Annotated in this window: 106 protein-coding genes, 1 pseudogene and 1 riboswitch (1 of these 108 only partly in view); of the genes and pseudogenes, 52 read left to right on the top strand and 55 right to left on the bottom strand. The window is 69.1% G+C overall.

Features of this window, described 5'->3' with window-relative positions:
• Positions 1-196, bottom strand: the 5' portion of a protein-coding gene (locus F8566_RS42180) for a hypothetical protein (protein ID WP_151568683.1). 140 nt of this gene lie to the left of the window's left edge; the window shows 196 of its 336 coding nt (coding positions 1-196); its start codon is at positions 194-196; its stop codon lies off the left edge, out of view.
• On the opposite strand from F8566_RS42180, the gene F8566_RS42175 reads away from it, so the two are divergent.
• The 3 genes from F8566_RS42175 to F8566_RS42165 all read left to right on the top strand — a co-directional run bounded on the left by F8566_RS42175 (position 172) and on the right by F8566_RS42165 (position 1,924).
• Positions 172-1,344, top strand: coding sequence for a helix-turn-helix domain-containing protein (locus F8566_RS42175; protein ID WP_151568680.1), 1,173 nt, complete (start codon positions 172-174; stop codon positions 1,342-1,344). The genes F8566_RS42180 and F8566_RS42175 overlap by 25 nt on opposite strands.
• Complete coding sequence (locus tag F8566_RS42170; RefSeq protein ID WP_151568678.1) at positions 1,341-1,547, top strand: DUF397 domain-containing protein; 207 nt, start codon at positions 1,341-1,343, stop codon at positions 1,545-1,547. Before F8566_RS42175 ends, F8566_RS42170 begins: the two co-directional genes overlap by 4 nt.
• 101 nt (positions 1,548-1,648) lie before the next feature.
• Positions 1,649-1,924 (top strand): hypothetical protein, encoded by a 276-nt coding sequence (locus tag F8566_RS42165; RefSeq protein WP_225994016.1) that lies wholly within the window; start codon positions 1,649-1,651, stop codon positions 1,922-1,924.
• Between the two features lie 7 nt (positions 1,925-1,931).
• On the opposite strand, the gene F8566_RS42160 is transcribed toward F8566_RS42165, so the two are convergent.
• Both F8566_RS42160 and F8566_RS50495 read right to left on the bottom strand, forming a co-directional pair.
• Positions 1,932-2,396, bottom strand: a complete 465-nt coding sequence (locus tag F8566_RS42160; RefSeq protein WP_225994029.1) for a transposase — start codon at positions 2,394-2,396, stop codon at positions 1,932-1,934.
• 139 nt (positions 2,397-2,535) lie between these two features.
• Positions 2,536-2,673: a hypothetical protein gene (locus F8566_RS50495; RefSeq protein ID WP_192810138.1), complete on the bottom strand. Its 138-nt coding sequence runs from the start codon at positions 2,671-2,673 to the stop codon at positions 2,536-2,538.
• A gap of 177 nt (positions 2,674-2,850) precedes the next feature.
• Between F8566_RS50495 and F8566_RS50490 the strand changes: the two genes are divergently transcribed.
• Complete coding sequence (locus F8566_RS50490) at positions 2,851-3,000, top strand: hypothetical protein (protein WP_192810137.1); 150 nt, start codon at positions 2,851-2,853, stop codon at positions 2,998-3,000.
• A 1,020-nt stretch (positions 3,001-4,020) separates the two neighbouring features.
• Here the strand turns inward: F8566_RS50490 and F8566_RS42155 are convergent.
• Positions 4,021-5,292, bottom strand: a complete 1,272-nt coding sequence (locus tag F8566_RS42155; RefSeq protein ID WP_151568674.1) for an HNH endonuclease signature motif containing protein — start codon at positions 5,290-5,292, stop codon at positions 4,021-4,023.
• A 784-nt stretch (positions 5,293-6,076) separates the two neighbouring features.
• Here F8566_RS42155 and F8566_RS42150 point away from each other — a divergent pair.
• Positions 6,077-7,319 (top strand): annotated as a pseudogene (locus tag F8566_RS42150) (IS256 family transposase).
• Between the two features lie 1,163 nt (positions 7,320-8,482).
• Here F8566_RS42150 and F8566_RS42145 read toward each other — a convergent pair.
• The 7 genes from F8566_RS42145 to fdxA form a co-directional block, all read right to left on the bottom strand.
• A complete protein-coding gene (locus F8566_RS42145) occupies positions 8,483-10,054 on the bottom strand; it encodes a polyamine aminopropyltransferase (RefSeq protein ID WP_404800397.1) in 1,572 nt (523 codons plus the stop codon).
• Between the two features lie 58 nt (positions 10,055-10,112).
• The gene (locus F8566_RS42140) at positions 10,113-10,538 is read right to left on the bottom strand and encodes a DUF350 domain-containing protein (protein ID WP_151568671.1); all 426 of its coding nucleotides are present in this window, start codon (positions 10,536-10,538) and stop codon (positions 10,113-10,115) included.
• Positions 10,539-10,548: 10 nt separating this feature from the next.
• Positions 10,549-11,178: a DUF4247 domain-containing protein gene (locus F8566_RS42135; protein WP_192810136.1), complete on the bottom strand. Its 630-nt coding sequence runs from the start codon at positions 11,176-11,178 to the stop codon at positions 10,549-10,551.
• Positions 11,175-11,666, bottom strand: a complete 492-nt coding sequence (locus F8566_RS42130; RefSeq protein ID WP_151568669.1) for a DUF2617 family protein — start codon at positions 11,664-11,666, stop codon at positions 11,175-11,177. The genes F8566_RS42135 and F8566_RS42130 overlap by 4 nt, the downstream gene beginning before the upstream one ends.
• 4 nt (positions 11,667-11,670) lie before the next feature.
• A complete protein-coding gene (locus F8566_RS42125) occupies positions 11,671-12,288 on the bottom strand; it encodes a DUF4178 domain-containing protein (RefSeq protein WP_151568668.1) in 618 nt (205 codons plus the stop codon).
• Positions 12,289-12,728: 440 nt separating this feature from the next.
• Positions 12,729-13,814, bottom strand: a complete 1,086-nt coding sequence (dapC, locus tag F8566_RS42120; RefSeq protein WP_151568667.1) for a succinyldiaminopimelate transaminase — start codon at positions 13,812-13,814, stop codon at positions 12,729-12,731.
• Between the two features lie 201 nt (positions 13,815-14,015).
• Entirely contained in the window at positions 14,016-14,342 is a 327-nt protein-coding gene (gene fdxA / locus F8566_RS42115) for a ferredoxin (protein WP_131759039.1), read from the bottom strand.
• Positions 14,343-14,455: 113 nt separating this feature from the next.
• Here fdxA and F8566_RS42110 point away from each other — a divergent pair, with 113 nt between their 5' ends.
• Complete coding sequence (locus F8566_RS42110) at positions 14,456-14,713, top strand: putative acetyltransferase (RefSeq protein WP_151568666.1); 258 nt, start codon at positions 14,456-14,458, stop codon at positions 14,711-14,713.
• 23 nt (positions 14,714-14,736) lie between these two features.
• Here the strand turns inward: F8566_RS42110 and F8566_RS42105 are convergent, their stop codons facing one another.
• From F8566_RS42105 to F8566_RS42085, 4 genes are all read right to left on the bottom strand, one after another.
• A complete protein-coding gene (locus F8566_RS42105) occupies positions 14,737-15,285 on the bottom strand; it encodes a hypothetical protein (protein ID WP_151568664.1) in 549 nt (182 codons plus the stop codon).
• A gap of 732 nt (positions 15,286-16,017) precedes the next feature.
• Complete coding sequence (locus F8566_RS42095; RefSeq protein WP_225994015.1) at positions 16,018-16,965, bottom strand: polysaccharide deacetylase family protein; 948 nt, start codon at positions 16,963-16,965, stop codon at positions 16,018-16,020.
• A gap of 453 nt (positions 16,966-17,418) precedes the next feature.
• On the bottom strand, positions 17,419-18,291 hold the full coding sequence (locus F8566_RS42090; protein WP_151568662.1) for a crotonase/enoyl-CoA hydratase family protein: 873 nt from the start codon (positions 18,289-18,291) through the stop codon (positions 17,419-17,421).
• 64 nt (positions 18,292-18,355) lie between these two features.
• A complete protein-coding gene (locus F8566_RS42085; RefSeq protein ID WP_151568660.1) occupies positions 18,356-18,700 on the bottom strand; it encodes a hypothetical protein in 345 nt (114 codons plus the stop codon).
• A gap of 130 nt (positions 18,701-18,830) precedes the next feature.
• Between F8566_RS42085 and F8566_RS42080 the strand changes: the two genes are divergently transcribed.
• The 5 genes from F8566_RS42080 (at position 18,831) to F8566_RS42060 (ending at position 23,146) form a co-directional block, all read left to right on the top strand.
• A complete protein-coding gene (locus F8566_RS42080; RefSeq protein ID WP_192810135.1) occupies positions 18,831-19,613 on the top strand; it encodes a class I SAM-dependent methyltransferase in 783 nt (260 codons plus the stop codon).
• A complete protein-coding gene (locus F8566_RS42075) occupies positions 19,610-20,227 on the top strand; it encodes a hypothetical protein (RefSeq protein ID WP_151568658.1) in 618 nt (205 codons plus the stop codon). Before F8566_RS42080 ends, F8566_RS42075 begins: the two co-directional genes overlap by 4 nt.
• Positions 20,228-20,365: 138 nt before the next feature.
• Positions 20,366-20,881 carry a hypothetical protein gene (locus tag F8566_RS42070; RefSeq protein ID WP_151568656.1) on the top strand — a complete coding sequence of 172 codons (516 nt, stop codon included), beginning with the start codon at positions 20,366-20,368 and terminating at the stop codon, positions 20,879-20,881.
• A gap of 518 nt (positions 20,882-21,399) precedes the next feature.
• Positions 21,400-21,894 carry a hypothetical protein gene (locus tag F8566_RS42065; protein WP_151568654.1) on the top strand — a complete coding sequence of 165 codons (495 nt, stop codon included), beginning with the start codon at positions 21,400-21,402 and terminating at the stop codon, positions 21,892-21,894.
• Between the two features lie 169 nt (positions 21,895-22,063).
• Positions 22,064-23,146 carry a trypsin-like serine peptidase gene (locus tag F8566_RS42060; RefSeq protein ID WP_151568652.1) on the top strand — a complete coding sequence of 361 codons (1,083 nt, stop codon included), beginning with the start codon at positions 22,064-22,066 and terminating at the stop codon, positions 23,144-23,146.
• 325 nt (positions 23,147-23,471) lie between these two features.
• Here the strand turns inward: F8566_RS42060 and F8566_RS42055 are convergent, their stop codons facing one another.
• Complete coding sequence (locus tag F8566_RS42055; RefSeq protein WP_151568650.1) at positions 23,472-23,756, bottom strand: hypothetical protein; 285 nt, start codon at positions 23,754-23,756, stop codon at positions 23,472-23,474.
• Between the two features lie 289 nt (positions 23,757-24,045).
• Here F8566_RS42055 and F8566_RS42050 point away from each other — a divergent pair, with 289 nt between their 5' ends.
• Positions 24,046-25,536, top strand: a complete 1,491-nt coding sequence (locus F8566_RS42050; RefSeq protein WP_192810134.1) for an alpha/beta hydrolase — start codon at positions 24,046-24,048, stop codon at positions 25,534-25,536.
• Positions 25,537-25,589: 53 nt separating this feature from the next.
• Here F8566_RS42050 and F8566_RS42045 read toward each other — a convergent pair whose 3' ends face one another.
• Positions 25,590-26,354: an SDR family NAD(P)-dependent oxidoreductase gene (locus tag F8566_RS42045; RefSeq protein WP_151568646.1), complete on the bottom strand. Its 765-nt coding sequence runs from the start codon at positions 26,352-26,354 to the stop codon at positions 25,590-25,592.
• A 54-nt stretch (positions 26,355-26,408) separates the two neighbouring features.
• Here F8566_RS42045 and F8566_RS42040 point away from each other — a divergent pair, with 54 nt between their 5' ends.
• The gene (locus F8566_RS42040; protein WP_225994014.1) at positions 26,409-26,762 is read left to right on the top strand and encodes an ArsR/SmtB family transcription factor; all 354 of its coding nucleotides are present in this window, start codon (positions 26,409-26,411) and stop codon (positions 26,760-26,762) included.
• Positions 26,763-26,821: 59 nt separating this feature from the next.
• On the opposite strand, the gene F8566_RS42035 is transcribed toward F8566_RS42040, so the two are convergent.
• Complete coding sequence (locus tag F8566_RS42035; RefSeq protein ID WP_151568642.1) at positions 26,822-29,515, bottom strand: TNT domain-containing protein; 2,694 nt, start codon at positions 29,513-29,515, stop codon at positions 26,822-26,824.
• A gap of 302 nt (positions 29,516-29,817) precedes the next feature.
• Here F8566_RS42035 and F8566_RS42030 point away from each other — a divergent pair, with 302 nt between their 5' ends.
• The 3 genes from F8566_RS42030 (at position 29,818) to F8566_RS42020 (ending at position 32,201) form a co-directional block, all read left to right on the top strand.
• Complete coding sequence (locus F8566_RS42030; RefSeq protein WP_151568640.1) at positions 29,818-30,375, top strand: hypothetical protein; 558 nt, start codon at positions 29,818-29,820, stop codon at positions 30,373-30,375.
• Positions 30,376-30,479: 104 nt separating this feature from the next.
• Positions 30,480-31,664 carry an alpha/beta hydrolase family protein gene (locus tag F8566_RS42025; protein ID WP_151568638.1) on the top strand — a complete coding sequence of 395 codons (1,185 nt, stop codon included), beginning with the start codon at positions 30,480-30,482 and terminating at the stop codon, positions 31,662-31,664.
• Positions 31,665-32,201: a GNAT family N-acetyltransferase gene (locus F8566_RS42020; protein ID WP_151568636.1), complete on the top strand. Its 537-nt coding sequence runs from the start codon at positions 31,665-31,667 to the stop codon at positions 32,199-32,201.
• A 41-nt stretch (positions 32,202-32,242) separates the two neighbouring features.
• Here the strand turns inward: F8566_RS42020 and F8566_RS42015 are convergent, their stop codons facing one another.
• From F8566_RS42015 to F8566_RS41990, 6 genes are all read right to left on the bottom strand, one after another.
• Positions 32,243-33,124, bottom strand: a complete 882-nt coding sequence (locus F8566_RS42015; protein ID WP_225994013.1) for an LLM class flavin-dependent oxidoreductase — start codon at positions 33,122-33,124, stop codon at positions 32,243-32,245.
• Positions 33,121-34,080 (bottom strand): zinc-binding dehydrogenase, encoded by a 960-nt coding sequence (locus tag F8566_RS42010; protein WP_151568633.1) that lies wholly within the window; start codon positions 34,078-34,080, stop codon positions 33,121-33,123. The genes F8566_RS42015 and F8566_RS42010 overlap by 4 nt, the downstream gene beginning before the upstream one ends.
• A gap of 81 nt (positions 34,081-34,161) precedes the next feature.
• A complete protein-coding gene (locus F8566_RS42005; RefSeq protein ID WP_151568631.1) occupies positions 34,162-34,608 on the bottom strand; it encodes a cupin domain-containing protein in 447 nt (148 codons plus the stop codon).
• Between the two features lie 65 nt (positions 34,609-34,673).
• Positions 34,674-35,453 carry an ABC transporter permease gene (locus F8566_RS42000; protein WP_151568629.1) on the bottom strand — a complete coding sequence of 260 codons (780 nt, stop codon included), beginning with the start codon at positions 35,451-35,453 and terminating at the stop codon, positions 34,674-34,676.
• Positions 35,450-36,520 (bottom strand): ATP-binding cassette domain-containing protein, encoded by a 1,071-nt coding sequence (locus F8566_RS41995; RefSeq protein WP_225994012.1) that lies wholly within the window; start codon positions 36,518-36,520, stop codon positions 35,450-35,452. Before F8566_RS41995 ends, F8566_RS42000 begins: the two co-directional genes overlap by 4 nt.
• Positions 36,521-36,576: 56 nt before the next feature.
• Complete coding sequence (locus tag F8566_RS41990) at positions 36,577-37,368, bottom strand: class I SAM-dependent methyltransferase (RefSeq protein WP_192810133.1); 792 nt, start codon at positions 37,366-37,368, stop codon at positions 36,577-36,579.
• Between the two features lie 179 nt (positions 37,369-37,547).
• Between F8566_RS41990 and F8566_RS41985 the strand changes: the two genes are divergently transcribed.
• The 3 genes from F8566_RS41985 (at position 37,548) to F8566_RS41975 (ending at position 40,450) form a co-directional block, all read left to right on the top strand.
• On the top strand, positions 37,548-39,170 hold the full coding sequence (locus F8566_RS41985) for an ABC-F family ATP-binding cassette domain-containing protein (protein ID WP_151568625.1): 1,623 nt from the start codon (positions 37,548-37,550) through the stop codon (positions 39,168-39,170).
• Between the two features lie 198 nt (positions 39,171-39,368).
• On the top strand, positions 39,369-39,695 hold the full coding sequence (locus F8566_RS41980; RefSeq protein ID WP_151568623.1) for a hypothetical protein: 327 nt from the start codon (positions 39,369-39,371) through the stop codon (positions 39,693-39,695).
• A gap of 128 nt (positions 39,696-39,823) precedes the next feature.
• Positions 39,824-40,450: a LysE/ArgO family amino acid transporter gene (locus F8566_RS41975; RefSeq protein ID WP_151568621.1), complete on the top strand. Its 627-nt coding sequence runs from the start codon at positions 39,824-39,826 to the stop codon at positions 40,448-40,450.
• Here F8566_RS41975 and F8566_RS41970 read toward each other — a convergent pair.
• Positions 40,439-40,840 carry an SgcJ/EcaC family oxidoreductase gene (locus F8566_RS41970; RefSeq protein ID WP_151568619.1) on the bottom strand — a complete coding sequence of 134 codons (402 nt, stop codon included), beginning with the start codon at positions 40,838-40,840 and terminating at the stop codon, positions 40,439-40,441. The two genes, F8566_RS41975 and F8566_RS41970, sit on opposite strands and share 12 nt — an antisense overlap.
• A 179-nt stretch (positions 40,841-41,019) precedes the next feature.
• Here F8566_RS41970 and F8566_RS41965 point away from each other — a divergent pair, with 179 nt between their 5' ends.
• The 5 genes from F8566_RS41965 (at position 41,020) to F8566_RS41940 (ending at position 45,666) form a co-directional block, all read left to right on the top strand.
• Positions 41,020-41,616 carry a hypothetical protein gene (locus F8566_RS41965; RefSeq protein ID WP_151568617.1) on the top strand — a complete coding sequence of 199 codons (597 nt, stop codon included), beginning with the start codon at positions 41,020-41,022 and terminating at the stop codon, positions 41,614-41,616.
• Positions 41,617-42,003: 387 nt separating this feature from the next.
• Positions 42,004-42,405, top strand: a complete 402-nt coding sequence (locus F8566_RS41955; protein WP_151568613.1) for a hypothetical protein — start codon at positions 42,004-42,006, stop codon at positions 42,403-42,405.
• A gap of 212 nt (positions 42,406-42,617) precedes the next feature.
• Positions 42,618-43,154, top strand: a complete 537-nt coding sequence (locus F8566_RS41950; protein ID WP_151568611.1) for a hypothetical protein — start codon at positions 42,618-42,620, stop codon at positions 43,152-43,154.
• An 11-nt stretch (positions 43,155-43,165) separates the two neighbouring features.
• Positions 43,166-44,935: a serine/threonine-protein kinase gene (locus tag F8566_RS41945; RefSeq protein ID WP_151568609.1), complete on the top strand. Its 1,770-nt coding sequence runs from the start codon at positions 43,166-43,168 to the stop codon at positions 44,933-44,935.
• Between the two features lie 104 nt (positions 44,936-45,039).
• A complete protein-coding gene (locus tag F8566_RS41940; RefSeq protein ID WP_151568607.1) occupies positions 45,040-45,666 on the top strand; it encodes an NAD(P)-dependent oxidoreductase in 627 nt (208 codons plus the stop codon).
• Here F8566_RS41940 and F8566_RS41935 read toward each other — a convergent pair.
• The gene (locus F8566_RS41935; protein ID WP_225994011.1) at positions 45,663-46,943 is read right to left on the bottom strand and encodes a sensor histidine kinase; all 1,281 of its coding nucleotides are present in this window, start codon (positions 46,941-46,943) and stop codon (positions 45,663-45,665) included. The two genes, F8566_RS41940 and F8566_RS41935, sit on opposite strands and share 4 nt — an antisense overlap.
• An 80-nt stretch (positions 46,944-47,023) precedes the next feature.
• Between F8566_RS41935 and F8566_RS41930 the strand changes: the two genes are divergently transcribed.
• On the top strand, positions 47,024-47,452 hold the full coding sequence (locus tag F8566_RS41930; protein ID WP_151568605.1) for a hypothetical protein: 429 nt from the start codon (positions 47,024-47,026) through the stop codon (positions 47,450-47,452).
• A 16-nt stretch (positions 47,453-47,468) separates the two neighbouring features.
• On the opposite strand, the gene F8566_RS41925 is transcribed toward F8566_RS41930, so the two are convergent.
• The 4 genes from F8566_RS41925 to F8566_RS41915 all read right to left on the bottom strand — a co-directional run bounded on the left by F8566_RS41925 (position 47,469) and on the right by F8566_RS41915 (position 49,276).
• The gene (locus tag F8566_RS41925; RefSeq protein WP_151568603.1) at positions 47,469-48,059 is read right to left on the bottom strand and encodes a DUF4190 domain-containing protein; all 591 of its coding nucleotides are present in this window, start codon (positions 48,057-48,059) and stop codon (positions 47,469-47,471) included.
• Between the two features lie 145 nt (positions 48,060-48,204).
• The gene (locus F8566_RS52485; RefSeq protein ID WP_264159532.1) at positions 48,205-48,333 is read right to left on the bottom strand and encodes a hypothetical protein; all 129 of its coding nucleotides are present in this window, start codon (positions 48,331-48,333) and stop codon (positions 48,205-48,207) included.
• A 51-nt stretch (positions 48,334-48,384) separates the two neighbouring features.
• Positions 48,385-48,642 (bottom strand): hypothetical protein, encoded by a 258-nt coding sequence (locus F8566_RS41920; protein WP_151568601.1) that lies wholly within the window; start codon positions 48,640-48,642, stop codon positions 48,385-48,387.
• 292 nt (positions 48,643-48,934) lie between these two features.
• Entirely contained in the window at positions 48,935-49,276 is a 342-nt protein-coding gene (locus F8566_RS41915; RefSeq protein WP_151568599.1) for an MmcQ/YjbR family DNA-binding protein, read from the bottom strand.
• 97 nt (positions 49,277-49,373) lie between these two features.
• Here F8566_RS41915 and F8566_RS41910 point away from each other — a divergent pair, with 97 nt between their 5' ends.
• The 6 genes from F8566_RS41910 (at position 49,374) to F8566_RS41885 (ending at position 58,199) form a co-directional block, all read left to right on the top strand.
• Positions 49,374-49,727: a CU044_2847 family protein gene (locus F8566_RS41910; RefSeq protein WP_151568597.1), complete on the top strand. Its 354-nt coding sequence runs from the start codon at positions 49,374-49,376 to the stop codon at positions 49,725-49,727.
• Positions 49,728-49,734: 7 nt separating this feature from the next.
• On the top strand, positions 49,735-51,441 hold the full coding sequence (locus F8566_RS41905) for a VMAP-C domain-containing protein (RefSeq protein WP_151568595.1): 1,707 nt from the start codon (positions 49,735-49,737) through the stop codon (positions 51,439-51,441).
• Between the two features lies 1 nt (position 51,442).
• Positions 51,443-52,432: an AAA family ATPase gene (locus F8566_RS41900; protein ID WP_151568593.1), complete on the top strand. Its 990-nt coding sequence runs from the start codon at positions 51,443-51,445 to the stop codon at positions 52,430-52,432.
• Positions 52,422-56,171 carry an SAV_2336 N-terminal domain-related protein gene (locus F8566_RS41895; protein WP_151568591.1) on the top strand — a complete coding sequence of 1,250 codons (3,750 nt, stop codon included), beginning with the start codon at positions 52,422-52,424 and terminating at the stop codon, positions 56,169-56,171. The genes F8566_RS41900 and F8566_RS41895 overlap by 11 nt, the downstream gene beginning before the upstream one ends.
• 187 nt (positions 56,172-56,358) lie before the next feature.
• Positions 56,359-56,931, top strand: coding sequence for a TetR/AcrR family transcriptional regulator (locus F8566_RS41890; RefSeq protein WP_151568589.1), 573 nt, complete (start codon positions 56,359-56,361; stop codon positions 56,929-56,931).
• 77 nt (positions 56,932-57,008) lie between these two features.
• On the top strand, positions 57,009-58,199 hold the full coding sequence (locus F8566_RS41885; protein ID WP_151568587.1) for a Cmx/CmrA family chloramphenicol efflux MFS transporter: 1,191 nt from the start codon (positions 57,009-57,011) through the stop codon (positions 58,197-58,199).
• Between the two features lie 52 nt (positions 58,200-58,251).
• Here F8566_RS41885 and F8566_RS41880 read toward each other — a convergent pair whose 3' ends face one another.
• The gene (locus F8566_RS41880) at positions 58,252-59,583 is read right to left on the bottom strand and encodes a hypothetical protein (protein WP_151568585.1); all 1,332 of its coding nucleotides are present in this window, start codon (positions 59,581-59,583) and stop codon (positions 58,252-58,254) included.
• A 260-nt stretch (positions 59,584-59,843) separates the two neighbouring features.
• Positions 59,844-61,928 (bottom strand): M6 family metalloprotease domain-containing protein, encoded by a 2,085-nt coding sequence (locus tag F8566_RS41875; RefSeq protein WP_151568583.1) that lies wholly within the window; start codon positions 61,926-61,928, stop codon positions 59,844-59,846.
• Between the two features lie 164 nt (positions 61,929-62,092).
• Here F8566_RS41875 and F8566_RS41870 point away from each other — a divergent pair, with 164 nt between their 5' ends.
• Positions 62,093-62,494 carry a hypothetical protein gene (locus tag F8566_RS41870; RefSeq protein ID WP_151568581.1) on the top strand — a complete coding sequence of 134 codons (402 nt, stop codon included), beginning with the start codon at positions 62,093-62,095 and terminating at the stop codon, positions 62,492-62,494.
• 32 nt (positions 62,495-62,526) lie between these two features.
• On the opposite strand, the gene rraA is transcribed toward F8566_RS41870, so the two are convergent.
• Positions 62,527-63,006, bottom strand: coding sequence for a ribonuclease E activity regulator RraA (gene rraA / locus F8566_RS41865; RefSeq protein ID WP_151568579.1), 480 nt, complete (start codon positions 63,004-63,006; stop codon positions 62,527-62,529).
• Positions 63,007-63,122: 116 nt separating this feature from the next.
• On the opposite strand from rraA, the gene F8566_RS41860 reads away from it, so the two are divergent.
• A complete protein-coding gene (locus tag F8566_RS41860) occupies positions 63,123-64,367 on the top strand; it encodes a serine/threonine-protein kinase (RefSeq protein ID WP_151568577.1) in 1,245 nt (414 codons plus the stop codon).
• 76 nt (positions 64,368-64,443) lie between these two features.
• On the opposite strand, the gene F8566_RS41855 is transcribed toward F8566_RS41860, so the two are convergent.
• Positions 64,444-64,899, bottom strand: coding sequence for an Lrp/AsnC family transcriptional regulator (locus F8566_RS41855; RefSeq protein ID WP_151568575.1), 456 nt, complete (start codon positions 64,897-64,899; stop codon positions 64,444-64,446).
• Between the two features lie 210 nt (positions 64,900-65,109).
• Between F8566_RS41855 and rocD the strand changes: the two genes are divergently transcribed.
• The 3 genes from rocD (at position 65,110) to F8566_RS41840 (ending at position 68,692) form a co-directional block, all read left to right on the top strand.
• Positions 65,110-66,276 (top strand): ornithine--oxo-acid transaminase, encoded by a 1,167-nt coding sequence (gene rocD / locus F8566_RS41850; RefSeq protein ID WP_192810145.1) that lies wholly within the window; start codon positions 65,110-65,112, stop codon positions 66,274-66,276.
• Positions 66,277-66,440: 164 nt separating this feature from the next.
• On the top strand, positions 66,441-67,079 hold the full coding sequence (locus tag F8566_RS41845; protein WP_151568571.1) for a PadR family transcriptional regulator: 639 nt from the start codon (positions 66,441-66,443) through the stop codon (positions 67,077-67,079).
• Entirely contained in the window at positions 67,076-68,692 is a 1,617-nt protein-coding gene (locus tag F8566_RS41840) for an MFS transporter (protein WP_151568569.1), read from the top strand. Before F8566_RS41845 ends, F8566_RS41840 begins: the two co-directional genes overlap by 4 nt.
• Here the strand turns inward: F8566_RS41840 and F8566_RS41835 are convergent.
• From F8566_RS41835 to F8566_RS41815, 5 genes are all read right to left on the bottom strand, one after another.
• Positions 68,662-69,162 carry a flavin reductase family protein gene (locus F8566_RS41835; RefSeq protein ID WP_225994010.1) on the bottom strand — a complete coding sequence of 167 codons (501 nt, stop codon included), beginning with the start codon at positions 69,160-69,162 and terminating at the stop codon, positions 68,662-68,664. The two genes, F8566_RS41840 and F8566_RS41835, sit on opposite strands and share 31 nt — an antisense overlap.
• A gap of 14 nt (positions 69,163-69,176) precedes the next feature.
• Positions 69,177-69,764 carry a DUF6113 family protein gene (locus F8566_RS41830; protein WP_151568565.1) on the bottom strand — a complete coding sequence of 196 codons (588 nt, stop codon included), beginning with the start codon at positions 69,762-69,764 and terminating at the stop codon, positions 69,177-69,179.
• Between the two features lie 30 nt (positions 69,765-69,794).
• Positions 69,795-70,745 (bottom strand): N-acetyl-1-D-myo-inositol-2-amino-2-deoxy-alpha-D-glucopyranoside deacetylase, encoded by a 951-nt coding sequence (mshB, locus tag F8566_RS41825; RefSeq protein ID WP_151568563.1) that lies wholly within the window; start codon positions 70,743-70,745, stop codon positions 69,795-69,797.
• Between the two features lie 45 nt (positions 70,746-70,790).
• On the bottom strand, positions 70,791-72,248 hold the full coding sequence (locus F8566_RS41820) for a serine/threonine-protein kinase (RefSeq protein ID WP_151568561.1): 1,458 nt from the start codon (positions 72,246-72,248) through the stop codon (positions 70,791-70,793).
• Between the two features lie 123 nt (positions 72,249-72,371).
• Positions 72,372-73,511, bottom strand: a complete 1,140-nt coding sequence (locus F8566_RS41815; protein WP_151568559.1) for a hypothetical protein — start codon at positions 73,509-73,511, stop codon at positions 72,372-72,374.
• Between the two features lie 179 nt (positions 73,512-73,690).
• On the opposite strand from F8566_RS41815, the gene F8566_RS41810 reads away from it, so the two are divergent.
• The 5 genes from F8566_RS41810 to F8566_RS41790 all read left to right on the top strand — a co-directional run bounded on the left by F8566_RS41810 (position 73,691) and on the right by F8566_RS41790 (position 81,041).
• On the top strand, positions 73,691-75,769 hold the full coding sequence (locus tag F8566_RS41810) for a S9 family peptidase (RefSeq protein ID WP_151568557.1): 2,079 nt from the start codon (positions 73,691-73,693) through the stop codon (positions 75,767-75,769).
• Positions 75,770-76,075: 306 nt separating this feature from the next.
• A complete protein-coding gene (locus F8566_RS41805) occupies positions 76,076-77,287 on the top strand; it encodes a PP2C family protein-serine/threonine phosphatase (protein ID WP_151568555.1) in 1,212 nt (403 codons plus the stop codon).
• Between the two features lie 368 nt (positions 77,288-77,655).
• Positions 77,656-78,345, top strand: coding sequence for a succinate dehydrogenase cytochrome b subunit (locus F8566_RS41800; protein WP_151568553.1), 690 nt, complete (start codon positions 77,656-77,658; stop codon positions 78,343-78,345).
• A gap of 2 nt (positions 78,346-78,347) precedes the next feature.
• On the top strand, positions 78,348-80,288 hold the full coding sequence (locus F8566_RS41795; RefSeq protein ID WP_151568551.1) for a fumarate reductase/succinate dehydrogenase flavoprotein subunit: 1,941 nt from the start codon (positions 78,348-78,350) through the stop codon (positions 80,286-80,288).
• Positions 80,289-81,041: a succinate dehydrogenase/fumarate reductase iron-sulfur subunit gene (locus F8566_RS41790; RefSeq protein ID WP_151568549.1), complete on the top strand. Its 753-nt coding sequence runs from the start codon at positions 80,289-80,291 to the stop codon at positions 81,039-81,041.
• Positions 81,042-81,141: 100 nt separating this feature from the next.
• Here the strand turns inward: F8566_RS41790 and F8566_RS41785 are convergent, their stop codons facing one another.
• The 4 genes from F8566_RS41785 to F8566_RS41770 all read right to left on the bottom strand — a co-directional run bounded on the left by F8566_RS41785 (position 81,142) and on the right by F8566_RS41770 (position 85,584).
• Complete coding sequence (locus tag F8566_RS41785; protein WP_151568547.1) at positions 81,142-82,407, bottom strand: M14 family zinc carboxypeptidase; 1,266 nt, start codon at positions 82,405-82,407, stop codon at positions 81,142-81,144.
• A gap of 151 nt (positions 82,408-82,558) precedes the next feature.
• On the bottom strand, positions 82,559-83,545 hold the full coding sequence (locus F8566_RS41780; protein WP_151568545.1) for a LysR family transcriptional regulator: 987 nt from the start codon (positions 83,543-83,545) through the stop codon (positions 82,559-82,561).
• A 68-nt stretch (positions 83,546-83,613) separates the two neighbouring features.
• Positions 83,614-84,288, bottom strand: a complete 675-nt coding sequence (locus tag F8566_RS41775; protein ID WP_151568543.1) for a Crp/Fnr family transcriptional regulator — start codon at positions 84,286-84,288, stop codon at positions 83,614-83,616.
• A 237-nt stretch (positions 84,289-84,525) separates the two neighbouring features.
• Entirely contained in the window at positions 84,526-85,584 is a 1,059-nt protein-coding gene (locus tag F8566_RS41770; protein WP_151568541.1) for a YncE family protein, read from the bottom strand.
• A 476-nt stretch (positions 85,585-86,060) separates the two neighbouring features.
• Between F8566_RS41770 and F8566_RS41765 the strand changes: the two genes are divergently transcribed.
• From F8566_RS41765 to F8566_RS41755, 3 genes are read left to right on the top strand one after another with little or no spacing between them, the layout of a single operon-like run.
• On the top strand, positions 86,061-92,534 hold the full coding sequence (locus F8566_RS41765) for a golvesin C-terminal-like domain-containing protein (protein WP_192810132.1): 6,474 nt from the start codon (positions 86,061-86,063) through the stop codon (positions 92,532-92,534).
• Positions 92,535-92,542: 8 nt separating this feature from the next.
• Complete coding sequence (locus F8566_RS41760) at positions 92,543-93,004, top strand: hypothetical protein (protein WP_151568537.1); 462 nt, start codon at positions 92,543-92,545, stop codon at positions 93,002-93,004.
• A gap of 15 nt (positions 93,005-93,019) precedes the next feature.
• Complete coding sequence (locus tag F8566_RS41755; protein ID WP_151568535.1) at positions 93,020-93,439, top strand: DUF4259 domain-containing protein; 420 nt, start codon at positions 93,020-93,022, stop codon at positions 93,437-93,439.
• A gap of 98 nt (positions 93,440-93,537) precedes the next feature.
• On the opposite strand, the gene F8566_RS41750 is transcribed toward F8566_RS41755, so the two are convergent.
• From F8566_RS41750 to F8566_RS41735, 4 genes are all read right to left on the bottom strand, one after another.
• Positions 93,538-94,308, bottom strand: a complete 771-nt coding sequence (locus F8566_RS41750) for a succinate dehydrogenase/fumarate reductase iron-sulfur subunit (protein WP_151568533.1) — start codon at positions 94,306-94,308, stop codon at positions 93,538-93,540.
• Positions 94,305-96,284, bottom strand: coding sequence for a fumarate reductase/succinate dehydrogenase flavoprotein subunit (locus F8566_RS41745; RefSeq protein WP_151568531.1), 1,980 nt, complete (start codon positions 96,282-96,284; stop codon positions 94,305-94,307). The genes F8566_RS41750 and F8566_RS41745 overlap by 4 nt, the downstream gene beginning before the upstream one ends.
• A gap of 12 nt (positions 96,285-96,296) precedes the next feature.
• Entirely contained in the window at positions 96,297-97,127 is an 831-nt protein-coding gene (locus tag F8566_RS41740) for a hypothetical protein (protein ID WP_151568529.1), read from the bottom strand.
• Positions 97,128-97,564: 437 nt separating this feature from the next.
• A complete protein-coding gene (locus tag F8566_RS41735) occupies positions 97,565-98,143 on the bottom strand; it encodes a helix-turn-helix domain-containing protein (protein WP_151568527.1) in 579 nt (192 codons plus the stop codon).
• Positions 98,144-98,275: 132 nt separating this feature from the next.
• Here F8566_RS41735 and F8566_RS50485 point away from each other — a divergent pair, with 132 nt between their 5' ends.
• From F8566_RS50485 to F8566_RS41725, 3 genes are read left to right on the top strand one after another with little or no spacing between them, the layout of a single operon-like run.
• Positions 98,276-98,800 carry a hypothetical protein gene (locus F8566_RS50485; protein WP_192810131.1) on the top strand — a complete coding sequence of 175 codons (525 nt, stop codon included), beginning with the start codon at positions 98,276-98,278 and terminating at the stop codon, positions 98,798-98,800.
• Complete coding sequence (locus F8566_RS50480) at positions 98,797-99,378, top strand: OmpA family protein (protein ID WP_192810130.1); 582 nt, start codon at positions 98,797-98,799, stop codon at positions 99,376-99,378. The genes F8566_RS50485 and F8566_RS50480 overlap by 4 nt, the downstream gene beginning before the upstream one ends.
• Before the next feature lie 19 nt (positions 99,379-99,397).
• The gene (locus tag F8566_RS41725) at positions 99,398-100,417 is read left to right on the top strand and encodes an OmpA family protein (RefSeq protein WP_151568523.1); all 1,020 of its coding nucleotides are present in this window, start codon (positions 99,398-99,400) and stop codon (positions 100,415-100,417) included.
• 173 nt (positions 100,418-100,590) lie between these two features.
• On the opposite strand, the gene F8566_RS41720 is transcribed toward F8566_RS41725, so the two are convergent.
• The gene (locus F8566_RS41720) at positions 100,591-101,439 is read right to left on the bottom strand and encodes a serine/threonine-protein kinase (RefSeq protein WP_192810129.1); all 849 of its coding nucleotides are present in this window, start codon (positions 101,437-101,439) and stop codon (positions 100,591-100,593) included.
• Between the two features lie 230 nt (positions 101,440-101,669).
• On the opposite strand from F8566_RS41720, the gene F8566_RS41715 reads away from it, so the two are divergent.
• Positions 101,670-103,127, top strand: coding sequence for an LCP family protein (locus F8566_RS41715; protein WP_151568519.1), 1,458 nt, complete (start codon positions 101,670-101,672; stop codon positions 103,125-103,127).
• Positions 103,128-103,177: 50 nt separating this feature from the next.
• On the opposite strand, the gene F8566_RS41710 is transcribed toward F8566_RS41715, so the two are convergent.
• The 3 genes from F8566_RS41710 to F8566_RS41700 all read right to left on the bottom strand — a co-directional run bounded on the left by F8566_RS41710 (position 103,178) and on the right by F8566_RS41700 (position 105,162).
• The gene (locus F8566_RS41710; RefSeq protein WP_151568517.1) at positions 103,178-103,981 is read right to left on the bottom strand and encodes a hypothetical protein; all 804 of its coding nucleotides are present in this window, start codon (positions 103,979-103,981) and stop codon (positions 103,178-103,180) included.
• A 107-nt stretch (positions 103,982-104,088) separates the two neighbouring features.
• Positions 104,089-104,538 (bottom strand): ribonuclease domain-containing protein, encoded by a 450-nt coding sequence (locus tag F8566_RS41705; RefSeq protein ID WP_225994009.1) that lies wholly within the window; start codon positions 104,536-104,538, stop codon positions 104,089-104,091.
• Between the two features lie 105 nt (positions 104,539-104,643).
• Entirely contained in the window at positions 104,644-105,162 is a 519-nt protein-coding gene (locus tag F8566_RS41700) for a MarR family winged helix-turn-helix transcriptional regulator (protein WP_225994008.1), read from the bottom strand.
• Positions 105,163-105,224: 62 nt separating this feature from the next.
• On the opposite strand from F8566_RS41700, the gene F8566_RS41695 reads away from it, so the two are divergent.
• From F8566_RS41695 to F8566_RS41685, 3 genes are all read left to right on the top strand, one after another.
• Positions 105,225-106,499 carry an amidohydrolase family protein gene (locus F8566_RS41695; RefSeq protein WP_151568515.1) on the top strand — a complete coding sequence of 425 codons (1,275 nt, stop codon included), beginning with the start codon at positions 105,225-105,227 and terminating at the stop codon, positions 106,497-106,499.
• A gap of 41 nt (positions 106,500-106,540) precedes the next feature.
• Entirely contained in the window at positions 106,541-107,299 is a 759-nt protein-coding gene (locus F8566_RS41690; protein ID WP_225994007.1) for a Mut7-C ubiquitin/RNAse domain-containing protein, read from the top strand.
• Between the two features lie 70 nt (positions 107,300-107,369).
• Positions 107,370-107,756 carry a (deoxy)nucleoside triphosphate pyrophosphohydrolase gene (locus F8566_RS41685; protein WP_151568513.1) on the top strand — a complete coding sequence of 129 codons (387 nt, stop codon included), beginning with the start codon at positions 107,370-107,372 and terminating at the stop codon, positions 107,754-107,756.
• Between the two features lie 172 nt (positions 107,757-107,928).
• On the opposite strand, the gene F8566_RS41680 is transcribed toward F8566_RS41685, so the two are convergent.
• Positions 107,929-108,954 (bottom strand): C40 family peptidase, encoded by a 1,026-nt coding sequence (locus F8566_RS41680; protein WP_225994006.1) that lies wholly within the window; start codon positions 108,952-108,954, stop codon positions 107,929-107,931.
• Positions 108,955-108,961: 7 nt separating this feature from the next.
• Positions 108,962-109,102, bottom strand: a riboswitch (cyclic di-AMP (ydaO/yuaA leader).
• A 358-nt stretch (positions 109,103-109,460) separates the two neighbouring features.
• Here F8566_RS41680 and typA point away from each other — a divergent pair.
• A complete protein-coding gene (typA, locus tag F8566_RS41675; protein ID WP_151568511.1) occupies positions 109,461-111,314 on the top strand; it encodes a translational GTPase TypA in 1,854 nt (617 codons plus the stop codon).
• Between the two features lie 198 nt (positions 111,315-111,512).
• Here the strand turns inward: typA and F8566_RS41670 are convergent, their stop codons facing one another.
• The 3 genes from F8566_RS41670 to F8566_RS41660 all read right to left on the bottom strand — a co-directional run.
• The gene (locus tag F8566_RS41670) at positions 111,513-112,238 is read right to left on the bottom strand and encodes a hypothetical protein (RefSeq protein ID WP_151568509.1); all 726 of its coding nucleotides are present in this window, start codon (positions 112,236-112,238) and stop codon (positions 111,513-111,515) included.
• 346 nt (positions 112,239-112,584) lie between these two features.
• Positions 112,585-113,685 carry an FHA domain-containing protein gene (locus F8566_RS52480; protein ID WP_151568507.1) on the bottom strand — a complete coding sequence of 367 codons (1,101 nt, stop codon included), beginning with the start codon at positions 113,683-113,685 and terminating at the stop codon, positions 112,585-112,587.
• A 128-nt stretch (positions 113,686-113,813) separates the two neighbouring features.
• A partial coding sequence (locus F8566_RS41660; protein WP_225994005.1) for a 4Fe-4S single cluster domain-containing protein occupies positions 113,814-114,663 on the bottom strand: 850 nt, incomplete at its 5' end.

The following is a 114,663-nucleotide window of genomic DNA, read 5'->3' as shown; positions in this document are numbered from 1 at the left end:
TCGCCGGCACCCGCGCGGCGTACACCCGGAGCATCGGCGGATACTCGCCATAGCGCGGTTCCGCCGTCCAGCCACGCCGCCCCAGCTCAGCGGCGAGCCGGTCAAGGTGCTGCCGCGAAGTCGGTGCCCCCCGGGGAACGGGCCGCGCCGGCTCCTTCCCCGCGTCCGGTGATGAACGCGGCCGATCCACGTTCATCGGGCTCCTTCGAGAGCGGCACGCAGTTCGGCAGGACTGTCGGCATCGTGCGCGTCCACCTCATGGAGACGGCCGTCCGGAAGCGGCCCGCGCACAGCCCACCACCGGCCCCGATCGCTGAGGATGAATCGCCACCCCGGGAAGTCGGCGCGGAGCCCAGCCAGCGCGTGAACGTCAGAACTGGCACGTGTGTCCATCGGAAACCTCACGTCCGGTCGATCCGCCGAGTAACACGACCAGACTGTCCCCGGAGGGTTACCCTCTGCTATCAAGCGCTCTCAAGGAGATCTCAAGGGCCCCGCCCCCCGGAGGCTGCCATGTCACGACAAGGACGCGAGCTCGATCCCGACTCGCTCGCCGGCTTCTTCGGCGCCGAACTCCGCGCACGCCGCGAAGGAGCAGGCCTCTCCATGGCCCAGCTCGCCAAGAATCTCGGCTACACACCGCAGTGGATCGGCGCCGTCGAACTTTCTGACGAAGCACCGTCCGAAGACTTCGCCCGCGACGTCGACACCTACTTCCAGACCGGCCTCTTCCACCGTCTCTGGCGTGCCAACAAGCGCGCGATCAGAAACCTCGTTCTGCCGCTGGGCTTCCCGCGTTACCTGGCGCTGGAGGCCAAGGCCACCCTCATCCGCTCGTTCGAGACCCAGGTTCTTCCCGGGCTGCTCCAGATCGAGCCATACGCACGAGCCGTCCTGCGTGCAGGCCGACCCCGCAGCTCAGAGGAAGAGATCGACGAACTCCTCGCGGCCCGTTTGGAACGCCAAGCGCTCCTGACCAGCGCCTCCCCGCCCAACTGCCTGTTCGTCGTGGACGAGGCAGCGATCCGGCGCCCGTACGGCGAAACCGCTGTCCTCCAAGCCCAACTCGATCACCTTCACAAGGTGACTGCGCTCCCCAATGTCCAGTTCCAGGTGTTGCCCTTCAGCGCGGGCCCGCACGCCGCACTCGACGGCGCATTCCAGATCCTGAGTTTTGAGGACGCACCAGACGCGGTTTACGTCGATGGGCCGAGCAACGGGTGGTTCATCGAGAAGCCAGACATGGTCAACAGCTCGGTCTGGTCGTACGATCTCATGCGAACCAAGGCGGCATCCCCTGAGGAGTCCCTCCTGATAGTCGCTTCGGCATGGGGAGAGAAATGACCGACCGATCAACCGTCGTATGGCGCAAGAGCAGCTACAGCGGCGGCTCTGGCGGCGCCTGCGTCGAAGTCGCTGCCCTCGGCATCTCCGGCATCGCCGTCCGCGACTCCAAGAACCCTGGCGGCCCCTCCCTCACGTTCGACGCCGCCGGCTGGCGCGCGTTTACTCGCCGCATCAAGGCCTCCGAGCACGACCCGGCCTGATCTCCCGACGGGGCCACCCGCGCTAGTGCCGTGGCAGCGAACGTTTGCCCGGTTCGGGGGTCGCGTCGTCCGCGTAGCATCACGTGGTGATCAATATGTGGGTGAGCCGGGAGTTGACCGGTGAGGTCGTGGCGAGGGCGGGGTGCGGGCTGCCGTGGGAAATCACCCTCGGCGGCCTGGACCGAGCAGCGTTCCCCTTGCTCGGCGCGCTCGATCCGTATGGTGATACGGTCTTCAATCACCGGCAGATCCCGGCGCTGCTTGGGGAGCTGGATCGGCTCCCCGCCGAGCGCGGCGGTGCGTGGGTCGTTGAAGTCCGGGCTTTGTGCGAAGTGGCCCGCAGGACGCACCACTATCTGCTGTTCATCGGTGACTGATCCCGCGTCAGGCCACGTTGGCGCGGGCAACGACTTGGCGTCGCCGGGCGTTGTCTGCGTGGCGGTTCCGCCAGATGATGTAGCGGATCATGCTGGCCTGTTCCTTGTGGCTGCGGTGGTCGGTGCCGTCCAGGGCGACGTAGCGCAACGCGGTGAACTGGGCTTCGATGCGGTTGAGCCATGAGAAGTTCGTCGGGGTGTAGGCGATCTCGACGTTGTTCGTCTCGGCCCGGCCCGCCACCCGGCGGCACCGTCTGGTGGTCAGGTGTGGTGAGCAGTTGTCGCACACGATCGCGATGCGCACCTCGGCGGGGTAGAGGGTGCGCAGGTAGCGGCAGAACTGAAGGAACCGGGTGCGCTTCTTGCGGGGCTTGACGTGCCCGAACAGCCGGTCGCGGGTCAGGTGGTAGGCGGCGAACAGGCGCCGGACGCCGTCGTTGCGGTTGTAGGCGGAGCGGGCGCGGTTCCCGATCGGGGTCGCTGTCCTTGCCGCCGACCGCGGCCCAGTGCCGGCCGGGGTGCGGCATCAGGCTCAGCGGCCCGAACTCGTCCAGGCAGATCACGACGATCGGCTCGCCGGGCTCGGATATCACCTCGCCGTCGGCGATCGCCTACAGATGCTCGACGCGGGCCTTCTTCACCGCGTACTCGGGGTCTTTGGAGGTCTTCCAGGTCTTCATGCGTTGAAAGGAGACGCCCTCGTCACGCAGCAGGACCCGAAGGCCCTCGTGGGAGATGTCGTCGACCACCCCCTCGGCGACCAGGAAGTCCGCCAGCTTGGACAGGCTCCAGGTGGCGAACGGCAGGCCGTGCTCGACCGGCTTGGACTTCGCGATCTCGCGGCGTTCGGGCAGGTTGAACGTGCGCGGACGGCCACCGGCGCACTTCGGGTACAGCGAGTCGAACCCGTCGGCTTTGAAGTGTGGATGACGTCCCGCACCCGGACCTCGCTGGTGAGCGTCACCTCGGCGATCTTCGCGACCGGCATCTTCTGCGCCGACCGCAGCACCATCTGCGCCCGCCGCCAGATCACCACCGAGCCAGTGCCCCGCCGCACCATCCGCAGCAGACGATGACCCTCGTCACCGTCGATCTCCCCAACCTGGACCCGCTCCGCCATCTGCCAAATCTGATACACCAGCCCCGCCAGCGTCCCTCACCACACCGACAGGGCAAACGTTCGCAGCTACGGCACTAGATGTACCGGGCGGCCACGCAGGTCCGGCACGAGCGGCAAGTCGCCACGAGCGCGGGTCATCAGCTGTGGTTTCGGGGACCACCGCGTTCCGTACACAGACGGGGCCGGTGGCGCCAGGGCAGACCCGGACCGTCACCTACATGGAGGCAGCCAAGGGCAAGGTCTGCCGCTTCGTGACCGCGCTGGGCGGACCGGGCAAACCTGAGTGCATAGCAGCGCGCCGATCTGACGCCCGCCGGGTGCTTGCCGGGACAACCGCGCAGCCGCAGGCGAACGTGGGGAAGCCTGGCGCCGTCCAGGAGGGTCATGGCGTCAGCAGGCGCCCGCTCACGCCACCGCCGCCCACATCGCCACTGTGGCCGCCACGTTCACCCCGATCGTGCCGCGCCGCGCGTGCGAAATCCGCGCGCTGCGCACGGGATATCGGCTGCTGCGTCCTGACGAGATTCATTTCGGTGAAGGTCGAGGTCGGCGGGCTCGGCATCGGTCGCCCCTGGTGCGCGGCCGGTCGCCCGTCTACGGCCGGTCGCCCGTCTGCGGCTGGCATCGAGGTTGGGGCTCGAACTCGTCGGCGAGGTGAGTGGGAGGAAGGCAGCGCGCATACCTGACGGCTCGCGGGGGCCGGTGGAAGATTTTGCCGCGCTGCGTCCGGGGTATCCGCCGGTGCCCGTCATGGCAGTGCCGGTGCGGTGGCGGCCACGCGATGACGTGGTCAGTCACCCTTGCAGCGCTCGCGGCTTGGCGATGGGGCATGTAAGCGGCGATTGGCAGCTTGTATGGGCTTGCTCTTTGGCGGCTCGCGCCTGTGAGAAGGCCGAGGGCGGCTGCGTGAGTATGGGCGTGCCTGTAGGCCCGGTGCGGTGGTGCGCCGGGCTGCAGGCTGGGGTGTGGATGGTGGTCAGGCCGCCAAGTGGTCGTCGTGCCAGGGATTGGCGGCGGGATCGGGTGACCGTCCAAGTCTGCCGCGTCTGGATCTGGCGATCCCCTCAGGTGGCAGCGCCCGATATCGGTAGAGGCCGTCGGTCTTCGTAATCTGCATCTGGTCGGGGTGGGTGTGTTTCCACCGGTTGTGCCAGCCGCAGCACAAGGCCAGCTTGTCGATGTCGGTGGGACTGTTGCCCAGCGCCCACCCATCGACATGGTCGACCTCGCACAACAACCCCGGCACCTCACAGCCCTGCACCGCGCACGACTCATACATCGTCTCCAGCACCCGGCGTTGACCATGGCTGGCGATGCGGACCGCGTGGCCCAGATAGAGCGGCTCGTGGTCGGGGCCCAGGATCAGCGGTGAGACCCCGGCGGTCAGCGCCAGGCGCCGCACCTGCGCGGCCGGGATCGGCGTGCCATCACGCAGCCACCCCGGCTGGTCGTCCCCGGTCAGGGTGTCCAGGCGGGCGATGACGGTGATGCGGGTGTTGCGGTGCCCGCCCGACAGCACGGTGGTCAGGGCGGCGGCGGTGCGTTCGGCCAGATCGCGGCGGTCGTCGCTGCCGGCGGGCTTGGCCAACGGCGCCAGGGTGCCATCCAGGAGGGCGGTGTCTTCGGGATTGAGCCAGCCCTTGACATAGCAGCCACCATCCAACGACCGGCTCACCGCCAGCCACGACCGCTCATACCCACGCCGCACATCCTCCGGCGGCCCATCGTCACCGTTCCGTTCGGTCACCAGGTCATGAATCTTGTTACCGAGCCGCGCGACCTTCCCCGCCGACAACCCCTCGTTAGCAGCCTTCAGCAGGATGTCTTCGGCGGTGGCACAGTCGGCATCGCCCAGACGGTGGACGGCGTCGGCGATGGTCGCGGCATACCCATACGGCAGCGCACCGGTGGCCATCTGCTGGCTGACCCGCTCCAGCCGCGGGAGTTGCCGGGCCAGGGTGATGCGTTCCTTGGCACGGCCTTCACGCATGCCCATCCGGCACCGCAACCACGCCTGAGTGGAGGCGAAACCCCAGTGCTTCATCTCCCCGGTCCGGTCCACCACCGCAATCAACCCCGCCAATACGCACTCGGTCTGATCGATGGCGGTGGCCAATTCCTCGGCCAACTCCATGCACGCCGCCCCTGATTCGGGGGCGGGTCGTTGGACAAGTTGGGCAGCGATCGCGGCCGCCGCTTCCACCAATTGCGCGGTGGAAGCGGACGAAAGATCCACAATCGAATCCATACTGTTATTGTATCGCTACGTTCGGTGATTCAGCAAGGCATTGAGATGTATCGGCGACCATATCCGGCCACAAGATTTACCGGTGCCGGTTTGGGCGGTTTTGCGCGAATGCCTTTGTTGCTCGACCACGCGGACGAGCCGACATGCTTTTCCAGAATCAGCGCGTGTGATGGCCGTCATTGATGGTGGCCGAGCCAGTTGCCATCCAACGGTTGTCGCGTGATTGAGGGCGGGTGAGTCGGAGTTTAAGTCGGCTGATCTAGGTGGGTGGTTGAGCGGTGCCGAATTGACCCTTTTACGTGTCCGTGCGGCGCACTGTGTGTTGCTGTCACGTTGGTTGCGGCTGCGGATGTCCAGCCAGGGTGCGAAGGGTGAGGGTGGGCGGCTGCCTGGGATGCGCGAAATCCCGCGCTCCGCGCGGCTTAAGGCTCGAACATCAGCACCAAGAGACCTGCGCGTCCGAACGCGCCACGCCCCCGCCTCCTTTCTTGTCGCTGCCGCTTTTGGATCGTGAGCCCCATCCCGCCCGGCGGCCGGACCAGCTGCCGGGCCAACGGGTGACCGCTGCCGCCCACCGCAGAGCGACACTGCGGTAATCCACAGGTGCCCAGAGCCTCAGGCAACAACAGAACCCAAGGACAACCACAACACACACCAACACCCGCGGTTGCGTCCATCGGGGTGGTGTACGAGTTAGCGCAGGTCGGTGGCGTGGCGTCGTGAAATGAGACGGCCATCGCGTGATCCTTCGAATCGACGAAGATCAGAAGGAGAAGAGAACGCGATGGCCGTGGACAACAGTATGGACCCTGCGGGCTGGTTGGCCGAGCAGATCGGGGCGTGTGAGCCGGATCTGTTGCGGTCGATGGTCAAGACGATGGCAGAAGCTTTGATGTCGGCCGAGGCCGACGCGGTGTGCGGCGCCGGTTATGGCGAGCGCTCGGTTGAGCGGGTCAACCGGCGTAGTGGATATCGGGAGCGGGACTGGGATACCCGCGCTGGAACCATCGAGCTGGCCATCCCGAAGCTGCGCAGCGGGTCGTACTTCCCCGACTGGCTGCTGGAACGCAGGCGGCGGGCCGAGCAGGCGCTGGTGTCGGTGGTGGCCACCAGCTATCTACTGGGCGTGAGCACGCGGCGGGTGGACAAGCTGGTCGAGCAGCTGGGCATCAAGGGCATCTCCAAGAGCCAGGTGTCGCAGATGAGCAAGGTCCTGGACGCGCAGGTGGCGGCGTTCGGCAACCGGGCGCTGGACGCCGGGCCGTATGCGTTTGTGTGGGTGGACGCGCTCACCCAGAAGGTGCGTGAGGGCGGCCGGATCGTCAACGTGCACGTGCTGGTCGCCACCGGCGTCAACGCCGACGGGCACCGCGAGATCCTCGGGGTCGAGGTCACCTCGGCCGAGGACGGCGCCGGCTGGCTGGCGTTCCTGCGCGGCCTGGTCGCCCGCGGCCTGTCGGGCGTCCAGCTGGTCATCTCCGATGCGCACCGTGGGCTGGTGGAGGCGATCGGCTCGACGCTGCCGGGCGCGGCGTGGCAGCGCTGCCGCACCCACTACCCTGCGCAACCTGCTGACCAAGGTGCCCAAGTCCGCGCAGCCATGGGTGGCCACGCTGGTCCGCACGATCTTCGACCAGCCCGCCGACCAGGAAGTACACGCCCAGCACGCCCGCGTGGTGGCCACATTGGAAGCCAAACATCCCGACGCCGCCGTCCACCTGGACGAGGCCAAGGCCGACCTGCCGGCCTTCACCACCTTCCCGCGCGAACTGTGGCGCCAGATCTGGTCCAACAATCCCCAGGAACGGCTGAACAAAGAGATCCGGCGCCGCACCGACGTGGTCGGCATCTTCCCCAACCGCACCGCCATCATCCGCCTGATCGGCGCCGTCCTGATGGAACAAACCGACGAATGGACCAAAGCCCGCCGCTACATGGGCCTGGACTTCCTGGCCAAAGCCCGCCTGAGAATCATCCCAGGCGACACACCAGACCCCACGATCGACCAACAAGAACTCACCGCTTAACCTGCAGAAACAGATCACGCGAAGGCCGATCTTCTACACCACTCCGCTGGACGTGACCGGACCCGCTGGAGCCCGCGCCCCGTGCGGCCTAAAGCTCGAACACTAGCCACCAGCAAACCCGCACGTCGAACGCGCCGAACCCCCCACTTCCCTTTCTTGTCGCTGCCGCTTTTAGACCGTGAGCCCCATCCCGCCCGGATGCCGGACCGGCTGCCGTGCCAAGGGGGTGACCGCTGCCGCCCACCGCGAAGCGGCACAGCAACAACCCACAGATACACAAAGCCGCAGGCAACAGAACCCAGACCCGCTTCACCTCCCGCGCTCCGCGCGGCTTAAGGCTCGAACATCAGCACCAGCAGACCTGCGCATCCGAACGTGTCGCGCCCCCGCCTCCCTTCTTGTCGCTGCCGCTTTTAGGCCCCCAGCCCAACCACTCGACTGCCGGACGGAATGCTCAGCCAAAGGGGAGACCGCTGCCGGCATCCGCGAAGCGGCAAAGCGGTAACCCAGCAGATGCACAAACCCGCAGGTGGACAAGAACCAAAGCCCAGCAACATCTTTCTTCGCCGCCAAGGGCTGAGGCGAAAACGCGCCAATCCTCAGCCGGGTTACCGCGCCAGGCGGGGCGACCGTGGCAGCCAACGCTCACCCAAACCTCGAAACGGCGTCGCTTCCGGCAACACCTTTCCGGGTAGACAAGGCGTGCTTGATGCCGGGCTGCTCGATGGCCGGGCGTGCTCGATGGGGCAGGCAGGCTCTGGGGCTGTTGGCCAGCGGACCCGATGGCGCAGGCGAGTCCGATGAGCAGGCGCCCTTGATCCTGATGGAACTGGGCGCGCTAAATGGACAAGAGTGCCTGTATGGGACTGACGTACATGATGTGCCAGGTGGACGCGAAAGTCAGGCCAGGCCAAAAGACCAGGCAAGACTGATGGGGCCAGGCTGGTCGAATGATCGGTCGGGGCCGATGCACTGGGCGGGCCTAGTTTCGGCGGACTTGATGGGGCCCTCGGGCTTGATGGATCTGGCGGGCTTGATGGGTCAGGCGGCCAGGTTGCAGCCAGCAGCCGCGAGGTTGCGGGCGGGCGGCGTTGGCTCGCGAGGTGGTCGAGGTTGCGTGGCTACTGCGTGCCTGGGCGGAGGCCGTGGTTTAGGGCGGGGCGTCAGGTGTTGTGCCATTCGCCGCCTTCGTACTGGACGAGGCGGGGGTGGACGAGGGTGTTGACGTCCACGTCGCGGTGGCGGAGGTCTTTGCCGAAGACGGTGGCGGCGCGGAGTACGTCGGAGTCGAGGAAGCGCAGGTCGGGGGTTTCGGGCGCCAGCTTGAGCTCGGGGCGGGTCGTTCCGGGCACGGCCAGGACGTAGCCCCAGTCGCCGAAGCTCGGCACGTCCACGTGGTACGGGCTCGTGGCGAAGCCGGCCTCGCGGATGGTCTTCTCGATGCACCAGAACGACTTGGGCGCGAAGTACGGGGAGCCGGACTGGACGACCATGCGACCACCCGGCGCGAGGGCGCGCTTGACCAGGCCGTAGAACTCGACCGAGTAGAGCTTCGCGGTGGCGACGTCGTCGGGGTCGGGCATGTCGACGATGATCGAGTCGAAGCTCCCGGTCTGGCCGCGGAGCCAGGAGAACGCGTCGGTGGTGATCGTGCGGACGCGGGGGTCGTCGAAGGCCCGCTGGTTGAGGGCGGCGATCTCCTTGTAGGTGCGGGCCAGGCGGATCATCTCGGGATCCAGCTCGACCAGGGTCGCGCTGCGGACGTCCTTGTAGCGCAGCACCTCGCGCAGGGCCAGGCCGTCGCCGCCGCCCAGGATCAGGACCTTGCCGCGGGCACCTGACAGGGCCGGGTGGACGAGGGTCTCGTGGTAGCGATACTCGTCCACCGAGGAGAACTGCAGGTCGCCGTTCAGGAAGAGCCGGAGGTCGGGCTGGCCCGAGAGCGCCACCCGGCGGGTGATGATGATCTCTTGGTACGGCGTTCTCTTGGAGAGCGCGATCGGATCTCGGTAGAGCGCCTGGCGGGCGGAGACCTCGAAGCCGTCGGCCAGCAGGTACGTGCCGCTGAGAACGAGCAGGACGGCGCCCATGCCCGTCCACAGGGCGATGCGGGCCGCGCGGCCGATCTGGCGGCGGAAGAGCCACAGAACGACGGCGATGCCCGCGACCGCGTTCACCACACCGACCAGGAGCGCACCCTTGATGTGCCCGAAGACCGGCAGGAGGAAGAACGGGAAGGCCAGGCCGCCGATCAGCGCGCCCACATAGTCGGCGGCGAACAGGTCGGCGACCGCGCTGCCTGCGTCCTGCCGCCGGATGCGCTGGAGCAACGTCATCAGGAGGGGGATCTCCGCGCCGATCAGGGCCCCGACCAGGAACGCCACCACGATCAGCGCGGGCACGTAGAGGTTGAGCCAGGCGAACGCGGCGTACAGCGCGAGAACCGAGAGGCCGCCCAGCAGCGCCAGGGCGGCCTCCACGATCGCGAACGCGGCGATGGGCCGGCCCTGCAGCGGCTTGGCGGCCAGCGAGCCGACGCCCATCGCGAAGACCATGACCGACAACACGATCGACGCCTGCGTGACGGAGTTGCCGACGAGGTAGCTGCCCAGCGCCACCAGCGCCAGCTCGTACACCAGACCGCAGGCGGCGCACGTGAAGACGGCCGCCAGGACAAGGGCCCTGGCGGCCCTGGCGGGCAGCCGCAACGACGGCGGGCCGGTCGTGGCCTCCATCGGCGGGTCGGTCGTGCTCTCCATCAAGGACCTCCCCCGGTGCGGTCCCTCGACGAACTCAGGAAACGGCGCCCGCGACGATCGCGGCCACCGCGAGGTCTGCTGCGGCGACGACCCATCCGGCCGGGTGGATCGCCGTGCCCTCGACGAGGGTCGCGCCCAGTTTGCCCGGCGTGCTCGCATCGAGCAGGTAGAACGCGGCGACCATCAGCACGATGCCCAGCAGGCCGAAGACCGTCGTGTCGATGAGCCCCTGCCCAAGGTCGTTGTCGCTGGTCACGATCGCGGTGGTGACGATCGCGCCGACGCCGAGCAGCTTGGCCGACAGCAGCAGGGCCGCGCCGCGGTTGCCCTCGCTCCAGATCTGGTGGCCCAGGCGGCCCGGCGTCGTCACCTCCACGACCAGGTAACCCAGGGCCATCAGGGCGATGCCGAGCGCGCCGAACGCCAGCGTGGCCCCGGCCTCCTCCAGGACGTCGTTCATCCGAAGCTCCTCACTTGCCTGATCCGGGTCCGCCGCCGCGGAAGGACGCGGTGCCGTTGCGGTTCCAGCCGCCGCTGCCAGGACTCGTCCAGCGGGTGCCGACGTACGAGTGGTAGCGCCGGTAGCCGGAGTCGGGGTCGTCGACCGTGATCCGGCTGCCCGCGCCGTCGGGCAGGATCCCGACGACCGTCTTGGGGTACTGCAGGAAGATCCCACCCTGGGCCGCCGCCACCATGCTCACCGGGACGGCGCGTCCGTCTTGAGAGCTCCCACTGCCCTGGGCGTTCAACGCGACTCCCTGGGCGCTCACCGGGACTCCTTCGCCGCTCAGCGGGACTCCCTGGGCGCTCTGCGGGACTCCTTGGGCGCTCAGCGGGGCGGCGACGGGAGCGGCGGGCATGCCGGCCCCGCTGGCCAGCGCCAGAGCGTCCACCCGGTCGATCGGCTTGAACTTCTTCGCGATCTCACTGGCGACCTTCTGCGGGCTGTTTCCCGAGCGGTAGGTGTCGACGCTGAGCTTGTTGTACTTCTTGGCGATCCAGCCGCCCGGCTCGTCGTCACCCCTGATGAGGACGGCGATCAGGACGATCACTCCGATCACCGCGGCCACCACGCCGCCGATCAGCCACTTACGGTTCACGATTCGCTCACCAGCCGGCTTCGCGTCATGACGATCTCCCGGGTCTGCGGATAGGCATGCCAGGTGCGCCAGCCCAGCCCGTTGGCCGCCAGGGCGAGCGCGGTCACTGCATAGGGGGAGCCAGGGAAGGTCCCGGTCAGGGCGTCGTCCCGGTCGGCGAGGCGGGCGCAGAGGTCGTCGACGGCGGTGCCGAACGCGGCGTCGTCCTCATGGGTGACCGTCGTCGCGCCGAACTCGTACGACCAGCCGGGCAGCGCCTCGTTCACCCGGCCCGGCAGCGGCCCGGGACGGCCGGGCAGGCACGCGACGGTCTCGCTCACGGGCCCGGCGAGCACCTGGTGGGACGCGCCGAGCAGGCGCAGTTCCACGGCGAGCCCGGCGCGTTCGGCCGGCAGCACGGCCAGCGCGTCGAGCGCGGGGAGGCCGAGCGCGAACGACAGGGCGTCGGCGCGGCTGTCGACGTACGCGGTACGGAGGGTCGCGAGCAAGGGATCAGCTGCCCGAGTAGATCGTCAGCGTGCCGGTGGGGACACGCTCGCCGGTGCCGAGCTCCCACGGGCCGTCGCCGTACCGCTCGAACGACAGGTAGCGCCCGCCGGAGCCCTCGTAGTCGACGTACTCGACCCGGCCGCCCTCACCCACGCCGGTCGTGCCCTCGCTGCCGTAGTCGGCGGTGCCGTGCTCCTCGCGCCGGTATTCGACGCCGTCCACGACCAGCGTCTTCTGGTCGGGTTTGAGGTCACCGACCTCGTGCTCGGTCCACCAGACGACCTCCAGGTCGGGATCCTCCTCGACCGAGATCCAGACCTTCTGGTCGACGGTGTCGGCGTCCAGGAGGTGCTCGCTCCAGGTGAAGCCGCCCTCGCGCATGCGCAGCGAGCCGCGCACGAAGTAGCGGACGCCGAGGTACTCGATCATGTCACCGGCCTTGATCGTCCGCGGGTCGCCGCCCACCTCGTCCTCGGCGGCGAACGGATCGCGCGGCACGGCGCGTTCGGCGGCCTGCTCGGTGGCGCCACCGCCCGCACGCCGGCGCAGCATGACCACAATGATCACGACGAGCGCGATCAGAATGAGGGCCAGCAGTACCGGCACGACCGCCCCGCTCATGCGTCCTCCATCGATGCGTTGAAAACGCCTGCGTCCGAAAACGCCAGTGACCAGCGGATCTTATCGACATCGGGCGCCGCTGGGTATATGCGTCGTCTACTGTCCGTTCCCGGCCGGGTCCGGCAGAGTGATCAAGCCGGGTCCGGCAGAGTGATCAAGCCGGGTCCGGCAGAGTGATCAACCTGGGTCCGGCAGCGTGGCCAACCTGGGTCCGGCAGCGTGGCCAACCTGGGTCCGGCAGCGTGGCCAACCTGGGTCCGGCGGCGCGGCCAACCTGGGTCCGGCGGCGCGGCCAACCTGGGTCCGGCGGCGCGGCCAACCTGGGTCCGGCGGCGCGGCCAACCTGGGTCCGGCGGCGCGGCCATGACGGGTCCGGCAGCGCGGTCAAGACGGGTCCGGCGGCGTGGCCAATCCGGTCCGACCGGGTCGTCACCACGCGTTCAGAGGCGGGCGGCGGCCTCGGCCACGCGCTCGTCGGTGGCGGTGAACGCGATGCGGACGTGCCGTGCGCCGCCGGGCCCGTAGAACTCGCCTGGGCCGACGAGAACGCCGCGTTCGGCCAGGTAGGCGACGGTGTCCCAGCATTCCTCGCCGCGCGTCGCCCACAGGTAGAGCGAGGCCTCGGAATGGTCGATCCGGAAGCCGTGGCCCTCGAACGCGGCGCGCAGGACGGCGCGGCGGCGGGCATAGCGTTCACGCTGCTCGTCCACGTGGGCGTCGTCGTCGAACGCGGCGATCATCGCGGCCTGGATCGGGGCGGGCACGATCATGCCGGCGTGCTTGCGCACCTCCAGCAGCCGCTTGACCAGCTCCAGATCGCCGGTGACGAACCCGGCGCGGTAACCGGCCAGGTTGGACCGCTTGGAGAGCGAGTTGACGGCCAGCAGACCCTGGTGCGAGCCCTCGCAGACGTCGGGGTGCAGGATCGAGACCGGGGGGTGGTCCGGCTCCCAGCCGAACTCCAGGTAGCACTCGTCGCTCACGACGATCGAGCCGCGCTCGCGCGCCCAGGCGACCACCTTGCGCAGGTGCTCGGCGGGCAGGACCTTGCCGGTCGGGTTGGACGGCGAGTTCACCCAGACGATCTTGGGAGCGGCCGGGCCCAGGGACAGCAGGCCGTCGGTGGCGACCGGCTCGGCCCTGGCCAGCCGGGCGCCGACGTCGTACGTCGGGTACGCCAGCTCCGGAAAGACCACCTGATCGCCGGGGCCGGCGCCGAGCAGGGTCGGAAGCCAGGCCACCAGCTCCTTGGTGCCGATCACCGGCAGCACGGCCGCCGGATCCGCACCCGCCACGCCGGCGCGGCGGCGCAGCCAGCCCGCGACCGACTCGCGGAGCTCGGGGCGGCCATAGGTCATGGGGTAGCCGGGCGCGTCGGCGGCGGCGGCCAGGGCGGCGCGGATCGGCTCGGGAGTGGGGTCGACCGGAGTCCCGACCGACAGGTCGACGATGCCGCCCGGGTGCCGGCCGGCCAGTTCCTTGTACGGCTCCAGCCGATCCCACGGGAAGTCCGGCAGCGTGAACAAAACCCACTCCTCCTCAGACAAGGCCTCCGGCAGAGGCCCTGGACGATCTCAGGACAGAGCCCTGAACGGCCTCAAGGCCGTGACCCGTCCACCACAGGGTCACGGCCTTGAGGTTACGCAACTGTTCCTCGGTCCCGAGCCGGTGGGACGTCGGTCAACCCGGTCGATCCGCGGAGAGAACCCGGTCTCCTCGGGACGGACTCAGTCGTCCTGGGACTGCGGGGGCAGCGCCGCGACGATCGGGTGGTCCTTGTCGATCTTCCCGACCTTGGAGGCGCCACCCGGGGAGCCCAAGTCGTCGAAGAACTCCACGTTGACCTTGTAGAAGTCCTTCCACTGCTCAGGAACGTCGTCCTCGTAGTAGATCGCCTCAACCGGGCAGACCGGCTCGCACGCACCGCAGTCGACGCACTCATCCGGGTGGATGTAGAGCTGACGCTTGCCCTCGTAGATGCAGTCGACCGGGCACTCTTCAATGCATGCCTTGTCGAGCAGGTCCACACAGGGCTGCGCAATGACGTAGGTCACGTTCGTGACTCCTCTCGGGTTTCCCGGCCCCGCCGTTGGCCACGGCTCACCGCAAGCTCGCTGTGAATAGTATTGCCACCACGGCTCAGTCGATTCGACATGGGGGTCCTCACATGTCTGGCCGTTTCGCCGCCCGGCTGGTCGTCTCGATCACCGCCGCAGACGTCGGCCAGCGGATCTCGCTGCGTCGCCGTCTGCCTACGGGAGAGTACAGCGACGTGGTCGGCGTCCTCGAATCCTGGTCGGACGAAACGCTCCAGGTCCGCCGCCGCACCGGCGAACTGGTCGAAGTACCCGAGGGCATCATGGTGGCCGCCAAGGTCGTTCCTCCCACGCCCCCGCCCCGACGCCGCCGCACCACCGAAGACTGACCTTACGGCTGGGCGGTCGAGAATCAGTCGAGCAGCGCCATGGCGAGGGCGCCCATGAACCCCAAGGCCAGCGCGGACTGGACGAGGTGGGCCACCACGGCCTGGGCGGGCTCGGGGGCCTGGACGGGCACCGGTTCGCGGCCGCCGCCGGGCATGCGCGTGAGCTCGTTCAGCTGATCCCCGAAGCCCGGGCTGCGCATGATCAGGCCGGATCGCGGTGCGGCCAGGCTGATCCGGGCCCCGTCACGTTCCTCCGCCTGGACGAGGCGGCCGAACAGCGTCGGGACCACAACGAACCGGACGACCCGTTCCCAGGCCACCTCCGCCTGCCGCCCGGCGAGCCGGTTGGTCAACCCATCGGGCCACGCCTCCGTGACTCCGCAGTTGAGTATCACCAGGCTGCGCGCCGCGAAGGCGGTCGCGCCGAACCCGACGATCAGGGCGGTGACCGAGGGGTCCAGGATGCCCGCGAGCAGGAGCACGGGACCGGCGGCCAGTGCCGGTATCGCGATCAACGGGCTGCGCCGCTCCGGATGCAGGCGCAGCACAGGTTCTCCGGAGGTACGACCCATCCCCATCCCGATCAACTTGAGGCAACCCCAGGCAAAGCCTCGGCAATGACTGAGACGCCGCCGCACGCCCCATGGTCGCCACCCGCGCCGGGCTTCACAAGATGTGCTGAGGGTCACTATGGAGGCGCCCGAGAATGCGGTGGCAACTGAGGACGAGGCGTACGCATGCCTCGCGATGGGTCTACACGGACATCACGCTGTGGGCACCCGCCGCAGCGGCAGCCGGGCCGGGAGCCGAACGGCCACGGCACGGTAGTGGCGGCCGGAAGCGAACGGGCGCACATTGTGCTGCCCACCATCGCGAGCAGAATGAAGCCATCTGCGGGATCGCCTCACGTCTAAGGCCTGCCCGCATCCCCATTCGGCCCAAGACGGGCGGACTCTCAGAGCCGTCGACCTGTGCGTGCGCGACGGGCGTGTCTCCAAGGCAACCCAAGCCCAGCCACGCACCTGTCGTCTCACTCCACGATGCAGGCACCTGGACGCCACTCGCCACGGGCGCCGACCTTGAGACAGTCCCCAGTCGCACCACTGCAGGAACGAAAAAGACCGCGCTACCAGGGAGGGCCGCGGGACGGCCCGTCCAGGCTGTGCCCTTGATCGGCCTGACTCGAGCACGTCGCCGTCCCGGGCGAGGTAGAGCTCCGGCGAGGCGCTGGCCATCTCCAGTCCCGGCAGCCGCAGCGTCATCGCGTACTCCGCCGAATGCCGCCGCGCGTGACGCGCTCGCTATCAGGAAGCAGGTGCGGACGGAGCAAGCGGCGTCGCGCTCGGCGTCCACGACGGTGATGGTGAAGGCGGCCCTCCGCTAGGCGCGCGGCCGGGGCCGCCGCTTGGCCCGCTGGATGGCGTGCCACTCGGGCTGCCGGATGGCGTGCCGCTCGGACTGGCCGGTTTGGGCTTGGGCAGCGGCCGCTCGGCCTGAAGGTACTGGTGACCGGGCTTGAGCGTCTGTCCCTGGAAGATCTGGGAGACGGTCACGAACGTGAACCCACGGCGCTTGAGTCCGGACAACACCTGGGGGATCGCGTCCACGCTCGCCGGGTGGATGTCGTGGAAGAGCACAATGCCGCCGCTCTCGGGCTCGCTCGTTCCGATGCGGATGTTCGTGCTGACGCTGCGGTGCTGCCAGTCCAGTGAGTCGACGCTCCAGAGGATCTGCGGCATCGCCACGGCACGTCCCACGCGGGCGTCGGTCGCTCCGTACGGCGGTCGGAACATCGTCGGCCTGACCCCGGACGCCGCCTGAATGGCATCGTTCGTGCGCTGTACCTCTGCACGCACGGCGCTCGACGACAACTCTGTCATTTCCGGGTGCGACCAGCTGTGGTTGGCAACCTCATGCCCCTCTTGGACCATGCGCTTCAGCAGCGCCTCATTGCCCGCCACGTTCTGGCCCAACATGAAGAACGTGGCGCGCCCTCCGGCTGCTTTCAGGTCGTCCAGAAGTCGCGCGGTGTGTTCGCCAGGTCCGTCGTCAAAGGTCAGGGCCACGCACTTGGCCTTCATACAGTCGACGGGCGGCGCCGTCGGTGTGGGTGTGGGCGAAGGCGAGATCGTCTTGACCGCTGCCCGCTGCCGTGCCGTCTGCCTCTCCCGGCCGTTCGTGTCCTCGCAGGCGAATGCGGCCAGCATTACCCCGGCCGCGACGAGAACAACGGAATAACTGCTTCGCACCACGAACCCCCGAACGTGTCGCCCCGTGCGACTGAATACCCTCCGTCGCTCTAGTCACACACATCCGCAAAACCCGTTCCGCACCTGCGGGGGCGATACGACCGCAGCCCAGGCACAAGACAACCGCATGGCCAGGCACAGGCGACCGCTAGTCAGCCACAACTGTCCCCATGCCAGGCAACCACGAGGCCAAACCCGCAGGAGAACGCGCGGCCCGGCGCACAGGCAAGGCAGAGCACACGTGAGTGGCTGCAGGCCAGGCGACCAAGCCCGTAGGTGATCGTGGCCTGAAGCACAGGCGAGGCGGAGGACGTGCGGGTGATTGCGGGCTGGGTGACCGCGCCCTGGAACGCCCCAGGCGACCGTGAGGTCGGCGCACAGGCTACGCAGGACCGGGCAGCTGCGGGCGATCGCTTGTCCAGGCGCGGGTGACTGGGCGGCCGGGCTGCTTCAGGGTCAGCGGAGGGGCCAGTCGGGGACTTGGGCGGGGAGGTCGGTGCTGACCCGCATTGGGAATTTCGCCGGGCGCTTCTCCAGGAACGATGTCACGCCCTCGTTCGCGTCTGGGGCGCCGCCAAGGGCCGCCATCAGGCGGGAATCGGCGGCGTGTGCGTCCCAGGGGGAGGAGGCCGACAGGCCCGACCACATGAGGCGCCGAATGGTCGCCACTGACACGGCCGAGGTGTTGTCGGCGATCTCCCTGGCCAGTTCGTACGCCGCTGGGAGGAGTTCGTCCGGTTCGTACAGCCGCGACACGAGGCCGCCGTTGAGAGCCTCTTGGGCGTCGAACACGCGCCCGGTCGCAGCCCACTCCATGGCCTGGGCGATGCCGACGAGGCGTGGCAGGAACCAGCTCGACGCCGCCTCGGTGACGATGCCGCGCCGCGCGAACACGAAGCCGAATTTCGCCTTCTCGCTCGCCAGCCGGATGTCCATGGGCAGGGTCATCGTCACGCCCACGCCGACCGCCGCGCCGTTGAACGCGCCGATGACGGGCTTGAGGCAGCGCGCGATCCGCAGCGCGACCGTGCCGCCGCCGTCCCGGGGCGTGCCGTCCTCCAGGACGTCGTCCTCCCCGGCGAACATGTCCTGCGACTTCTCCTTGTTGAAGGTGTCGCCGCCACCCTCGAGGTCGGCGCCGGCGCAGAACGCCTTGCCCGCTCCGGTGACCACCACCACCCGCACGTCGTCGTCCGCGTCGATCTTGTCGAACGCGTCGAGCAGCTCCGCGCGCATGACGTACGTGTACGCGTTCATCCGTTGTGGCCGGTTCAGGGTGATCGTGGCGATCCCGTCCTGAACCCCGTACTCGATCTCGGTGTACGACACCCTGCGGCCCCTCTCGCCAACGTTTAGAACGACATTCTAGGAAAGCCGTTGGCCAGGGCGCCCGTCAGGTGGCGGCAGCGGGGAAGAGCCGAGTCAGGACATCGCGGCGCCAGTCGTCCAGCGAGCCCTCGAAACCGTGCGGCGGCAGCGGGACCAGCTCGCCGTTCTCGACCTTGAGCTGGATCGTGACGCCCGGCGCCAGCTCCAGTTGCTCGGGCACGTCCTTGCCGCCGGCGGCCAGACGTTGCGCCAGCGCGCCCATCACCTGGGCCCAGCCCTGGCCGAGATAGGGCGGCAGCGCCACAACGCGGAGCTCCGGCAGACCACCCGCCGCCAGGCCGTGCGTACGCAACATCAGGCCGTCGTCACGCTCGATGCCCGCGATCCTGACCTCTTCTCGCTCGCCCATATCCGTGACCCTACGCCGAGCGACGTTCCGGCCCGTTCCCGGGTTGAGCTGCGTGATCAACATCACCGGTGAACAGCCTGGATGTGGGAAGGTCGCGTCGAGGTGGCCCTTTGTCGGATAAATTACGACAGTGAATTGGGCCGTGACGACGTACGACTCCGCGTTCGGGTACGTGTCCGCGCACGGCGCTCCGCTGGTCGACCTGCTCGACCCCCAACCGGGGGAACGGGTCATCGATCTTGGCTGCGGCGCCGGCACGTTCAGCGCGGAGATCGCCGAGCGCGGTGCCGACGTGCTCGGCATCGACGGTTCCCTCGACATGGTCGCGCAGGCCACAGCCCACTACCCGGGCCTGTCGTTCGCCGTAGGTGACGCCCACAACTTCACCACGAGCGAGTCGTTCGACGCGGTGGCCTCCAACGCCGCCCTGCACTGGATGACGCGCGACCCCGACGCGGTGATCGCCAGCGTGCACGCCGCCCTCCGCCCCGGCGGCCGCTTCGTCGCCGAGATGGGCGGCGCCGGCAACTGCGCCGAGCTGATCGCCGCGATGCAGACCGCATGGCGCGTCTTCGGCCTGGGCGAGCCGGAGCTGCCCTGGTATTTCCCGAGCCCTGCCGAGTACACCAACCGCTTGGAGGAAGGCGGCTTCACCGTCCGCCTCCTGGAGTACGCCGACCGCCCCACGCGCATGACGGAGGGGCCGAACGGCGCGGCCGACTGGGTCCGAACGTACGCCGCGAGCGCCATGGCCGATGTACCGCCCGAGCTGGTCGAGCCGCTCCTCGGCCGCATCAACGACCTCGCCGCCCCGGCGCTGCGGCGCGAGTCCGGCTGGGTGGCCGACTACGTCCGCCTGCGCTTCGCCGCCGTCCGCAAGCCGGACGGCAAGAGTCCCCTCGACGTCCTGTGAGGCTGTACGACCACCGGACCGGCCAGGTCGAGGAGCTTCCTCGCAGGCTGCACATCCATGTCCCGTCCGGTGCGAGCAGAGTCCTCGTCGTGGCCGACCTGCTCCGCCGCGTGGCCCAGCGGGCCAAACACCGTCCAGTGACCGTGACCCGCGCCGCCGCCGTCCCCGCCGCCCCGGCCTTCAACATCCCCGACCTCGAGGTCGCCGCCCCACCCGACGCGATCGAGGTGTCCCCCGCCCCCGATGCCCACCTGGTGGTCCATGAGATCCCCGACGAGCGGACCGCCGACCCTCTGACCATGCGCCTCGCCTGGCTCCGCATCCACCACCGCGATCCGGACGACGTTGACCTCCACAGGGCCGAGAGCGACCTCGCCTCTTGGCGCAGCCTGATGGCCGAGTGGGCAAATGCCCCCGGCCGCCCCCTGAACCGCGAGTACGTGGCGGAGGCCGAGTCCGCGCTTGTGAACGACCTGGACAGCCCCACCGCCCTGGCCGTCCTGGACCGCCTGATCGCCGATCCCGACGTACAACCCGGCGCCAAACTGGAAACGGTCATCCACCTGGACATGCTCCTGGCGCTGGACCTGGTCCGCGACATAGGCCGCACCTAATCATCCCTGCCGGAAATCGCAGGTAAAACTGCGCGAAGCGTGGGTGAACGAGCAGATCCGGATGTATCCCTGACTCCCCCACCGCCCCGCCTTGGCCTCGCTAGCGTGCTGCCGATCTGACGGCGCGGAGGAGGGCACATGAGGGGCGAATCAGCGCTGCCGTTCATGCTCCTGGTTAGCGCCTGCACGGCCCCCGCAGGAGCCACCGGCATGTTCCAGCCCAACGGCGCCCAAGAGCCCTCTCACGCCATGCCCCAGCCGCCGGGAGGCCAGGCCGCCCTATCGGCCTACCGTCGCTTCCACGAGGCCTTTGAGCGCGCTCTGGAGACCAACGACCCGAGCCTCATCAACGAAGTAACCACCGGCCCTGAGGCCCGGCACCTCCACAAGGTCATCCGGGCCAACCGCCGCGCCGGCCTGATCCAGCGCAGCCACGCCGTGCCGCACCCTCGCCTAACAGCCCTCCGCGCCCCAACGGCCCAAATCATCGACTGCGTCACAACGTCCGGGATGTGGACGTACAGAGCCCGCACAGGAGCCCGCGTAGGCGCCCCGCCCAAGCCGCAACGCAATCTCCTCTACGCGACCCTCCACCTGACCAACGGCACCTGGAAGGTCTCGAACATCACCCACCCGCGGAACCCCAAGTGCTAACCCATCCGTGCGCCACCCAATCGGCCCCGCAACTACCAACCACCCGGCCCTCATCGTTCCGCCGCAACCGGCTACCCACATCCCGCAGCCGGGCGGCGTGGGGTCAGCCAGTCGCCGCAGCCGGTGGCCCCAGTCCGACCCACCTCGCCGCCAACGCAACCGCCAACCCCGCCCTCGGATCCCAACTGGCGGCCGCCCAGGACCGTCGTCACAGCCAGACACCCGGCCGTCGACCGCGAACTCTGAGGCCGGGGCAAGCCGCGTTCTACTCCACCGCTGCACGAGCCTTGGGGCGTAGGAAGCAGATCCCACCCATGGCAGCAACTCAGGCCGTAGTTGCAGCCGCGCTACTCATCTTCGTGACGCCAACGTCAGCAGCCGCAGACGCCAACTGCGGTCGCCCAGATGGCGGCGACTGGCTGTGCAACATCTCCGCTGGCAACAACCACTCCGCTCCCAGAGGAGGCGTCGGCGCCCCCAAGAGTGACAGCGGCGGCCCCTCAATCGAGGTTGAGCCCATGTGCGCGCCCACAGGCGGCGCCGACCACTGCATCACGCTCCCGGAGGCGCCCCGTACGAGCACAGCCGACGTCGCGCAGATGGCCATGGACGCCATCGTCCTGCCGGCTCCCAGGCCGCACACGAGCCCTAGAGGCCGTACTTGGGTCGGCCTCCGTACGTTCCTTTGGATCGACCGAAACACCTGGCGGCCCCGCCAGGCCAGCGTCGCCGTAGACGGCCAAACGGTCAGCATCACCGGACGCCCGACTCACGTCGACTGGGACATGGGCGAGGCCAGCATCACCTGCCAGGGCCCAGGCGTTCCCCACCAAGGCACGTGCTCGTACACCTACCGCCGAGCCGCCTCGCACCAGGTCAGCGCCACCGTCTACTACGCCGTCTCGTGGACCTGCGTGGGCGCCTGCGACACGCCCGGCGGCACGTTCGGCCCGCTTCCGGCTACCACAAACCTGCGGCTAGTGATCGGCGAGATCCAGACTTCGACACGCTGAACGACCGGATCCGGCCGGAACCACCGCCGCATTTTCGGACAAACAGCCTCATCCGCCACCACCGAGACATGCACCACTAAATAAGGTTCTTGACGCATACCTCCCAGTACCGGTTAGCTCTTTCGCTCGGAACCCCCCTCAAAGCAAGCTCCTTACGGAAGGCAGCAGGTTGCGTCTTTCATCCCCTCGAATTCTCATCGCGGGCGCCTCTGTGGTGGCGCTGGCGGCTGCCGGCGGCGTGGCCGTCGCGGCCACCGGCGACACCCCGTCCAAGCCCGCCGCCAAGACCGGTGCCGCCGCACAGGCGGACCCGAACGCCCTGGTTGAATCCTTCACGCCCAAAACGTCCGACGCGGCCATCAAGGCCACAACTCCGGCGCGCGTCGCGGCCTCCAAGCCGCTCAAGATGCCGACGATCAACGCCGCCCCGGCCTCGGAGGCCCAGGCATCGGCTCTCAGCTCCGGCCCCGTGTTCGAAGGCGCGCCGACCGAGCCGACGGTGAAGGACAAGGCCTCCGCCTCCGCCCAGGGAATGGCCTCCACCCAGGCAGTCGTCGAGGCCAGGGTCTGGACGAGGCACAGGAGCGCGCCGGCAAAGATGATCGGCAAGCTTCTCTTCGATACGCCGCAAGGCAAGAACGCTCACTGCAGCGCAACGGTCATCACGGCCAAGAACAAGCGCACTGTCTGGACCGCAGGACACTGCGTCAACAGCGGAGGCAAGAACGGCAGGAGGGGCAGGGACTACTGGAACTTCCGCTTCATCCCTGACCTCCCGGCCAAGCACACGGTCTGGCGCATCGACAGGGTCGTCACGCTTCAGGGCTGGACCAAGCACAGCAACCCCGCGTACGACATCGCGGCCGTCACGACCCGCGGCAAGATCCAGAACTACACCGGCAGCCAGGGTTACTCCTTCGGTTACAAGAAGCGCGCCTACCGCATGTGGAGCTTCGGCTACCCGGCCAACCGCATCCCCGGCTTCAAGCGGTACGCGAACAACAACCTGCTCCGCTACTGCAACGGCAACACCTTCGGAATTCGTTACCGGAACGCCAGCGGCGTTCACCTGGGAATGAAGTGCACCATGGGCCAGGGCGCCAGCGGCGGCCCCTGGATCTACGCCCCGAACCGCAAGGGCTACGGCAGGATCGCGGGCATCAACAGCATGCACGCCAACCGCACCAAGGACATGTACTCCCCGTACCACGGCTCCGCCGCGGTGGCCGTCTACAAGGCAGCCTCCAAGTAGTCTCAACAGCACCAAAGGACGCCCCCGCCGACCCGGCGGGGGCGTTCTGTCGTCCGAAACAATTCGGGTCGTTTCGCAAGTTGATCCCGACAATCTCGCAAATCCGCCGTTTGCTCTTGCCTCACGGCGAGTTCGGCTCGATCCAGACCGAATCTCGACAGCAGCTTCGCCAAAGCATGGCTCGGTCTGCCAAGGCCCTGGCGCGCTAGGCCACCACCCTCGGTTCAGCTCTCACCACGACCAGATTGCCCGGGTAGCCGACGCGAGGGGCTCCACAACGGCTATTCCGTTACTGGCCTCGGAATGCAGTATCTGGCTGTCACCGTCAGGCTTCGGATCCACCCAACCGGCTTTCAAGAGCGCGGACCATGTTGTCCACGGCCTCCCCGGGCGAGGCGGACTCTACTTCGAGGACGAGGTATTTGGACTCGCGAACGGGTGAGCCAGCGGCGTTGGTGGTGCTGACGGTGGTGACCAATCGACCGGCGCTCTGGATCTCATCTGTCGCCCTCGTTGAAAGAAAGTGCGTGGGCGGGAGCGAGTGGTAAATCAAGAGGCCGAGCACGGCCATTCCGGCCACTGCACCGATGCCCAACTTGCCGATGACCAAGCGCCGACTCACCGATCCCTCCGCTCACCTGTCTGCATTCATTCGAACCAAGATCGTCCCGGATGGTGCTCCCGTGCAAGGAACTGGCCGGGACCGGACCGGTGAGGCGGACCGAGGGTCAGGGAAGGTGGCGAGTCCTGCCAGGGCGATGATGCGCCGTCGAGTCGTGCGCTGCCTCCAAAGTCGGAAGTTTGTCCGAAACAGCCTAGAGGGTTGACTCAATCGTGATCTGGCGTCACCAAGATCTCTTCAACCCCGTTCGCACTCCAAGTACAGGGAGTCTGTCTTCGTGACCCGCCTGGGCCGTACGGCCGGAGTCCTGATCGCATGCGCCGCCGTCGTCGTTTCGGGGTCCGCCCCGGTGCAGGCGGCGCCCAAGAAGATCAGCTGGAAGAGGTGTGCCGACGATCGGACGGCGCAGTGCGGCTACGTCAGCGTTCCGATCAACTGGGGCAAACCCAAGCGGGGACGCATCAAGATCGCCGTGGCGCGGGTTAAGGCGAAGAATCCGAAGAAGCGGCTGGGTGTGCTCTTCGTGAATCCGGGAGGGCCGGGGGGATCGGGGATCGACTTCGCCTTGGATCGGGCCGGGTTGTCCAAGCAGATTCGGGAGCGGTACGACATCGTCGGCTTCGACCCGCGGGGTGTCGGCCGCAGCCATGCTGTGAAGTGCGGGAATGTCGGCAAGGCGCCGCGGAGATATCCGGGGAGTCAGAAGGGCTTCGGGAACCTGAAGGCGTACCAGGGCAAGCTCTACAAGGCCTGCCGCAAGAAGACCGGGTTGCTCTATGACTTCTTGGGGGCGGGGAGCGTCGCCCGGGACATGGATGCCATCCGGGCCGCGCTTGGGGCTCAGAAGGTTTCTTACTACGGACGCTCGTACGGGACGTGGCTCGGCCAGCGGTACGCGGAGATGTTCCCCAAGCGGGTCAAGCGAATGACGCTCGACGGCGCCATGAATCACCAGGTGAAGGGTGCTCTGGCCTTTTCTGTGGATGAGGCGAAGGGGCTCGAGGCTGGTTTTCTTCAGTTCGCCAAGTGGTGTCCTACGTCCAAGCACTGCGGATTGCGCGGCAAGGACCCGGTCAAGGTGCTCGACGCGTTGATGCTGCGGGCCGAGAAGGGGCGCCTGCACGAGATCGGCGAGCCCAAGGTGCGGTTGACTCCGCCCGAGCTGGCACAGATGGTCCGCAACTCGATGTACGAGCCGATCGCCTGGGCGCAGCTGAGCGAGGAGCTGAAGGAGCTCAGCCGGCAGAAGGAGCGGGTCGTGAAGGCGTACGGGGCGAACGAGGAGCCGGACGGGGCCTTCGCCGGGATCCTGTGCACCGACTGGTCGTTCCCGATCAAGAACTACAAGCAGCTCGCGGACGTACGGGCCAAGACGCGCCGGGCCGCTCCGCACGTACGGCTCAACCCGCTGGGATGGGAGGCCATCACGGCGTGCATCGGACGGCCCCGGGGCGCCAAGGACCCGCAACGGCCGTACCGGATCAAGGGTGTGCAGCCCATCCTGGTGGCGGGCAGCCTGGGTGACCCGGCGACCGTGTATCCGTGGGCGGTCGGCGCCCAGCGGGGCATCCCTGGTGCCGCGCTGCTCACGTACGAGGGCGCTGGGCACGGGGCCTACGGACTGAGTGGATGTGCGCGCAAGACCATCGACACGTACCTGCTGAACGGAACGAAGCCCGCGCCAGGCGCGCGTTGCCCGGCCCGGATGCCTGACTTCAGCCAGATGCGTGCGGAGGACGTGCCGCGCGACTCCGTACGGCGCTTCTGACGACCTGCTGGTAGGGCGGCTCCCGTCCCGCGCAGGGGCGGGAGCGTTCCCCATCAGGTGAGTTCCAGGCCGCCGTCGATGGTGAGGACCTGGCCGGTGAGCCAGGTGGTGGCCGGGTCTGCCAGGCGCAGGATCCAGGCGGCGACCTCGTCGGGTTCGCCGCGGCGGCCGAGTGGGATGCGGGCGGCCTCGTCCTGCTTGATCTGCTCGATGGCCGCCTCGGAGAGGCCCGCGGCGGCCAGAGCCTCGCTTTCGGTCGGGCCAGGCGCCAAGGCGTTGACGCGGATGCCGTCGGCGGCGAGTTCGACCGCCCAGCTGCGAGTGAGCTGTTCGAGGGCGGCCTTGGAAGCGGCGTAGTGGGCCGCACCGGGCAGCGGCCGGTGGCCGTAGGTGCTGGAGACGTTGACGATCGTTCCCCTGACTCGGCGGAGGTGGGGCAAGGCGGCGTTGGCCAGCAGGCTGGGCGCGGTGACATTGAGGTCGAACAGCGCACTGATGCCGTCTGCGGTGGTGGCGTCCAGAGGCATCACCTGGGTGGCGCCGGCGTTGTTGACCAGAACGTCCACGCGGCCCCAGCGGCCAATGGCGGCGTCGGTCACTTCCCGGGGTGTGTCCGGTGCGCGCAGGTCGGCTGAGTACGTGACGATCCCGGGGTGTGCGCTGGCGGTCTCGGCCAGGGCGTCCGTGCGGCGCCCCACTGCGAGCACGTGGGCCCCGGCGCGGGCGAACGTGTGCGCGGTGGCGCGCCCGATGCCCGATCCGGCTCCGGTGACGATGGCGACCCGGCCGGCGAAGTCATCGTGCTGGTGGGCGATCACACCTGCTCCTTCGTTCGACGTTCGTAGAACATCGAACAAAGTAACATGGTCATCATGAAGCAGGCACGGCACCCCGAACCGGCCGAGATGACCCTCATCGACGTGATGGGGGCGCTCAGTGATCCGATCCGTGTGGGGCTGGTGCGGGTGCTGGCCGATGGCCGCGAGCGGGGTTGGGGCGAGTTGCGCGCCCCGGTGGCCAAATCGACTCTCAGCCACCATCTGCGCGTGCTGCGCGACGCCGGGGTGACACGTACCCGGCAGGAAGGCACCCGCTGTTTCGTCGAGCTGCGCCGCAGCGACCTGGACGCCCGCTTTCCCGGACTGCTGAACGCCGTGCTCGGCGCGGCCCACGGCGACGACGTCGGCAGCCAAGTGGGTCTGGCCACCGACACGATCGCCACCTGAATCGCCGCCCCAAGGCCCGATTGCCTCGGGCGATGCCGTGTGTTACCGGGCGAGGTGGGTCAGCCTTCGTAGAGCGTTCCGTCGGCGAGGAGGTCGGCGATCGAACGCGGGAAGACATAGGCCGTGCCACCGCCGGGCTGGTCGAACCACGGCACCGCGATGCCGGTCAGCACTCGGCACGTTCGCTGCAGACGGTAGGAGTGGTACGGGTGGTTGGCCCACTCTGGCGGCAGGGATCGTTCGGCGAACGGCGTCCTTAGCGCGTACGTGACGTTGCCTGTCGGCGCGCCATAGCGGTCCACGATCGTGCCTGCCGGGAGCTCGATCTCCTGCCTGTCGCGGAAGAGGCTCAGCGGCGGCTCGCCGGGAAGCGGACTGATGGATTCGGCGGCGGACGGCGGCGGCGGCTGATGCTGTTCGGCGGGCGGAACGAGGAGCAGCGAGCCGAGGAGGTATGCGGCGGCCTTGCCTGCGGCATCGAAGTCGGCCGCCTGCCTGCGTTCCCCGTTATGGAGGGCGAACACCGACCAGCGACTCTCCTCGTACACCATGCACCACGCGCCCTCGGCCGCCTCCTGCAGGCGATATGCGGACGGCGGCACGGCCAGGTCGCCCAATCGCTGCTCCAGACGGCGGAGCACCTCGGCGGGACTGGCAGGCCGGTCGTTCGGGGCCGCCACCTGCGGTTGAACGTGGGGTGCGGGCGCCGGACCGGGCGGAGGCGGAGGCGGGGGCATGACGGGCTCCGCCAACGGCTCGAAGACCGTCGCGGCGGCGGCTGGAGGCGGTGGGGCAGGCTGCTGAGCTGACTGCACCACCTCAGCGGCAGGCTCGAAAACGGTGGCCGCGGCGGGCGGTTGCCCTGCCGACGGTGCGGCGGGTGGCTGTCCGGCCGATGGCGGCACGGGCTCGAAGACCGTCGCTGCGGCATGGGCCTGCCCTGCGGCATGAGGCGGCGCGGCTGACGGCGAGGGCGCGGGTGGCGGCGGCGCAGCCGATGGTGCGGCGACAGGCCAGGGTTCGGTGGAGGGCGACGCTACAGGAGGCGGCGGCGTGGGGTGCCCGGCGGACGGCGCAGGGGCGCCAGGTGGCAGCGGAGGAGGCTGGGGCATAGGGACGGGGCCGCCCGGCGGAAATCCCGCGGACGGCGCGGCGGGGGCTGTCGGCGGAGGTGTGGGGGCATGCCCGGCAGGCAGCGCGGAGGCAGGATGCGGCGCGGCAGGCGCCGACGAGCCGGGCACGGCAGGTGGCGGGGGCGGAGGTGGGATGACGGGGATCGATGACGCGTCCGAGCCGATGGCTGGAGCCGGTGCGGCCGGAGGCGGTGGGGATGCGGAGGCGGAAGACGGTTGGTACGCGTCAGGACCGGAGGCAGGGGCTGAAGCCGGCAAGGGAGGAGGCGGGGATGAATCTGAGCTGGAAGAAGGGACCGACGCGGGCGACGGAGTGGGGGGAGGCGGCGACGGGGACATGATGAGGTCGCTGGCGGCGCCCATGGTGTCGCTGTCGACCTCGGGGACCTGAAAGCCCATGGCGCGGATATGGGCGACCAGTTCGGGTTCTGGCGGGATGCCATGTTCGCGCAGGTAGTAAGCCGTGCCACCGGACCAGACCCAGGTGCCATCGGTGTGGAAGGTGAGCGGCACATTCTCACCCCGGGACGGGTCGACCATGTCCTTGCCGTACGAACGTGCGGCCAGCACGATGGGGGCCTTCCGCAGGTATTCGACGACCCGCTCGACCTCCTCCGCCGGGACCGCCGGCCGGGAGACCGACGGTTGATCTCCGTTGGGCCCCATGTCGTCGAAGAGCCGCGCCTCACGCAGCCCCTGCGGCGCGCCCTGCGGGGCGTCCGGCTGCTGAGTCTCGTTCAGGCGACGGGTCATCCACTCGGGAACGTCCGTACGCGGGAAGCGCTCAAGCTCTCGCCGGACGTCCTCCGCAGTCGGCTCGGGGTTGAAGGCGGGTTCCTCGTCCCACGTGTACTTGGCCTGGCACGACACCTGCGAGTTCTCGAACACCACCTGGAAGTCGATCCGCGACCACGCCCGCCCCCGGTTGTACATGCCTGCACGCAGGCGGTCGAAGAGAACCCCGGCCGAGGCGGGCGGGGCCGGGAAGGCCATGGTGCCGTCGGCCTTGTGCACCAGCAGCGGCGGGAACTGCACGTTCTCCCCCACCGCCTGGTAGTGCCCGGAAATCATCCGCCACAGCGGCGGCGCGTGGTCGGCGAGGACGAGGGAGATCTCGTTGGAGAGCAGTTCCATCTGCTCGATCGGGTTGAGCGGCTGCACGTTCTGCGCGAGCCCGTGGTCCGGCTCGCGGCCTTCCAGCCGGGCGCGCAGCCAGTCCGGGGTGTACGCGGCGTCGCGCGGCAGGACGATCTGGTCGCGGCGCCAGGCGTCCTGCGGGATCGGCGGGTTCCACTCCGGGTCGTAGTCGAAGTTGTAGAGCCGCTGCGGCTCCGATCCGGGCTCGATCATAAAGAGCACCGAGAACCAGGTGCCCCGCTCGGGGACGTAGTGCGCGCGGCGCAGCTCACCCAGCAGATCGGTGAGCTCGGACGGCACGGACTCCGCCGTCGCGGCCTTGCCGTTCTCCTGGAGAACGGTCAGCGCGATGTCGTTCACCGCGACCGTGGCGACGCAGTGCAGGTCGATGCGCTGCCAGCCAGGAGGCGCCAGCTGCGCCCCGAACCGGATGATCTGATCTTCAAGCGCCGCGATGCGCTCGTTCCGCCCCGACACAGACATGTCCCCTTCGACTCCCGATTCGCCGCGTTCGGCAGGGTATCGGCATCCGGGCCGATCAGGCCGCTCCTCCGCTCCAGTCGGGCCGCTCCTCCGCTGCGATTAGGCCGCCTCCACCCCGATCTGGCCGCCGCCACTCGGGTCGGGCCGCCCCTCCGCCGGGACGATCCGGCTTCACCCACGCGGGGGAACGTGATCACTCTGCGGCGGGAGTCCCTGCCGGTGGGTGCCGCGAGACCGTGAGGACATCCGGGCGGCACGTCTCAGAACGCCGTCCGGACCCGGCAAACAGGGAAGGCCCCGATATGACTCGTCTCGCACGTACCGCCACCGTGGCCGGACTCGCCGCGGCGCTCACCATGGGCATGCTGGCCGCCGGCGCGGCGGCCGATGACGCACCGGTCGCCAAGCCCCAGGAGCCGGGCTCGTTTGTCGTCGGCTCGGCGGGGGGCAAGCTCGCGTGGGAGGGATACAAGGACCATCCGGTGCGGTTCACGGTCGACGCCCGCACGCCATCGGACGGCAACCCGCTCAAGGCCAAGGGACGGTTCCGCGTGACCCACAAGACCGCCACCGGCGGTCCGTTCGCCGACTTCCGGGGAGAGATCGACTGCCTCGTGGCCGGCGGCAAGACGGCCGTCGTCACTGGCGTGATCAAGGAGGGCGGCATCTCCGCCATGCCCGGCGTCGACGTCATCGGCAAACGGGTCGGCTTCACCATCAGCGACGAGGGCCGCCGCCACGACCGGATCGGCTGGAGCTGGGCGGTCGCCGGGTTCGAAAGCGTGCCGCAGTGCATGAGCACCGCGCCGTTCTTCCAGACCACGACGGGTGACTACCGCGTCGGCGGCACGAGCCTCTGACCGACACAGATTCCGGCGGTCGCCGCTGACCGCCCGATACGGCGGCCGCCGGTTCCCGCATCTCGGTACCGAGGAGTAGGTGACCTCGAATAACGTGATGCGTCGTGTCCAGTGATGCCGCCGCGCCCCCATCCGCGCCCGCCACCGAGCCCCCCAAGCCGCCCGAACGACGCCGTCGCCGAGGCAGGCTGATCATCTCCGTCGTCGTGGCCCTCGTGCTCGTCGTCGGCGCGGCGACCGCGGGCATCGGCTGGTACTTCTCCGGTGTGGCGATCGAGGTCAGCCACGAGGAGGAGTACCCGCTGACCGTCCTCGACACGGCGCCGGGTTCGGTCACCCTTCCCAAGGACGAGGCGACGGCGCTCCCCGGCACATGGGCGCTCGCTTGGAAGGACGGCCGCGCCATGCTCGGCCCGGTGGTCGGCAACTCCGCCGACAGGGTGGTACGGAAGGTCACCGCGGTCACCCAAGGCAGGCTCACCAAGGGCACCAAGGTCTACCTGGATCACTGGATCTACAGCGGCGACCCCAAGACCGCGCTCGGCCTGGACTTCCAGAAGGTCACCTATCCGTCGAAGCTCGGCCCCATGCCCGCGTGGCTGATCCCCGGCAGGACCTACAGCTCCACGTGGGTGATCGGCGTCCACGGGCGCAATGCGGACAAGCTGGAGACCATGCGGGCCATCCCGGCCGTACACCGCCTCGGCCTTCCCATGCTCTCCATCGCGTACCGCAACGACGTCGGCGCGCCCGCCTCCCCCGATCGCAAGAACCATCTGGGCGGCACCGAGTGGAACGAGGTTGCCTCCGCCATCGCCTACGCACGTTCACGCGGCGCGACAGGCGTCGTCCTGTACGGCTGGTCGATGGGCGGCGCGATGGTCATGACGACGCTCCGCAAGACCGCCGATCCCACGTTCATCCGGGGTGTCGCTCTGGACTCGCCGGTCATGGACTGGAGCGCCACGCTCGACAAGCAGGGCGCCGACCGCGACCTGCCCGGCTTCGTGACCGACACCGCCAAGCTGTTCCTCGAGCAGCGCGTCGGCATCGACCTCGACGACTTCGACCAGCGCCGGTACGCGCGAGACCTCAAGACCCCGACGCTCCTGTTCACCACGAACGGCGACCTGACGATCGACAACGGCCCCTCCGTCACATTCGCCAAGACCGCCCCGCCCGGAATGGTCACCCACATCGCCACCCCCGGCGACCACACCGACGCGTGGAATGTCGACCCTTCGGCATATGAACGGGCACTCACGGGCTTCCTCGCTAAAGTCCGATAGATGGAGCCGCTCACCACCCCTCGGCTCGTGCTGGATCCCTGGCGGGAACGCCATGCCGCCGATCTCGTCCGGATGTCCTCCGACGAGAAGGTCATGCGCCACATCGGCCAGGGCGTGTGGAGCCCCGAATACGCCGCCCAGCGTCACGCCGCCGCGCTCGAACACTGGGCGCGGCACGGCTTCGGCTGGCGCGCCATCCTCGACCGTGCCGACCGTACGTTCCTCGGCCTCGCCGCCCTCAGCTGGCTCCGCGACCCGATCCCGGGCATCGGCATCCCCGCCGTGGAGATCGGCTGGTGGACCGAGCCGCACGCCTGGGGCCGCGGCATCGCCACCGAGGCCGCCGAGGCCCTCGTCGACGACGCGTTCCACCGGGTACGGGCCGAACTGGTCGTGGCCCGCTGCACCCCCGACAACATCGCCTCGCAGCGCATCATCGGCAAGCTGGCCATGACCCGCCACCCGTACGACGCCCAGAGCCTCTACGGCGACCTCGTCCAGGTCTACACCCTGGCCAACCCGTCCGCCGGGGACTGATCTACCGCCCGGACGGGTTGGAGCTGCTCGTTCGTGGCCCGTCAGATGAGGCGGGTGGCCTCGGCTAGGAGTTCGGTCTGGCGGAGGCGGTTCTTTGGGAACGGCATGCCGATGATGCGATGCGCGCCGGCGGCAGCGAGTTCGGCGAAGTGTTCGGCGGCCTGGGCGGGGGTTCCGGTGACGAGGCTCGCGCGAGCCTCCGCCTCGGTCAGGCCGTAGCCGGTGAGACCGCGTACCTGCGCGCCGAGTTCCGCCTCCGTCACGCCGCCCAGGCCGATGCTGACGGAGACGGTGATGCGAGGCACTGGACGGCCGTGTTCAGCGGCGAGTTCGGCCAGGCGGGCGGACAGTTCGGCGATCTGACCGGGCGTGGAGAACGCGGGGTAGCACTCGTCGCCGTGGCGGGCGACGCGCCGCAGCATCGCCGGACCGCCGCCGGCGATCAGCACCGGCGGCATGGTGGCGCCCGGCGTGAGCGCGATCTCCACACCGTCGATCACGGTGGGCTTGCCTTCGACCAAGCCGGGCAGCAGTTCCAGCGCCGCGTCCGTACGCCGGCCGCGTTCGGCGAACGGGACGCCCACCGCACGCCATGCCACGTCGCCGTGCGGCTCGCCGCCCGTGCCGACGCCGAGCAGGACCCGGTCGCCGGACAGGTGCTGCAGGCTCGCCACCTGCTTGGCGGCCCACGCCACCGGGCGGAGCGCCAGCACCATGACGCCGAAGCCCACCTTGACGCGGCTGGTCACGGCGGCCGCCGTCGCGAGGACGAGCGTGCTGTCGAGGAACGGCTTCACGGCACGCAGGTGGTCGCCGACCCAGACCGATTCGAGCCCGGCCGACTCGGCAAGCCGGGCGTGCTCGGCGACACCGGCCGTCTCGTCCACGCCGAAAGAGGGAAGGTGGACTCCGACGTGGATCACTGGTCCACCTCGAGCAGCGTCTTGCCGACGGTGGCGCGCGTCTCGATGGCCGCGTGCGCGTCGGCGGCGCGGTCAAGGGGGAAGCGCTGGCCGATCACGGGCCGGAGCCGCCCCGCCGCGCCCTCGGCGAGCGCCCTCTCGGCGTAGCCGCGCAGCAGTTCCGGGGTGAACGTGGGCTCGACGATCGTCACGCCGCGTTCGGCCGCCGTCTCGGGGTCGATCCCGGCCCATTCGCCGCTGGCCAGGCCGAAATTGATGATCCGTCCGCCCTCGCCGAGCAGCTCGAACGCGGCGCGCCCGATGTCACCGCCCACCGCGTCCATGACGATGTCGACGCCGCCGGTGGCCTCCCGTATCCGGCCGGTCCAGGCCGGGTCGGTGTAGTCGACCACGACGTCGGCGCCGAGCTCTGCTGCAAGCGCCGTCTTCCGTGCGCCGCCCGCCGCCGCGACGACGGTGAGCCCGGCCGCCTTGGCCAGCTGAACGAGCAGCGTCCCCACACCGCCCGCTGCCGCCTCGACCAGGATCCGTTCCCCGGACTTCGGGGTGACCGCCGTGAGCATCATGATGGCGGTCCGGCCGTCGGCGAGCAGCGCGACCGCGTCGTCCAAGGCAAGGCCGTCGGGCACTTCGAGGAGCGACGCGGCGTCCACCACGACCTTCTCGGCGTAGCCGCCCTCGCCGCGCAGACTGCTGATCACCCGCTTGCCCACCAGCGCCGCGTCCACGCCCGCGCCGACTTCGGCGACGACACCGCCGACGCCGTTGCCGGGGATCACCGGCGGCTGGGCCTTGAACGGCCCCGGCAACCCCCTGCGGAACTGCGTCTCGACGAAAGTGATGTTCGCGTACGCCACGTTCACCAGGACCTGCCCCGGGCCCGGGACCGGATCGGGTGCCTCGCCCGCGACCAGCACCTCAGGTCCGCCGAACTCCTTCAACCACACAGCCCGCATGTCACCGCTCCTCAATCCGCGTCGCGCTTGCGTGATCAAGGTTGCAACCTCAACCCATCTTGAGGTCAAGCGGCGAGGCTTTCAGAGCGTGATCGTGTCGTACGCGGCGCGCAGGGCCGCCAGGCGATCGGCGTCGAGCTCCTCGCCGCGTTCCAGCGCCCGGTGGATCTCGCGGAAGTAGTTCTCGTAGCCCGACGGGGTGAGCAGGAAGAGACAGCGGGCCCAGCCGTCGGAGGCGTTCCGGAAACCATGCGGGGCTCCCTTGGGCACCGAGACCGCCCCTCCCGCGCCGACCGCCACAGAACCGTCGGCCAGATCGAACGTGACCTCGCCCTCCAGGACCTGGAAGTGCTCCTCGTGCCCGTGGTGGATGTGCGGGGACGCGCCGACCGCGCCGGGCGGGAACGTGTACTCGACGACGGCCAGCGAGCCGCCGGTCTGCTCCCCGGACAGCCGTACGGCGTACTCCCCCGCCGGAGCCCGCAACCGTTCGGCTCCATCGGGGGTGGTCAGCGCGATATCGGTCATACGGCGCAGTCTCCCATCCCGCTGCCCAAGCCCAACCGCCCCGTCAGCCCATCGGCCTATCCGGCTCAGGTGATGTCGCGGCGGATGGTGGTGGCGGTGGCGATGGCGGCGAACGCGAGGCCGTACGCCAGCAGGACGAGCACGCCGCCCCAGGCAGGCAAGGTGGGCAGGTCGCCGGGGCCGCCGAAGCCGCCCGTCGTGTGGGTGATCGCGCGTACCGCCCCGGCCGGCAGCCACTTCCCGACATCCGGCACCGCGAACGTGAGGATGGCCTCGACCAGCTGCACCCACGCGACGGCCACGATGATCGCCGCGATCTGGTTGCGGATCAGCGCCCCCAGGCCGAGGCCGACGAGCGCGTACAAACCCATGGCCAGCACCGTGCCGCCGAGGATGGTCGGCACGTCGTGGTCGAGCAGCGACGTGGAGCCGCCCTTGATGGCGAGCGCGGGCCACGCGACCGCCACCGTGATGAGCACGGTCGCGAGGCCGAACACAAGGCCGAAGAGGAAGTACGACACGAGCTTGGCGCCCAGCACTCGGCCACGGCGCGGCGTCGCCAGGAACGCCTGAGTGATGGTCTGGTGGCGGTATTCGCCGGTGATCCCGATGATGCCGAGGATCATCATGAAGAGCACGCCGGAGCTGGCGTTCGCGTAGAACGCGCGCACGGTGTCGGGCTCGGTCACCGGCGGGATCCCCGACTCCCCATCGAACTCGGTGCCCGCCAGCGCGATCAGGAAGACCAGCCCCAGCAGCGCGAAGCCGGCGCTGAGCACCAGCATGCCGATCCACATCCGGGTCGACCGGATCTTCAGCAGTTCAGCCCTGACCAGCCGGATCATCGTGCACTCCCCGGCTCGTCGCCCGACCCCGCGGAATCGCCCGTCTCCGCGCCCGCAGTCCCCGTCTCCGCGCCCGCGGCCTTCGCCTCTGGGTTTGCGGCGGCCGTCTCCGCGCTGGCGATCTGCGGTCCGTTCGGTGGCGGCGGTGAGGGTGGCGGCGCGCTCAACTCGGCCATCGTGAGTTCAAGGAAGATCTTCTCCAGGCCGGAGCGTTCTTCCGTGAGTTCGGTCAGGACCGTCTGGGTCTCCAGCGCCGCCCGGCCGACGGCGGCGGCGTCCAGACCGGTGACATAGAGCCGGTCGTTCTCCTGGCGTACCGTGCCGCCCGCGTTCTCCAGCGCGGCGGCCAGCCTGCCGGGCTGCTCCTGGTCCGCGCCCTCGGCCGGCGGCTCGACGCCGACCCGGAGTTCGTTCTTGTCGCCGACCAGCTCGGCCAGCGGCGCGTCGCGCACGACCTTGCCCCGCGTCACGATCACGACGTGGTCGGCGATCTGCTCCACCTCCGACAGGACGTGGCTCGACACCAGGATCGTGCAGCCGATGTCGGCCAGGTGGCGCAGCATGGCCCGGAGCCAGTGGATGCCCGCGGGGTCCAGTCCGTTCGCGGGCTCGTCCAGGATGAGCACGGGCGGCTCGCCGAGCACGGCGGTGGCGAGGGTCAGGCGCTGGCGCATGCCGAGCGAGTAACCGCCGACCCGGCGGTCCGCGGCGTCGGCCAGACCTGTGAGTTCGAGAACGGCGTCGACCCGCTCCATCGGCAGCCCTGCGGCCATGCACGACACGCGCAGGTGGTCTCGCGCGCTGCGGCCCGGATGGAACCCGGTCGCCTCCAGCGCCGCACCGACCTCCTTGGCCGGGTGTTCGAGCTCGGCGAACGTGCGCCCGTTGATGAGCGCCTTGCCTTCGGTCGGCCGGACGAGCCCAAGGAGCATGCGGAGCGTGGTCGTCTTGCCGGCACCGTTCGGACCGAGGAACCCGGTGACCGAACCCGCCCGCGCGGTGAACGTCATCCCGTCCACCGCCCGCACGGGGCCGAAGTTCTTGAAGAGACCCTCAACAGTGATCACAGGGCAGAATCATGACATTCGGATCGCCCGCGTTCAGGGTGAACGACCGAACGCGGTCAGGCCACCCCTCGTACACCCAGGGCGTAACGCACCGTCTGCGGCAGCAGGAGCCTCCCGTCCGCCGCGCGCAGCGCATCGGCCGCCTCGCACGCCACCCGCCGAGCCTCTTCACGACGATCGGCGGGGATGCGGTCCATCATGCCGCGGTAGCCGCTCGCCCACATGTAGTGCCACCACTCGTCCGGGCCGGCGAGCCAGATGTCGAACGGCTCATCCTCCACGTTCACCTCCCCGAAGCCGGCGTCGCTCATCAACTCCGCCAGGCGTTCGGCCGGGTCGAGCTCGACGACCGGTGGACGCGTCGTCGCGGGAGCCATGAACGACTCCAGGAGGGCGCGGACGGGCTCCCACTCGGCCCCGAAGGTGGACGCGTAGATCGTCGCGCCGAAGCGGCCTCCGGACTTCAGGACCCGCGCGTACGAACGCAGCGCCGCCGCCGGATCGGGCAGCAGGCGCAGGACGAAGCCCGACAGGACGACGTCGAACGTACCCTCGGGGAATTCGGGCGCCTGGGCGTCGCCGACCTTCACCGCAACGCTGGTGAGCCCCCGCCGTTCTGCGGCCACCCTCGTCAAGCCCACCATTTCGGGCGAAAGGTCGACACCGACGACCCGCCCGCCCGCCTCCGCGGCCGGAAGCACACAGGCCCCGCGGCCACATCCCGCGTCCAGGACCTGCTCGCCCGCGGCCACACCGACCCGGGCAACGAGCCGTTCGCCATTCGCGGCGTAGAACGCCGGCCCGACCTGGTCATAGTCGGCGGCGGCCTCGCGATAGATCCTGGCCACCCTGGCCCGCTGCTCCTCGTACAACGAATCCGCCCTCTGTTCGCCGGAGCCGAAAACCAGATGTGGACCCTACCTGCGCGCCCCTTAAAATGGCGACATGTCCACGCCCCGGATCTCCTAGCTCAGGACCCGCTTCCACGCCACCCGTGTGTCCATGAGCTATTCCGGAGCGTCATCCCATGCTTTCTTTCCGTGATGTCGACGTGCGCGCCGGCTCGCGTCTCCTTCTGACGGGCGTCACGTCCCATGTGGCCCCCGGCGACCGCGTCGGGCTGGTCGGCCGCAACGGCGCGGGCAAGACCACGCTGATGAAGATCCTCGCCGGGCTGACCCGTCCCGCCGCCGGGGCCGTCACCCGTTCCGGGCCGGTCGGCTACCTCCCGCAGGATCCGGCCGCCGCCGATCCGTCGACCTCTGTCACCAATCGCATTCTGTCCGCCCGCGGCTTGGACGCCGCCCTGCAGGCGATGCGCGACGCCGAACTCGCCATGGCCGAAACCACCACCGGCTCTGCTATCGGCGAGACCGCCGCCGCGCCGGACTCCGCCATGCGGAGGTATGTGCGGGCCGAGGCGGAGTTCCAGGTCCGCGGCGGATACGCCGCCGAGGCCGAGGCGGCCCGGATCGCGGCCGGGCTCGGCTTGCCCGACCGGCTGCTGGATCAGCCGATCGGTGCGCTGTCGGGCGGCCAGCGGCGCCGGGCCGAGCTCGCGCGCGTGCTGTTCGCCGAACGCGGGACGCTGCTGCTGGACGAGCCGACCAACCACCTGGACGGCGACTCGATCGCGTGGCTGCGCACGTTCCTGACCTCCTACCCGGGTGGCCTCGTGGTGATCAGCCACGACACCGGGCTCCTCGCCGACGTCGTCAACCGGGTCTGGCATCTGGACCCCGACCGGGCGGCGCTGGACGTGCACAACACCGGCTGGCACACCTACCTGGCCGACCGCGCGGCCGACGACCGGAGGCGCGCCAGGCAACGCGCCGCCGCCGAACGCAAGGCGGCAGCCCTGCACGCCCAGGCGGACCGGATGCGCGCCAACAACGCGACCGCCGTACGCGCCAAGGACATGGCCCGGCGCGCGAACCGGATGCTCGCCGCGCATGAGCCGGTGCGCCGGACCGAAAAGGTGGCCCGCGTCCGGCTGCCCGATCCCGCGCCGTCCGGCCGCACGCCGCTGGGCGCCATCAGCCTGACCAAGTCGTACGGCGACCTGCGGGTGCTGTCCGGCGTGGACCTGGCGGTCGACCGCGGCAGCCGGCTCCTCGTGCTGGGGCTGAACGGGGCGGGCAAGACCACGTTGCTCAAGATCCTTGTCGGCCGGCTGCGTCCCGACTCGGGCCGCGTGGTCCACGGGCACGGGCTGCGGCTCGGCTATTTCGCGCAGGAGCACGACACGCTGGATCCCGCCCGTACCGTCAGGCAGAACCTCGCCGACGCGGCGCCGCACCTGGACGATGGCGAAGCACGCCACATCCTCGGATCGTTCCTGTTCAGCGGCGACGATGCCGGCAAGCCCGCTGGCGTTCTGTCGGGAGGTGAGAAGACCCGACTCGCGCTGGCGGGCCTGGTCGGCTCCGGAGCGAACGTCCTGCTGCTGGACGAGCCCACCAACAATCTCGACCCGGCCTCACGGGCCGAGGTGCTGGCCGCCGTGGGCGCGTACCGGGGTTCGGTGGTGATGGTCACCCACGACCAGGAGGCGGTGGAGGCATTGCGACCGGAGCGCGTCCTGGTCCTCCCCGACGCCGTCGAGGACCTCTGGAGCGACGACTACGCCGACCTGATCACCCTCGCTTGAGGACGAACCGCACCGTGTCGCGCAGTGGAACGCGACGCGGTGCGGTGCACGCCGGATACGTCCGCGAGCTCGCGGCGGAGGTTCGCGACATATACCGGACATCACATGCCGCCCCGCTGACATCGTCGCCCCGAATCGTTGCGCGATGGCGGTCGCGGGCAGGACGATATTGAGCGTGCTCCTTGCGGCGATGACGCCATGACGGCGGACCCTCATCCGGCTCCGGTGACCGACGCCCAGCGGGCGGCGCTGGCCGACGAACTGGAGATGCGCGGGTCACCGCTGTGCGACTGCGCCGGCGCGGGCCCGCTCCCGATCAGCCCCGTGACCGGCGGCACCGTGGCGCACCACTGCGAGTGCGCGGCCGTACGAGCTTCGGCCCTGATACGCCGGGCCGCCAGCCGCACCCGTCACTTCGCCGAATGCGGCTGCGGGCTGGCTGATGACATCGCAGGCCGGTTCTGGGACGAAACGAGCCTCGCCGAACGGCCCGGACCACGCGGCCCGGGCCTGGGCGCCTGCTGACGCCATAAATCAGTTGCCGTCACTCCCGCGTCTGCCCCAGGATCTGGCGCCATGACCACGTTCTCCGCCCTGCCGCCGCTGACCGCCACCACCCTCCCGGTGCGCGTCCAGCAGCAGCCCGGCGGACCATGGAGGCCGACGCTCTCCCGAACGTGATCGCCGCCCTGGTCGCAGGGCTCCTCGCCGGCTATGGCATCGCCATGCCCGTGGGAGCGGTCGCGACATACCTGGTGGCTCTCACCGCCCGGACGACCCTGAAGGTCGGCGTCTTCGCCGCCCTCGGCGTCGCCACCGCGGACGGCCTCTACGCTCTCATCGCCGCAGTGAGCGGCTCCGCGCTCATCCCCGTACTGCAGCCGATCACCCAGCCTCTCCGCTGGTGCTCGGCCCTCATCCTCATCGCCTTGGCGGTACGAGGCGCGGCCAAAGCGTTCAAGAAACCCGCCGACATCGAACAGACCCCGGTCAGCCCCTCACGGGCGTACCTCACTCTCCTCGGCATCACGATGATGAACCCCACCACCGTGATCTACTTCGCCGCCCTCGTCCTGGGCGGCGGGACGACCACGGGCCACCTCGAACAGGCCGTCTTCGTCACCGCCGCCTTCCTCGCCTCCGCCAGCTGGCAGCTGATCCTCGCCGCCGGCGGCGCCCTCCTGGGCCGGGCCCTGACCGGCCGCCGTGGGCAGCTCATCACCACCCTGACGTCCAGCACACTCATCTCAGCCCTGGCCCTCCACCTTCTACTCGCCTAGCACCTCGGTGTTCTGGCAGGCCACCAACATCCAGCGCCCGTCTTCCTTGGACATCACATACAAGGGAGTCCCCGGGTTCCCAATGAGTTGTCCATCAAGCGTGAGGAGCCGAGCATGCACCTTCACGGCCGCCACGTCAGGACGGACGAAGACCACGTCCACCACCTCGTACGTGGCGGTCGAGTCCTTCATCGCCCCAGGGAGCACCTTGCGCGTGAACGCCGAGATCTCATCCCGCCCGGTCAAACGCTTGCCATGCCCCGTCGTCCAGATCGCATCTTCCCTGAACAACGCCACGAACTCGTCCGGCAACTCGTTCACCTGAGCATGCTCAAGCCTCGCGACAACGTCCTCGATCGCGGCAATCTCGGCCGCCTGCGTCCCAGTCATGCCGCCACCCTGACACCTCGACCAAGCTTGAGGTCAAACCCCGACCGGTAGATCCCCAGAGCCACGCAAGCCTGACGAGTAAGAACCTTTCCGCAACGAATCTCTTTTCTCGCCACATTGACCTCTGTAAGCTTCCAGCCGTACTCGCCCCGTTGTCGGCTGGTTGATCAGGTAACGCGATGCACGCCCGGTTGGTACGTTCCGTCCCCCTTCCCGGGTCCCGCCGCGCGCTGACAGGAGCCGCCGCGGCCCTCCTGACTCTGACCGCCTGCGGCAGCACCGGATCCTCCAGCGGCGACTTCAACCCCAACGGCGCCCCCTCCGGCGCCCGCCCCGCCACCGATTCCACCCCGCAAGCCGCCCCACCCCCCACGATGTCGCGCCAGCAGATCGACAAACTCGTCCTCGACCGCTACCGCGAATACCAACGCGTCTACAAGCAGGTGTACGAGACGAACGACCCCGCGCAACTCGCCACCGTCGCGATGGATCCGCTCCTCACCACCGTCACCGAGGACGTCGAACGCACCAGGGCGAAGGGCGTCATCTGGCGCTTCACCAACATCTCCAACCCACGCGTCTACGCGCGCTCGAAGGACGGGCTCAACGTGTACGTCGTCGACTGCATGCGGACCCTCGCCGGTTACCGCTTCTCGACGAAGACCGGCAAGCGCACCGGCGGCGGCACTGGCTCGGCGTACCGCTACCGCACCGCCGTGAGCTTCGACGCCGGCGTCTGGAAGGTCTCCAACACCAAACGAGACAGCAGATGCTGACCATGCTCGCCGCGACGAACGGCGACTCGCACGGAGGGACAAGCGATGCCATCGGATAGGTTCCGGTATTCGGTTCCACTGGCCGCGCTCACGAGTATCGCCGCCCTGACCGTCTCGTTCTTCGCGCCCACGTCTGCAAGCGCGGATCCGTGTCAAGGTGGCAACGACACACTCGGCTGCGCTGAGGAGGATGGCGGCAACAGGTCGGGAGGCAGCGGCGGCGGGGGTGGCGGTGGGGATGCTGGTGGCGATGGTGAAATCCCCACTGTGCCTGGAACTGAGGGCGGCGGCGCAGGCGGCGGGAATGCCGTTCCTCCACCGCCCCCGCCAGCAACGATAGATCTTGCCGAACAGGCCAGGTCGACCGCCCAACTTCCCACCCCCCGCGTGCACACAGCGCCGGATGGAAAGACCTATGTAGAGGTCAAGACCCGCCTCTGGGTCGAAGGTTTCCGCGAAGTCGCGACTGAGCCCATTGTTGTCGGGGCTCAGACCATCCAGGCGATCGCAACGCCGAAGTCTGTCAGCTGGCAGCTTGGCGAAACCACTCTGACCTGCCTGGGGCCGGGCAGCAAGAACGACGACTCCTGCAGCCACGTCTACAAGCGTTCCTCGGCCGGACAGCCAGGCGGCGTCTACCAACTGTCAGCGACCATCACCTGGAGTGTGCGGTGGACGTGTGCGGGTGCTGACTGCGATGCACCGGGAGGCGATCTCGCAGACCTGTCCATGCCCTCGATACCCGAGCCATTTGTTGTCGACGAGATTCAGACCAAGTCCCGGCAATGAGCAGCGATCTGTCGAATCAGATGAGACTCAGATGGCCGTTGGCCCTTGTCGCGGCTACAAGCTTGCTTCTCACTGGCTGCGGTGGCGACGATAAGCAATCGCAGCCGTCGTCCACTCCTACGGCTGGCAAAGCGGCACCCTCGGCTCCACCTGTCTACTCCGCAGAACAAGTGAGAGCAGCGTTGCTCCCCCCAAAGGAGATAGGCGCCAAGATGCGCCAAATCGATATCGGGCTTGATTCTCTCCAGAAAAAGCAAGCCCCGATGTGCTCGCTCTCCGGCACTCGACTGCCCGGCCGTTATGGGGCTGCGGTCCGCCAGTTCAGCAATACCATCTCAGGCAAGGGCGAGATCAAGTACGCCCAACTTATCGCTCGCTATACCGATGCGCAGGGGGCGGCCACTGCATATGAGGTGCTCCGGAAGGCAGCACGGTCATGTCCCCCCAAGCGCCATGTTCCTCCCAAACGGCTGAACGAGAACTTCACGCTTTTCGAGCACGACGACACCTGGAAGGTCACCGAAGGCAATCTCGCTGGCTGGGCGCACCTTCGGGGATTTGAGCAACACGTCGAACCGCCGTCACAGACCAAGTTCAATGTCTACTACTTCATCTACGACTACGCGCATCGTGGCAATGTCGTCACTGCCACTCTTTATTGGGAGCGGACAGAGCCCAAGAAGTCTGGCGACCCGATCGCTCAACGAGCGACGGAATTGCTCACCCGCCAGCTACAGAAAATTGGCTAAGTCAGGCCGCGATGACATCGCACGGGTTCGAGACAGGCTGGCGGATACCTGGCTATGCCGAGCTGCAGGAGTTGGGCGCGGGGGCTCAGGGACGCGTCGTTCTGGCTCGGCAGGTGGCGTCCGGAGATGTCGTTGCGATCAAGTACCTGGCCGCGGAGCTGCTGGGTAACGCCCAGGCTCGCGCCACGTTCCGCGGTGAGGCGGAGATGCTCTCCCGCCTCGCCGACCCGCACGTGGCGCGTCTGCGCGGCTTCACGGAGACCGCGGACGGCGCTGCGATCATCATGGAGGCGGTGCACGGGCAGTCGCTTCGCAGGCTGCTTGATGAACGCGTTGCCCTCGCACCTGAGGCCGCTCTGACGGTGCTGAAGGGTTCGCTGCTCGGGCTGGCCGCCGCACACTCGGTCGGCGTGGTCCACCGCGACTACAAGCCCACGAACGTCATGGTGCAGGACAACGGGCAGAGCAAGCTGATCGACTTTGGGGTCGCCGTCCTCGCCGGCCAGGGCAGCATCGTGGGGACGCCGGCCTACATGTCACCGGAGCAATGGCAAGGCGCGCCGGCGACCGCGGCGACCGACATCTATGCGGCTACGTGCGTCTTCTTCGAGTGCGTCGTGGGTGGGCGGCCCTTCCAGGCTGGCACCACTGAGGCGTGGCAGGCCGAGCACACCTTTGGCACCGTTCCGCTGGACGTGCTTCCAGAACCACTACGTCCGCTAGTCCTTCGTGGGATGGCCAAGGATCCGGGCCAGCGCTTCCAGAACGCTAGCGAGTTCGTTCACAGACTTGAGGCCATCGCCACGGCCGCATATGGCTCCGACTGGGAACAACGGGGCTGGTACGCCCTCGGCACAGCGGTGGCCTTGTTCACAGCGGCGTTCCCTCTGACATTGCTAGGCGGCGGTGCGGTCGGTGGCGGTGCGGTCAGTGGCGGTGCGGTCGCGACAGGGACCACGGCAGCCAATGCCGCCAACACCGTCGCGGGTACGACCGCTGCGCAGACGACCACCGGGGCCGGCCACGCGGCTGGAGGCAGCGGTGTCATCGGCAAGGTCGGCGGTGTGAAGGGCGTCGCCGGGGCCGGAACCGCGGTCACCGGCGCGATCGTCATCGCCATGGTGCTCTGGCCTTCCGGCCCGACGGTCGGCGGCGAGTCCCGTGGTTCCATCCGCGCCTACTTCACAAACCCCGGTGTGCTGCTGAACCAGCCGAACATGCCGGCTTCCGAATCTCCGTACATGAAGCTGGACATCACGGTGTCGCCCGGGCGGGTCAAACCCGGGACTCAGGTGCACGTCACCACCCGGTTCCAGGCAAGGACTCCGCAAGGGGTGAAGTACCTCCCAGGTGGAACGCGTCAGTGTTTCGGCGAGAAAGCCAGGCGCCGGGATCTCAACAGCGGCTACAACTACTCACTCGGTCAAAGCCCCACGGCAGTAAAGGAGGGCCAGGGCCAGGTGTGGTTCTACCGGACCGCCAAGTCCGGCAGCGCAAGGCAGCCGAACCGCACAGGAACGTTCGTTACCACCACGTCAAAGACAACGGGCGAATCCCAGCCCTACGTGCCCGGAGAATGCGCCTTCATCAGCTCATGGACCGACACCCGGAGCTTCAAGATGCCGGGCACCGACGAGCTGCCCCCAGGCCATTACCTGATATCGCCCGCAGACCCGCCCCGCCTCATGGAGGCCGAGAGGGACAACACCAAGATCTCCCTGGCGTCGGTCGGCCCGAGGACGGACGTGAGCCTGCCCAAGATCAGAGTCTTCTGGGACTGAGGCGCTTCGGCTTGGGGGTTGACGGGGGTGGTGGGCGGGGGGAGCGTCGCCTTTAGGTGGAGGCATGCCGCTTCATCGATCGGCTCAGCAGAGGAGCGGGCACGATGAAGATTCTGGTTTTCGGGGCGACGGGCGGTACGGGGCGGCACGTTGTCGAGCAGGCTCTGGAACGGGGGCATGAGGTCACCGCGTTCGTGCGTGATCCGGCAAAACTGGGCGTGGAGCATGAGCGGCTCAAGGTCGCGCAGGGCGATGTCATGGACTATGAGTCGGTCGAACGGGCCGTGGAGGGGCAGGACGCCGTCGTGTGCGTGTTGGGGGCGTCGGCGTGGAAGACGGGGACGGCGCGGTCCGAGGGCACGCGGAACATCATCGGCGCCATGGAGAAGGCCGGGGTACGGCGGCTCGTGGTTCAGTCGACCATCGGCATGGGCGACAGCGCTGAGATGCTTCCGTTCCAGTACAAGTATGTGCTGGTGCCGCTGATTCTGCGGTCGGCGTTCGCGGACACCGCGCGGCAGGAGGAGTACGTGCGGCAGAGCGGGCTGGACTGGACGCTCGTACGGCCGGGTGCGTTGACCAAGGGGGAACGCACCGGGGCCTACAAGCACGGGACCGGGGTGACCACGATCATCAAGGGGAAGCTCTCCAGGGCTGACGCGGCCGACTTCCTGCTCAAGCAGTTGCAGGATGACGCGTATGTTCGTGAGGCCCCGTACGTGTCGTATTAGGGCGGGCCTAGTTCGGCGCGGACGAGGGCGCCTCCGGATGGGGCGGCGTCCAGGATGAGGCGGCCGCCGGAGACTTCGGTGACCCGGCGGACGATGTCGAGGCCGAGCCCGGATGAGCCGCCGCCGCTGCGGCCGCGCCGGACGCGGGTGTCGGCGAAGCCGGGGCCGTCGTCGGCAACCTCCAGCACCGCGCCGCCATTGGGTCGCGGGGTCAGCGTGACCGAGAAGTCCGTGCCGTCGGGCGTGTGGCTGAAGATGTTGGAGATCAGGACGTCGAACGCGTCGGAGAGTTCGGCGCTGGACGCGGCGACCAGGAGGGGGCCGTTGGAGATGTCGCCTCCGATCGAGCGGCCCTGTTCGGTGGCGAGAACGGTCCAGAACTCCATGCGCTCGGCGATCACTGTCGCGGCGTCGCAGGCCCCGGGTCCGGAGTCGCCGCCGCGGACGGTCTTGATGGCGTCGGTGACGGTGCTCTCGACCTGGTCGATGGTGCGGTTCACCTTGGCGCGTTCCGCCGGGTCTCCGAGCATGTCGGCTTCGAGGCGCAGGGCGGTGAGGGGCGTGCGGAGCCGGTGCGAGAGGTCGGCGATGCGTTCGCGTTCGCCCTTGACCAGTTCGGAGATCCGGCGCGCCAGGTAGTTGAGCGCGGCGGCCACCTCGACGAGCTCGGCCGCGCCTCCGCCGCGGGCCCGCGCGGCCAGGTCGCCGCGGCCGAGGCGGCGGGACACGTCCGCCAGCTCCCGCAGCGGCCGGGTGAGGCGAGTGGCGAGGAGGAACGTGACGAGTACACCGATCAGCAGGAGGAGCAGGCCCAGCAGCGCGAGCGTGGCCAGCGCCTCGGTCACGCCCTCGTACATGACGGCGTCGCTCACGAACGCGCGGACGACGATCGGCCCGTCCTGCCGGCCGACGACCGACAGCAGCACCTCGCGACCGCCCGGCACCTCGGCGACCAGGCTGTGGCCGCGTTCGGCGAGCCGTACCGCGTCGGTCCGTGCGGCGGGATCGCCGAGCACCCGGCCGCTCGGCAGGAAGACGGAGAAGGTGTCAGAGTCCCCCGCGGCGAGGCTCTGGAGGGAGAGCGCGACCGTCTCGGGATCCTCGCGCATGAGGAGCGGCACGATGGACTCGGCCTCGACCGCCGCCTGCGTGATCCTGTCGTCGGCGGAGATCGAACGCACCGTCGCCACCAGCGGCAGGAAGAACGCGATGAGGATCAGCAGGATGATCGCGACGACCAGGAACGTCAACTGCCGCCGGATGGTCGTGAGCGTCACGGCCGCTACCCTAACTGACCTGCACTTTCATCGCCGTGGCTTGACCTGGGCCTGACCGCCGGGATGCCACCCTGGCTCGCGTGACCGCACGTACCGCCACCCTGGTCGGCATCTGGCTCGCCATCGCCGTGCTCATGGTCGCGGTGGGACTGGCCGCCGTGCAGATCACCGTATGGGTGCTGACGGGCAGCGTCGTCCAGCCGATGTCCGGGGAGGAGATCCGGCAGCGCCTCGCCACGGAGCCGGCGCTCACGCCCCGCCCCGAGAGCTCCGTCGCGGGCACGGGCGAGCCTCGGGTGTTCACGAGCCCGGGTGGGCGGCTCCTCGCGTTGTGCGCCGGCCGGGACCAGGCCGTCCTCACCGACTGGAGCCCGGCCATCGGTTACCGCGGTTATCTCGTGCAGGACGGCCCCGCCCCGGAGGCGTCGGTCGTCTTCGGGCGAGAGGACGGCACCGCGGTCAGGGCGGCCGTGCGCTGCACCCGAGGTTTTCCGCGGCTGCTCCCCTGAGCGAGGGCGTTGACGGTCAGCCGGCCAGGCGGTCGTAGGTGCAGCTGGCGCTCCCCGAGCCGGTGGCGGTGTCGGTGCTGACGACCTTGCCGTCGACCGTGATCCGGCAGGTGACCGATCCGGTGCTGCCGATGTTGGTGACGTTCATGACGACGACGTCGAGTCCGCTGAGCTCCTTGGTGAACCGCTTCTGCCACGGCACCGCCACGACGGCGGCCTCCATCTTGTCGATCGAGCCGGTCGAGTGAGCGATGCTCGCCTCCTTGGCGCCGCCGGTGGCGGTGCCCTCCAGCACGACGCTCACCGACTTCTTCTTCTGGACCTCGTAGCCCGCCAACCCGACGATCACCCCTACGGCGATGCCGGTCAGCACGCCGATGGCGCCCAGGACGATGCCGGCGACGGCGAGGCCACGGCCCGGCTGCCCCGTGCGCCTGGTCTGGGAGAGGGCGACGATTCCGGTGATGATGGCGCCGATGCTGCCGAGCCAGCACAGCCACAGCACACCGAGCACCAGGGACGTGAGCGCCATTCCGTTGGTGCCGCCTGACTGGGACGTGTGCGGTTGTTGCGGCGGCCTGCTGTACGGGTCGTACGGAGCGGACAAGGCGACCCCTTCTGTCTGCACGCCGATTCTGTCTGCACGGTCCGAGCGCTGATCTAGTTATCCATTGCCTGAGCCTGGAAAGCAAAGGAGGCCGTACCGATCTTCTTCGGTACGGCCTCAGGTGGAGGTCGGGGTGCGGAGTCTGTCACGTGACGCGGCGCAGGGTCATGACGTTGCGGGGCCGTCGGCGGCGTTCGGGGATTCCAGGATCGGCTGCGGCCAGCAGCTGCTTGAGCGAACGGGGGACGATCTCTTCCTTGAGGTGCGAGTTCATGGTGTTTCTCCTTAACCGGTGCCGGGCCGTTGACACGTGCGGGGCCGATGGTCACGCGGCGACCGCGAGGCGGAAGTAGGCGGTCTCGACCGCGTCAAGCGCCCAGCGCATACGGGCGGCGTAGGCCTCGGGGTGGTCGCCCGCCTCCTGGGCGACGCGGGCCAGGCAGGTGGCGCAGTCGTTGCCGCACTGGGCCAGTCGCGTCTCGATGGCGGCGCGGACCTGCCCGGAAGAGGGGGTGGCGGACGCCTGGAGCGGGGTGGTGAAGAGGATCTGGGCCAGTTCGGAGACGCTCATCGTGGTCGACATCGCGGGCCTTCTTCCTTGTTCGGCTCTACTCTGAGCCTATCAGAACGGAATACTTTGTTCCATAGCCCGAGCCGTCGGATTTCCAGGAAAATCGCGGTGGTTCCGGCTCGTCGAGAGCCCTCCGCAGAGCCTCGCCGGTTCGTTGTCGTGCTCTCACAGAGGTAGACCACGCTTCCACCGAGAACTCATCGCCACAGCAGCGAATTCTCAAAAAAACTTCAGCTGAGGCAGACGCCGACCAAGGAACCTGCGAACCAGCAGGTCACGGCCCTTGCCAACCGAGAGTGCGCGGCTACAGGCCGAGGCGGGCGGCGGCGACCTTCTTGGGGACGACCATGCGCCAGGCGTCGATGACGAGCTCGCGCATCTCGGGCTCGTCCAGCTCGGCCGTCCAGGCGTTCACCCAGTTGAAGCGCTGATCAGAGACGCGCGGCAGATGGAACTTCGTGGGCTCGGACTCGATGAGCGCGGCGCGTTCCTCCTTCGGGAACGCGAAGCCCATGATCGTCTCGTCCGGCGAGAACGCGACATAGACGATCTGCCCGACCCGGAACTTCACGCAGTCCCTGATGAGGTGTTCCGACGTGCGGGGCAAGGTCAACGCCAGTCGCCGCACGTCCTCAACGGTGACCATCCCCCATTATGGCCATCCACCCCGTACAGAATTGACGATCTTGGTAGATTGCGGGACAAAAGAACAGGGCGATGGTGCGGCGGGGAACGGGGTGCGCGTGGACGAGCTCGTGCGATGGCAGACCGACCAGGGGCCGGTGATCGTCGAGGTCGACACCCGGGAGCCGGGATTCCAGTCGGTGTCGCGCCCCGACCACGGGTTCATCATCGATGCCGCCGAACGGCTGGAATCCGCCCTCGACCACGTGCGCGGCGCCGCCGAGTCCGCGCTCCGCAGCATCCGCGACGGCAAGCTCAACCCGGACATGATCGAGCTGGAGTTCGGGGTGAAGCTCAACGCCTCGGCGGGCGCGGTCATCGCCAAGACCGCCGGCGAGGGCCACCTCAAGGTGAAGCTCACCTGGGGCGGTCCGAACGGCGCCGGCCAGGCGTCGAACGAGGAGGAAGGCTGACCGCGCCGTGCACGACTGGCAGTGGCGGGCCTGGGTGGGCGAGGCCTCCGGAGAGCCCCGCGCGTCGGCGTTCCTGATCACCCCCACCACGCTGCTGACGTGCGCCCATGCGGTGAACGGTCGCAGCGGCACCTGGGTCGGCTTCCCCGGGCTGACCGGCCCCCTGCCGGCCAAGGTCGTGCCGTGCGGCGACTGGCAGAGGGCGGGCGACGAAGGCGACGTGGCGGTGCTCGAGCTCAGCAGCCCGGTCACGTTCACCCGCGCCCGGCTCGCCGCCCCCGACATCCTGACCCGGCCGGCCCCGCAGGCGCCCCACGGCACCACCCCGTACGGCGGCGGGCAGCGCGTGCTCGGGACGTACGGCTTTCCCAATCCGCGTGAGCCGTACGAGCGGCACATCACCGTCACCACTGGGCCGTCGATGATGCAGCGGCAGGAGTGGTGGCAGCTCAAGGCAGAGCCCGGCGACCAGATCCTGGAGGGCTACAGCGGCGCGGCCGTGTACGACCCGTACACGCGCGAGGTCGTCGGGATGATCACCGACTCCGACCTGCGCGGCACGGACGGCGCGGTGGGCCGGATGTTGCCGCTCGCCGCCATCCGCCGCTACTGGGAGGAGCTCGACGACCACCTGCCCCTGACCTGGCTGACGCCCCCCGCGCGGCGTTCCCTGCGGCGCCTGCTGACCGGCGCCGCCACCGCCGCGCCCCTCGCCGAGCTCGTCGCCGAGGCCGCCGGCCCCATTCCGGGGCGGCCCAGGTTCCGGTCGGTGTGGGATTCGGTCCGGAGCGTGGCCGAGGGCTGGCCGGACGACCCTGACCGGCTGGCCCGCTGGATCGCCGTGCTCCGGCGCCACCTGCCCGACCGGGATCTGGCCGGCTGGTCACGGACGCACCTTCCCACCCTCCGCGCCGGCACCACCGAAGACGGCACCAGCGAAGACGGCACCGCCTCGGTGATCGTCCGCTTGGAACGCGTGACGCACGACAACGCCTACGACGTGACCGTGCACACCTGGATCGACGGCGCGGAAGGCGCCCGGCAGGAGACCGTCCGGGTCCCGGAACGCTCCGTACGGCAGGCGGCGGAGACCGGCCTGGCCAAGGCGCGCGGCGCGATGGTGGGCCGGACCGACTGGATGATCGAGTTCGCGGTGCCGGAGTCGTGGCTCGGCAAACCCTTCGAGGAGTGGTACGTCGAACGCGAGCACCAGCTGCCCATGGGCATGTATCCGGTCGTCGTGCGGGACGTCGAGCGCCTGCGCCCCGACTCGATCCGCCGCGACCAGGCCCATCGCCGCTGGCGCGTCCTGCGCGAGCGCGGCAGCAGCGAACCTGAACGGGTCGACTGCGGCAGACCGCGCGCCAAGAGCGCGTTCCAGAACTGGCTGATGGCCAACACCGACGTCTGCGTCCTTGTGTACGGGGCGCGTCCGGCGAAGGCGTGGGTCACCGCCGCGCTCAACACCGGCATCCCCGTCATGGCGTGGCCCCGTACCCGCTGCGCCGGCGGCTGCACCGGCCGGCACCAGCTCGACGACCTCGCCGACGCGCTCGCCGGCCGCCACCCCGACCACCTGCCGGCGCGGGTGATGGAGCTGCGCAAGCAGGCCCTCGTCGCGCCCGCCCACGAGCCGCACTGCGGCCGTGAGCTCACCCTGCTGTGGGACGACCCGTCCCGTCTCCCCGATCCACCCCTCGCGATGGAGGTCTGAGGTGCCCGACTGGCTGCTGTACCGCGGGACCCGCGAGCCGCACGACGGCATCGACCGCCTCCCGCCACCCCCGCCGTGGCGTTCGTTCGACGGCGGGCCGACGCTGAACATCCCCCCCGCGGGACCCGCCGGCCGCCACCAGGCGACCACGTACCGCCCGTCGGACGACGCCGTGCAGCAGGTGAACGCGGCGCTCTACCTGCGCCGCCCGCTCCTCGTCACGGGCCCGCCCGGCACCGGCAAGTCCACCCTCGCGTACGCGGTGGCGCACGAACTCGGGCTCGGCTCGGTCCTGCACTGGCCGATCACCAGCCGCGTCACCCTCCGCGACGGGCTCTACCAGTACGACCCCCTCACCCGCCTGTACGCTGCGGGCCGCGAGGGCGCCGTGAACGGCGGCGAGCCTGCGCCCGACGACATCGGCCGCTACATCCGCCTCGGCCCCCTCGGCACCGCGCTCCTCCCCTACGCGCGGCCGCGAGTCCTGCTCATCGACGAGATCGACAAGAGCGACATCGACCTGCCCAACGACCTGCTCACCATTTTCGAGAAGGGCGAGTACGAGATCCCCGAACTCGCCCGCCGCGCCGAGCCCACCGCCGAGGTGATGACCGCCGACGGCTCGGCCGCCGACCGCGTCACCGTGACCGGCGGTACCGTCCGCTGCAGCGCGTTCCCCCTCGTCGTGATGACCAGCAACGGTGAACGCGAGTTCCCTCCCGCGTTCCTGCGCCGGTGCATCACGGTCAAGCTGAGCCAGCCCGCCGACCAGGTCGAGCTCGCCGCCATCGTCCGCGAGCACCTGGGCGACCTGGCGGACCAGAGCGACGACCTCATCGGCCAGTTCTTCGAACGGGCCAAGCAGGGCACGCTCGCCACCGACCAGCTGCTGAACGCCGTCTACCTGTGCCGCTACTCCGACGCGGCCGACCGCCACGACCTCGCCGACCGCATCACGCCGTACCTGTCCGCCGGCCCCGATGAGGATTGAAGAACTCCACCAAGCCCTGGACTCGCTCGGCTCACCCGCGGACGCACGCGAGCTGAGCGAGATCCTGTGGCTCGCCTGCCACACCACGCCCGCCCAGGCCGCCGAAGCACCCGCCGAGCCTGCCACGACCCGCGACGACCTTTCGGCCATCAAGGACAGCGCCGGGACTCCTGCGCCTCCCGAACGTCAGGCCCAGGCACCCACCACCGGCCACCCGGCCGCGCTCCACCCGCGCCCTCCCGAACCCCGTACGGGCAGCGACGCCACGGAGATCCTCGTCCCGACCGCGCCGATGTTGACCAGCCCCCTGGCGGTCCAGCGTGCGCTCCGTCCCCTCAAACGCCGCGTCGCATCTCCCCTCCGCACCGAGCTGGACGAGGACGCGACCGCTGCCCGCATCGCCGACACCGCCCTCTGGGTGCCCGTCCTGACCCCGTCGCCCGAACGCTGGCTCTCCCTCAACCTGGTCGTGGACACCGGCCCCTCGATGCGGCTGTGGCGCCCTCTCGGCCGCGAGCTCGCCGAAACGATCCTCCGCCAAGGCGCCTTCCGCGACGTACACCTGATCTACCTGAACGAGTCGGGCGGCATCTCGTCCTCCCCCACCGCTCCCGCCCGTTCTCCCACCACGCTCCTAGACCCCGCCGGACGCCACACAACCCTCGTACTCAGCGACTGCTCCGGCCCGCACTGGTGGAACGGCCGCGCCCCACACGCTCTTCGCCGCTGGGCGCAGACCGGGCCGACGGCGATCCTGCAACCACTCCCCGAACGCCTATGGCGCCGCACCGCTGCCCCCGCCACCCCTGGACTTGCCTCACTCCACCGCCCCGGCGCGCCCAACACCGAATTGGACTTCACCCCGTACGACGGCGAGGCTCCCGACGGCCTACCGATCCCCGTCCTGGAAATCGCACCCCGCTGGCTCTCCGGCTGGGCGAACCTGGTCGCGGGCGCAGGCCCCCAACCCACCGCCGTCGCGACCCCCACCGCCACGACCGCCGCGCCCGTCCACCGCGAACGCGAACTGCCCCCTGAGGAACGTGTCCGCCGCTTCCTGGTGACCGCCTCCCCCGAAGCCGCCGAGCTGGCCGCCCATGTCGCGGTGTCCATCCCGTCCCTGCCGGTGATGCGCCTCATCCAGCACCGCGTCCTGGGCGAATCCGGCCCCGGCCAGCTGGCCGAGGTCCTCCTGAGCGGCCTTCTACGCCCTGTTGACCACTCCATCGGCCAGTACGAGTTCGTCCCCGGCGCCCGTGAAGCCCTCCTCGCCAGCCTCCCGCGCCCCGAGGCCTGGCACACCCGCCACGTCCTCGAACACATCTCCGCCGAGATAGAACGCCGCGCAGGCTCAGCCACCGAGACCTTCCGCGCCCTCCTCCCCTCCGCCCAAGGCGACCAGGCCCTCCCCGACCGCCCCTTCGCCCTCATCAGCCCAGAAGCCAAAACCCTCCTGGACCGCACCCCGCCCCAGACCACCCAAGGAGTCCCGCCGCCCGGCGCACCACACGTCCAAGCGCCCCAGATCGCCGCCGGCACCACCACAGGCTCCGGCAACGGCGACCATCTCGGCGAACGCCACGCCGCCGCCCGCTTCCCGGAAATCGCACGCCTGGAGAGCGCCCTGGCCGAGCTGGACAAGGGCGTTTCACAATCCGCTGTTCGCGAAAAACTGCAGAGCTTCGTCACGGACGAAGCATCCGAACGTGCCGCGGCGTCGTCGAACGACTTGAAGACCCTGGCCTTCACCGGCCCGGCCGGAAGTGGCAAACTCTCCGCCGCCGCGCAGTTGGCGAAGGCACTCGCATCGCTCGGCTGGATCCGGACGCCACAGGTCATCACGACGGACCGGTGGAGCCCCAACCTCCCTCGGAGGTTCAGGGAGGCGAGAGCCCAGAGCTGCGTCCTCTACCTCCACTGTGGCGGCCAGCCGACCGGCACCTTCACCAGCCATGCCGACGACGATCTAGTGCGGATGATCAGCTCCGCCGGCACCGAGGCCCTGATCGTCATCGGTGGTGATCAGGGCAGGGTGGCGAGCTTCCTCCGCGAACGCCCGCAGCTGCGGGGACGGGTTCACACCACGATCGCCTTCGACTCGCCGACGTCCGATGGGCTCTGGACAGGGAGTCTGGACGAGTGGCGGCCGATCACGCTCGGCACCAACGACGAAGGGCTGGTCAAGCTCGACGTCATGGACGGCTTCGTTCCCGGGAACGGCCTGATCATCGATCGGCGGAGGTCCGGCCGGTCGGAGGTCGCCCGGACGTTCGTCACGGAGCTGGCCCTCACCCATCCGCCCACGCAGGTCACCTTTCTGCTGGCGGATCACTCGGCGGGGACCACGTTCACCGGCGGCCTTGAGGAGGTGCCGCATGTCGCAGAGGCGGTCGTCAACATCGCGGGTGAGCCCTCACTCGCCGACCGGCTGGGAGAGGCGCTCATCCGTGAGCTGGACCGGCGCCAGTCCCTCCTCGACGAGGTGCGGTCGGCCGCCTGGCATCACTACCAGTCGTCGGTGGCGCGGGGCGCGCCGATCCCTCCGTTGCCGGCCCTCTTCGTGCTGGTGAACGCGTTCGACGAGCTCATCGCGGTGAAGCCGGGGGTCCAGGATGTGATCCGGCAGGTCGTGGAGCGGGGGCCTTTGCTGGGCGTGCAGCTCACCATGATCTCGACCGGGGCGGCGCCGACTTTCGATCATGCCCCGTCCTGGCATATCGCGGCCTCCGAGCGAGGCGGCCGTTTGGACCAGGGCGGGGAATCCACCACGTTCAAGCTCCTGGCCAGACAGGACGTGCGTGCGCTCGCAAGAGTGATGTCCGCACACGGGCCGCAGGCGCATTGGCTGATGCCGCGGCGGCCGGACACGGCGGCCGACAAGCCGGAAACCGATGTGCAGTTGAGGGATCTCGACCTGGGCTCGCCGCAGGGCGTCGGTGGGACGAGCACGCTCTACTCCATGACCACGTCGGGTGAAGGGCTTCTCTACAAGGAGTACCGAGGCCGGATCGCCGAGACCGATCCCGATGCCGTCGCCAAGGTGGTGTCGTTTCCCGCCACTCTCCCGGAGAGCGAGAGAGAACTGCTGCTGAGCCAGACAGCCTGGCCGGTGGCGCGGGTGTTGGACGGAGACCGGATCACGGGTGTCGTGATGCCGCGCGCTCCCGAGCGGTTCTACCGCAGGATCGGGCCACGCGGCTCCGAGTCGGTGCGTGTACGCGAACTGAACCATCTGCTGTACGACCGCAGGACCACCGAGGGAGAGTCCGAGACACCGCCGGGAGCCGGTGAACGGGTCGAGATCGTCCGCCGGATCACGGCACTGTTCCGACTGCTGCATTCGCACTCGCTCGTGGTCGGGGACGTGTCCGCGTACAGCATTCTTTGGTCCGCAAGGCCGGCCGGCGTCTACCTGCTGGACTGTGACGGCATACGCCTGGCCGGGACACGCCAGGGCCGGGCTCGCCTGGCGACGCCGGAGTGGCACGACCCGCTGGGCTTCGCTGAGACGGCGGATCTGGACAGCGATCGTTACAAGCTGGCGTTGCTGGTCGTCCGGGTGCTGGCCGGATCCCCGCACCTGCGGCCGGGCGACCCGGCCGAGTTCGTCGAGGGTGTCCCAGCGCGAATCGCCGCGAACGTCTCGGACCTCTTCTCCCACGCCGCTGGGCCCTGGGGCACCCGGCCCCACGCGGAGCAGTGGCTGGCGGCCCTCGGCGAGCAGGGAACACAGGGTTGAGCGTCAGCGCATTGTGGCGATGGAGATGCGGAGGCGCCGCAGGTCTCGGACGTCCATGGACCACCTCTGTCGATCTTCGGGTGCGGGCAGCGTACGACGCGGGCGGCCGCCGGCCCCGGGGACGGCGCAAACCGGACACGCCTTCCGTTTTGCATCGACCGGTCCAAAACATGTTAGGGTCGGGCGCATGGCACGGCCGAGGCAGTTCGACGAGGAGCGCGCGGTGGACGCGGCGATGCGCGCGTTCTGGACCGCGGGCTACGAGGGCACCTCGACCCAGGACCTCTGCGAGGCGACGGGGCTCGGGCGCAGCAGCATCTACAACACGTTCAAGAGCAAGCACGATCTCTTCGAACGGGCACTGCGCCGCTACATGGACGGCAAGAACGCGGCGATCTTCGGGTTGCTGGAGGGAGACGCTCCGGCCAAGAACAAAGTGCGGACCCTTCTGCAGCAGGTGATCGAGGCTCCGGCGGACGATCCGATCGGCTGCCTCGTGGTCAACTCGACGGTCGAGCTGGGCCCGCACGATCCGGCGGTCGTCGCCATGTTGCAGAGGGACATGGAGCTGCGACTCGACGCGTTGACGGCGGCGATCGAGGCCGGGCAGCGCCGGGGAGAGATCGGCACCGGCAAGGACGCCCGGGAGCTCGCCCATTTCGTGAACGCCACGATCAGCGGGATGCAGGTGGCGGCGAGAGGCGGCGCCGGGCGCGATGCGCTGGAAGGGATCGCCCAGACCGCACTGAGCGCTCTCTGAACCGAAGCGGCCCGCCGAGCCGCCCTCTCTTTCGCCCAGATTTTGAACTGATCTATCCAGAACAGGGAGGAACGCCCATGCCGCTGGCCATCTACATCCTCGGATTGGCCATCTTCGCCCAGGGCACGTCGGAGCTCATGCTCGCCGGGCTGCTCACCGAGATGGCCACCGACCTGGGCGTGTCGGTCCCGCAGGCGGGTCTGCTCATCTCGGCGTTCGCGCTCGGGATGCTGGTCGGCGCGCCGATCCTGGCGGTGGCGACCTTGCGATGGCCGCGCCGGAACGCACTCCTGGTGTTCCTGGCGGTCTTCATCGTGGCGCACATCGTGGGCGCGCTGACGCCCGGGTATTGGGTGTTGTTCGCGACCCGCGTCGTGGGCGCCTTCGTCTATGCCGGGTTCTGGGCGGTGGCGGCGACGACGGCCGTCGCCCTCATCCCGGCGGACGCTCGCGGCAAGGCGATGAGCATCATCGCGGGCGGCCTCACCGTGGCGACGATCGCCGGCCTTCCGGCGGGCACCGTCATCGGCCAGCACCTCGGCTGGCGCGCCGCGTTCTGGACGGTCGCCGCCCTGTCGGCGGTCGCGATGGCGGGTGTGGCCGCCACGATCCCCGGCGGGCGGCCGGAGAAGACACCGGAGCTGCGGCGCGAGCTGCGGACGATGGCCCGGCCCCGGCTCTGGCTCGCGTACGGCACGACCGCCCTCTCCACGGGCGCCCTGCTGGCGACGTTCGGCTACCTCGGCGCGCTGCTGACCGAGACGACCGGCGTGGCGGCGAGCTGGGTACCCGCGGTGCTGGCGGTGTACGGGGTCGGCGCGCTCATCGGCATCACGATCGGCGGCCGGACCTCGGACGCTCACCCCCTCCGCACTCTGTTCGTGGGCGTCACCGGCCTGACCGTGATCTCGCTGGCGCTCGCGCTCACCGCCGGGACGGCGATCACGGTCGTCGCGCTGGTGTTCCTGCTGGGCGCGTTCGGCTTCGCCACCAACCCCGCGCTCAACACCCGGGTGTTCACGCTGGCCGAGGGTGCTCCGACCCTCGCCGCCGCGGCCAACGTCTCCGCGTTCAACGTCGGCATCACGGCCGGTCCGTGGCTCGGCGGTCTCGCCATCAGCGGCGGCCTCGGCTACCCCTCGGTCGCCTGGATCGGCGCGGCGCTGGGTCTGGCCGCGCTCGGCACGGTGGCGTGGGCGTCCTCACTCCAACGCCGCGGGGCCGGCACGAAGCAGGCTCACTCCGCACCGGCCCTGACCGACGCCTGATCAGCGTCTCAGCGGCACTCCTTGGCAGTATCAGCGGCATTCCTTGGCGGTGTCAGCGGCATTCCTTGGCAGGCATGCCGTAGAGCACGCGCCCCTGCCACTTGCCGTTCGTCATCTGCCGCTTCTCAGGATGCTCGGCGACGGTCCAGACCTGATGCGTGCCTCGGTAGCAGGACAGGTCCTCTGGGCCGTACGAGATGGTCGACCTGGAGAGGACGGTGAACTTCCCGCCCGCGTACTTCGCCCGGACGAACTGGCCGCGGTTGCGTACGGTGCCAGGTTCGAGCGGCTTCTCCTGCTTGGACACGTTGCGGGTGAACCACCAGTTGCCGCGGGTCCCGACACCGCCCTGGATGTTCGTCACCGGCAGGTTGACCACGTACGACGGGTTGGCGCGCCCGTTCTTGTCCATCACCAGGTCGCTGCCACCCTTGCTCCCGATGGGGAACGCGGCGACGCGTCCGGCCCCACCCATGCAGAACTCGCCCGTGATGAGCTTGTCCTTGCCCGCGCGGTCGATGGACAGCCACGAATGGTTGGGCGTGCCCGTGGCAGTGCAGGCCTTGCCGGACCGCGTGTTCGGCACGTACGAGGCGACCTGCGGCATCACGTAACGGTAGCCATAGCCGTAGTACGTCTTGCCGTGCAGGCCGATCAACTTGGGCTTGCTGGTAGAACCGTTCTTGCTCTTGCCCAGGTCGAAGATCTGCCGCATGTCGAAGACGCGGATGCCCGTGCTGGTGTCGGCGACGTAGAGCCGGTTGCCGTACCACGCGAGCCCACCGGCGTGGATGCCCTTGTCGGTGCCGTGGGTGCCGACCGGCTCGTACGTGGTCTTGCCCTTGGCGTTCTTGTACGGCCAGACCAGGATCGCGTGACGGTAGGTGTTGTTCTTCAGGTTGACGAACGTCACCCGCGCGCTCTTGTGGTAGCCGTCCTTACGGTTGTCATACCAGCTGACGAGCAGGGCCTTTCCGCCCTTGCCCCACGAGCCGTCAGCCTGGGCGTCCGACGTTCCGGTGACGCCCTGCGGGTACCACTGCACGGTCTTGGTGTCGGCCGAATCGAAACAGAACCAGTCACCCTGCTTGGGCGCCGCCGCCTTGGTGGCGCAGGCTCCCTTCCGGGAACCCTTGCGGTTGCCGGCCTTGTCGTTGAGCAGTGCGGTGACGCTGCTGGTCTTCAGGTTCTTCGCCATGCCGCCGAGGGCGGCACCGGCCGGGGCCTTGCCGACCTTGAGCACATAGGCGCTCTTGCTGGGCGCGGTCGCGGCCGCCGCCTCGGCGTTGCTTGCCTTATCGGAAGCCACGTAGGCGTATGCAGGTATACCGGCCGTCAGAGCCGCCAGCGAGGCGACGATGACCAGGGAGCGCCGGACGTTCAAATGATCACCTCCAGGGGATCATGGAACGTAACATTCACCTACTCTCCGTTAAAAGATCACTAGTCGCGCCAATGCGATCACTCTGGGAGAAAGTGCGCAGGTCAGCGGCGCGCCTTTGGCACGGTCCACAAATCCGCGGTGAACGTGAGCTTCCTAACAAGGTGAGCTCCTGACAACAACGTGAGCTCCCTGACAACGCCGAAGGGCCGGTCCCGATCGCACGATCGGGACCGGCCCCTGAAGCCGGCGAGCCGGACGTCCTAGCGGACGCGGCAGTTACCGGTGTCGACCTTGGTCGGGTCGCTCTCCGAGGTCGCCTTCAGCACGAGCTTGGCCTTGCGGTCGGCGCCGGGCGCCGCCTTGGCCCACACCTGCACCGTGGTGGCGCGGCCCGCCTTGGCGGTGGCAAGCGCGTTCGGCAGCACGGTCGTCCAGCCCTTGCCGGTCGCCGAGGCGCTCAGCCGGTAGACGTCGGAGCCGTGGTAGCCGGTGCCGCCCTTGCCGGAGTTGCGCAGCGGCAGGGTGCACTTGACCCAGCCGGAGCCTGCCGGACGCACGAAGCCGTTGTCCACCTTCACGCCGCGGCGCTGCGTGCCGGCACCGTCCAGCGAACGGACGGCGACGGTGTAGGACAGCACGCCCTTGCGGTCACGCTTGAGGTCGAGCACGTAGAAGTGGAGGCGGTTGGCCGCGTCCACGTGCTCGTACTCGCTGCCGGAGTTCGTGCCCGCGTGCATCAGCGCGTCCGACAGCTGCCGGTAGTCGCCGATCGTCATCTTGACCTGCTGGCCGTTCGGCAGCACGTAGTCGACCTTGTCGATGTCCTCCGGGTTGGAGTCCTTGACCCAGATGAACGGCGCGTCGTCGGCGTCCTTGGTCTTGGACAGCAGCACACCGGAGTCCGGCGTGAACGAGTCGAAGCCCATCCGGTCGACGACCTCGACCGTGTAGTTGTTGTACTTGCCGCCGTCGCACAGCGGGTCCTTGGAGGTGTCGCAGGGCGGGCTGAGGTCGGCCTTGTCTCCCGCGCCCAGCCGCACGTTGATGCCGGCCAGCGAGTCCTTGCCCGGCTGGACGGCGCGCGCGGTCACCTTGGCGACGGCGGTGCCGTCCTTCGGCAGCGTCGCCCGGTCGAGCTGGAGCACCTTCTTGGTGTCGACGATGCCCAGCTTGAGCTTGTTGCGGAGCGTGTGCTGCGCGCCCATCGACGCGCCGCCCGTCGCCGGGATCATCCAGCGGCTGTGCGGGCCGCCGGGGCCGTTGAAGCTGCCGCGGCTCAGCATCTCCCACGGGCCGGTGTACGCCCGGCGCGGCGGGTTGCCGTACGGGTTGTTGTAGTTGTCGAGGATCCCGAGGATGTGGCTGAACTCGTGGGCGAAGACCCCCATGCCGGAGCTCTCGGCCTGCGTCGAACTCCGCGGCGGCGCACCGATCACGGCGTTCGGCCAGTGGTTGGACGCGGCCTGCCATGACGTCCAGGGCACATAGCGCGTGTTCGCCCAGTTGGGCATGGACGGGTCCGGCGGGCCCCACTCGTCGGGTACGTCCTCCTTGGTCGGGAACTTCATCATCCCGAACTCCTGCCAGGTGGCCGACTCGTCCTGCCCGGCGGTGAGGAAGAAGACGAACTCGTACTGGTTCGCCACCTCCTCGCCCACGTCGGCGACCCAGGCGGCCCTCGCGTCGGCACGGATGTCGCGACCACAGGTGTCACCGGACGGGCAGTCGCCGGCCTGCTGGAACTGGCCGATGCCGTACTCGTGGTCCTTGGCCTTCATGGTGTACGCGCCGAACGCCTTCAGGTCGACGCCGTACCGCCCGCCGGAGTCCTCCATCCAGTACTCATGGAGGGTGTGCCCGCGGTTGAGGGCCTGGGGCTTGTTGAGGAAGTCCTGGTAGAACTGCGCGACCTTGTCCTTCGGCACGTCGCCGACCAGGCTCGGGTTGCCGTAGATGGTGGAGTTCTTGGGCTGGGTGACCACGAACGGCTGGTTCGGGTAGTCGACCAGGACCACGGCACCCTTGAAGTTCTTGATCGACCCCTTCTTCGTCGGGTCGGCCCACGCCGTGCCCGGGATCGGCTTGTAGTCGTCCCAGGTCATCGTGTCGGGGAGCTCGTAGTTCTGCGGGTCGATCGGCTTCGGGGCGCCCGGCGCCGCGAACGTCCGCATCTGCTGGCTCTGCTGCCATGGCTGGGTCTGCGGCCAGTGCCGCATCTGCCAGGGGTTGGGGGTGGGTTTCGGAATGGGCGCCCTCGCCTGCGCGGTGGCGGGGGCGGCCGCCAAGCCCGCGGACAGCGTCAGCGCTGTCACCGCGGGCACCAAGAGGATCTTGTTGACTCTCATGTCTCCCCTGTCTCACATGTCATCCGAGACGGTAGAGACGGCCCCTTTCATGATCAAGGGCTGTTCTGGCCGACGTTCCCGGCAGGCCGCTGGCAGGTGACGACAGATCCGACGAAGCCTCTCCGGAGGGCGTCAGCAGCGACGACGCCGGGTATCGATGCGGCATGAGCACCAAGACCGTGGCCGAGAAACTGGGCATCAAGCCCGGGCACGCCGTGCACGTGATCAACGCGCCCGGTGACTACGCGCAGCTGGTCGGCGGGCTGCCCGAGGGGGCGGAGGTCACCGCGACCGGGCCGGCCGACGCGGTGCACCTCTTCGCGGAGGGCAAGATCGAGCTGGACGCCTCCATCAAGGAGGCCATCGACGCCGTGCGCCCCGGCGGGCTGCTGTGGGTCTCCTATCCCAAGGGCGGCGCGTCCGACATCAACCGTGACAGCCTCTGGCCCACGTTCACCCCGTACGGCTGGCGTCCCGTACGGCAGATCTCGGTCGACGCACGCTGGTCGGCCCTGCGGTTCCGTCCGGACGGCGACGTGCGCGGGACCGGCAACCGCTTCACATAAAACCGCGTTCAGGCATGGCGCACAGGGCGCGGTCAGACGAGTTTGCGGGCCGCCACGACGATGCCGTCCTCGTCGCTGTAGAGCCAGTCGTTCTCGCGGAACTCCACGCCGCCGAAGGCCAGCGGCTCGTCCACCTCACCCGCTCCGTCCTTGGCGCTCTTGCGCGGGTTGGAGCCGAGCGCCTTGACGCCGAGCTCCAGCGTCCGGAGCACCGCGACGTCCCGGACCGCGCCGTTGATGACGACCCCGGCCCAGCCGTTCTTCACCGCGGACGCCGCGATCATGTCTCCCATCAGGGCGGAGGCGAGCGAGCCACCACCGTCCACGACCAGCACCCGGCCGTCGCCGGGCGTGTTGAGGAGCTGCTTCACCAGGCCGTTGTCCCGGAAGCAGCGCACGGTCGCGATCGGGCCGCCGAACGCGGCGTGCGCGCCGTACTGCCGGAACTGCGTCTCGCAGCTCTGCAGTTCGTCCCCGAAGTCGTCGATCAGGTCAGCGGTGGCGAAGTCCATGGGCGCATCCTACTTACTGGTAACTCCCGGGCCCGGACCGGCTCGGAGCATGACGACCTGACAGCGGGTGCGGATTTTCGATAGAACCATGGACAAACTCCACCAGGAGGTCACAGATGCAGCCCGCTGACCGGCCGACCCCGGCCTTCGCACCGCTCGAAGCCGGCGATCCGCCGCTTATCGGCGGCTACCGGGTGCTCGCCCGGATCGGCGCGGGCCGGGTGGGCCAGGTCTACCTGGCCACGACGCAGAGCGGGCGGTGGCTCGCGATCAAGGTCGCGCACTCGGAGTTCGCGGGCGACGCGGAGTTCCGGCGGCGCCTCCAGGATGAGGTCAGGGCGGCACAGCGAGTGGCGCACCGCTACCTCGCCACGGTCGTCGACGCGCATCCGGACGGGCCAGAGCGCCCGTGGGTGGCCACCAAGCACGTGCCGGGCCCCTCGCTGGCATACGCCGTCGCCGAGCACGGCCCCCTGCCGGCCGACACCGTCCGGACCTTGGTCGCCGGGCTGGCCAGGGGGCTCCGGAAGTTCCATGAGGCGGGCCTCGTCCACGGTGACCTCAAGCCCTCCAACGTCCTGCTCGCGGCGGACGGCCCCACCCTCGTCGACTTCGGGACGGCCCGTGCCGCCGCGGCGGTCCAGGTGACCGGCTCGCCGTTGTTCATGGCCCCCGAGCAGACGGAGGATCATGACGTGACCCCGGCCGCCGACGTCTTCGCGCTCGGCGGTCTCGCGTTCTACGCCGCCACCGGGCGCTCCGCCTTCGCATCCGGCGCGGACGGCATCGCATCCGGCGCGGACGGCATCGCATCCGGCGCGGACGACATCGCCTATGACCAGCCGGAGTTGGCGGGTTGCCCAAGCGTCCTGCGCGGCCTGATCCAGCGGTGCCTCGCGCCGAGCCCCGGCGACCGGCCGTCCGTCGAAGTCGTTCTGGACGAGCTTGAACACGACTCGCCCGGCGAAGGCTGGCTCCCGGCAACGGTGGCCGCCCGGCTGCCGCTGTACGAGACGGACCCGCCGAAGCCGACCCCGGCACCGCTCCCGCCACCGCACCCAGCCGACCCACCGGAGCCCCTCGTGGCCGAGAAGGCGACCCCCGGCGGCGTCCAAGTGCTGCCCCCTCCCCTGGCACGGCCGCAGATCCTGCCGCCGATCGAGGCCCCGGTCACGCGCCCGGAAGCGGCGTGGCCCATGCAGGGAGCCGCACCGGCGTACGGGACAGTGCCGTTCCAAGCGCAGTATCAGACGCCACCGGTCACGCCCAGGCGGGACTCCACCGGGATGATGATCGCGATGACCGTGCTGGTCGTGGTCGGGGCGGTCTGCTCGTTCGTGCTCCTCGCAGTTCTGCTATGAGTACGGCCCTGCTCTGACTACGACCCTGTTCTGACTACGACCCTGCGCTGGGCACGGCCCGCTCCGACTTCGGCGGTCAGGACGCGGGGGCGTCGATGGGGCGGCCTATCAGCCGGGACAGCACGATCGCGGTCTTGGTCGCGGTGATGTTGTCCTCGCGGCGCAGGCGTTCCAGGGCCTGTTCGAGATGCTGGATGTCGCGCACCCGGACGTGCACGAGGGCGCTGGCGTCACCACTGATGGTGTAGGCGGCGACGACCTCCGGGTGCTTGCGGATGCTGGAGTAGATCTCGTCCGGCGACGTCGCCCCCGTACAAAAGATCTCGATGAACGCCTCGGTCGTCCAGCCGAGCGCGGCCGGTTCGACGACCGCGGCGAAACCCGTGATGACGCCGTCCGCGCGGAGCCGGTCGACCCGTCTTTTCACCGCCGGAGCCGACAGCCCGACGCGGTCTCCGATCTGCGCGTAGGACGCGCGGCCGTCTTCGAGGAGCTGCGCAACGATTCGATGGTCAAGCTCGTCAATACGCAATGAATATCTCCCCCCAAGTTCTCTTTCGTCATTGGTCGTCGGTTAATCCCGAACATACGCTGGCCCCGGGACCGATGACCACCACCCCCGTCGGCCCGACCCCCGTCGGCACCGGGCCACCCCCCGGTGTCACCAGCGACCCCGGCCGGGGCCCGGCCGGGCTGACCGGTGCAAAGGAGCGTCGTGAGCAAAGCCGACGAACTGCGGGCGATGTCTGAGGAGCACAGCGCGCACAACTACCACCCGCTCCCCATCGTGATCGCGGAGGCCGACGGGGCCTGGGTCACCGACGTGGACGGCAACCGCTACCTGGACATGCTCGCCGCTTACTCCGCAGTCAACTTCGGTCACCGCAACCCCCGGCTGACCGAGGCCGCCAAGCGCCAACTCGACCAGGTCACGCTGGTGAGCCGGGCGTTCGACCACGACCAGTTCGGGCCGTTCGTCACCGAGCTGGCCGAGCTGTGCGGCAAGGACATGGTCCTCCCCATGAACAGCGGCGCCGAGGCCGTGGAGACCGCGCTCAAGACCGCCCGCAAGTGGGGCTACGAGGTCAAGGGCGTCCCCGCCGGCGAAGCCAACATCATCACGTTCGAAGGCAACTTCCACGGCCGGACGACCACGATCGTCAGCTTCTCGACCGATCCCGACGCCAAGGACTCGTACGGCCCCTACACGCCGGGGTTCCGGACGGTGCCCTACGGCGACGTCGACGCGCTCAAGGCCGCGATGGACAGCTCGACCGTGGGCGTGCTCATCGAGCCCATCCAGGGCGAGGCGGGGGTGAACGTGCCGCCGAGCGGGTTCCTGCGCGCGGTGCGGGAGCTGTGCACGGCGAACGGCTCGCTGATGATCGCCGACGAGATCCAGTCGGGCCTCGGCCGGACGGGCACGACGTTCGCGTGCGACCACGAGGACGTCGTGCCCGACGTCTACATCCTCGGCAAGGCGCTGGGCGGCGGCATCATGCCGGTGTCCGCCGTCGTCGCCGACTCCGACGTCCTCGGTGTCTTCAAGCCCGGCCAGCACGGCTCCACGTTCGGTGGCAACCCGCTGGCGTGCGCGATCGCCCGCGAGGTCGTGGCGATCCTCAAGTCGGGCGAGTTCCAGCAGCGGTCGAGAGAGCTCGGCGCGCACATGCACGAGCGCCTGGGCCGGCTGCCGAACGACGTCGTGCGAGAGGTGCGAGGCCGTGGCCTGTGGGCCGGTATCGAGCTGAACGGCGAAGCCCGTCCCGTCAGCGAGCGCCTCATGGAGCTCGGCGTGCTGGCCAAGGAGACGCACGAGACCACCATCCGCCTCGCCCCGCCGCTGGTCATCAGCCGCGCGGACCTGGACTGGGCGCTGGACCAGCTGGAGATCGCCCTGAAGGGCTGACACTCTCCACCGCATGAGCTCCCCTTTCACCGGGGACTGAACGAGGGCTTCCCACAACGGCGTGGGGAGCCCTCGTCGTCGTCCGGCGCCCGAGCACGTGACATGTCCGTCCATCTGGATTAGTCTGAACGGACTAATCAATATCGGACTAAGGCTGACATGTCATGGCACGACCCATCACACCGCTGGCGCTGATCGTGCTCAGGATGTTGCACGAGCAGCCCATGCATCCGTACGAGCTGCAACAGCAGATCCGGATCCGCGCGTACGACGTGGCGGTGAAGCTGACCCATGGTTCGCTCTACAACACGGTCGAGCGGCTGGCCGTCGGCGGGCTCATCGAGCCCATGGAGACCAGTCGCGAGGGCCGGCGGCCGGAGCGCACCGTCTACAAGATCACCGAGGCGGGGCGGGACGCTGCGTCCGACCGGCTGAGCGATCTGCTCGGCCGGTACGTTCCGGAGTTCCCGCTCTTCGGCGCGGGCCTGGCCGTCATCACCCTGCTGCCGCGCACCGAGGCGCTCGTCCACCTGCGCTCCCGCGCGGTGCAGCTCGAGGCCCTGGTGGCGGCCGAGCAGACGGTCTATGACGCCCTGCGCAAGCGCGGGCTGGAACGGTGCAGGCTGCTGGACGGCGAGCTGAAGATCGCCCAGCTGCGCACCGAACTGGAGTACGTCCAGGGCCTCGTCTCGGACATGGCCGCGGGCCGGGTGGACTGGGAACCGGTCGTCATCAACAGCCGCATCGACAGCGACGATGCGGGCAGCGACACCGGCGGCAATGCCGGCAAGGAGCACGCATGAGCAAGTGGCGCGGCAATCCGTGGGCGATCCTGCTCACGCTGTCCCTCGGGTTCTTCATGACCCTGCTCGACCTCACGATCGTGAACATCGCGATCCCCAACATGATCGACAAGCTGCCCGCGACGCTGGACCAGGTGTTGTGGGTGAACAACGCCTACATCCTGGTGCTGGCCGTCCTGCTGATCACGGCGGGCCGGCTCGGCGACCTGTGGGGCAAGAAGAACCTGTTCATCGCGGGTGTGGCGCTCTTCACGGTGGCGAGCCTGGCCTGCGGGATCTCCCAGGACCCGACCCAGCTCATCGGCGCCCGCGCGGTCCAGGGCCTGGGCGCGGCGATGCTGATGCCGCAGACCATGTCGATCATCATCGACACGTTCCCGGCCGAACGGCGCGGCACCGCGCTCGGCGTCTGGGGCGCGGTCGCCGGGGTGTCCACCATCGCCGGGCCGACCCTGGGCGGTCTGCTGGTCAGCACGCTGGACTGGCGGTGGATCTTCTTCGTGAACCTGCCCATCGGCATCCTGGTGCTGGCGATGGCGGTGCCGATCCTGCCCGCCAACGCGCGCACCGTCCGGCATCGTTTCGACCTCGCCGGCGTGGTGCTGGCGTCGGCGGCGCTGTTCTGCCTGACGTTCGCGCTCACCGAAGGCCAGAAGTACGACTGGAACGGCTGGATCCGAGGCCTCTTCGGCGCCTCAGCCGTGCTCCTCGCGGTCTTCCTGCTGCACCAGCGCGGCAAGCAGGACAGCGAGCCGCTGGTCCCGTTCGCGCTGTTCAAGGACCGCAACTTCTCGGTCCTCAACTTCGTCGGCGCGACCGTCTCGATCGGCATGGTCGGCATGTTCCTGCCGATGACGATCTACCTGCAGTCGGTGGAGAGCTTCAGCGCATTGGAGGCGGGGCTGGTGATGGCGCCCTCCTCGGTGGTGTCGATGTTCCTGGCGCCGGTGGCCGGCCGGCTCTCCGACAAGATCGGCGGCAGGTTCATCCTGATGGGCGGGCTGACGTTGTACGCGATCGGCACGTTCTGGGTCCTGTCCGTCGCCGACGTGGACACGCCGTGGACCTCGTTCATGGCGCCGTTCGTGGTCTGCGGCATCGGCGTCGGCGGGGTGTTCGCGCCGATGGCCACCGAGGCGACGCGGAACGTTCCACCACGCCTGGCGGGAGCCGCGGCCGGGGTCAACAACACCGTCCGCCAGGTCGGCTCGGTGCTGGGCAGCGCGGCGGTCGGCGCCGTCCTGCAGAACCAGCTCGCGACTGCGCTCAAGGACCAGGCCGCTGAACGTTCGGCGGCGCTGCCCCCAGGAGCCCGGGCCCCGTTCGTGGACGGCTTCGCACAGGCGGCCAAGGGCGGGCTCGAGGTCGGCGCGGGCCAGCACGGCGCGCCGCGACAGCTCCCGCCGGGGACGCCGCCCGATCTCGCGCCGCAGCTCCAGCAACTGGGCGAGACGGTCTTCAAGCACGGCTTCGTGGACGCGATGAAGCCGACCATGCTGTTCCCGGTAGTCGTCGTCCTGCTGGGCGCGGCCGCGTGCTTCGGCGTCAAGCGCTACCGGGCGCCGTCGGCGAGCCCGGACGATCAGGCGAGCGAGCGGTATGTACCGTCGTAGAAGATCAGCGGTTTGCCCTGCGGGTCGGGGATGTCGAGATCGAGCACCTCGCCGACCACGATGCTGTGGTCACCCCCGTCGTGGACGGCGTGTGTGCGGCACTCCAGTGCCGCCACCGCGGCCGTGAAGACCGGCGCGCCGGTCACGGGCCCGCGGGTGTGCGGCCAGTCGTCCAGCTGGCCGTCCAGGAGACGCCCGCGGGTCGCGAACCAGTTGGACGCGTCGCGCATCTCCTCGGTGAGCACCGAGACCGCCCAGAGCCCGCTGTCCAGCACGAACTCGTGGAACCGCGCGATCTTCTCGACGCAGAACAACACGAGCAGCGGGTCCAGCGAGACCGAGGTGAACGCGTTCACGGTCATCGCGTGGTCGGCACCGCCGGCCACCGTGGTCACGACCGCCACTCCGGTGGCGAAGCGGCCGACCACCTGCCGGTAGAGCGCCGGATCGACGGGGGGCTCGGATCTCACAGTGCGGCCCGGCCCTACCCTCGGGTTCGGCCGGCGCTCCCGAGCAGCCAGTCGCCGGGCGGCCGCCGGGACGGCACCATCGAGACGGCGATCACCGCGGCCACCAGCCCGCCGATGAGAAAGACATAGCCCGCCAGGGTGCCGGGGACGATCAGATCGCCCTCGGGCCGCTGCTGCGACCCGATGAACACGACGACGGTCCAGGTGAGCGTGGGGATCACCGCGCCCATCCGGCCGTCCATGGCCCAGCCCGCCAGCCGGATGAAGCCGAAGTTGAGGATCACCAGGAGGACCGCGGCGACCGGGACCGAGCCGATCGTCCAGTCCTGGAGGAACGAGCCGACCACGCCGAGCAGAGCCCCCAGCAGTCCGAGCGCCCCGTAGGCGGCGCCGCCGATGAACGCCTCGGCCCGCGGGCCCAGAACCGGGGTCGCCGCGGCGTCCGGAGCGGCCGGAGCGGTCGGCGCCGGTTCGTAGCCCTCGATCGACCCCACGGGGAACTGCCCCGGGGGTGACGGGTCACCCGGCGTCGTGCCGGGCGGCGCGGCGCCGGGCGCGGCGTCCTTGGCCAGCGACAGCTGGGCGTCCTCGTCCTTGTCCACGGTCGTCAGAGTATCCGGGTGTGCGGCCGCTCAGCTCTGCTGCGTGGCAGGTCCGGCGAACAGGTCGGTCTCCCGGCCGCCGGGGGCCGCCGGGCCGCGCTCCCCCGCCAGCAGGATGAAGAACTCGGTGCCGAAGGCCTGCTGGCCCAGGCCGTTCGACAGGGCGAAGAACGGTCCCACCTCGTCCGGCGCCACCACCACCTGGGTGCGGTGGGCGCGGAGGGCGGCAAGCTTCGCGGGCAGGTAGGGCCGGGCGTCGACCATGGTGGTGATCCGGTCGTCGGGTACGCCCGAGCCCAGCTCGTCCAGCCCGGCCACCCGGTCGAACGGGAGCTTGGCCTCGCGCATCACCGCGATGGCCCGTGCCAAAACCGTGCGGGGCGTCGCGTACGCGTAGAACTTCGCCACCTGCCACGGCTCACCGCCCGTTTCGGCGGGGGGCGAAGAGGGGTCTGCGGAGGCGGGGCCCGGAGAGAGGGCCGGGTAGGCGGGGTCCGCGGCCAGTTCGAACGCCCGCCAGGCCACCCGATGGGCCTGGATGTGGTCGGGATGCCCGTAGTTGCCGCGCTCGTCGTACGTGACGATCACCTGCGGGCGTACCTCGCGGATGATCTTCACGAGCTCGCCCGCCGCCTCGTCGACGTCGGCGCGCCAGAAACAGCGCGGGTCGTCGTTGGTGGAGCCGCCCATCATCCCCGAGTCACGCCAGCGCCCCGCGCCGCCGAGGAACCGGTGATCGGCCACGCCCAGCGCCGCGCAGGCGTCCGCCAGCTCGCCGATCCGGTGTTCGCCGAGGCGATCCTCCTTGTCGGAGGCCAGGTGGCGCAACTCCTCGGGAATGACCTCACCCTCCTCACCCAGCGTGCAGGTGACGAGGGTGACATGGGCGCCCTCGGCCGCGTACTTGGCCATGGACGCACCGGTCCCGATGGACTCGTCGTCCGGGTGCGCATGGACGAACAGGATCCGCGGCTGGTTCATAGGTAACGAGCGTACTAACGCCGCAGCCCGGAACGGATGTGTGGCCTACGAACCGCCGCCAGTGTTGTTGCCGGTGCCTGTGCCGGGGTCGCCGCCACCGCCACCGCCACCGGTGCCACCGCCGTCACCGTCACCACCACCGTCACCACCACCGCCACCGCCACCGCCGGTCGTGGGCGGGCTGGAAGGCGTGGAGGGCGGCGGCGTGGTCGGCTCCTCCGAGGTCGGCGGCGTGGTCGGCGCCTCGGACGTCGGCGGCCGCTCGGTCGTCGGCTCGGTCGTCGGCTCCCGCGTCGGCGTGTCGCTGGTCGGCGGCGCCTCGGTCGTCGGGTCCTCGGTCGGCGAGTCGGGCTCGGATTCGCTGGTCGTGGGCGCCACCGGGGTGTCCGGCTTGTTGTCGCCGGTGGACGCCATCACCACACCGACGATGACCGCGATGAGGAGGATGGCCCCGACCCCGGCGACGATCGGCCAGGCGTTGCGTTTGCGCTCCGGCTGGTAGTAGCCCGGCCTGGCCGGCGGCATCGGCGGGGCCGCCCCCGGGAGCGTGGCGCCGCCCGCCGCCCCCATGCGCTGCGTACGCTGGTCGTAGGCCATCGTCTGATCCGCTGCCGACACCCCCGCGGCTCCACCCGCGGCCCCGGCGGCGCCCGCCGCCATCATCCTCGTGGCCTGCGCCGCGTCGTCCATCCGGGTCTCCTGCGGCCCGGTGCCGATCAGCGTCATCATGATCTGCTGCGCGGTCGGCCGCCGCTCCGGCTCCTTGACCAGGCAGGCCGAGATCAGCCCGCGCAGGTCCGCCGGCACGCCCTCGACCGAGGGCGCCTCGTGCAGCACGCGGTTGATCACGGCCATCACGGTGTCGTCGCCGAACGGCGGCGTCCCGGTCGCGGCGTAGACCATGGTCGCGGCCCAGGCGAAGACGTCCACGGCCTCGGTGAGCGTGGCGCCCGCCACCTGCTCGGGGGCCATGTACGAGGGCGTGCCGATGGCCTTGGTCGCCGCGGTCTGGCCCGCGTCCAGCGCCCGCGCGATGCCGAAGTCGATCACCCGCGGCCCGTCCGGCGCCATCAGCACGTTGTGCGGCTTGAAGTCGCGGTGCACGATCCCGGCCTGGTGGATGGCGACCAGCGCGGTCGCGGTGCCGATCGCGAGCCGCTCCAGCGCCGCGCCGGCGATCGGCCCCTGCTCCTTGACCTGCTTGTACAGGCTCGGTCCGGGCACGTACTCGCTGACGATGTACGGCTGGTCCCCGACCATGTCGGCTTCGATCATCTGCGCCGTGCAGAACCGGGCGACCTGCTTGGCCGCCTGCGCCTCCCGCACGAAGCGGTGGCGCGCCGACTCGTCCTCGGTCAGATCGGCTCGCAGCAGCTTGATCGCGACGTTGTTCCCGGAGGCGTCCCTGCCGAGGTAGACGACGCCCTGGCCACCCTCTCCGAGGCGTTCGAGCAGTTCGTACGAACCCAGCCGCCGTGGATCACCCGGCTGTAGTTCCGGCATGGACCTTCTCCTCTGAGGTGACGTTGCGTAAAAGTGGAAGCCTTGAGCCTACGCGACCTTAAAACGCAATCATGGGTTGTTCCCCATCCACGGGGAACAACCCATGATCTTTAAACTGGTCCGTCAGGCCCCGTACTTCCAGATCACACCGGTGTCCCAATTCTCCCTGTTGCGCACCGTGCCGGTGGCCCACAACGAGCGTGTCCCGGGAATCCGCAGGAGAGAGCTGATCGTGCCCTCGCCCGCGCCCGGCGCCTTGATCCGGGCAGTCACCTTGCCGCCCACATAGTGGAGGAGGACGGCGTCCCAGGACTGCGCCCAGAAGCCGCTGCCGCCGTCGCTCTCGATGTGGTGCAGGCTGTCCTTGCCGTTGACCTTGACGAACTTCCAGCGCTTGCCGTCCCATCGACCCAGGTAGGCGCCGGGCAGGTGGCCCTCGGCCAGGCTGGATCCGGCGACCGAGACCCAGACGCTCTTGGAGTTGCGGGCGTGGATGTCAGTGAACTGCCAGATGCGCTTGCCCGTGCTGGTGAGCTTCGGCCGCGGGATGTAGCGCCACTTCTTGCCGTTCCAGTGGGCCAGGGTGTTCTTGGTGAGCGGCGTCTTGCGGCCGTTGGCCAGATTGACCGTCGCCCAGATGTCCTTGGCCGAACGTACGTGCGCCACGCCGATACCCGCCGGCACACGGAACGCCTTCCACGCCTTGCCGTCAAAGCGCTGGGCGATCGGCTTGCACGTCCAGGCCGCGCAGGCGCCGCGTCCGATGAACAGGACCTGACCGCGTGGGCCGATCGACGCCACCTGGCTGATGCTCTTCACCTGGGCCGGGAAGACCTTGCGGGACCACTTGACACCGTTCCAGTGGACGCCGAACACCACGCCCTCGTCCTGGGCGGGCCGGTGCGTCGCCACGCCGAAGGCCCAGACGTTGTTCGGAGCGCCGGACGCGACGTTCGTCAGCCGGGCGTTCGCCCGCGGCGCCAGGGAGGCGGGGACCGTGACCTGGGTCCAGGTCTTCCCGTTCCAGCGCTTGAGCAACATCTCGTACTTGCCGAGACCGCGGCGTAGGGTTCCGGCCGCCCACGCGCCCTTGGAGCCGGTGGCCGCCGCGTCGTACAGCCGGGCGTCCCCGGCGGTCGGGACGGTGGTCACGTTGCTGACGCGCCACCCGGGCGCGGGCGCGGCCTGCACGGCAGGAGCCATGGCGGCCAGGGCCAACGCGCCCGCCGCACCGGTGAACAGGGACCGTTTGAGAAAGGTCATGCCTTCCCTTTCGGAGAATCGGTCTTCCCGGGGCGGGGGCCGGGAGCCGGACGGATGATCGTCCGGCTGCGATGATCGAGAACATTACCGGCGGATGCTGGCAAAGTGGATCGATTTTCCGCAGCCGAACATGCCTCGGTGGGATGACCACGAGAGGGCTGCTGGCAGACTTCTTTGTCATGACCATCAGCTATCCACGGCAGAGTGCTCGCACCCGCCGGTTCACCCTCGGGGTACCGCGGGCCTTCCAGATCGCGGCGGACGAGTCGTACGTGGTGTTCCTGCGGACGAAGGCCGGGGACGACCCGGTCACCTGCCTGTGGACGCTCGACACCGCGACGGGAACGGAGCGGCTGATCGCCGATCCGGCCGCGCTGGACGTGCCGGGCGAGGAGAAGCTGCCGGCGGAGGAGCGCGCCCGGCGCGAGCGCGCGCGGGAGCAGGCCGGCGGCATCGTCGGGTACGCCGTGGACCGCGAGGTGCGGCAGGCCGTGTTCACGCTCGGCGGGCAGCTGTTCATCGCCGACCTGCGGGCCGGGACGGTGCGCGGCCTTGAGGCGCAGACCCCGGTGTTCGACCCGCGGCTCGACCCCGGCGGGCGCCGGGTGGCCTACGTCTCCGGCCGCACGCTGCGCGTCATCGAACTTGCCGGCGGCGAGGACGAGGCGCTGGTCACGCCTGAGAGCGACCAGGTGTCGTACGGGCTGGCCGAGTTCGTGGCCGCCGAGGAGATGGACCGGATGCGCGGCTACTGGTGGGCGCCTGACGGCGGCTCGCTGCTGGCCGCGCGAGTGGACGAGACCCCGGTGAACCGCTGGTCCATCGCCGACCCCGCCAATCCCGAGCGGCCAGCGACCGAGATCGCGTACCCGGCGGCGGGCACGCCCAACGCGATCGTGTCGCTCGTCCTGCTCAAGGTGGACGGCCGGCGGGTCGGCGTGGCGTGGGATCGCGGCGAGTTTCCCTACGTCGTGACCGCGTCATGGGACAGGCGAGGGCTGCTGATCGTGGTGCAGTCGCGTGACCAGCGGGCCCAGCGCGTCCTCAAGGTCGATCCGTCGAACGGCGAGACCGTTCTGCTGCACGCCGGGCACGACCCCGTCTGGACCGACATCGTGCCCGGGCTCCCCGCCCGCATGGGCAACGGCGACCTGGTGTGGGTGGCCGAGGACCGGGAGACCGAGACCCGGCGGATCACCGTCGGGGGCGAGCCGGTCACGCCGGGCGGGCTGCAGGTGCGGTCGGTCCTGGGCGTGGAGGGCGACTCGATCCTGTTCACGGGGTCGGAGGAGCCGACCGAGGTGCACGTCTACGTGTACGGCAATGACGGCGTCACCCGGCTGACGGCGGGCCAGGGCGTCTTCAACGGGACACGTTCCGGCAAGACCACCGTGCTGAGCGGCTCCCTGCTGGACCGGCACGGCGTCACCGTCGAGGTCCGCACGGCGAACGGGGCACACCCGATCGAGTCCCGAGCCGAGACCCCGGTCATCACGCCGAACGTCGAACTCCTGCGTGCTGGAGAACGCGAGATCCGTACCGCCGTGATGCTGCCCACCGGCTGGGAGCCAGACCACGGGCGCCTGCCCGTGCTGATGGACCCGTACGGCGGCCCGCACGCCCAGCGGGTGCTGGCGGTGCGGCGCGCCTACTGCGAGGCGCAGTGGCTGGCCGACCAGGGCTTCGCCGTGGTCATCGCGGACGGGCGCGGCACCCCCGGCCGCGGCCCCTCCTGGGACCGCGCGGTCCACGGCGACTTCGCCGGCCCGGTCCTGGAGGACCAGGTGACCGCGCTGGAGGAGGCCGCCCGCCGCCACCCTGAGGCACTCGACCTCGACCGCGTGGGCATCCGCGGCTGGTCGTTCGGCGGCTGGCTCGCGGCGCTGGCGGTCCTGCGCCGCCCCGACGTGTTCCACGCGGGCGTCGCCGGGGCACCCGTCACCGACTGGACGCTGTACGACACGCATTACACCGAGCGCTACCTCGGCCAGCCCGGCGAGGAGCCGGACAACTACACGTCCAACTCCCTCATCGAGGACGCCGGGAAGCTCGAACGCCCGCTACTGATCATCCACGGCCTGGCGGACGACAACGTGGTCGCGGCCCACACCCTGCGCCTCTCCTCGGCCCTCCTGGCCGCAGGCCGCCCGCACAACGTCCTCCCCCTTTCAGGAGTGACCCACATGACCCCCCAAGAAGTGGTCGCCGAGAACCTCCTCCACATTCAGGTTGATTTCCTCAAACGCAACCTGTCCTGAGCCGAGCAGGTGCGGCGGAACGGATCTTTGCCCCCAAGGACTACATCGCCGACACAAGCCGTAAGACGCCCTCCAGGGATGCACAATCGTGATCAGAGACGCTATGGTCGGTGCAGTACGGAGCGACGTTTTTCTCCGCTCCATGAGCCGGGACCCCGGCGGCTAAGCAGCAGCCGCCTCCCCGGCGCGGTCCGTTCCGCCGGACTTGGCCCCGTGGGGGTCTCCGCCGCGGCCAGACCGTTGTGGGCGCCGCCTTGTCAACGATCGCCACCGCCATCCCAGCCAAGTCCGGAAACCGGTACCTCTGTGAGCACCATCAGCCATCACCCGCATCCCGTCGCCCAGGGCACCGAGGACAGGATCGACCTGCTCCTCATCGGCCATGACTCGGCCGACGTGTTCCTGGTCGAGAAGATGCTCGCCGAGACCGGCCTCACCGTACAGATCACCGTCGCGGAGGATCTCGAGGTCGCGCGCCGGAAGCTGACCCGCCGCACGCAGTGCATCATCGTCGACCTCTCCGCGCCCGGCATCAACCGCATCGAGGGACTCCGCCAGGTGCTGGCACTGTCCGAACGGGCCGCGGTCGTGGTGCTGACCGGCATCGACGACGCCCATCTCGGTGTCCAGGCGGTCGCGGCGGGCGCCGAGGACTATCTGGTCAAGCAGGAGGTGGACGGGCCGCTGCTGGCCCGCGCCATCCGCTACTCCGTCGAGCGCAAGCGCGCCGAGGAGACCGAGCGGCGGCTCGTCGAGGCCCGCATCATGGGCCGCGAGAACGCCCGCCTGGAGCGCGGCCTGCTGCCCGTCCCGCTGATCGACGACCCGACGCTGCGGCACGCCACCCGCTACCGGCCGGGCCGCCGCCGGGCGCTGCTGGGCGGTGACTTCTACGACACGGTGCAGACCGAGGGCGGCGCGGTGCACCTGATGATCGGCGACGTCTGCGGCCACGGGCCGGACGAGGCGGCACTCGGCGTCCAACTGCGGATGGCCTGGCGGACGCTGGTGCTGGCCGGGCACTCCGGTGAGCAGCTCCTGGGCACCCTCGACACCGTCCTCGGGCACGAACGGCGCAGCGAAGAGATCTTCACGACGCTCTGCATGGTCACGATCGCGCCGTCCCGCCGCACCGCCCGCATGCATCTGGCGGGCCACCCCGCACCGCTGCTGTTCAGGGCGGACGACAAGGGCGAGCTCGAGGTCGGCGCGCTCCCGGAGTACGCGCACGGCCCGGCCCTCGGCCTGGTCCCCGGCGCCGAATGGCCCACGACCGAGATCGACCTGGGCGAGTCGTCCTGGAGCCTGATGCTCTACACCGACGGCCTGATCGAGGGCCGCGTCGGCGACGGCGCCCACCGCCTGGGCACCGAGGGCCTGGTCGAGCTGGCCGCGCAGGCCCGCGCCCGCGGCGCCACCGGCCGCGGCCTGATCGACGAGCTCGTCACCCGCGTCGAGGAGCTCAACGGCGACGCTCTCACCGACGACCTCGCCGTACTTGTTCTTTCTCGGCCTTGACCCCTGTGTTGATTGCTTTTACGGCCTCGGACCCTCGCCTGGCGGCTCGGACCCGAACCGCAAAAGCGGCGAGCCAAGCGAAGCTTGTCCGTTGAGAGGGCGGCTGGGCGGGGGGTGTAGCGGGAGGGCGACATCGCTTCGCGATCTTCGCGTGAGGCTTCGCTGGCGCTCACTCCAGCTCAGGTAGCGCGCTCGCGTGCGTGGCCGGGGTCTCTGCAAGTTCCTGCAGGGCTTGTGAGGTCTCTCACCTTCGGGTCCGGTGAAGAAGGCGGAAAGCCCGGTGCCGCACCGTTCATAGCCTGCGGCTATCGAAACGAGTGCGGTGATGACTTGGATCCGTTCTGCATGCCCGTCTTACCGTGCGATTTGTGGCTATAGCGATACCTGCGATCTACCGGTCGACCGTCGGGAAGAAGGCGGTCATGGCCGTCACCGGCGGCGTCCTCGTGCTGTACCTCGTCCTGCACATGGTCGGGAACCTGAAGATCTTCTACGGCGCGGAGGACTTCAACCACTACTCGCACTGGCTCCGCACCCTCGGCGAGCCGGCGGTCCCCTATCGCACCGTCCTGACGGCCATCGAGGTCGTCCTGGCACTCTCGATCGTCCTGCACATGTGGTCGGCGATCTCGCTGGGCAAGCGCGCCGCGCACGCCCGCCCGGTCAAGTACAAGTCGAAGAAGAAGTCGCACGCGCAGGGCTACGCGGTCCACACCATGCGGTACGGCGGCATCGTCATCGCGCTCTACGTGATCTGGCACCTGCTCGACATGACGTTCCTCGTCGTGAACCCCAAGGGCAGGGACGCCACCCCCTACGAACGCGTGATCGCCGACTTCCAGCCGTCCCACTGGTACATCACGCTCTTCTACATCGTGGCCGTCCTGCTGGTCGGGCTCCACCTCCGGCACGGGGTGTGGAGCGCGATGCAGACCCTCGGCCTGCGCTCCCCCCGCAACGACCGCGCGCTGCGCGCCCTCGCCGCCACGATCGGCGCCGTGGTGGCCCTCGGCTTCATCTCGGTGCCCGTCTCCGTCACCTTCGGATGGGTGGGCTGATCATGACCTACGACAGCTTCTACAAGAGCGGCGGGCCGATCGCCGACGCCAAGGCCCCGGCCGGCCCGGTCGAGGATCGCTGGACCACGCGCAAATTCCAGGCCAAGCTCGTCAACCCGGCCAACAAGCGCAAGAAGAAGATCATCATCATCGGGACGGGGCTGGCGGGCGGCTCCGCCGGCGCCACCCTCGGCGAGGCCGGCTACCACGTCATCCAGTTCTGCTTCCAGGACAGCCCGCGGCGGGCCCACTCGATCGCGGCGCAGGGCGGCATCAACGCGGCCAAGAACTACCGCAACGACGGCGACAGCGTGCACCGCCTCTTCTACGACACGGTCAAGGGCGGCGACTTCCGCGCCCGCGAGTCGAACGTGCACCGCCTCGCCGAGATCTCCACGCAGATCATCGACCAGTGCGTCGCGCAGGGCGTGCCGTTCGCCCGCGAATACGGCGGCCTGCTCGACAACCGCTCGTTCGGCGGTACGCAGGTGTCGCGCACGTTCTACGCCCGCGGCCAGACGGGCCAGCAGCTCCTGCTCGGCGCGTACCAGGCGCTCATGCGCCAGGTCGACGCCGGCAACGTCGAGCTGCACGCGCGCCACGAGATGCTCGACCTGATCATCGAGGACGGCCGGGCGCGCGGCGTCGTCGTCCGCGACCTGATCAGCGGCGAGATCACGAGCTACACCGCCGACGCGGTGGTGCTGGCGTCCGGCGGCTACGGGAACGTCTACTTCCTGTCGACCAACGCCATGGGCTCCAACGTCACCGCCTCCTGGCGGGCGCATCGGCATGGTGCCTATTTTGGCAACCCGTGCTACACCCAGATCCACCCGACCTGCATCCCGGTCAGCGGCGACCACCAGTCGAAGCTGACCCTGATGTCGGAGTCGCTCCGCAACGACGGCCGGGTGTGGGTGCCCAAGCAGCGCGGCGACACGCGCAAGCCCGCCGACATCCCCGAGGACGAGCGCGACTACTACCTGGAGCGCATCTACCCCTCGTTCGGCAACCTGGTGCCGCGTGACATCGCCTCCCGCGCCGCCAAGAACGTCTGCGACGAGGGCCGCGGCGTCGGACCCGGCGGCCTGGGCGTGTACCTGGACTTCGCCGACGCCATCGAGCGGCTCGGGCTGAAGGCGGTCGAGGCCAAGTACGGCAACCTCTTCGAGATGTACGAGCGGATCACGGGCGAGAACCCGTACGAGATGCCGATGCGCATCTACCCCGCCGTGCACTACACGATGGGCGGCCTGTGGGTGGACTACGACCTGGAGTCCACCATCCCGGGCCTCTTCGTGATCGGTGAGGCCAACTTCTCCGACCACGGCGCCAACCGCCTCGGCGCGTCCGCGCTGATGCAGGGCCTGGCCGACGGCTACTTCGTCCTCCCGACCACCGTCGGCAACTACCTCGCCGAAAACAACCTCGGCGAGGTCGGCGAGCAGCCGGTGGCCGAGGCGGAACAGCGGGTCAAGGACCAGATCGACCGGCTCCTCTCGGTCGACGGCGACCGCAGCGTGGACTCCTTCCACCGCGAACTCGGCCACATCATGTGGGAGTACTGCGGCATGGAGCGCACCGAGGAGGGCCTCCGCAAGGCCCTCGACCTCATCCCGGCCCTCCGCAAGGAGTTCTGGGAGCGGGTCAAGGTCACCGGCAAGGGCGAGGAGCTCAACCAGCAGCTGGAGAAGGCCGGCCGCGTCGCCGACTTCCTGGAGCTGGCCGAGCTCATGGTGATCGACGCGCTGCACCGCGCCGAGTCCTGCGGCGGCCACTTCCGTGCCGAGAGCCAGGACGAGGACGGCGAGGCCAAGCGCGACGACGTCAACTTCGCCTACGTCGCCGCCTGGGAGTGGGCCGGGGAGGACAAGCAGCCCGTCCTCCACAAGGAGGCCCTGGAGTTCGAATACGTCAAGCCGAGCCAGAGGTCGTACAAGTAGATGAAACTGAAGCTGCGCGTCTGGCGCCAGAACGGGCCGAAGGACAAGGGCAAGATGGTCGAGTACAAGCTCGACGACATCTCCCCCGACGCGTCCTTCCTGGAGATGCTGGACGTCCTGAACGAGGAGCTCATCGCCAAGGGCGAGGAGCCGGTCGCGTTCGACCACGACTGCCGCGAGGGCATCTGCGGCATGTGCTCGCTGGTCATCAACGGCACCCCGCACGGGCCGGAGAAGATGACCACGACCTGTCAGCTGCACATGCGCAAGTTCAAGGACGGCGAGACCATCGACGTCGAGCCGTGGCGGGCCAAGGCGTTCCCGGTCGTCAAGGACCTGGTCGTGGACCGTTCGGCGTTCGACGACATCATCGCCGCCGGCGGCTACATCACCGCCCCGACCGGCACCGCGCCGGAGGCCCACGCGACGCCCGTGCCCAAGCCGGACGCCGACAAGGCCTTCGAGGCCGCCGAGTGCATCGGCTGCGGCGCCTGCGTGGCGGCGTGCCCGAACGGCTCCGCGTCGCTCTTCCTCGGCGCCAAGGTGAGCCACCTCGGCCTGATGCCGCAGGGCCAGCCCGAGCGCTGGGACCGCGTCGTCAACATGCTGGAGGCCCACGACGACGCGGGCTTCGGCGGCTGCACCAACACCGGCGAATGCACCGCGGCCTGCCCGAAGGGCATCTCGCAGGACTTCATCAGCCGCCTCAACAGCGACTACCTGAAGGCCACCGCGGGCGGCAAGAAGAAGTAGCCCGCCTCGATGTGCGGAAGGCGCCCTGGGCCGTAGCGGCCCAGGGCGCCTTTTCCGTGTTCCGTGCCGCTGTGTTCCGTGCCGCTGTGTTCCGTGGCCGCTACTCCAGTTCGTGGCCGTCGTGGGCGTGGCGGAACGCGGTGGCGGCGGAGTTCTCGACGGTGCCCGGGAACTGCTCGTAGGTGTCGGGGTCGAAGCCGTACACCTTGCCGGTGGACAGGTCGTTCAGCATGTTGGTGAGGCCGGCGGTGACGGCGCGGGTGAAGCGCTCGGACATCTGGTGGCCCATCGTCTGCGTCTGGCCGCGCACCTCGAACAGGACGGTGCCGGTGCCGATCATCGCGAACGAGCAGCGGGCCTGGCCGGGGAGGTCGCGCGTCGGCGCGTGCGGGTAGCGGGCACCGATGTAGCCGCGCTTCTCGATGCCGCGGAACGCGCTGATGGCGAGTTGCTTGGAGAGCTTCTTGGCGTACGTCTTCGCGTACTGCGCGTACTTGCCGCCGGGCTCGAAGAACGTATCAGGCAGCGGCGGGTAGTCGACCGCCACGTCGAGGAGCCGGTTCTGGGCGTCCTCTCGTACGCAGGCGCCTTGGTGGTGGAGGTCCACGTAGACATCGACCTTGCCCTTGCGCGCGCGCAGCTTGGTGTAGATGTCGCGCAGCGTCTGGGATTCGGGGTTGAGGAACCAGCCGGGCTGCGCCGACTCGCCCGGCACATCCGCGGCCTTGGGAACGTACTTGAGGTTGGGGTTGAAGTCACGGTTGAGGTCGAACCCCGGGCGCTTGGTGTAGTCGTCGCCCTGCAGCGAGGTGTTGAGGTAGTTCCACGCGGGCGGTCGCCCGGCCAGTTGCGGGAAGTCCTTCTGGACCTCGGCCCACGCGTTGTCGTTGCCACGCCGGTCGAGTTCGGCGCCGTCCGGGTTGATCTTCGGTACGGCGACGAACGTGACGGTGCGGCGCAGGCGCTTGGCCTCCGGGGAACTGGACGTGCCGAGCCACTTCAGGATGCGCAGCAGCGAGGTGGTTCCGGTCTTCTCGTTCCCGTGGATCTCGCTGGTGACCAGGAAGACCTTCTTGCCGGTGCCGACCGTGGCGGTGTAGATCGTACGGCCGCGGTTGGACGTGCCGGCGGCCTTGACGTCCACGCGGCCGCGGCTGATCCGCTCGATGTGGGCGAGCTCGCGGCGCATCTCCCGGTAGTCGATGAACTTCCAGGTGGGGAGGTCGCGTGGCTCTTCGCTGCACTCCGGAGCCGTCGCCGACGTTGAGGGTGCGGCTGGCGCGGCCGAGGCGGGCGGTGCGAGGAGCGCCGAGAGCGCGAGGGGAGCGACCAGGAGCGGAGTCAGGCGGCGGAGGGGCGGATGCATGACGTCTCCGAGGGGATAGAGATCGTTTTGCGTACAAGCCGGACACTAGGTCCGCAGGCCGGAGCGCAGGGCCGCAAGAAGCGCCGAGAGCCGCGGCCGAGAATCGGTGAAGCTTGTCCTTGACGGGCGTCAGGCGGCGGGTGAACGGGCGTCAGGCGGAGGTGGGCACCAGCGACTCGACACCGGCGGGGAGGCTCCCGGCCAGGGCGGCCTCGATCAGGAAGGTCTCCAGCGTCGCCTGGAACGCGCGGGCGGCGTGGGTGAGGTCCACGTCCTTGCGGTGGGCCAGCGCGATCGTCCGGAGCAGGCCTGGCCCAGGCTGGCCACGGCGGGCGGCGGCCTCGTCGGAGTGCTCGGTCAGCACGAGTGGCGTGCCCCGCAGTCCGGGCCGGCCCGCCAGGACCATGCTCGGCACGACGGCGATCCCCAGCCCCGCTTCCACGAACCGCAGCACCGCGTCCATCTCGCCGCCCTCGACGGCGAACCTCGGCTCGAACCCGGCCGCGCGGCAGGCTCCGATGGTCGCCTCGCGCAGGTCGTACCCCGAGCGGAACATCACCAGCGGCCGGTTCCGCAGGTCCTCGATACGGAGGTTCGGGCGGCGCGGCACCCCGGAGCCTCCCGCCGGGGAGGCCACGACAAGGTGCTCGCGCAGGATCGGCGTCGTATCGAGAGGCGCGTCCCCGTGCAGGGGCAGGATCACGAGGGCGAGATCCAGCGAGCCGCGCGTCAGCTCGCGGACCAAGTCACGCGAGCCGCCCTCCTCGACCAGCAACTGCACGCCCGGGTACGTGTCGTGGAAGCGTCGCAGCACATCGCCCAGCAGTCCCGCGCACAACGACGGCGTCGCCCCCAGCCGGACACGTCCGCGCCGTAGCCCCGCCAGCTCCTGGACTTCTAGCCGAGCCGTGTCGACGTCCGCCAGGATCCGCTTTGCCAGCGGCAGCAACGCCTCTCCTGCCGGAGTCAGCGTGATGTTGCCCCGCGCACGGCTGAACAGCGAGGCGCCGAGTTCGGTCTCCAGCGCCCTGATCTGCTTGGAGAGCGACGGTTGTGCGACATGCAGCAGCTCGGCCGCCTGGGTGAAGTGCCGTACCTCCGCGACGGCGACAAAGTACGCGAGCTGCTGCAACTGCACGCTTTATAGCGTACGGCTATCAAAAACGGCCCTCTCATGCCGCCCCCGCCCCTTGGCGAGCGTGCGCCTCAGCGGGCGTGTCGCCGGAGGGCCTGAAGATCGTGCACGATGACCCGCCGCCGGCCGGTCTCGATCCAGCCGTGTCTGCGGAGGGTGCGGAGGGCCTTGCTGACCGCCTCGCGCGAGGCCCCGACCCACCCCGCCAGCTCCTCCTGCGACAGGTTGAGCGTGATCCGGACGCTCTCCCGCTCATAGGGCACGCCGAAGCGCTCGGCCAGCTCGACCAGGCGCTGCGCCACCCGGCCGGTCGCGTCGAACATCCCGAACTCCACCCGCTTGCGGTCGGCGTCGCGCCACCGCTGGCACAACGTCCGCATGATGAGGATCGACACCCGGCCGTGTGCCTGCAGGAACGCCATGAACTCGTCGGCGGTCAGCGCCAGGGCCCGCGCAGGCTCCATGGTGGAGACCGTGGCGGAACGCGGCAGCCCGTCGATCGCCGCGACCTCGCCCAGCAGCGCGCCGGGTCCGCGCACCGCCAGCAGAGCCTCGCCGCCGTGCTCGCGATAGGAGTACGCCTTGACCCGGCCGGCCATCAGGACCGCGACCCAGGTGGACTGCTCACCCTCGGTGAACAACACGTCCCCGCGGCCGAAATCGCGCACCCGGCCGCGCGTTTCCAGGTCGGCACGTTCCACCGCCGTGAGCTCCGCGAGGAACGAACCCGGCTCGAGGGTGGTCATGGTCTCACGCTAGAGCGAACCTGACGGCTCGTAATCCTCTGCGGAATCACGAATGCATCACGCGTTGTGTGTACTTCTCCCTATTCAGGCCGCACGCACCGGGGGAAGGATGACCCCGGCGCGTGCGGCCGCGGGGGCCGCTCGCGCCTATGACGTTCGCGGGGAACGGCGGTACGGCGGGCGGCGGTGACGGGGGCACGCCGCCCGCCGGCGTACCCGCTCCCTTCCGGAGGCGGGCTACCACCCCGTCGGACGGTAGACCACCCGCAGTGTGGGCTGGGTTCCGTTCGCCTTCTGCGTGATGACGAAGAGGTTGTCGCAGGCACGGCTCCACGCCAGCCCGCGCGCGGCGAGCGGGGTGTCGCTCGCGAGGTCGAACGACTTGACCGGCGTCGACCCGGTCACCTTGTAGACCCGGATGTCGTCCTTCAGGCTGGTGCGCCGTCCGGTCGCGAGATGGGCGCCGTCGGGCGCGGCCGCGACCGCGTTGGGGAAGGCACCGGTGTTGTACGAGCCGCGCCCGGCCAGGTTGGCGCTCGCGAACGCCTCGACGTGGTCGCGCGAACCGGAGGCGCTGTAGAGATCGGCACCGCCGGGGGCCAGGTCGATCTCGCTGAGGTTGGAGCCGACCACCTCACCGGAGGTCTGCTTCTTCAGGTCCGCGCCGTCCACCGAGTAGACGTTGAGGCTGGACAGCGACAACGCGAGCGAACCGGCGACGACCGGACCGCTCTCACCGCCCGCGGACACCAGGTAGGGCGCGGCCTGGTAGCGCACGCCCTGCTGCTCGTCATGGGTCATGGCGGGAGGCGACGCGGCGGTGTCGAGGCGCCCGATCTTGCCGTTCCAGAACTCGTCACAGCTGTAACCGAACCACACCGCCGATCCCGTACGCGCCAGGTGGGCAGGACACGTCCGCGCACCGGTGGAGTAGCGAGCGGTCTCGGTGAGCTTTTCGGTGTCGATGGCCGAGATCGCGTCCCCGGCGGCGAGCGCGACGTACAGCGTGCCGCCGTCGGCCGAGAGCACCATCCCGGTCGCGCCGTACTGGCCGTCGAGTTTCTTCTTGACGTGACCGGAGAAGTCGGTGACCACCACCGCGTTGGACGACGGCCCACCCGACACGAAGAGCCGCTTGTGCGCGTTGTCGACGACCATGTCGGCGTAGTCGGGAAGCGGCAGCACCGTACCCCCGGTCGCGTGCGCCGTCCCCGTGATTCCCGTCAGCCCCAGTCCCACGCACAGGGCCAAGCCGATCGTCAGTGCGGGCATTCCCTTGGCGAACTGTCTCATCATTCCTCCCGTCATTCGCCGAACGCTCGCGACGATCGCCGCTGGCCCTCGTTCCGACAAGAGCCCGTAACCGAGAAAACGGTTCTTGCAACTGACCACCATCCCCGGCTTCACCTGGAGATTCGCGGGACCACAGGATCGGTTTACTCGACGGCACGACCGGGAACGGCCATTCGAACGCTCGTCCGATCCCGGTCACACAACAGTATCCACAGGTCACGTTTCCCCTTTAGGGACATGGCCTGACCAGCGATGCCCACCGACCCGGCGAACAGCACCATTGGACGCATTCACAATTGAAATGAGCATAGAACGACGCCGTTAATGGGGAGCCATCCGTGTCCGAAAGACGGGTTTTGGCTCTCATTGACGAGGTGCCGCTTACGGGCTGTCTTGAACTCGCCGGCAATCGGGGTGATCGCCGGATGACGAGGGGAGCGATGCCCATGACTAGGTGGCGACGATGGCTCAGTCTGGTGATGGGTCTGCTACTGGCCGCCTCACTGGTGAACGCCCCACCGGCGAACGCGGGACCGAACCGGTCCGTCACCAAGCCCAGCCCGCCCCCGAAGATCCCGGACCTGACCGTCGGCCTCAAGCCGATGCAGGCCGTCCACGACGCAGCCGTGACCGCCGCCCAGCAGCGCGCACAGAAGCCGGCCCCGCTGCCCAAGACCCGGACCGTGGCGGGTGAAGCGGACAACCCGACCTACGACGCCCCCACCATGCCGCAGCGAATGCCGCAGGGCGAGGAGGACACGGTCGAGGTCACCGTTACCAACACCACCGCCGCGGCGCTCCCCGCCAAGCAGTGGGTCCTGTCCTACCGGTGGAAGACCAGGGAGAACCGCGATGTCACCTCTCCCGCCAACCAGCGTTCCACCCCTCTCCCCGGTGACCTGGCTCCGGGCGCCAAGGAGACGCTGAAGGCGAAGGTCAAGGCCCCGGATCCGCTGTTCGGCAACTCCCGGGAAGAGTTCACGCTGAGCTGGGACCTCTACAACACCGCCACGCGCAAGTGGCTGTCTTCGTCCGGCGTGGAGACGCTCGACCAGGACGTCACGGTGGAGGACCCGACCTCGGGCCAGCTCGGGCTGGAGAAGTTCTACCAGTACTCCGGGCTGCGCACCGGATCCGGGTCGAACGTCCAGGTCAACCAGTTCTCGGGGAACGCCTTCTGGGGCACCAACCCCTTCTCCCACCCGTCACGCGGCCCGGCCAGCTTCCTGCGGCTGGCCTACAACAGCCTGGACACTTCGGACGTGTACGCCGGTCCCGGATGGACGATCTCCGCGTCCAGCGTGCAGCGTCTCGGAACACCCCTGCAGTTCGGCGCGGGCCTGCCCGGAGTGGTCGGCTACCCGGCCACGATCACGCTGGTGGACGGCGACGGCACCTCGCACGTCTACAAGCTGAACAAGCACGGCAGCCTCGACACCGACAAGTGGACGTACGACTCCCCCGCGGGTGTGCACCTCTACCTGCAGAAGAACGCCCGCAAGGGCGACCGCGCCTGGGTCATGACCAAGCCGGATCGGACCAGGTTCTACTTCGACGACCAGGGTTACCAGACGTTCGTCGTCGACAAGAACGGCAACACCCTCACGTTCACCTACGACCGCACGATCATCGGCGGCCGCAACACCGGCCTGCTCAAGCACATCACCGACGCGACCGGCCGCCGCACGCTGACGGTCGACTACTACCAGCGCGGCGACTCGTTCTGGCACTTCGTCAACGGCAAGAAGCTGCTCGGCACCGGCCTGTCGCTCGACCCGATCATCAACAAGGTCAAGTCGATCACCGATGTCTCCGGCCGCCGGATCGACTTCGTCTATTCCGACCACGGCCTGCTCTCCGAGCTGATCGACGGCGCCCAGGACGCCAAGACCGCCAAGACCTTCGGGTTCGCCTACGATCAGAAGCTCCTGGAGAACCCCAAGCTCATCGCCGTGACGGACCCGATGGGCCGGCCCACCAAGGTCGGCTACAGCGACCAGCACGGCCGCCGCTGGGTGCACCAGCTCACCGACCGGCGCGGCAAGTCGACCGGGTTCGGTTACACCGACCCCGACGGCACCGGCGGCTCGAAGATCCAGTCCACGGTCGCCGACGCGAACGGACGCACCTCCACCTACCTGATCGACGGTTTCGGCCGGCCCGAGCGGGTCACCGACCCCAAAGGCCAGACCACCCAACTGACGTGGGACGCCGACAACAACGTGCGGCGGCTGGAGGAGGCGAACGGGGCGGTCACCACCCGCACGTTCGACCCGAAGACCGGCTACCCGCTGGAGATCCGTGACCCGGAGGCCGTCAAGAACGGCGGCCCGCCGACCAGGCTCACCTACCGGGTCGGGCTCGACGGGCACACCGCGGACCTCGCGACCAAGACCTCGGCGGAGGGCCGCAAGTGGACCTTCGCGTACGACGACCGGGGCAACCTGGTCTCGGTCACCGACCCCAAGGGTGTCGCGACACCCGAGGAGGGCGACTACACCACCCGCTACTCCTACGGCGCCGACGGCCTGCTGGCCAAGGCCACCGACGCCAACGGGCACGCCACCGAGTACGGCGACTATGACCCGTCCGGCTACCCGAAGACGATCACCGACGCCCTGGGCAACCGGACGACCACCGTCTATGACGTGCTGGGCGCCGTCGTGTCCGCCACCGACGCCCGCGGCAAGACGAGCACCTACACCTACGACGGCTTCGGCCGGCCGCTGTCGACCAAGGTCCCGAAGGACCAGGACGCGGGCGTCTTCGTCTTCACGCCCGGGCCCGCGTACGACAAGAACGACAACGTCGTCCGGTACACGGCGGCCGACGGCGCGACCAGCACGAACACCTACAACGAGACCGACCTGCAGGTGTCCGGAACCACTCCGGGCGACGCCGAGGGCGACGCCCCACGCCACTCGACGCTGGTCTACGACAACGTGGGCAACATCCTCCGGCAGACCGAGCCGAGGGGGAACCAGACCGATGACCCGGACGACTTCACCACGGTCAATGTCTACGACGAGCTGAACCGCCTCATCAAGGTCACCGACGCCAAGGGCGGCGTGACCACCGCGGCCTATGACGGCGTCGGCAACCTCCGCAAGGTCGTCGACGCGCGCCGGAACGCCACCCCCGACCCGAACGACTACACGACGACGTTCGACTACGACCTGGACCGCCGGCCGGTGAGGATGACCGACGCGGCCGGGAAGTCGGTGACGCAGACGCGTGACCGTGACGGCCTCGTCACCGGCAAGACCGACGAGAACGGCGAGACCACGCACTACGACTTCGACGAGCGCGGCAAGCTCGTCGCCATGCGGGTACCGCACCGCAAGGACGGCGACACGGTCGTCGTCCGCACCGTGAAGTACAAGTACGACCAGACCGGCAACCGGACGAAGGTCATCACCCCGCGCGGTACCGAGACCGACGACCCCGACGACTTCGTCTACGAGAGCGTCTACGACGAGCTCAACCGCGTCAAGGAGAAGCTCACCCCGTTCGACACGGGCGACGGCCAGGTGGGCAAGCCCGACAAGACCGTCTACAGCTACGACCCCGTCGGCAACCTGAGCAAGGTGAGCGCACCGCCGTCCAGCGGCGAGACCACGCGCAACGACACCCTCTACACCCACTACGACAACGGCTGGATCAAGTCGTCGACCGATCCCTGGAACATCGTCAACACCTACGACTACGACTTGGTCGGCAACCAGACCAAGAACACCCTGACCAGTGCGGGCGGCTCGGTCAGCCGGACGATGGACTGGGAGTTCTATCCCAGCGGCAACCTGGCGAGGCGGTCCGACCAGGGTGTCCCGGTGGGCCGCGACGAGGTCGTCGTCGACGACTCCCAGGCACGCGAGGTCGCGACCAATGGCGGCTGGACGGCCACCCGCTCGGCGCCGGGCGCGTACGCGCAGGGGACGTCCCGCAAGGCACCGGAGAAGGGCGACGGCCAGTTCACCTGGCAGCTCACCATCCCGCGGACCGGTACGTACGAGGTCTTCGTCCGGTACCCGAAGGTCGCCGGCGCCGCCACGGACGCCACGTACACCATCGGCCACTCCGCCGGCTCGGCCACCAAACGGCTGGACCAGTCCCGCGGTGCGGGTGGCTGGACCTCACTCGGCGCCTTCCCGTTCAACGAAGGTCGCGGGACGGCGGTCACGCTGTCTGGGAAGGCCACCGGAACGGCCGTGGCGGACGCCGTGAAGCTCGTCCGCGACAACAGTGAGGACGTCGACAACGAGCGCAAGGAGTTCTTCCAGCGCTATGACGCCAACAACAACCTGATCCAGGTCGACGACAGGTCTCCCGGCGCGCGCATCGGCACCTATGCGCTGGACTACGACGAGCTCGACCGGCTCACCCGTCTCCAGGAGAAGGCCGGGGACACCACCAGGAACACGACGGTGTTCACCTACGACGAGAACGGCAACACTCTCACCCGGACGCACGACGACGTCTGGTCGCAGTTCGAGTACGACGAGCGCGACCTGCTGGCCAAGGCGACCAACGCCAAGTCTCCTTCCGACACCGACAAGAACGTCACCACCTACGCCTACACGGCCACCGGCGCGATCGCCCGGCAGGTCAAGCCCAACGGGAACGCCGTCGACTTCACCTACCTCCTCGACGGTTCCCTCCTCCGGCAGATCGAACGGCGCAAGGACGGCGGGCCGACCGTCGCCGACCACACCTTCGACTACACGCCGAACGGCGACCCCGCCAAGGAGGTCGCCAAGGTGATGAACGCCGATGACAACTCGGCGACCATCGACAACACCTTCACGTTCGACTACGACCCGCGGGACCGCATCAAGAAGGTCGTCAAGTCGGGCGACAGGCCGGTCACCGAGACCTACACCCACGACGCGAACAACAACGTCCTCGAACAGAAGATCGGGGAGACCGTCACCAAGCATGAGTACGACCGCAACCGGCTGGTCTCGACCACCGTGGACGGCGTCTCCTCCACGCACAAATACGACCCGCTCGGGCGGCTGGACACCGTCACATCCGAAGGCCAGACGACCACGAAGTACCGGTACGACGGCTTCGACCGCGTCGCCGAGAACACCGTGGGCACCGGGGCGAACGCGCGCAAGACGGTCTTCTCCTACGACCCGTTCGACCGCACCGCGACGCAGGCCACAAGCGGCGGCGGCCAACCGGACAAGAAGACCGTGCTGAACTATCTCGGCCTGTCCGACGACGTGCTGTCCGAGGAGGACGCCTCAAAGATCGTCAAGCGGTACCAGACATCGCCGTTCGGCGAGAAGCTCACCCAGATCAAGACCGACGACGGCAAGCAGGAGATCTCGCACTACGTCTACCACCCCAAGGGCGACGTTGAGGCGCTGACCAAGGAGGACGGCAACACCCGCGTCACCTACGGATACACCGCGTACGGCAAGAACGACGACACCAGGTTCACCGGCGCGGACAAGCCCGACCCGCAGAATCCCGGTAAGGAGCCCTACAACTCCTACCGCTTCAACGGTCACCGCTTCGACCAGGCGTCGGGCACGTACGACATGGGGTTCCGCAACTACGACCCCGGGCTCAACCGGTTCCTGACCCGCGACATGTACGCCGGTGCCCTGGACGATCTCCAACTGAGCACCGATCCGTTCACGGGCAGCCGCTACGCATTCGCCGGCGGCAACCCGATCTCCAACGTCGAGCTCGACGGCCATGGCTGGTACGACTGGGTCTCCAACATCGGGCACGCCGTGCTCGACGTGGCGGGCTTCGTGCCCGTGGTCGGCGACGCCCTCGACCTGGTCAACGCGGCCTGGTACGGCGGCGAATGCATCGCCGGCAGGGAGGGCGCCTGCGGCGACGCCGCACTGTCGGCCGGGGCGGCGATCCCGTTCCTCGGTTGGGGAGCGGGCGCGGCCAAGGTCGGCAAATGGGGCAAGAAGATCTACGACGCGGTCGACACCGCGTCCGATGGCGGCCGCAGGGCCGACGATCTGCCGCCGGTGCACCCGCCCAAGGATCCCGCACCGCCGGTCAAGGATCCCGCGCCCCCCGCGAAAGACCCGACACCACCGGCTAAGGATCCCGCGCCACCGGCCAAGGATCCCGCGCCACCGGCTAAGGACCCGGCGCCACCGGCCAAGGATCCCGCGCCACCGGCCAAGCAGCCGGACGCCCCGTCCTGCCCGATCCCGAACAGTTTCCCGGCGGGCACCCAGGTCCTGATGGCCGACGGCTCGTACCGGCGGATCGAGGACGTCAAGCGCGGCGACCGGGTCATGGCCACCGACGTGGAGAACGGCCGTCGCCAGGCCCGGACGGTGACGGACACCATCACCAGTGCGGGCATCAAGCAGTTCGCCAAGATCACGTTCGGTCCCGCCGGTGAGCACGACGGTGAGCGTGGTGGCGAGCAGGCCAGCTTGGTCGCCACCGCCGGCCACCCGTTCTGGGTCCCCGACAGGGGCGTCTGGGTCGACGCCGGGCAACTCCAGCCCGGCATGTGGCTGCGGACCTCCGCCGGCACTTGGCTCCAGGTCACGGCCGTCGAGAAGACGCTCGTCCAACAGCGCGTCCACAACCTGACGGTCGGCGGCACGCACACCTACCACGTACGCGCCGGAGACGCCGACCTCCTCGTCCACAATGCCAATCCAGCGGGTTGCGGCACACCCAAGGGCGGCGTCTACGCACTGGTCACCGAGAGCGGTGTGGTGGTACGAACGGGAATGGCAACCGACCTCGCCGATCGAGCCCGCAAACACGCCAAGACGTACCCGGATCTGAAGTTCCGGGTGCTGTACCGGTCCGACGACCGGGACGTAAGGCGTGGCCTGGAGGAGATGGTGGAGAACTGGTACTCGCCGATCCTCGCCAAGCAGAGCGCAATCGATCTGAAGAATCCGAAGCGCGCCCGCTATATCGCGGCGGCGCAGAAGTTCCTGAGTGAACTGTGAGTGAGTGAATGAACGTGCGTGAGGGGACTCTGTTCGGCCTTCCGACGAAGTCCTGCGGCCAGGCTCTCGGCGTGGTCAGCCGGTACAGCCCGCGGGGCATTGCCGTGGCGTACTTCTACGGGCCGTTCGTCGATGGGCCGCCGGCAGAGTCCCCTCCCGCCGTTCTGGAGATTCCGGCACCGGACGCGGCGATCGCGATACTGCGGTTCGGCGACCCCGCCCTCGTCGAGGGAACATGGCCGGTCCACGGGGTCGCGGACAACTGGGATCGGGACCGCTGGGCGGCGACCGCCTTCGTGCGCGGCGCACCGGGTGGCCGCGCATACGTCGTGCAGTACGACGACCACGATCCGTCGGTTGTGCGATCCGAACGGCGCGCGACCGCGGACGAGGCCCGAACGCTCCCCGACGACGACCTCTATGGGTATGTTCTGGTCGAGAACACGATCTCGCGGCTCATGAGCGACTGACGGGCGGTGGTGGCGATGGGCGCCTGGGGAATCGGCCCCTTCGAGAACGACGGCGCGATGGACCTGATCGGGGAACTGGAGGACGCCGACGGCCCTGGCCTGCTCGAGCGTCTCCGTGAGGCGATGACGACCGCCATCGACTCCGACGAGGTCGAGAATCCCGAGATGCAGGAGGCTGTGGCCGCGGCCGCCCTCGTCGGGCTCCGCCAGGGCGCGAAGCCGGACGCCGAGGCCGATCCGAACGTCGCCGAGTTTCTCAAGGCGTCACCCTTCGAAGTGACCGCCGAGCTCCGGGGCCTGGCCGCCCGCACGTTCGACCGCGCCTTCAACCCGGCCGAGTACAACGAGTGGCACGAGCTGTGGGCGGAAGTTGAAGAACTCGAAGCGGTGGAGAAGGCCCTCGCCCCGTACCGCAGCGCCGTGACAGGCAAGTAGCGAGCACGCGGCGGATCCCGGCGGCCGAGGCTGTGATGTGCGAAGCCCCGGCGACCGTACGAGCGGTCACCGGGGCCTTCGGTGTTCGGGCGGCCCGGTCAGGCGGACGGGGTGTCCTGGCCCTTCTTGACGATGCCGAGCTTGGAGCCGAGCCAGACCACGGGGTCGTAGCGGCGGCCGACGACCCGTTCCTTCAGCGGGATCAGGGCGTTGTCGGTGATCTTGATGTGCTCGGGGCAGACCTCGGTGCAGCACTTGGTGATGTTGCAGAAGCCGAGGCCGTGGTCCTCCTGGGCGATCTCCCGCCGGTCGGCGGCGTCGGCCGGGTGCATCTCCAGCTCCGCGATCCGCATGAGGAAACGCGGGCCCGCGAAGTCGGGCTTGTTCTCCTCGTGGTCACGGATCACGTGGCAGACGTTGTTGCACAGGAAGCATTCGATGCACTTGCGGAACTCCTGCGAGCGCTCGACGTCCACCTGCTGCATGCGGAACTCGCCCGGCTTGGTGTCGCCCGGGTCGAACGAGGGGATCTGGCGTGCCTTCTCGTAGTTGAAGGACACGTCGGTCACCAGGTCGCGGATCACCGGGAACGTGCGCACCGGGGTGACCGTGATGGTCTCGTCCGGCTCGAACGTCGACATCCGGGTCATGCACAGCAGGCGCGGCATGCCGTTGATCTCGGCGGAGCAGGAGCCGCACTTGCCGGCCTTGCAGTTCCAGCGAACGGCGAGGTCCGGCGCCTGGGTGGCCTGAAGGCGGTGGATGATGTCGAGGACGACCTCGCCCTCGTTCACCTCGACGGTGTAGTCCTTGAGCTCGCCTTCGCCCTCGTCGCCGCGCCACACCCGGAACTTGGCCTCGTAGCTCATTCGTCGGTCTCCTCGGTGTCGGTCGCGTCGCCGCCCTTGCCGGTCGCGTCGCCGCCGGTGTCCTTGGCCGCGCCGGGCAGCTCCTCGGCGGTGAGGTACTTCTTCAGCTCGTCGGTCTCGAAGAGGGTGATCAGGTCCTCGCGCATCGGCTCCATCGGCTGGCGCTTGAGCTCCACGCGCGGGTTGCCGGGATCGCCGGTGAGGCGGCAGACGAGGTTGACCTTCCGCCAGTCCGCCGACATGCCCGGATGGTCGTCGCGGGTGTGCCCGCCGCGCGACTCCGTGCGTTCCAGCGCGGCCTTGGCGATCGCCTCGGAGACCAGCAGCATGTTGCGCAGGTCGAGGGCGAGGTGCCAGCCCGGGTGGTAGCCGCGGCCGTCGTTGACCGCGACCGGCTCCACGCTGACGTTGGCCACGCGCTCGCGGAGCTTGTCGAGGGACTCCAGGGCCTGCTCCAGCTCCTCCTGCTTGCGGATGATCCCGACGAGCTCGTTCATGGTCTGCTGGAGCTCGGCATGCACTGCGTACGGGTTCTCCCCGCCCTTGCGCTCGAACGGGGCGAGGGCCTCGGTGGTCGCCGACTCGACCTCGGCCTCGGGAACGGCGGGGCGCCCCTCGCCGAGCGAGTCCACGTACTCCGCGGCGCCGAGCCCGGCGCGGCGGCCGAAGACCAGCAGGTCGGTGAGCGAGTTGCCGCCGAGGCGGTTGGAGCCGTGCATGCCGCCTGAGCACTCGCCCGCGGCGAAGAGGCCGGGGACGAGCGCGGCGCCGGTGTCGGGGTCGACCTCGACACCACCCATCACGTAGTGGCAGGTCGGGCCGACCTCCATCGCCTCCTGCGTGATGTCGACGTCGGCCAGCTCCTTGAACTGGTGGTGCATCGCGGGCAGCCGGCGCCTGATCTCCTCGGCGCCGCCCGGCATGCGGCCGACGACGGTCAGGAAGACACCGCCGTGCGGCGATCCGCGCCCGGCCTTGACCTCGGAGTTGATGGCGCGGGCGACCTCGTCGCGCGGCAGCAGCTCCGGCGGGCGCCGGTTGTTGTCCGGGTCGTCGTACCAGCGGTCGGCCTCTTCCGGCGTGGTGGCGTACTTGTCCTTGAACACCTCGGGGATGTACTCGAACATGAACCGCTTGTCGTCGGAGTTCTTGAGGATGCCGCGGTCGCCGCGCACCGACTCGGTGACCAGGATGCCCTTCACCGACGGCGGCCAGACCATGCCGGTCGGGTGGAACTGCACGAACTCCATGTTGAGCAGCGTGCCGCCGGCGAGCAGTGCGAGCGCGTGGCCGTCGCCGGTGTACTCCCAGGAGTTGGACGTGACCTTGAACGCCTTGCCGATGCCGCCGGTGGCCAGCACGACCGCCGGGGCCTCGAAGATCACGAACTTGCCGGTCTCGCGGACGTAGGCGAACACGCCGGCGATCCGGTCGCCGTCGAGGAGCAGGCGCGTGACCGTGGTCTCGGCCCACACCTTGAGGCGGGCGTCGTAGTCGCCGAACTCCTTGTGGTCCTCCTGCTGGAGGGCGACGATCTTCTGCTGGGCGGTGCGGATCAGCTCCAGGCCGGTGCGGTCGCCGACGTGCGCCAGCCGCGGGTACTCGTGCCCGCCGAAGTTGCGCTGGCTGATCTTGCCGTCCTTCGTACGGTCGAACAGCGCGCCCCAGTGCTCGAGCTCCCAGACCCGGTCGGGGGCCTCCTTGGCGTGGAGCTCGGCCATGCGCCAGTTGTTGAGGAACTTGCCGCCGCGCATGGTGTCGCGGAAGTGCACCTGCCAGTTGTCGTTGGGGTTGGCGTTCCCCATCGCCGCGGCGGCGCCGCCCTCGGCCATCACGGTGTGGGCCTTGCCGAACAGCGACTTGGAGATGATCGCCGTCTTCTTGCCCTGGAGGCGGGACTCGATGGCGGCGCGCAGCCCGGCGCCGCCCGCGCCGATGACGACGACGTCGTACGAGTGCCTCTCGATCTCAGTCATCAGCCGGCTTCCTTAGTTGAAGATTCGCAGGTCGGAGATCGTCTCGCTGGCCACCAAGGCGACGTAGAGGTCGGCGACGACCAGCGAGCCGAGCGTGATCAACGCGTACCGGCCGTGCTGCTGGTTGAGCTTGGAGACCTGGCCCCACATCCAGTACCGGACGGGGTGCTTGGAGAAGTTCTTCAGCCGCCCTCCGACGATGTGGCGGCAGGAGTGGCAGGACAGCGTGTACAGCCACAGCAGGATGACGTTCACCCACAGGATGATCGTGCCGAGGCCGATGCCGAAGCCGCCGTCCTTGCCGTGGAACGCCAGGATCGCGTCATAGGTGTTGATGAGCGAGATGACGGCCGCGGCGATCCAGAAGTAGCGGTGCAGGTTCTGGCCGATCAGCGGGAAGCGGCGTTCGCCGCTGTACTTCTTGTGCGGCTCGGCCACCGCGCACGCGGGCGGCGAGGCCCAGTACGAGCGGTAGTAGGCCTTGCGGTAGTAGTAGCACGTCAGCCGGAACAGCAGCAGGAACGGCAGCGACAGCGCCGCGAACGGGATCCAGCCCCTGGTCTCGGCCGGCAGGAACGTGCCGAACTCCGCCGCGTCCCCGGTGTGGCCGTTGACCGTGACGTTGTTGCAGATCTCGTTCACGCACGGCGAGTAGAACGGCGTGAGGTAGTGATACTCCGGGACGAAGAAGGCGGCCCCCCAGAACGCCCGGATGGTCGCGTACACAACCCACGCAGTAAAGATCACAAATGTGGTGATCGGATAGATGCGCCAGTTGTCCTTGCGGAGCGTACGTTCCTTGATCTGGGCGCGCTCCTTGCCGGGCGCCTCCACAGTGCTCATCGATCGATCTCCTGAGCTCGGGTCATCGGGTCCCCGTACCACGGTCGGACGCACGCATGCCGCCATGCCGCCGCATGCCGCCGATCGTCACCTGACAGCCCCGCCCCGGCTGGGGAAGCCGATCCGGTCGCCCGGTCCCCGCCGGAAGCCGATCCGGTCGCGGCCGTCGCGGCCGTCACGCCCCGGCCGCGGCAAGCTGGTGAGACAGGCGTCGAAGCAGACGGTGACGCCTCGTGTGCGCTTCTAGCGAAGCGACCCTACGCCACCAGACCGGCACTGTGACATACATAACAGCCACGCCCTCATGTGACCCTGACCACAGAGTTTGTACGGTCCCATCGTGGGAGTCATGGCTACGCAGCGGTTATGGCCGTGCGGAATCGAGACGAGCACGAAATGCCATGGCGAAAGCGCGCCCGAGCGCAGATAAGGGCACCCTAACTACCGATGGTGCGCTGGAAGTGCGCCTCGGCGTCGCCCGTGCGGCCGTTGCCGTACACCCGGAGGATCTCGGCGAGCTCCGGATGGCTGACCTCGATGAGCCCCGCCGCCTCTTCGATCTCCCCCGCCGAGGCGGCGGACCGAAGCAGTGCCTGAAGGGCCCGAACGGGAGACGCCTCCCTCGTACGCGCCGGGGCCTCGGGCCCGGCACCACCATTCTCCGAGCCGGCACTCCCGGCGAGCCGGACGTGAGATGTCGTGGTCGCCGTCTCGGCACGGATGCGCTGGAGCCGTTCGGCCACCTCCTCCGGCGGCCATTGATCGAGGCCCGGGTCGGCGGCGAGCTCCTCGACCGCGAGCAGCCGGTTGATGACCGCGGGATTGCTGATCTTCGCGCGCTGGCCGGACATGAGCTGCGACAACATCGGCGCCGACAACCCCAGCACGCCGGCCAGCCCGGACTGGGACAGGCCGAGACGGTCGAGCAGGCGCCGGAACCGGTCGCCCAGGGGTTCCCCGTACCACTCGGTCTGCAACGCGCGGTTCCGGACCACGGCGTCCTCGGTCGAACTCACGTTAACCCCTTGACGATTCGCAATTGCAAATACTAGCTTTTCAAGTGCACCGAATCAGGTCTTCCTGATCCATAGTGCCATGTACAGCCTGGTTTGCATATGCGACAACTCCCTGACTCGAACGGAGATCCCATGCGTTTCAGACAACGCACAGCCGTGATCGCCGCGGCCACGGCGCTACTGACCGGCGGGCTCACCGGATGCTCGCTGCCAAGCGAGGACAAGACCGGTGCCACTCCGATGGGCAAGGCCGACCCCAAGGCGGTCGATCCCGGCAAGCTCATCGTCAAGACCACCGCGGACTCGACCATGGGCAAGGTCGACATTGGCCTCGCCAGCCTCGCCGTCCGCGGCAGGCTCGCGCACCTGGTCGTCTCCCTCACACCCCATGTGCCCCCAGGTGGCAGCTCCCCCACGCTCTACCGCCTGAACGGGACCCAGGACGCCGCACTGCTCGACACCGTCAACCTCAAGCGCTACGTCGTCGTCAAGGACTCGGGCGGCAACCAGCTCGGGCCGGGCCTCCACGACGACCTCAACAACAACGCTCCCAACACCCTCACCTTCACCTTCGCAGCTCCGCCCGAGAACGTGAAGGCGGTCGACGTCCAGGTCGGCAGGTTCCCCATCTTCCGAGACGTCCCGATCGAACGATGAGACGACCAGCAGCCACCATCGCCGTCCTCGTCCTGCTCACCGTGCCCGGAGTGGCCGCTGCCGACCCTGTCGTGCCGCAGGCCGGCCTCCAACAGTCGATCCGTGATGTGAAGACCGCCGAAGGCACATTCGACGTCAAGGCGGGCGAGGCCGTCCACGACGTGCGCCTCGCCGAGTCGATCCAGCCGCTGGAGGACGAGCAGACCGAGGGTGCGAAGGTCACCGTGCGCATCTCGTCCGACGTGCTGTTCGACTTCAACGAGGCGGCGCTCACCGCCGCGGCCATGCGCCGCATCGGGCAACTGGCACCCCGGCTGCGCGACGCGACCGGCATCGTCCAGATCTCGGGGCACACCGACGCGGCGGGCTCCCCTGACTACAACCTCGCGCTCTCCCACCGCCGGGCCGAGGCGGTCAAGGCCGAGCTTCGACGGCTGCTCAACGGCGCGAACGTGGACATCAAGGCAGCCGGCTTCGGTGAGACCAGACCGGTCGCGCCCAACAAGATCGGCGACAACGACCACCCCGACGGCCGGGCCAAGAACCGGCGCGTCGACATCACCTTCTTCAAGAGGTGACGATCTTCAAGAGGTGACGATGCGAATGACCCTTACCGCGGTGACCCTGCTCACCACCGCCTGCGGGAGCGCCCCGGCCGGCCTGCAAACGCCGCTCGCCGGGCCACCGGCGACACCCGAGCCGACGTCCTGCCCGAACGGCGGAAAGTTGATCAAGGCCGTCGAGACCCCCGCCGTCCACGCCGATCCCGTGCACATCCCCGAGGCGACGATCAGCGGGCGGACGATCCCGGCCGTCACCCTCCCGGCCGTGGACATCCCCGCGCAGCGCGTCCCCGCCCAGTGCGTCGACGTCACACCCGCGCCGGGTGGTTGCCTCAGCGCCGTCTCGATCCCGGCGGTCTCGATCCCCGGCACCCGCATTCCCGAGGCGGAGATCCCGGGCGTGGACGCCGAAGGCATCAAGCTGAGGCCCGTACGGGCAAAGGCGGTCACCGCCGAAGCGGTGAAGGCCGACGCGGTCTCCACCAGCCAGGAGATCTGCCAGAGCGGCGTGACCCGCCCCGGCATCGCGCGCCCAAGAATCACCCGCCACCGAATCGCCCGCATCGGCATCACCCGTCACCGGGCCTGCAACGCCAAGAACGAGTGCGTCCCGCGCGTGGACGTGCCCCGCATCGACGTTCCACAGGTGGACGTGCCGCGAGTCGTCGTTCCCCCCGCGCGCATCACACAGCGCGACCTAGGCCAGTTCAAACTGTTCAAGGGCAAGGGCGTCATCGCCTACACCATCAAGGCCGACGTCCTCTTCGACTCCAACAAGACCGACCTCAGGCCCGCCGCCGACACCGTGCTCGCAAGAATCGCCGCCTTCATCACGAAGAAGGTCCCCACCACGATCCAAGTCGACGGCCATACCGACGCCAAAGGTGACGACACCGCCAACCAGCGCCTCTCCGAAGCACGCGCCCACGCGATCGCCGAATGGCTCGCGACCAAAGGCGGCATCGACCGTTCCCGCCTCAAGGCCACCGGCTACGGCGAGACCAGACCGGCCGCCGAAAACCACCGAATGGTCATTTCCACCCAGCACCCATGAGCAGGTGTCGCAATGCGCAGCCGAAGTCCGAATCCAGGGTGGACACCGGAGCCGCGCGGATGCCACGCCCGCTTGGGCGCCAAGCCGCGTGGGCTTGGGCGCCAGGCCGCGTGGGCTTGGTGATCCCACGCGGACGGGGGCCCAGGTGGGTGGAAGGGTCCGCTGGGTGGGGGCTACGTGGGTGGGGCACCTACGTGGTCGAAGATCTGGAGGGGTTCGCCGGTGAGGGTGCGGACGGGGACGGTGAGTGAGAGGCCGCAGGCGGCCAGGGTGTGGCGGGCGGCGTCTGCGGAGGGTGGGCGGTCGGCAGGGTCGGGGGCGCAGAGGCGGCGTAGCAGTTCCCACAGTTTGTGGGAGACCCCGGCGGGCGGGGGGCCGATCTGCTGGCGTGCTTCGGGGTCTCCTGCGCCTGTGAGCATCCGCCAGCAGACCATGCCCGCGGCGTAGAGGTCCTGGGCTGGGCTTGGGCGGTTCCAGTCGAGCACCTCCGGGGCCATGTAGCCCGGCGTTCCCACAGTGAAGCCGGTGGTGGTCAGGCGCATTCCGTCGTCGTCGAGAGCGATGCCGAAGTCGGTGATGCGGAGCTGCGGCGCTCCCACCGGGCTGGGCTCCAGCAGGAGGTTGCTCGGTTTCACGTCGCGATGGACCACGCCCGCCGCGTGGATGTGGCTCAGTCCTGCCAGCAGCTGGTCGAGCACCTCCGCCGCGTAGGGAGAAGGCAACTGTCCATAGTCGCCGAGGAGTGTCTCCAGCGAGCCGCCGCTCACCAGCTCCATCGCGAGCAGCACGTCGGCGTCGGCCGGGTACCAGGCGTACGGCGTCAGCACATGCGGATGCGCCAGTTGGAGCGCCCGCTCACGCACCATGCGCAGGACCGTCGTCGGGCCCTTCCTGCGGACCAGCTTGGCCGCGCAGTACTGCTCTTTGTGCCGGTCGTACGCGCGCCAGACCCGGCTTGTACCACCCGCTCCGATCCGGTCGAGCATGACGAACCGCTCGCCGATCACCCACCCCGCGTTCACGGGACCGATCGTACGGTCGCGGCTCCCAGTGATCGGCATCACTTCGCAGTTGCAAAGCTGCGGATCGGTCCAACTTTTTCGTCGGACATGTCAACACATCGGGTGGTTCGCGCATCCAACATCAGAGGCCCCGCCACGCCACCATGCCGCAGCAAAGCGCTGCATAAACTGGCAAACCCCGCCTGCCACCACACACGTGCCCCCGTGGGGCCTGCCCGAGATGGAACCGGATGAGCGACAAAGACTCCCGCAGCGAAGACCTCCCGGGGGACACCGCCGCCCACAGCACACCAGTGGAGACCACTCCCGAGCAGCCCGGCCGTAAGCGGTGGACCCGCAAGCAGAAGATCCTGCGCGGTACGGCGATCGGGGCCGCCGTCGTGGTCCTGGCCGCCGGAGCGGGCGCGGCGGGGCTCTACTACGACCTCCGGGGCGACATCAACCAGAAGAACGTCAAGGACCAGCTCGGCACGAACCGCCCCCAGAAGCTCAACAAGTCCCTCAACATCCTGCTGCTCGGCTCGGACACGCGGGAGGGCGACAACTCCCGCTACGGGGAGGGGATGCTCGGCGCCCGCTCGGACACCGCCATCCTGCTCCACCTCTCACCGAACCGGGACCAGGCCGTGGGCATCAGCTTCCCCCGCGACTCGATGGTGAAGATCCCCGACTGCAAGAAGGAGAAGGGCGGCACGGTTCCGGCCCAGTTCGGGATGCTGAACGCCGCGTTCGCCTTCGCGGGCCCGACGTGCACCTGGAAGACCCTCGAATCGCTGACCGGCATCCACATCGACCACTTCGTCCAGGTGGACTTCTCCGGCTTCAAGCGCATGGTGGACGCGCTGGACGGCGTGGAGATCTGCGTCGACAAGCCGGTGAACGACCCGCGCGCGGAGCTCTCCCTCAAGGCCGGGAAGCAGACCGTCAAGGGCGAGCAGGCCCTCGGCTACGTCCGCGCCCGCTACTCGCTCGGCGACGGCGGTGACCTGGGCCGCATCGAACGCCAGCAGAAGTTCATGGCGTCGGTCGTCGACAAGGCCACCAGCAGCGAAGTGCTCACCGACCCCGCCAAGACCTACAAGTTCCTCAAGGCCGTGACCAAGTCGGTGACCACCGACGACGAGCTCGACCTCTCCACGATGAAGAAGCTCGCGGAGGGCCTGAAGGGCATGAGCGCCGGGCAGGTACGGTTCGTCACCGTTCCGGTGAAGGACTACGCCCCGGACCCCAACCGCGTTCAGTGGGACATGGACCTCGCCAAGCCCATGTTCGAGGCGATCCGGCACGACAACGACCTGCCCGCCGCGCCGCCGCCGAAGGCCTCCAAGCCCGAGCAGGCCGTCGCTCCGGAGAAGGTCAAGGTGACGGTCGTCGACGCGGGCGGCAAGCGGGAGCTCATCGACCGCATCGTCAAGCAGCTCGACAGGCGCGGGTTCGACGTCGCCAAGAAGGTCGAGAAGGGCTCCAAGAGCGCCACCAGCCACATCGCCTACGCGCCCGCCGCCGAAGGGCAGGCCACGGCACTGGCCCGCGTGGTTCCCAACGCGGAGCTGACCGCCGACGGCAAGGCACCGGCGGGTGGCGTGCGGCTCATCATCGGCGAGCAGGGAGTACGCCTGGCGCCCGACCCCGCCGCCCTCAACAAGATCCGGGGCGGTGTGAAGCCCGGCCAGAACCTCTGCAAGTAGCCCGCCGACTCCGTCTGCGCGACCTCTGGGATCAGCAGAGGTCGAGGCGGTCAGCGTGGGAGGGCCTCGCAGCTGGTCTCGTCCGGGAGCAGAGGACGTGTCGTGACGCGGTACTGGCGCCCTTGGCTGACCCAGAGGGTGTTGGGCGAGGCGGACTCGAAGAGCCGGGTGACGGTCGCGGCTGCGGGGCCGGCGTGAAGGGTGCAGGCGCCGGACGACAGGGGCTGCAGCGGCCAGGGGCGAATTTGCACATTGGAGTGCGTGCCCTTTGTGGACACCTCGCGTGGCAGGAGGGCGACGCGGCTGGGCTTGTACGGGCGGGTAGGGCCTGCCAGGTCGCTGCGGGATGGCTCGCCTCTGGTCTTGCCGACGGCCAGGCGTTCCAGGAGCTGGTTGATCAACCAGACCCGCAGGCCCGAGGCTCCGGTTGGGACAGTCGTGACATGGTGCCGGCCGTGGGCCAAGAGCGTGATCTTCGTCACGCCGCCGTCGAGGACCTGTCCGTCGCTCTCGATGGCACGGGTCTCGGCGAGACCGGCCAGCCGGGCGTCGCGATAGATCTCGCGGTAGGCCTGGCCGGTGAGGCGCATGTCCTTGACCAGCTCACGCGCCGGTATCCGGTCCAGGTCCATTGACGTGATGATGAGCCGGCCGTCTCCGTACAGGGACAGCTCCGGAACGGGGCGTGCGTCTAAGGGCCCCATGCCTCCCACGTACTGCACGCGCAGGACGAGCGACTCGGGATCGCGGGGTGGGTCGGGTGCCCACCACAGCCGTAGGTGGCCGAGCGCGAGGACCCCCGCCGCCATGAAGACGGCGAGGGCCCCGGCGATGATGGTCCGCCGCGTCCGCATCGACACGCGGCTTGGACGAGATCGGTACGGCGTCGGTTCCCTAGCCGGTACGGCGTTGGATTCCTAGCCGGTACGGCGCAGGCTGCTTGATCGGTACGGCGTAGGCCTCAACAGGTGAAATCGATGTCGGAGAAGCTTCGATAGTGGTTGGCCGTGTAGTACATGCCGTTGCGGCCCTCGCTGCCGGACGTGACGATCCGGCGGGCGCCGCGCGTCTCCAAGCCGGGGGTCTTCACGGTGTACTCGCGGTAGAAGCCGCGCGGCTTCTGGGGCAGGAGACCTTCGCGGTTCTGGAAGACCGTGCCGTCCTTCGGGTAGGGGAACGGGCCGCCCCTGTCGATCAGGCGGATGGTGTCGCCGGCCTCCTTGGGGAGCCTCGATTCGCAGATCGGCGGGATCGCGGCGGCGGAGGCCGTCGCCACGGCGGTGGCCGGGAGCCCGGTGGGCGACAGCCCGGAGGCTGACGCCGTTCCCGCCGCCGTGCCGGACAGCCCGGCGGCGAGCAGTGGGACGAGGAGCATTGAGCGGACAGGCTTGCGTGGGCGGGGGGTGACCATGTGTCGATCCTGCGTCGCCGGACCGCCCTCAGGTCAAGACAGACCGGGGCAATTCATCAGATATTGATGATCTTGCTGCCTGGATTTCGGCACGCTCGGCACGGGTCAGCGGACCCGGCGGCGGCCGACGATCAGGAGCACCTCACGGAGGGCGTCGGCGGCTCGCCGCATCGTCTCCTCGGGGACGCCCGCCATCACCTCCCGGTGAGCCCGGCCGGTGACCTCAAGGCCCGCCTCGGCCGCGCGCAGGCCCTCGGGAGTCAGCCTCACCCATCGGCTGCGGGCGTCGTCGGGGTCCGCCTCACGTTCGACGTAGCCCTCTTTGGTGAGCCGCTGCAGCACGTTGCTCGTACCGCCCGACGTCAGGAGGAGCGCGCGGGACAGTTCGGTGGGCTTGAGACGGTACGGGCCACCGGCCCGGCGCAGCGCGCCAAGCACCTCGAACTCGGCGTACGTCAGGTGAAGCTCGGCCAGTTCGGCGCGCATCGCCTGTTCGAGCAGGGTGCTGAGCCATGCCGCCCGTTTGGTGAGTTCGAGGTTGGCGATCGCCGCGGACGACAACCCGTCCTCTTCCCACTTGGGCACCAGCGCGTCGACGACGTCATTGTTCTCGGCTTCGTGCACGTCAGAGAGGATACTCGGTAGATAGGTTGCTTTTTGAAAAGCTTCTTCTTAAGGTTTTCAGCATGGCATCCATCCTTCTCAAGGGCGGCGTCGTCATCGACACCGACCCCTCTCCCACCGTGCTCGGCGTCTCCGATGTGCTCGTCCAGGACGGGCTGATCGCCGCCGTGGGCCCGGACCTGCCCGGTGGACCCGGGACCGAGGTGATCGACGCGAGCGGCACGTTCGTGCTGCCGGGGTTCGTCGACACCCACCGTCACACCTGGCAGGCCGGGCTCCGCGCGATCCTCCCGGACAGCACCCTCCCGGTGTATCTGGAGCAGATCCTCTACGGCATCGCGCCGCGCTTCGATCCGCGCGACGTCCACGCGGGCGTGCTCAGCGGGGCGCTCGAATGCCTGGACACCGGGATCACGACGCTGCTCGACTGGTCGCACATTCAGCTCACGCCCGCGCACACCGACGCCAACGTCGAGGCGCTCAAGGCCTCCGGCATCCGCTCTGTCTTCGGCTACGCGTACGGAGGGAGAGACAGCCTCGACGCGATGGCCGCTGAGGCCCGCCGCGTCCACCGCGAGCACTTCGCCGACGACCCGCGTTCCATGGCGATCGCCGCGTTCGGCCCGGAGATCAGCGCCGAACGAGGCACCGCGGAGTGGCGGCTCGCCCGCGAACTCGATCTACCGGTCACCGCGCACATGGGCGGCCACGGCAGCGAGAGCGCCGAGCAGGGCCTGGCCATACTCGAACGCGAGGGGCTCCTCAGCCACCCGGCCACCTACGTCCACGCCAACTTCTACACCGACGACGCGTTCAAACGGATCGCGGCGAACGGCGGCAGCGTCTCGGTCACCCCGACCAGCGAGACCATGCTGAACATCGGCTACCCGCCCACCGGTCGCGCCCGCGCCGCGGGAATCCCCACGTCGCTGAGCGTGGACACGGTGACGACCGGGCCCGGCGACATGTTCAGCGTGATGCGCGCCGCGTACATGTTCGAACGTGTCCGGCCGGACGAGGCGGGCATGGGCTTCACCACCCGTGACGTGCTGCGCATGGCGACCATCGAAGGCGCCGAGACCCTGGGCCTGGCCGACATCACCGGCTCACTGCGCCCGGGCAAGCAGGCCGACCTCATCATGCTCCGCGCCGACACCCTCGGGATGGCCTCGGCACACGACCCGATCGCGGCCGTGGTCCTCTCCGCCGACACGAGCAGCGTCGACACGGTGCTGGTCGGCGGCCGGATCGTCAAGCGCGCCGGACGCCTCCTCCATCACGACCTTCCCGCCGTGCTGGCCGCCATCGCCGAGTCCGCCGCCCGGGTGGCCCAATAACTCGGAGGTGACGGGAGGCCGCCGCGTGGCATGCTGGCGACGTGGACGACCTGGACGACAATCAACCCGCCGTACATTTTGAGATCCCCGAAGAGCTGCAGCCGTTCCTTCCCGCGGCGCGGCGGCGCGCACGGCAGCGGATCGCCTACGACGGAACGTCGACGATCGGTCACCTCGTCGAGGCCCTCGGCGTTCCGCTGCCCGAAGCCGGGCCCATCACGATCGACGGCGCCCCGGCCGAGCCGTCACGCCGGCCCGCCGCGGGCGACGTGGTGCAGGTGGCGCCCATGCCCAGGCCGCAGCCGGTACCGCTGGAGCCGGGACAGGACGCACCGCGTTTCCTGCTCGACGTGCACCTCGGCACGCTGGCCCGTCGCCTGCGGCTGCTCGGGCTGGACACCGCGTACCACAACGACATGGACGACCCGGCGCTGGTCGTCCAGGCGAACGAGGAGCGGCGCGTCCTGCTGACCCAGGACCGCGGCCTGTTGCGGCGCCGGGCGTTGTGGCTCGGCGCGTACGTGCGCGGGTCGCGGCCGGACGACCAGCTCGGCGATGTGCTCGACCGGTTCGCGCCCGCGCTGCGGCCCTGGACGCGCTGCACCGCCTGCAACGGCGTGCTCGTCACCGTCGGCAAGGAGGAGATCGAAGCCCAGGTCCAGGCGGGCACGCTCCGCAGCTATGACGTGTACGGGCGCTGCGCCGACTGCGGCCAGGTGTACTGGCGCGGTGCGCACGGCGGGCATCTGGAGGAGATCGTCGAGCGCGCCACCCGGACCGTCGCGGCGGCCGGGGCCTGAGTTGGCTCACACTTCACCCCCTCCACCCCATCCCGCCCGAGGAAGAGAGGGATGATTGGCCGGAGAGGTGATGACCATCAATGTTGTCGTAGGAGCCGCGATCATCCGGGACGGCCGCCTGCTCGCCGCCCAGCGGGCTGAACCCGCCGAGCTGGCGGGTGGTTGGGAGTTCCCCGGCGGCAAGGTCGATCCCGGTGAATCCGACGAGGACGCGCTGGTCCGGGAGTGCCACGAGGAGCTGGACGTCAAGGTCGCACTCACTGAACGCATCGGCGGTGACTGGCCGCTGGGCGCAGAGAGCGTACTGCGGGTCTGGACGGCCGACCTCGTCGAAGGCGAGCCGCAGGCGCTGGAGCATCTGGCGCTGCGCTGGCTGAGCCGGGACGAGCTCCACGAGGTCGAATGGCTGCCCGGCGACCTCCCGGTAGTCGAGGCCATCGCTTCCTACCTGCGCTGACCCGGCACAACGATCTGACCCGGCACAGCGTGCCGAGCTGGCGCCACAAGCTGCCCGGCACCACGGGTCGGCTTCATCCGACCTGCTGACCTAACGTGACGAGCGGCCGCGGAGTGCTGACCCCGCGGCCGCTCAAGCGTTAAGACACTCGTCTGAAATCGGCGCTGCCCGGTTAGGAGATGCGGTTGGCTCCGGCGTAGTCGGAGCGGTCGGAGACCTTAGAGATCTTGACCACGTCGCCGGTCTGGGGGGCGTGGAGGTAGCGGCCGCCGCCCACGTAGATGCCCATGTGGTGGAGGCTGCCGCCGAAGTAGACCAGGTCGCCGGCGCGGAGGTCGCCCTTGTCGACCTTGCTGCCGAGCTGGTAAAGGTCGCCGGTGTAGTGCGGGAGGCCGGGCTTGCCGACCTTCGCGTACGCCCAGACGACCAGGCCGGAGCAGTCGAAGCTGTTCGGGCCCGCCGCCGCCCACACGTACGGGCTGCCGATCTTGGTGAGGGCCTTGCGGGTCATCTTGGCGGGCAGGTCGGAGCCCTTGATGACGGCGGTGAACCCGGACTTGGGGTCCTTGACCCTGGTGGTCGTCAGCTTGTCGAGCTGCTTGGTGACCTCGTCCACCTTGGCCTTGGCCGCCGACCTGGCCTTCTCGGCCTGGGTGGCGGCCTGCTGGGCGGCCGCGTTCGTGGCCTGGGCGTCCTGCTGGGCCTTGGTGGCCTGGTCGATCCGTGCCTGCAGCGCGTTCACGACAGAGGCACGGTTCTGGGCCAGGTACGCCGAGCTCGCCAGCCCCTCGGTGCTGTTGCCGGAGGCGAACATCATGTCGGGGCCGCCGGTCATGTAGTTGCTGGCGGCGAAGCCGCTGAGCTGTTCGCGGGCGGGGGCAGCCTGGGCCGTCAGGGCGGCGGCCTGCCGGGTGGCCTCGCGGACGGCGTTCTTGGCCTTGCCGAGCTCGACCCGGGCTTTGTTGTACAGCTCGGTGAGCTTCTCGGCCTCGGTGTTGAGGGCGTCGAGCTTCTTGCGCAGCTCGCGTTCGGTGGGCTTCCCGGTCGTACCGGGGGTGGGAGCGACGGCGGCGATCCGTCCAGGGATGGACGGCGCGGCCTGTGCGGGGGCGATGGCGCCGATCGCGATCACCGCGGCCGCGGAGGCCGTGGCGGCGATGGGCATGACGAAACGGCGCCGCCGGGGGTCCGGTGCCAAGCCGGTGTTCTCCTCTCCTCGTCCGCCTACCGGGTTAGCTGACGGGCTCGGGCCAGGAGTCGCCCTACCGCGTCGCGTGAACGCAGATTCGCCCCGGGGGGATTTGGGTCCCCGGCTCCCCGCATGGGGGACTCGGCGGTCCGGCCGCCGCCCTCGACAGGGCGTCGAGCAGCCGGATCCGCAGGAGCGTACAAAGAAATGGCAAAGTACGCCAAACGAGACAGCTGTGACGATTGGGACATGCTGCGAGACTTTCGCCACATTTTCGGCACTCGGGCCCTGCTCACCGCGGGCGCGCCGTACGGGTGAACGACGTACAGCCACCTCGTGAAGAACGCGTCGGCGGCCGTCACGATCACACCGGGCAAACGCCGCAAAGGACCCTAATCAGGGCGTAAGATGCCTCGGTTGTCCGGCGACCGGCCGGTACTGGTTGGTGCGGCAAGTAGAATCGGGTGGGCCGCACGTCTGCGGCGACCTCCACTCCTTCACCCAAGCGAGTTCGCATGCCCTTCTCCACGCGCGATGACCTGCGTAACGTCGCTATCGTCGCCCATGTCGACCACGGCAAGACCACCCTGGTCGACGCCATGCTCTGGCAGTCCGGCGCCTTCCGCGAAAACCAGGCCGTCGATGACCGCGTCATGGACTCCAACGACCTGGAGCGTGAGAAGGGCATCACCATCCTGGCCAAGAACACCGCGGTCCGGCACAACGGGATGACGATCAACATCATCGACACCCCGGGGCACGCGGACTTCGGCGGCGAGGTCGAGCGCGGCCTGTCCATGGTCGACGGCGTCGTCCTGCTGGTGGACGCCAGCGAGGGCCCCCTCCCCCAGACCCGGTTCGTGCTGCGCAAGGCCCTGGAGGCCAAGCTGCCGGTCATCCTGGTCGTCAACAAGACCGACCGGCCCGACGCGCGCATCGACGAGGTCGTGGACGAGACGTACGAGCTGTTCATGGACCTCGACGCCGAAGAGGACCAGATCGAGTTCCCGATCGTCTTCGCCTCCGGCCGCGCCGGACGCGCCTCGCTCAACAAGCCGGCCAACGGCGAGATGCCCGACAGCGAGGACCTCGAGCCGCTGTTCGAGGTGATCAAGAACACCATCCCGGCGCCCTCGTTCGACCCCGACTCCCCGCTCCAGGCGCACGTCACCAACCTGGACGCCTCCAGCTACCTGGGCCGGATCGCGCTCTGCCGCCTGTACGCGGGCACGATCAAGAAGGGCCAGCAGGTCGCCTGGTGCCGCCACGACGGCAGCATCGAGCGGGTCAAGATCACCGAGCTGCTGATGACGGACGCGCTGGAGCGCAAGCCCGCCGACGAGGCCGGCCCCGGCGACATCATCGCGATCGCCGGCATCCCGGAGATCATGATCGGCGACACCATCGCCGACCCCGACGACCCGCGCCCGCTGCCGCTGATCACGGTGGACGAGCCCGCGATCTCCATGACCATCGGCACCAACAGCAGCCCGATGGCCGGCCGGGAGAAGGGCACCAAGGTCACCGCCCGCATGGTCAAGGACCGCCTCGACCGCGAGCTGGTCGGCAACGTGTCCATCCGGGTCCTGCCGACCGAGCGTCCCGACACCTGGGAGGTCCAGGGCCGCGGCGAGCTCGCCCTTGCCATCCTGGTCGAGAACATGCGCCGCGAGTCCTACGAGCTGACCGTCGGCAAGCCCCAGGTGGTCACCAGGGAGATCGACGGCAAGAAGCACGAGCCGGTCGAGCGGCTCACCATCGACATCCCCGAGGAGCATTTGGGCGCGGTCACGCAGCTCATGGCCGTCCGCAAGGGCCGCATGGAGCACATGACCAACCACGGCACCGGCTGGATCCGGATGGAGTTCCTGGTCCCGGCGCGCGGCCTGATCGGCTTCCGCACCGAGTTCATGACCGAGACCCGCGGCACCGGCATGGCGCACCACGTGTTCGAGAGGTACGAGCCCTGGTTCGGCGAGCTGCGCACCCGCCCGTCCGGCTCGCTCGTGGCCGACCGCACCGGCCCCGCGACCGCGTACGCCATCACCAACCTGCAGGAGCGCGGCACGTTCTTCGTTGGCCCCACCACCGAGGTGTACGAGGGCATGATCGTCGGCGAGAACTCCCGTTCCGACGACATGGACGTCAACATCACCAAGGAGAAGAAGCTCACCAACATGCGTTCGTCCACCGGTGACGAACTCGAACGGCTCACCCCGCCGAAGATCCTCTCCCTCGAAGAGGCTCTTGAGTTCTGCCGCGAGGACGAATGCGTCGAGGTCACCCCGAGCGCCGTCCGGCTCCGCAAGGTCGTCCTGGACGCCAAGGAGCGCGAGCGCACCCGCGCCCGTGCCAAGCGGTCCGGCTGACCGCATACCCTTAGGCGCACCCGAGGGTTCGAACCGAGCGGGTGCTCGAAACCCGCGTTACGGCGGACCGAACGCTGCGACCGACCGCGGCGGACCGAGCGTTACCGGCCGACCGAGCGCCAAGGGAACGGGGGCCGTCCCACCAAGGGACGGCCCCCGTTCTCCTTTCCGGGCTTCAGTCAGCTTTCCAGGCCTCAGTCAGCGGACGTCGACGAACGTCGACTTCAGCGGGAAGTCGTAGTAGTGCGTCGCGTTGCCCGCGTAGTACCACTCGAAATAGGTGTCCTTGGAGACCCTGAAACGGGCCTTGAAGTAGCCCTTGGAGTTGGTCTTGGGCCGGGCGTACCAATACCACTTCTTCTGGCCCTTGATGCGGCCGTAAATGTAGACCCGCTGCCCGGCGAACGGCACGTACTTCACGACCGGGTCATGCGTGAGCACACCGCTGAACGTGACGTACCCGCCCTTGCGGACCTTGCGCGGCGTCACCTTCCACTTGGTGGTCAGGGCGTTGATCCGGGTGTCGCGGACCACGGCGCTCACCGCGGGCTTGAGGAGCGGGCCGCCGGCGAACCTGATCCGGTACCAGCCGTGCGCGTAACCCGCGTAGTACCTGCCGGAGAAGGCGCCGCCCTCGCGGGTCTTGAGCTTGATCGGCTTCGCCTTCTTGGACAGCGGCATGCGGTACCACTTGGAACGGCTGGCGGGCATGGTCTCGATGATGAGGTCCCTGCCCGCGCCGACCGGGCTGCCGTCGGCCGCCGCCAGCCGTCCCGACACGGTCAGCCAGGCGTCCTTGGTCGTGGAGATCTTGAAGTCCACGATCTTGCTGTCCCGCGGCTCGGCGGCCGCGTGCGCGGTGCCGGGCGCGACGAGGGACGCCGCCAGCACGGCAGCGCCGAGAGTGCTGAAAGTTCTGCGCATAAAGTTCTTCCCCAGAGGAGTTGTGCATGCGCATCACGATTGAGGCGCATGAACACAAGACGCCCTCCCCGATCCCGCGGTTGGCCCCTAAAAGATCACAGAATCGCAACACACCACAGAACCAATAGCGGCCGGGTGAGAGACACCGAATCGGCCGACACGAAACCAGCAAAACGCAGCCAGCGGTCAAGACGCTGAAAGAACCTCGGCACCGGAGACTCCCGAAGGGGGCGACCCACCCGAGGGGCGAGCGGCACCCACGATGCCAGCAGGCCAGCCGACGCCGCAGACGTGGAAAGGCGGCCTCCCCGATGGGGGGCCGCCTTTCGGACTCACCTGGTCGTGTCTAGTTGAGCTGGACGGTACCTGTCACGTCGGCGGCCAGGCGGAGCTGGTCGCCGTCGCGGAGGGGGGCCTCGACGCCGCGCGGAAGGCGTTCACCGTTGACGAACGTGCCGTTGGTGGAACCCTCGTCCCGTACCCAGGCGGTCCCGGAAGGATCGAGCCAGACGGTGGAGTGGCGCCGTGACACGTTGTCGTACTGCGTGAACGTCGCCGCCACCGGCGACTGGCCCGCGTCGCGGCCGAGCACGAGGTGCTGCCCGACCGAGACCTTGAGCTCCCCGGTCGGGAAGTGCACGCGCAGAACGGGCGTTCCCTGCGCCGGAAGGGGCCGCAGGCACGAGTCGCACTGCGAGGCGCCCGGGTTGGTCAGCACTGCCTCGCAGTAGGGGCACATGAACGCCGTGCTGTCGGCCCCCGGTCGCGGAGGCTGACCCATCTGATCGGGCGGGAGCAGGGTCTGCTCACGTCCGGGCGGCGGCGGCATGTGCTGTTGCGGAGGCGGCGGGAAACCGTGGTCACCCGGCATGTGCGGCTGGTGCTGGTGCTGCTGCTCCGGCGCCTGCGGCGCACCCCAGCCACCCTGCACCGGCGGGGGCGCCCCCCAGTCCTGCTGCTGCGGCGGTGGCGGAGGCGTGTGGCCGCCGGGGTGGTGTTGCGGAGCCTGCTGCTGCGGCGGCGGTCCCTGCTGCTGGTAGGGGTCCGGCTGGTACTGGTCGGGCTGGTACTGGTCCGGTGCCTGCTGCTGCGGAGCCTGCTGCTGCGGGGCCTGCGGCATCGGCGCCCCCCACTGGTCCTGCGCAGGCTGCTGATGCTGCTGCTGGTCATGCTGCGGCGCGCCCCAGGGGTCCTGAGGCGGCGGAGCCTGCTGCTGCGGCGGCGCCTGCTGCTGGTACGGGTCCGGCATCGACGGGGCCTGCTGCTGCGGAGCCTGCTGATACGGGTCCGGCGGCTGCTGCTGGTACGACGGCGGGGGCGGTCCCTGCTGCTGGTAGGGCTCCTGCTGGTAGCCCCCCTGCTGATGGGGTTCCTGTTGGTAACCCTGCCCGTACTGCTGCTGCGGTGGATGCTGCTGCCCCCCGTAGGGCGGCGGAGACTGAGGCATCGGAGGTCCCGGTGGCTGGTTTTCGTACCCACCCGGGCGGCGGCCTCCGCCGGCGCGGGCCAGGTTGGCTCCGCAGCTCAAGCAGACCAGATCGCCAGGCTGGAACGGCTCATCACAGACAGGACAGTTCAAGGTCGCCATGACACATCCCCGGCGCGCACCCCGGCGCGGTCGAGCGTCGATGTGAGGTGATCCATGTCACCCCTTCGCGGGATCCCGATGTAGTACACCCGCCTTCCCTCCGGCCCCTCGTCCACGGACACCTGAACTCGGGGTCCTGCGTGTTCCTTTTCCCAATCGCCGTCGGCGACCGCCCCGTACCTCCGGCGTCCCAGAGAGGACAGCGGCACGATCCGCTGGTTGGCCGACCCCTTCCAGAGTAGAGAGCCACTCTCAGGGTGTCGCCCCCCGGGATTGAGCCGGTCGACGTACGGCCCCGTTATGACGGCGTCACACATATCCAGGATCTCGCGGGCCTCAGGGTCGCGCGAGAGCCGGGAGTAGACATATCCGCTGTAGACGAGAATGTCCAACCTAATCGTCTCACGTGCGGGGTCGTCCCGCCACGTGCGGATTCCCGACACCAGCGCCGCCAGGGCCGCCGGCTGCTGGAACGGCTCCCCACCGGAGATCGTCACACCGTCCACCGGGCCGGGCAGCGAGGCCAGCCAGCCCAGCACCGCCTCGACCGGCACGGCCGTGGCGGGGTCCGCCTCCCAGGTGTCCCTGGACAGGCATCCCGGGCAGTGAAGCGTACAACCCTGCATCCAGATCCCCGCCCGAATTCCAGGGCCGAGAGTGGTCACCGGATAGTGAGCCTTAGCCAGCAACATCACCTCACCACCCCCACCAGACGCCCCAGCGGACGGCCCGGCAGGCCGCCTGGCCGGCGGCTCGTCAGACGACTCAGCGGACGGTCCGGCAGGCGGCCCGGCGGACGGTCCGGCGGGCGGCGCGGCGGGCGGTCCGGCGGGCGGC

The sequence above is a fragment of the Actinomadura rudentiformis genome (assembly GCF_008923185.1).
In the GTDB taxonomy this organism is placed as follows: Bacteria; Actinomycetota; Actinomycetes; order Streptosporangiales; family Streptosporangiaceae; genus Spirillospora; species Spirillospora rudentiformis.
Note: the sequence above shows the minus strand (reverse complement) of the source record. Positions and strands in the feature narration are given on the sequence as shown.

Bases quoted from the DNA above. Each gene is read 5' to 3' on its own strand.
- F8566_RS42175 (WP_151568680.1), top strand. From the start codon at position 172: ATGAACGCGGCCGATCCACGTTCATCGGGCTCCTTCGAGAGCGGCACG.
- F8566_RS42170 (WP_151568678.1), top strand. From the start codon at position 1,341: ATGACCGACCGATCAACCGTCGTATGGCGCAAGAGCAGCTACAGCGGC.
- F8566_RS50490 (WP_192810137.1), top strand. From the start codon at position 2,851: ATGACGTCCCGCACCCGGACCTCGCTGGTGAGCGTCACCTCGGCGATC.
- F8566_RS42155 (WP_151568674.1), bottom strand. From the start codon at position 5,292: ATGGATTCGATTGTGGATCTTTCGTCCGCTTCCACCGCGCAATTGGTG.
- F8566_RS42145 (WP_404800397.1), bottom strand. From the start codon at position 10,054: ATGGAGGCCACGACCGGCCCGCCGTCGTTGCGGCTGCCCGCCAGGGCC.
- F8566_RS42140 (WP_151568671.1), bottom strand. From the start codon at position 10,538: ATGAACGACGTCCTGGAGGAGGCCGGGGCCACGCTGGCGTTCGGCGCG.
- F8566_RS42125 (WP_151568668.1), bottom strand. From the start codon at position 12,288: ATGAGCGGGGCGGTCGTGCCGGTACTGCTGGCCCTCATTCTGATCGCG.
- F8566_RS42110 (WP_151568666.1), top strand. From the start codon at position 14,456: ATGTCTGGCCGTTTCGCCGCCCGGCTGGTCGTCTCGATCACCGCCGCA.
- F8566_RS42105 (WP_151568664.1), bottom strand. From the start codon at position 15,285: ATGGGTCGTACCTCCGGAGAACCTGTGCTGCGCCTGCATCCGGAGCGG.
- F8566_RS42085 (WP_151568660.1), bottom strand. From the start codon at position 18,700: ATGGGCGAGCGAGAAGAGGTCAGGATCGCGGGCATCGAGCGTGACGAC.
- F8566_RS42070 (WP_151568656.1), top strand. From the start codon at position 20,366: ATGAGGGGCGAATCAGCGCTGCCGTTCATGCTCCTGGTTAGCGCCTGC.
- F8566_RS42065 (WP_151568654.1), top strand. From the start codon at position 21,400: ATGTGCGCGCCCACAGGCGGCGCCGACCACTGCATCACGCTCCCGGAG.
- F8566_RS42040 (WP_225994014.1), top strand. From the start codon at position 26,409: ATGAAGCAGGCACGGCACCCCGAACCGGCCGAGATGACCCTCATCGAC.
- F8566_RS42035 (WP_151568642.1), bottom strand. From the start codon at position 29,515: ATGTCTGTGTCGGGGCGGAACGAGCGCATCGCGGCGCTTGAAGATCAG.
- F8566_RS42030 (WP_151568640.1), top strand. From the start codon at position 29,818: ATGACTCGTCTCGCACGTACCGCCACCGTGGCCGGACTCGCCGCGGCG.
- F8566_RS42020 (WP_151568636.1), top strand. From the start codon at position 31,665: ATGGAGCCGCTCACCACCCCTCGGCTCGTGCTGGATCCCTGGCGGGAA.
- F8566_RS42010 (WP_151568633.1), bottom strand. From the start codon at position 34,080: ATGCGGGCTGTGTGGTTGAAGGAGTTCGGCGGACCTGAGGTGCTGGTC.
- F8566_RS42005 (WP_151568631.1), bottom strand. From the start codon at position 34,608: ATGACCGATATCGCGCTGACCACCCCCGATGGAGCCGAACGGTTGCGG.
- F8566_RS42000 (WP_151568629.1), bottom strand. From the start codon at position 35,453: ATGATCCGGCTGGTCAGGGCTGAACTGCTGAAGATCCGGTCGACCCGG.
- F8566_RS41985 (WP_151568625.1), top strand. From the start codon at position 37,548: ATGCTTTCTTTCCGTGATGTCGACGTGCGCGCCGGCTCGCGTCTCCTT.
- F8566_RS41980 (WP_151568623.1), top strand. From the start codon at position 39,369: ATGACGGCGGACCCTCATCCGGCTCCGGTGACCGACGCCCAGCGGGCG.
- F8566_RS41975 (WP_151568621.1), top strand. From the start codon at position 39,824: ATGGAGGCCGACGCTCTCCCGAACGTGATCGCCGCCCTGGTCGCAGGG.
- F8566_RS41970 (WP_151568619.1), bottom strand. From the start codon at position 40,840: ATGACTGGGACGCAGGCGGCCGAGATTGCCGCGATCGAGGACGTTGTC.
- F8566_RS41965 (WP_151568617.1), top strand. From the start codon at position 41,020: ATGCACGCCCGGTTGGTACGTTCCGTCCCCCTTCCCGGGTCCCGCCGC.
- F8566_RS41950 (WP_151568611.1), top strand. From the start codon at position 42,618: ATGCGCCAAATCGATATCGGGCTTGATTCTCTCCAGAAAAAGCAAGCC.
- F8566_RS41945 (WP_151568609.1), top strand. From the start codon at position 43,166: ATGACATCGCACGGGTTCGAGACAGGCTGGCGGATACCTGGCTATGCC.
- F8566_RS41940 (WP_151568607.1), top strand. From the start codon at position 45,040: ATGAAGATTCTGGTTTTCGGGGCGACGGGCGGTACGGGGCGGCACGTT.
- F8566_RS52485 (WP_264159532.1), bottom strand. From the start codon at position 48,333: ATGAACTCGCACCTCAAGGAAGAGATCGTCCCCCGTTCGCTCAAGCAG.
- F8566_RS41920 (WP_151568601.1), bottom strand. From the start codon at position 48,642: ATGTCGACCACGATGAGCGTCTCCGAACTGGCCCAGATCCTCTTCACC.
- F8566_RS41915 (WP_151568599.1), bottom strand. From the start codon at position 49,276: ATGGTCACCGTTGAGGACGTGCGGCGACTGGCGTTGACCTTGCCCCGC.
- F8566_RS41895 (WP_151568591.1), top strand. From the start codon at position 52,422: ATGAGGATTGAAGAACTCCACCAAGCCCTGGACTCGCTCGGCTCACCC.
- F8566_RS41890 (WP_151568589.1), top strand. From the start codon at position 56,359: ATGGCACGGCCGAGGCAGTTCGACGAGGAGCGCGCGGTGGACGCGGCG.
- F8566_RS41885 (WP_151568587.1), top strand. From the start codon at position 57,009: ATGCCGCTGGCCATCTACATCCTCGGATTGGCCATCTTCGCCCAGGGC.
- F8566_RS41875 (WP_151568583.1), bottom strand. From the start codon at position 61,928: ATGAGAGTCAACAAGATCCTCTTGGTGCCCGCGGTGACAGCGCTGACG.
- F8566_RS41870 (WP_151568581.1), top strand. From the start codon at position 62,093: ATGAGCACCAAGACCGTGGCCGAGAAACTGGGCATCAAGCCCGGGCAC.
- rraA (WP_151568579.1), bottom strand. From the start codon at position 63,006: ATGGACTTCGCCACCGCTGACCTGATCGACGACTTCGGGGACGAACTG.
- F8566_RS41860 (WP_151568577.1), top strand. From the start codon at position 63,123: ATGCAGCCCGCTGACCGGCCGACCCCGGCCTTCGCACCGCTCGAAGCC.
- rocD (WP_192810145.1), top strand. From the start codon at position 65,110: ATGTCTGAGGAGCACAGCGCGCACAACTACCACCCGCTCCCCATCGTG.
- F8566_RS41845 (WP_151568571.1), top strand. From the start codon at position 66,441: ATGGCACGACCCATCACACCGCTGGCGCTGATCGTGCTCAGGATGTTG.
- F8566_RS41840 (WP_151568569.1), top strand. From the start codon at position 67,076: ATGAGCAAGTGGCGCGGCAATCCGTGGGCGATCCTGCTCACGCTGTCC.
- mshB (WP_151568563.1), bottom strand. From the start codon at position 70,745: ATGAACCAGCCGCGGATCCTGTTCGTCCATGCGCACCCGGACGACGAG.
- F8566_RS41820 (WP_151568561.1), bottom strand. From the start codon at position 72,248: ATGCCGGAACTACAGCCGGGTGATCCACGGCGGCTGGGTTCGTACGAA.
- F8566_RS41815 (WP_151568559.1), bottom strand. From the start codon at position 73,511: ATGACCTTTCTCAAACGGTCCCTGTTCACCGGTGCGGCGGGCGCGTTG.
- F8566_RS41810 (WP_151568557.1), top strand. From the start codon at position 73,691: ATGACCATCAGCTATCCACGGCAGAGTGCTCGCACCCGCCGGTTCACC.
- F8566_RS41795 (WP_151568551.1), top strand. From the start codon at position 78,348: ATGACCTACGACAGCTTCTACAAGAGCGGCGGGCCGATCGCCGACGCC.
- F8566_RS41790 (WP_151568549.1), top strand. From the start codon at position 80,289: ATGAAACTGAAGCTGCGCGTCTGGCGCCAGAACGGGCCGAAGGACAAG.
- F8566_RS41785 (WP_151568547.1), bottom strand. From the start codon at position 82,407: ATGCATCCGCCCCTCCGCCGCCTGACTCCGCTCCTGGTCGCTCCCCTC.
- F8566_RS41775 (WP_151568543.1), bottom strand. From the start codon at position 84,288: ATGACCACCCTCGAGCCGGGTTCGTTCCTCGCGGAGCTCACGGCGGTG.
- F8566_RS41770 (WP_151568541.1), bottom strand. From the start codon at position 85,584: ATGATGAGACAGTTCGCCAAGGGAATGCCCGCACTGACGATCGGCTTG.
- F8566_RS41765 (WP_192810132.1), top strand. From the start codon at position 86,061: ATGGGTCTGCTACTGGCCGCCTCACTGGTGAACGCCCCACCGGCGAAC.
- F8566_RS41760 (WP_151568537.1), top strand. From the start codon at position 92,543: ATGAACGTGCGTGAGGGGACTCTGTTCGGCCTTCCGACGAAGTCCTGC.
- F8566_RS41755 (WP_151568535.1), top strand. From the start codon at position 93,020: ATGGGCGCCTGGGGAATCGGCCCCTTCGAGAACGACGGCGCGATGGAC.
- F8566_RS41750 (WP_151568533.1), bottom strand. From the start codon at position 94,308: ATGAGCTACGAGGCCAAGTTCCGGGTGTGGCGCGGCGACGAGGGCGAA.
- F8566_RS41745 (WP_151568531.1), bottom strand. From the start codon at position 96,284: ATGACTGAGATCGAGAGGCACTCGTACGACGTCGTCGTCATCGGCGCG.
- F8566_RS41740 (WP_151568529.1), bottom strand. From the start codon at position 97,127: ATGAGCACTGTGGAGGCGCCCGGCAAGGAGCGCGCCCAGATCAAGGAA.
- F8566_RS50485 (WP_192810131.1), top strand. From the start codon at position 98,276: ATGCGTTTCAGACAACGCACAGCCGTGATCGCCGCGGCCACGGCGCTA.
- F8566_RS50480 (WP_192810130.1), top strand. From the start codon at position 98,797: ATGAGACGACCAGCAGCCACCATCGCCGTCCTCGTCCTGCTCACCGTG.
- F8566_RS41725 (WP_151568523.1), top strand. From the start codon at position 99,398: ATGCGAATGACCCTTACCGCGGTGACCCTGCTCACCACCGCCTGCGGG.
- F8566_RS41715 (WP_151568519.1), top strand. From the start codon at position 101,670: ATGAGCGACAAAGACTCCCGCAGCGAAGACCTCCCGGGGGACACCGCC.
- F8566_RS41710 (WP_151568517.1), bottom strand. From the start codon at position 103,981: ATGCGGACGCGGCGGACCATCATCGCCGGGGCCCTCGCCGTCTTCATG.
- F8566_RS41705 (WP_225994009.1), bottom strand. From the start codon at position 104,538: ATGGTCACCCCCCGCCCACGCAAGCCTGTCCGCTCAATGCTCCTCGTC.
- F8566_RS41695 (WP_151568515.1), top strand. From the start codon at position 105,225: ATGGCATCCATCCTTCTCAAGGGCGGCGTCGTCATCGACACCGACCCC.
- F8566_RS41685 (WP_151568513.1), top strand. From the start codon at position 107,370: ATGACCATCAATGTTGTCGTAGGAGCCGCGATCATCCGGGACGGCCGC.
- typA (WP_151568511.1), top strand. From the start codon at position 109,461: ATGCCCTTCTCCACGCGCGATGACCTGCGTAACGTCGCTATCGTCGCC.
- F8566_RS41670 (WP_151568509.1), bottom strand. From the start codon at position 112,238: ATGCGCAGAACTTTCAGCACTCTCGGCGCTGCCGTGCTGGCGGCGTCC.
- F8566_RS52480 (WP_151568507.1), bottom strand. From the start codon at position 113,685: ATGCCTCAGTCTCCGCCGCCCTACGGGGGGCAGCAGCATCCACCGCAG.